Raw genomic sequence first — 114,542 nt, 5'->3', positions numbered from 1 at the left:
AGATCCCAGTTGATCTTGTAACGAGCCTTCCAATGTTTGCGAATTTTCCGCAAGATGCCAGTTGTAGATCAAACCAGTTGGAAGAGGTCGAATCGCCGTTATAATAACTTTTACTTCGGAAACGTCGTCATCTTTTTGAGCGAGTTGTTGAGTGTCCACTTTTATGTCGAAGAAGTGACGAGCTGTTTGTTCTAAACCCACCTTGCTCATTCTGGGTTGGGATGCAATAAAGCGATTTTGTGTCGAATCGGGCTGGGCCCACTTAACACCGTGATATCCTAAAAAGCCTCCAGCTATTAACACAAAAATAGATGCTAGTAATTGCTGTTGTCTGGACATAGGTATTCTCCTGCATTATTTGTCGTCAGTGTATACTCATAAACTGTGGAATTAGAAACTGTGATCGCAGAGCCTGCGGTGTAGGCTCGTAAATTTAAAACGTAGCGAGCCGTTTTCGGCAGAGTCGCAAGATTGACTAAACTCTCTGTTTGAGATGTTGCCGTAGAGTTAGTTCTTGAATAGCGAATAAATTGCGAGTTGGAATCTGGAACTTTAGTATAAGCTGTACAGATATAACTACTATTGTAGTTGATACAAGGACTCTCTGGGTAGCGATAAGCCTCTGGCATCAGAGCTAAGTCTAAATCCACATTTGAACCAGCTAAATGTGTAGCACTTAAAGTGATGGTATTAGCATTAATCGTATTAAAATCCACATAGTAAAAGTGATTTGAATAGCGCGGATCAGAACGTTCATCATCCAAGCCTTGAATGTAAGCCTTAGCTGGTTCTTTACGAGGATGGAACTGTATTTTGCATTCAGTGGACTGTGGAACTAACTTGATACCATAGCTGGGCCAATTTAAGTCTGTTGATGTGTAAACAGCGTCACCGTGTGGTTGCTGAGCTTCGTTAGTCAAAATAGTTGTGACTTCTGCGGGTAGCGGGTTGGGAGCTAATACCGCCTTGAATCTTTCATAGAAACGCACCGAGCTTCTGAACGGAAATGATCCTTGTCCTAAATCTACAAAAGACTTCCACACTTCAGAAAAGTAAGTTGTCGGAGAAGGATCTGTCGTTTCAGCCACACATCGAGTTGCCGGATCACAGGTGTTCGATATTTTAAATAAACTGCGCGCGATAGAAACCTCGCGAAAATGCCCTTCACCTGGATTTGCTGTGCCATCAACTTTGTCGTAGTGGTAGTCGTATCCTAGGTAGTTTGTGGCCACTCGTTCGGGATCTGTACCATCGCGAATCATTTCAAATCGAATCAGCTCTCGTGGCGTGGTTACAAAAGCATCGCCTGCATATCCAGATGTATCTAAATAGAAATTCCAGTCTGTAGAGTTGTTAATGGCAACTCCAGACAGTGCTGTGCGTACGGCACTGCTATTATTGTAGATCTTATCGAAATTATTACGAATAACATGGGCCCCTAAAAAATTTCCCCAACCTTCAGACCATGCTAATCGTGGATCAATACGGAATAAACCGTTGTGGGCTCCACCCGGAGAATCGGCTTTACCGCAGGCGCTTTCAATATGATGGCCAATTTCATGAATAACGACGGCATCATCAAAATGGTCTGTGTCGGCCTTTCTCACATCACCGAGCTTACCGCCATTGATGTACAACTCGTTATAGCCGCGCAAATAAAAGGAAACATTATCAACATCAGCAGGTGAGACATTTGGGTAAATATATTGAGCGGGATTAAATCCAGCTTGCCAGTACATGTCTAGTTTAGGATTTAAGCAGCTTAGATTTTGTGTCGTTCCCACAGATGAGGAAAGGTATTCATAGGTTGTTATCAGATTATTTAAAATATTAAATGCAGCACCGGGGATGCTAACATCGTCATTTTCTTTTGCGGTTGCCAAAAGATCATTTGTGGGAATCGTTACATTTGTTCCCATAGAAGTAAATGTCTTGGAAATCGAGTGATGGGAATTAGTACAGATATCTTTTTTAACTGAGGCATTAGTTGTGAAGCTGGCCCCAGAGGATGGGAAGGTGGTATTTGTGCGGGAAATAACTTTGACGACATAACTGCCACTGGTTGTTGGAATAGTTAAAGCGGACGAACCATTAAAAGCGCGCAGTTGTCCGGTCCCATCGGTAACGCCACATTGAACTAATGAGCCAGAGCTATTTAGAACTTGAACTTCAGCAAAACGAATAGGTAGCTCAATTAAATCTGCATTGCCGCTTAAAAATAAAGAGTTCCCGCTGCGAATAATAGAGCGCTTTTGAAACTTAGCTTCCCCGCTGACAGTGATCGTACTGACAGAGCTATAGTCAATAGGGCTACAGGCCGCCACTTCTGGGACCACTGACGTACACGCCGGAGCTGGTGTCGGCGCAGGCGTGTCGATCTTTAATGGCACACAACTGCTGATTAGCGCGCTTGAAAGTATTAAAGAGGGAAGTACGTGCAACAAGTTTTTCAAAATTAAGTCCTTAAGTGGTGGTTATGATTAAGCTTTATTTGGAAGCCTTAATCTTCTCTACATTTTGCACCACATTCTCAAAAGTGCTTTCGGGGTCCGAGGCAATTAAGCTGTCACCGCTGATGCGATGGCCACTTTGTTCACCTAAAATTTCAAATCCGACATGGTGGTTGGACTCTAAACTGAATCCTGTGACCACAATCTTAAATTTAGCCGGAGACTCTTTACGCAATTCAGATAATTGTCCTGTCAGCTCACCTTCAATAACGGTGACATTTTCGCCAATTTTCCAGCGATAAGAAAGTGGTCCATTAAAGTCGAAAGGAATGCTGACTTCGGCCTGAATGGCATTTTTGTCGGAATTCTTTTTCACATTTTCGTGAGTGATTTTGACTTGAATCACTCTGTTGACGACACCTTTGCTACTAAATTGTGAGCGAGGAATATCTGCAGAGGCAAAACTCGATTTAGCAAAAGCAGGTGTCGAGGACTTCGGAGCCAATGATTGGGTGTAATAAAGTAAAATGGCCACGAAAGCGGCGACAAAAAACGAAGCAAGAATTTTTATGGACATATGTTATCTCCATTTTGGTTGGTTATTCTGTACTCGTACTCTGTTAGTGAGTTGATAGATTTATTCGCTGTGTAAGCACGGATATTTAATAAATAACGGCGATTCTTATTTAAAGTATTTAAGTCACGGATTGTTTTCGTATTAATCGCACCCGCGCGGCGGTCATAGCGGACGACATACTCGTTAATACCACGGCTCGGAGCAAACGAACCTAAGCATGTGCCATAGGCATCGCGCTGAGTGGTACAACTGTAATCATCGACAGAGAAGTAGTTGCTGCCATCATATAAAAGTAAATCAAACTCGGTGTCGGTTCCGCCAGAAACAGTCTTGGTAAAAGTCACACTGAGTTCGCTGACATTACTGAGGTAATTTAAATCTAAAGTATAAAAGTGATTTGAGTAGCGTTGATCTGAATTAGTTCCTGTTAGAACTGGGTCGTCTGAGCGTGGTTCAATTCTAAGCGTTTGGGAACAAGATCCAGCGGTCACTGTTGTTAAATAAGTTCCATAAGGAATCCATGAATAAACACTGCCCGAGTTGTAATACCCATCCGAGAATAAATGTAAGGCTTCCGAAGTCACTGCGGCGTTGAAGGTGCGATAAACACTATTCCATGTCGCTGCGCCTAGTGATGACTTAATCAGTTCAAACAAGTTTAAAGAGCTTTTGTAAATGTACTGTAATTGTCCAATGCCAGTTTGCTTATTCATGGCAGACCAAATATAGCTAAAAGGAATTTCATTCCCTGAAGAAATACAGTTCGCACCACAGGCATTGGTAAACTTAAATAGTCCACGTGTGATAGCACCTTCACGGAAGTGACCTTCACCAAAGTAGCGGGAAGGATCAACTTTATCGAAAGGTTGTCCAAAGAAAATACCGCTTTGCCATGAGTCCGGATTATTTCCAGGCTTTTTCAGATCAAACATAAATCCGCCGCCGCTACCAATGTTTTGTACGGAGTCTGAAAAACCCTCTGAGGCAAAAAGATAAGTCCAATTCGTATCGGTGATTCCGGACGTGGCCATCTTAGTTGTAAATTCAGGATTTAACTGTTGAATCGAATTGTACATCACCTGTGCCGCAAAATAATTAGCCCAGCCTTCAGCCCATGCTAAACGGGGATCGATACGTGTAATGATTTGATGTGAACCGCCTGGGGTTCTTAATGAGCCACAGACATTTTCGATATGATGACCTAATTCGTGTATAGTGACGTAATCGTCAAAGTGATTCGTCACTTCCAACGAGATATTTCCTAAACGGCCACCTGTGATATAAAGCGAGTTATTAGATTGATCGTAAAAACTACCATTGCCTAAACCAGAAGGATCTAGATCGGGGTAGATATACTGAGCAGGATTAAATCCGATGCGCCAGTAGACATTTAGTTTTTCGCTTAAGCAAGTCGTATTGGTGATACCCGTATTCGAGCGAATGTAGTTGTACGCCGTGTACATATTATTCAAGATGTTGAACGCACCACCCTCCACATCCATTGAATCTGTCTGACGGGCATAGGCGACTAGGCGAACACTGCTATCGTCGCGCGCATTAGAAGAAAAAGAGGCGCTTAAAGAGTGAAGCTCATTTGTGTACTTATCTTTTTTGACAGCAACATTGACTGCAAAATCAGGTTTTCCGGCAAAAGTTAACGTGTGATTGATACGCGAAAAAATTCTGGCAGTGTAGTTGCCCGCAATGGCTGGAATTTCTAAATTAGAAACAGCATCTAAAGCTTTTAGATTTCCGTTATTATCGGTTTTACCACATTGAATGATTTGATTCTTAGAATCGTAAACCGCCACTTCAGCGAAACGAATAGGAAGTGGTGTAGCTAAGGGATCGCCCAGTGTCATATTTTTTAATTCACCACCTTGTAACACAAGATTCACACCACGCTTGTAGAACACGGCAGTTCCGACAAGAGATGTTTTAGAGGCATAGGTGTAGTGCTGTTTACATTCTGGAATTTCGTATTTCTGCGAAAGGTATTCATTAAAACGCGAGTTCTGGATCGGAGTACAAGCTCCCACCCAAATCAGCGCAAGTATTAATAAACACAGGTTAAAATAACGATTTTTCACTCTTAAATTTATCGGTAATTTTGCGAAAAGACTCGAGCGATCTGGACTGTCAGAAGGACCAGAAAGCGCATGTGATCAGTCGAAAAATAAGAGTATTTCAAAAAAAGTGTCTCACTACGAGACATAAAGAAACTAACAAAATAAAAAAAGGGATTCGACATGATCGAATCCCTTTCAAGAATTAAAATCTCAACAGACCTAGCGAAGCAAGTTTAAAAACTCGATTTGTCTTGCGCGTAAGTTGGTTTGTAATGAACTGATGCGGGCATCATATGGGGCACGCTCTGCCGGTAAGTTTGCAAGTCCGCGGTTCAATTCGTTCGCACGGGCGTTCAAAGAATTCAACTGTGCATTCAACGAATCCACTTGCGCGCGCAGTTGCGGCTCTTGTGCGATCGCAGTTTCAAGCTGACGCTGTAAAGAACTTTTCTGTGCCTGAGCATTGGCTAAGTTTCTTTGATCCGTTTCTAATTGAGCACGAGTGCTTTGTACTGATTCAGCCTTGCGATCCCAACCAGTTGAAGATTTAAAGCGAGTCAGCTCTTGGTTGATACGGCTGATGTCAGCTTGTGCCTGTGAAATCGCCTGCTGAGTTGAAGGTCTTTCGTTTGTCAGGCTAGATTGTTCACGCTCTAAAGCTGGCAATTCAGTGTAGCGAATTTGTGAAATGCGCGATTCATCACTGCGCAGAGAGTTCGCGATACGGTCTAATTCACGACGTGCTTGATCTTCGCGATTTACTAAGACGCTGTATTCACTGTTCACTTCGTTGTCGATCTGTCTTTCGATCTGGTTGATGCGCGAGCTGACCATATTGCGTTGATTGCTTGCTGATCTGACTGCATCTTTTGCACGTTCTAAGTTTTGGTTAGCTGATAATAACGAGCGCTCTAAGTGACTGCAGTCGCGTGGAGCTGGAGGAGTCGGAGGCACTGGTCCACCCGGGCCGCCTGGAGGACGAGGACCACCCGGGCCACCGTGGCCAGGACCGCCACCACCCGGAGGACGAGGTCCGCCCGGTCCACCACCTGGAGGGCGAGGACCACCGGGACCACCGAAGCCCGGGCCGTCAGGGCGAACTTGCGCCACAGTCATATCACCCTCAGCCATCATCGGTTGAACGCGGCATTGACGTAATTGTGAGTCGATCTGGTCGCGTTCACGACGGGCTTGTTGCTCTTGCATTTCAGCTGAACGCAAGTTGTTGTCAGCAGAACGTAGATCAGATTGCAGACGTGAGTACTCGAAGTGTCCGCGCAGACGGCGGTCTCTTTCGTAAGAGACATTGTAGCTTGAACGCTCGCGTGAAGCGCGATCATAAGCGGACTGAGCGTAGCTCATGTCGTTGCGCTTTTGTGAAAGACTTCTTTCCAAAGTGTTGGCTTCATAGCTTAAAGACGAAATCCTTTGGGAACCTGTACGCAGGCGGTCTTCAATGTAAGCTAAGCGGCTTTGGGCTTGACTTAAATTAGACTGGGCACCTGACAGACCTGAATTCAATCTGTTGAACTCAGGCTCGTGCGGAGCCAATGCGGCACGTGCTGTGTCGTGTGCCTTTTGTGAATTTTGAATTTTAGTATTCAATCCCGGAATCTGAGCATCAATGCGGCTGATTTCGCCGCGGCCTTCAGCTTGGATTCTTTGAGCCTGTGCCAAAGAACTTTGAGCCTGAGGTAACGATGTGTTCTGAATGTAAGACGCTGTCGAGCGGTTTTGATTTAATTCGTCAGTTAAAGGTTGGTACTTTTTGATGGCGTTAGCTAATTCCGCCTGAGTCATCACGATCTGGTTGGCATCAGCGTAAGCGCCGGCGTGGATTCCACGCAATTGAGTGGCTTTGTTGAAATCAATCGTCAACGGATTAACAAAGTCAGGAACTGCCGCTAAGAAGTTGGCTTCCATTTCTGGATTAACTAAACCAGCACCGTTATTACAGCGGTTTTGCATTTCTGTTAACATCGCACCGAATCCACGAGTTGAAATTTCAACCGCTTCATCTTTAGATCCGCCCACGCCACGCACTTGTAGTTTAGGACTTTCTGTTCTCATCTGATTGATGAAAGAAGAAAGATTTTTGCCAATACCCCAGTAGTGGGTTTTGCGACCGTTAATGTCAGCAAAAGTTAATTGGTTGGGAACACCTGCGATAGTCACAGTCATACCTGTTACGCCGCGCTTGTTTTCCGGCGTTTGCATCATCACTTCTACGTTAGGACTGTTTTTGGTTTTCATAATCAGGAAGTAATAGTGATCTTTGTTGGCCTGCATGTAGCAAACCACAGAGTTATTCACTGTGCTTTCCCACAAAGACCAATCGCGGCTTTCTTTTACTTTTTTATTATTAGCTTCGGCAACGAAGCCCCCCAATAGGGCCGCAACGACTGCAACCGAATGAAGTGAACGAACAAGTTTCATGTTTCCCCCGTGTGTTTCCCCTGTACCGATTCAGAAAGTCTGAATTTTTTAGAGTCGACAGAGCATTAAGCAAGGTTCAAGCCAAATCAGTTTAGTGGCATATTGACTCTGAAAAAGAGCCAGCAAGTAGGAAGATCGGAAAGGAGTCTAAAAAATAAGCTGTTTCGGGTCATTCAAACGAGGAAAACATAAAACTAGGTGAATAGCTCAGGGACGAAAAGATGCTGAAAAGAGGAGGTTGTGTAAATGGATCAGTAGAAGGGTAAAAAAAGCAAAAAAAAAGATTCGATAGCAACTCTGAAAGTAAACCTCTGTTTCGCAAGGTGGGTGACCATGATAACAACTTTAGGCTTCTCACTACGAGGTGAGCTTGCACACCATTGTCAGGGACAGCCCCCAAAAATATGCTTGTAAGGTTTATTTTCGATGAGTCTTACGCCCTCGAACCTCTACTTTTTTAGGTTAGCGAAAGTTTTCTAAAAAGTCCATGGAACAGGACTACAGACAGCAAAAAAAGCTGCCGAATAGTAGGCATGATAAATGCTTTAAACCTTTTATGGGAGCAGCTTTGATGTCTATTTCAGCGTTAGATTTTTATTTCCCATTTGTAGTGTTTCTTTATGGTCTAGCCATTAATTTCGTGCTTGAAATTCCTCAGCTTGTGGCGTTGGCCCAAAAGCGTATGCCATCTCAATATATGACATTTGAAAGACATCGTAAGATAGCGGTTCTTTCGCTATATGTCGGAGGCATTTGGTCCTTACAAAATCTTTGGCTCTCGTAGTCTTTTCCCTCTGAGTTTCATTTAAAGATTAACCGACTTCGCGGTTGACTTGTCCTCTGGGGCTGTTAAGTTTTTCCCATGTCTCAACAGTTCGGATTTCCCTCAGAAACTACAGAATCTTCGTCACAGCAGCGTGACTCTGTGGTTTACAATGTCGAACAATTAAATTCACATATACGTCAAACTCTAGAGGGACAGTTGGGGCAGGTTTGGCTACGTGCGGAAGTCTCAAACTTTAAACCTCACAGTTCTGGACATTTTTATTTTTCATTAAAAGATTCCCGTGCGCAGATCTCCGCCATCATGTTCCGTGGTCACAACGCTAAATTAAAATTTAAACCACACGATGGTTTAGAAGTGATTGTGCGTGGTCGTATCACAGTTTATGAACCACGCGGGACCTATCAGATTGTCTGTGAAACGATGGAGCCTGTAGGGGCCGGTGCCTTACAAAAACAATTCGAGCAATTAAAAGAAAAATTAAAATCCGAAGGATTGTTTGATTCTGCCCGCAAAAGACAGATCCCACCATACCCTCGTCATGTAGCGATTGTGACGTCTCCGACGGGTGCGGCGATTCAAGATATTTTAAATGTGATGCGCCGACGTGCTCGCAATGTTGAACTGACACTAGTTCCGGCCATTGTTCAAGGTGCGGCAGCCGCCTCTTCATTATGTGAGGCTTTTTCGCAAGCCGTGAAATTACCTGTGGACGTGATCATCATCGGTCGCGGTGGCGGGTCGATGGAAGATCTGTGGTGTTTCAATGATGAAAAACTTGCTCGCTTAGTCGCAGCCAGTCCGATCCCTGTGATTTCCGCTGTGGGGCATGAAATTGATTTTACTATTTGTGACTTTGTGGCGGACTTACGTGCGCCGACACCATCGGCGGCGGCAGAGCTTGTAGCAAAAAGCTCGCACGAGATTCTACAAAAACTTCAACATTTAGATCGTATGCTAAACACGAGCTTACAAAAATTTTTAAAATTAAAAATGCAAAGCTTAGTTTTGACCAGTCGTCGTCTTGTGGACCCTAAGAAAAAATTGCAAGACTATGCATTCCGTAACGATGAATTACTGACGCGTCTTGAACAGGCGACTCGAGTTTATTTTCTGCATTTGAAAAAAGATATTCAGCTTCTAGAAAAAAAACTAGTTTCACCACGTGATATTATTCAGAACCTACGCAGTCGCGTGGAAAAAATGCAAATTCTTATGAACCGCTCGATAGATCACCGCTTGAATCAAGCGAGTTACCGATTGAAGAGCAATATGGGTAAGCTGGATTCACTCAGTCCGCTGGCTGTTGTGGATCGTGGGTATTCCATCACGACAACTGGAACCAAAGTCGTGAAGTCAGTAAAAGATATTAAAAAGAATGATGAGATTGAAATTAAAGTGACGGATGGGGTAATAACTGCCGAAGTCACAGGTACTAAGAGTACGAAAGGGTAGTGCGCTATGGATTTTGAAAAAAAATTATCTCGCCTAGAAGAGATTGTACAAAAAATGGAGCGCGGTGAGCTAGCATTAGATGAGTCTTTAAAGCTGTTCGAAGAAGGCGTTAAACTTTCGCGCGATTGTCATGCTCAACTGACAAAAGCTGAGGCACAAGTTAAAAAGCTCATCAGTGTAGACGACAAAGGCCAAGCCGTAACTGAAGATTTTAATTCAGACGAAACTTAGATCGGCATTATATGAACTATTCGCTAGAGCAAGAGCAGCAGCAGTTTTGTGAACGTTTTGAGGGGTGGCTGAGTCATTACCTAGAAACGCAAAAGCAGTCCCCGTTAGTTGCTAGCAAACTTTTGGAAAGCCAAAGTTACAGCCTGCTTTCTGGTGGGAAACGCTTCCGTCCATTTTTATCCTTTTTATGCTTTCGATTGTTTTCGGAATCAGTACAAAAAATACGTTCTTTGTGCCTTGCACTCGAAATGGTTCATACCTATTCCTTAATTCACGATGATTTACCTTGTATGGATAATGATGATTTCAGACGAGGTAAGCCCACTAACCACAAAGTCTTTTCAGAGGATATTGCGCTACTGGCTGGTGATGGTCTTTTAACGGATGTCTTTTATCTTCTGTCTTCAGATGAGCTTTTATCTCCTCCAACACGCGTGGCGATGATACGCAGCCTATCAGAGCGAATCGGTTCTGCGGGAATGGTTTCAGGACAAGTATTGGATATGCAGGCGACAGAAAAAGTAACTTACGCCGACCTACAAAAAATTCATCGTCTGAAAACAGCGCATCTTATCCAAGCTTCGGCCGTTGGCGGTGCTTTAGCTGCTGATGCGAAACAAGAAGATGTGGTAGCGATCTATGAATTTGCATTTCATTTAGGGATGGCTTTCCAAATTAAAGATGATCTGTTGGATGCCACAGATAAAGAACAAGATTTCAAAAGCTATTTGAGTGTTTTAGGCAAAGAAAAAACAGTGACGGCTTTGTTAGATCATTCTCAGCAGGCGCAACAGTGGATTCAAAAAGTTTCTGTAGGTGACAAAACGGCATTGCAGGCTCTGATTGAATTTAACTTTAATAGAAAGAATTAATTTTGCGCTTAGATGTGTTTTTGGTTCAGAACCAGCTAGCTTCGTCGCGCACACAGGCGCAGGCTTTGATTTCCGAGCACGCGGTTTATTATGTCAATTCACAGGGACAAAATGTCATTTTAAATAAATCTTCTTTTGAGGTTTCTGACGACATTGCCTCTTTAATTCAAGTTCATCCGAATGATTTGCAAAAATATGTTTCACGCGCTGGTCTGAAACTAGAGTCGGCACTGGAACATTTAAAACTCAATGTTGCAGGCCTAGTGGCTTTGGATGTGGGACAATCCACAGGTGGTTTCACGAATTGCCTTCTACAGCATAAAGTCAAACGCGTGGTCGGATTGGACGTCGGTCATGATCAATTGCATCCTACGTTAAAAAATGACCCTCGAGTTGTGGCGATAGAGGGATTAAATGCGAAGGATATCGAGCAGCATGCGGAATTTAAAAAGCAAGCTCCAGCAGAGGGATTTGATCTTATGGTTATGGATGTTTCTTTTATCTCTCTGACAAAGGTAGTGCCCTATCTGAAAAACTATCTAAAACCCCATGGGCAATATTTGTTTTTGGTAAAACCACAGTTCGAGTGCGGTGCAGAACATCTGGATAAAAATGGTGTGGTTAAAAACAAATTTGTTTATACTCAGCTTGAAGAAAATATCAGACATGTTCTGACTCAAACTTTCGGACACGTGCAAGATTACTTTGCCTCGGGGTTGTCTGGAAAAGACGGAAATCAGGAGTTTTTTATCTATGGAAAGAATCTCAACGGCTAAAGCCAAAAACCAAGCTACGAACAAAAACACAAAATTTCCACTACTTGTTTCCTTAGTGACAGTTCTTTTTGTTGTGGGGTGTGCGACTTCACGTACGACGAAGCCCACTCCTAAAAAAGATGGTACAACTAAGACTCCAGTCGAAGTGACACAGCCGACGACTCCAACGGATGAATCAGGGGACGAAACTTCAGAAGTAGAACCTGAAACGCCAGTGACACCGCCAATAGTGGCTGAACAACCAGCTCCGATCCGCACAGTCCCGCGCATTGGTATTATTTTTTCTGGCGGCGGAGCAAAAGCGTGGGCCCATATTGGCGTTTTAAAAGAAATTGAAAAAGCGAAATGGCCTGTTCATGCTGTGGCCGGATTTGAATGGGGATCAGCCGTAGCTGCTATTTATGGGATGAATTTTTCATCTAATGAGGTGGAATGGGAGCTTTCTAAAGTACGCGATTTAGCGAATTTAGATGAATCCAGTAAAGCCATGTTTGATAACAAAAGTGTGGCCGAGCTGAAGGTTCCATTTGTATGCCCCTCTTTAAATGTAGCCCAGCAGTCTGTTTTTATGTTGAATCGCGGTCAATTGAACAAATTAATGCCATTTTGTTTAGCTCAGCCGCCACTGAGCAAACCTTATTCGCAAAGTGTTGCCGAAATGGATCACATTGAAGCTCTGGCTCAGCACTTACGTTCTACAGGTGCAAATAAAGTCATTCTAATCAATGTGTTAGCGCAGAAAACGAAACGTTCCTTTACCGCGGATTACCTATCTGCCGAGAATATACTGTGGGTGAAGTCCGCAGCGGCCATGTCAAAAGCCATTGCAGGAGTGGACGATATTATCCAGATTAATTTAGATAGCTATGGAATCAATGACCTTGGTAAGAAACGTGAAATTATAGCCAAAGGCAGTGAGCTCAGTTATAATGAGATCCGAAAGTTAACTTCGCAATACGGCCTTTAAGCCGTAGAGCCCATCAAGCTCCAGATGGCCTATACTAGGGCCATAGAGCAAAAAGGTTCACATGAGAAAACCAACAGAAACTCCAGAGATTTTTAAACGTAGACGTCAACGTGTGACCGAGGCCCTTAAAGGCGCGGCCTTATTAGTTGCAGCTCATCCCGAGCAAACACGCAATGACGATGTTCACCATCCCTATCGTCAAGACTCGAATATGTATTACTTAACTGGTTTTGAAGAACCAGAAAGTTACTTGCTTATTCGTCCGGGTCATTTTCCTGAAACAGTTATGTTTGTGCGTGAAAAAAATGTTGAGCGCGAAACATGGGATGGATTTCGCTTTGGTCCAGAAGGAACTAAAAAAGAATTTCAGATTGATGAAGTCTACACGATCGATCAATTAGAAAGCAAAACTGTAGAACTTTTAAAAGGTTTTGAAGAGATCTATTATCGTCTTTATAAAAATGAAGAAGCAGATAAGCACTTCCAAAGTATTCTTTTGAAGTTAAAGCGCACTTTTGGTCGTACGGGTTATGGCTTATTAACAGTAAAAGATGCGGATACATTTTTAGGTGAGTTCCGCCTTAAAAAAGACGAAGCCGATTTAGCGAATCAAAAAATCGCATGTCAAATTTCAGCGGATGCCCATGTAGCCGCGATGAAATTTACTCGTCCGGGTGTTAATGAACGTGAAGTGCAAGCGGTGCTTTCATACGAGTTCCATAAACGTGGTTCAGCCCGACCGGGATACTCGTATATTATTGCCTCTGGAGCCAGTGCTACAACTTTACACTACAACTTCAACGATCAAGTTTGCAAAGATGGCGATTTATTATTGATTGATGCTGGAGCCGAGTACAACTATTACTCGGGTGATATCACACGTACGTTTCCTGTTAACGGGCGCTTTACAGAGGCACAGCGCAAGGTCTATCAAGGTGTTCTAGATATTCAAAAAGAAATTATCGCTAGTATTAAGCCGGGAATTTATTTTAAAGATCTTCACAAAATGGGTGAAGAGCGTTTAACAGACTTGATGTTTGAACTGGGTCTTTTAAGCGGCAAAAAAGAAGATGCTATGAAAGCCAACGAACATCGCAAGTACTATCCACATGGTATCGGTCACTGGTTAGGTATGGATGTGCACGATGCCGGCCTGTACTTTATCAAAGGTGAAGCGCGCCCATTAGAGCCAGGTATGTGCTTTACAATTGAGCCAGGTCTTTATATTCCTGCTGATGATAAGTCTGCACCAGCAGAATTACGTGGCATCGGTGTTCGTATTGAAGATAATGTTGTCGTGACAGCAAATGGCTGTGATAACCTAACAACATCAGTTCCTAAAGAAATCGACGAGATTGAAAAGTTAATGGCGGCTCGCTAATCTGCGAGCTTTCCCTATTGAGTGTTAGAGTAGATCTTTTGCGAAGGTCTACTCTAAATTGATACTTTCTTCTTTTAACAAATTATCATTTTTAATATCTAAGAAGCGCATTTGAGCCACTAAAGGTGCGGCTGGATCGGTTTCATCTGTGAAAAACTGAATGCGCACATAGAACTTAGAATCTTGGTTTAAAGGAAGAGTCATTTTTTTGATTTCTTCTACATCCCCAGCAAATCTTTGAGTCAGATTTATAATTTCAACACGAGCTGGGCGATTGTACGCCAAAAGATGTTTCCTTAAAGCTTGAGCTTTAGGATTTGCTAATTCTTCTGGCTGAGCAACCTCTTGTGGTTCTGTTTTCGTATCAGGAAGATTTCTGACAATTAAAGCAACACCCGCAACGATACAGGCTAAGATGGCTAATTTAACAAGAATTTGAATTAGGGATTTCATATAAAACGATGCCTCCACCAGTTGTTTTCAGTAGCTTTAGTCATAAGTTCATTTTCAGATTTAAAAAGTTTGTCATCACGGGAAGCTGCACTGACTGCCAATTTTAAATGGCTAGCACTGGCAAGTAGTTCTAGATCCCCAATAGAGTTTCCGCAAGCAAAGAAAGGAACTTGTCCGTTGGTATGTTTCAACAGCGCTTCAACTTTTCCTTCGCGGTAGGTAATCGGATAAAGCTTTTCTTGAGTGACGAGTCCATCGACAACGGCGGTTTCTACGCCGATGACATTGTCAAAAGTTAATCCCAGTGCGCGCGCGCCAGGTTCCACGGCCCATTTAATCGAGGCTGTGACGATATAGATTTGAACCTGATGTTTCAGCAATAAATCGATCAACTTCTTTTGTTCACTGAAAATAGGTTTTGGTTGAATAGTGTTAAAAGCTAATTGCGACCACTGTTGCACTTGCTGTAGCGACACTCTGTGATTGATCTGTGCCAACCATGCGTAAGCATCTCTGGGGTCACCATTTACTTTTTTCATATCCAAATAGTGTTGCCAAGGATCAGATGGCAAAGGCACTAGTTTATTGTCGATTTGATATTGAAAAAAATTTTCACCTAAATCTGTGTCCCACAGAGTTCCATCTGCATCAAAGGCGGCAATAAGCGGAGTTCCTTGCTGCTTCAATACGCCGAGAGTTTTTTCAATTTCTGACCAATATTCCGATGGAAAACTCTTGTAGTTCATAGATATAGACTCTATCAGTTTTACTAAAACTGCTACTGGATAATAGTCGAGAACTCCTGAATACAGAGAAACTCAATTCAGGGCTTGGCTCGGCCCGTGTTTTCGTGTCTCATAAAGGGATGCAACAAGTGACTTATCGAATTGCGCAGCTTGCGGATGTTGAAAATGTATTCAATTACGAATATAAAAAACAGTTTTCTGATGACTCTGATGAAATTGAAAATCAAATCAAAGTTTGGGATTCGTTTTTCAGAAAAGAAGCTCTAGAGCATTACTTCAAAATGGGTTGGAGCTTCCTAGCATTTGATGCCAATCAAAATCTGGTCGGTTTTTTTATGGGACAACCACTTTTGTTTTTAGATAAGCAAACACAGTCACTATGGGTAGAATACGTCAGTGCGAATAATGACCAAATCTATACGGAATTAGTCGATATCGCCTATAGGCTGTCACGTGAAAAGCATTTTCAAAAAGTACTTTTTTCAAAAGATGTACAAACCCAATTTTTAACCCAATCGTTTCCATTTAAAGAGTGGGAACGCGATGTAATTTACCTTAAGACGACTAAATAGAAATCAGCGGCAGAGTTTAAGATGAAAGAGTTCTCCTACAAAACACGACAAGAAAATCTTCAACGCCTAAAAAGTGAAAAATTTGATATCTTAATCATAGGCGGGGGTATTACTGGGGCCGGTGTCGCACGTGATGCCGCTTTACGTGGATTAAAAGTCGCTTTAGTCGAAGCCAGTGACTTTGCCAGTGGGACGTCCTCTCGATCCAGCAAGCTAATCCACGGGGGAATCCGTTATCTTGAAAATTTTGACTTCCATTTAGTCTTTGAAGCTCTTTCCGAAAGAGCGAAGTTATTCAAAATTGCGCCGCATTTAGTACATCCACTTCGTTTTATGATTCCTATTTTTGAAAATAGTCGTGTCGGACTTTTTAAAATGGGTTTGGGGATGTGGCTGTACGATATCTTGGCTCTTTTTCGTACACCACAAATGCATGAAAAGTTGAAGCGACAAGAAACGCTATCCCGTATGCCTATCGTGCGTGGCTCTGACCTTATAGGCTCTTGTGTGTATTCGGATGCCTATATGGATGATGATCGTTTGGTGCATGAAACCTTGCGCTCGGCGCACGAAGCGGGTGCTGTGATTGCTAACTACACACGCGTAACAGCGTCCGAGATCTTTGAACAAAAAGTCAGATCGCTGCAAGTCAGCGATGTTTTGAACGCAGAAAGTTTTGGTATTGATTGTGATCACGTGGTGTGTACCGTGGGACCATGGACAGACTTAGTTGGGCCTCAAATTGTGGATAACTGGAAAAGTATTCTACGCCCCACAAAAGGGATTCATCTGACACTACCTAAGACACGTCTGAATTTATCCAGTGCTGTGGTGATGGGTGCGCAAGAAAGTACACGTATTGTTTTTGCGATTCCACGTCACGAGATGATCATTATTGGCACAACAGATACCGACTTCAGAGGTAACCCTGCAGATGTGAAAGCAGATGCTGACGATGTTCGCTATCTTTTAAAAATCACGAACGAGTATTTTCCTGAGGCTAAAATCACAGAGGCCGACATTATCAGCAGCTATGTAGGAGTCCGCCCTCTGGTACAAGATGGTTCCGGTAGCGAAGGCAAGACAAGTCGTGAACACACGATCCTCGATGATGAACGTGGGTTTACTTTTGTTGCGGGTGGAAAATACACGACGTATAGATTGATGGCTGAGCAGATTGTAGATCGAGTCATTCGGTTTTTTCCGCGTGATCGTCGTCAATCATGGACTTCATGTCGTACTGTCAGTGCACTTAATCGTTACACAACTGAATCTGCTTTCAGCGAAGCTAAAATAAAAGCCCAAACACAGAATGAAAAATTCTTAGCTGAGCGTTATGGACAGGAGGCTTTCTCTATTATCCAGAAGTTCGGAGCAGAAAAAAGTTACTGGCAACTAGAGGCCTATCAGGCGATTCACAATACGATGTGTTTAAACTTGGTGGACTTTTATACGCGCCGTGTGCCGCTGATGCTGTCCCATGCGGATCATGGTTTAGCTTTCTTAGATGAGGTTTCGCAGATATTCCAATCTGAGCTCAACCTCAGTGAGTCGCAGTTAAAAGAACAGCAGCAAGCTCTGCATCGTTATATCGAGTCAGAACTTGCATGGCGCCAGAAATTTATTGAAAGCAAATAGAACTATTTAAACTATTTTTGATCTGCTTGAATAATTTCAGTCAGGCGTTGGAGATAATCTGAAAACGGCGTGTCTTCTGAAATATCCTTTGTTGTGTAATTTAAAACTATATCCGCAGGCACAGGGTTGTTTTCCATCACGTCTTTTGCCTCAAAAGCTTTGGTAGAAATAATATCGAAGTCATCACGTCTAAAATTCGAGTCATCGTCCACAGTGAAAGATTGGAAAGCATAGTTTGGCAAATCAATTTCCACGAGATTTAATGGATCACGGAATCTAGAGCCAACAAGATCCCATCGGATAAAGCCAAATCCAGTTCCATTAGTAGCAGAGCCGATAATTTTAGCTCGGCCAGATTTTTTAAAGCGATTGATAAGGCCTTCACATGCACTTACACACGAAGCACTACTCAGTGCATACACCGGTTGCGAGAAGATCCCTTTATACGCATTATCAGATTTAGGGCGCTTGATAAGCCAATCGGTGATTTTAGATTTTTCTGCGGTGGCTTTATTAAGTAGCTGCATTTGGACAATACTTTCTAGATAAGCATCCTTTGAATCCACATCTGTAATTAAGTTTGTCGCGAGTCCGGTTCCACCTGCGTTTGCCAGATAGGCCCCAGCAAAAAAGACTGTGGGTTTGGCATCAGCAGCTTCAAACATACGATAGACATTGATGGATAAACTGGAAAGACCTCCGCCATTAGAGCGCAGATCAAATATCAAAGGTGCAGCAAAAGCTTCGCAAGATTGTAAATGGCTTCGGAGTACATCCATTAAGTTAGCATGGACGACAGCGGTTCCATTTTTCTGAGTAATGCGGTGGGGAACATCACCTACTTTTGATAGACTGAATGAGCGAAGCTGGATGTAGCAATAGTTCTTATGATCTAAACTAGCAATCCCAGTTGTCAGCACTTCATCATCTTCACTGTTTAAATAGACTTGCTTGTTAGACAATTTAGAAAAAAGATTTGCACTAAGATCCACACCTTTGGCTTTGATGAGTTTACCTGTGTCATCAGCCAGTTTTAAAGTGCTCAGAATATCAGTGTTGTTAAAATAATGACGGGACTCCAAAGAGCCACTCGAGGCAGAGCTTAGAACTTGTACCCATGGCAAAGTCAATTCGTGTACACTCCCAGTAGAATCTTTAACTGTTAAAAAAAGCTCTTTTTTCGTTGGATAAGAAAAATTACGAGTAAATAAAGAAACAACAGCTCTTCTGATAAAAGCATCATGTGATGAAGCGGAAATAAAAGGTTTCAGTGCATTTAAAGCTTCTAGTGGGGATTGGCCATCAATGCTGACAATTTCATATCCGGCCTTAATTTTATTGCCAAGATCACCTTCTGATAATTTTTTTACTTCTTCAATTTTTTTGATCAGTTCTGGTCGCGTGCGCAAGATGTAAAGCTTGCCGTCGATCAACTGTGAAGAATGAATAGCTGTGGTAACAGAATTCATTTCAATAGCTCGCCCAATGCTGATATGGGAATCTTGAAATAGCGCCATACATTTAAGAACTAAATCGTAGTACTCAATCGAGCTGATTCTAGATGGAGCTCTATTCACATTAGCAATACATTGATTAAAGATTTCATCCCCAGATTTATTAATAAGAGACTTTTTAATATCGTAGCCGACGTATGAATTCTTCAAACTACTACGCATAGATCTAAAAGCTTCAACGACCCGAGCACGAGGTAATTTTTGATTTTCTAAAAAGGTTTGAAGCTCTTCTGGTGATGCGGTTAGGGTTGCGGCTTCACTGGCAGGATCTTCAGGATTGAACATCTTCACATTCGTCGCCAAATAGCCGTCTGGTAAAGACGAGTTAGATGGGCTGCAAGAGTATAAAAGTGGCAACGACAATAGAATAGACGTGATTTTTTTCATCATGCTTTTGTGTTAGCAAGATTGAAACCTTATTTAGATTGAAGTGGAGCCTTTAAGGCTGTTGATCTTTTTGACAGTGGCTCTATTTGGCTCACTCTAACCTATTGAGTTAGATTACATAAAAACTGTGTTCGGATATTCGGAAATAGAGCCGGATACTAAAGTGGACAGCGAATCTTTTTAAAGTCACCTTTTGCCTCTTGAACGGAAAGCATGAAGCGGTAAAGATCAGGATCATTTTGTGGGTACCAGCTCACATTGATGCCATAGCGGGCCGGAGCATCCGCAGGAACTAAAAAGTAAGTCATGCCTTGAGCGAAGTACTCACGGCTATTTGTTGCGGCATAGGGATCAGGAAAGCTGTTGCGAGCTTTGGCTGCACCATAGAGTTTTTCAATACAACTGGATAAAGATTTGTAACGGCTATCTAAATAGGCGTGAAACTGATGGGCGATTTCGTGACCCAATAAATTGTAATCTCCTTGAACTGTTTCAAAGGTCTCGTCGTGATCGGCCACCACATAACGGCCACCGGCTCCACGTACATCATCCCACAGTCGATTATCCAGTTTGTAAGTGGGCATGTCCGGAGGCCCAATACGGCGGTCGCGAATAGAAGAAAAACTAGGTGCCATACTCAGCAGCTCAAAAGGCATTTTGATATATACTTTGTAGTTCTGCGAGTTCAACTCTTTCATAAACGGAGCCCAAATGCGAGCGCCATATTTAATTCGTCGCTGTGACGCCTCTGGAAAGGCATTCCAATTCACAATATAGCTTTGGATTTCGTTAGGAAAAGAAATTTCAGATAGAGTCTCTTCCATTTTTTTGATGTTTGAAGAAAATTCTGGATAAGAGGCATAGCGCTGTTTCCGCTCTAACAGTAACAAACCCCAGTGCGAGCGATTGTTATAAGGGCAAAGTTGATGGGCGCGCCAATAGTATTCACGGGCTTCACTTGGCCTATTGGCAATAACGAGTAAGCCAGCATAGGCACTCAGAAGATCTGATTTTTCACTGTTTTGAACATCGCGCTCTTCCAGTCGTCGAATCATTTCTGTTAATGAAAACTTGGACTGCTTCCAATTGTCTAAATCTTTTTGTACAGACTGTCTTTCACTATTAGACATCATGGTGTCATTACAGATGTTATTTTCAATTTGTGTGTAAGTATAAAGGTTCTGCTCTAATGGAAAGTAAGATCTTGGATTCGCGTAGGGAATAAAGGCTGCGTAAAGATTGCGGGCTAAGGAAAAGTCAGCATTTTCAGCTAAGCGATATAAAGTTTGGAAACCAGCAGGCCACCAATCCAGAGGATTATGCAAAAAAGCAGCGTCTTGTTGTAAAAGTTGAAATGCATTTTGAAAACGATACTCATTAAGGTTGAGCTGCACACGATGTGTTCGTAACAGGCGGCTATAAAACCCCTGTGATTTTGCGATTTGCTGGTCGATGAAGTTAAAAACCCGCATCTTTTCAGCTTCTGAATCCGCAGTCTTCCCTAAAAAATCGATCAACGACTGTGCTAAACTGCGCTCGTCTGCATTCCAAAAGGGATGCGCCGATAGAATCCGCGCCGTATGGGACTGGTAAATCGAATACTGTGCAAAAAGACCATATTCTAAAACAAGTGCACTGGCATTATCACCACGGAATAGCGGAGATCTTAATCCCGCTTCAAATACCTGTTGTACCACAGACATGGTTTGCGACGAGCGAGCACAGCGCGCCCCTTGCATAATCGTCGTTAGTGGCAGTTGTTGTGGGTGAGTTCTTAAACAGGCGGCCACATATTGATAACAACTATCAAAGGCCCCTTGCACAGTAAGCGAAAGCACATAGTCGTAGCTCGATTCATCTTGGCATCTTTGGGGTGCGACGGACTCTAAACGCCGTAACTGCGACGACAGAGCCGAGGCTAAGTTTGTATTCAGAACAAAAGGAGGTGTTGTCGAGGTTGCTGTGAGATCATTGTTCTTAGAAAGTAAAAACTGAGCTGTCGCCACATGCTGATCCAATGGATGCTGAGTCGTATCTACATAGACACTTTGAGCCTTCACTGTGGTTGCAAATAACAAGACAGAAATAAGTTTAAACACCATATACTAGTGCTATCAGCACTGTAGGAAACGAGCAAAATGTCTGAGTCTACTGAGGAAAAGTCTTAACCTTGGTCGATAGGAATATCGTCTAGCGTAGTCGAGATTTAGATGAAAAAAATCAGAATGAATTTGACGATTTTTGAAGATTGAAGTCTGTCTTTATCCCGATCTTAGGTGTCGTTCGTGTGTGTTAAGCAATTTATTAATCATTGCTGCTCTGAACCAACACCCAACATCGGGCAAAGAAGTGGTCGATATAAGGGATAAAACTACGTCATTGACGGAGTCAGATTACGAACAGTTTTAGCATCGAAGTTCTCAGAAACGAAACCCCAGTTGATGTGATTCCAGAATGTCTCTAAGTATTTTGCGCGTAGGTTGCGGTAGTCCACGTAGTAAGCGTGTTCCCAAACGTCAGCCACCATCAATGGAGCTGGTCCGTTATTTGTGAATGGCACGGCTGCATTTGAAGTTGATACTAAAGATAATTTTCCTGCAGCATCAACACATAGCCAGATCCAGCCAGATCCGAACGTTTTAACACCACCATCGACAAATTTAGCTTTTAATTCATCAAGACTACCGAAGTCGCGTTTGATAGCATCAGCTAAAGCAGCAGAAGGTTGTCCACCTTTTCCAGCAGGAGCCATATTGAACCAATAAAAAGTATGATTCCAGATTTGAGCAGCATTATTGAAAATACCACCGCTAGAAGAGGTTACGATTTCTTCTAAAGATTTTCCTTTTAAAGCGGCATCTGTTTCGATGAACTTATTCAAATTGTCGATGTAAGCTTTGTGATGCTTATCGTAGTGAAAAGTCATTTGTTCTTCATTTAAGAACGGAGCAAGTGCAGTTTTTTCGTAAGGCAATTGAGGTAATTTAAACATAGTGAAATTCTCCTTGTTGTTATCAATTAGTTTTCACTAAGTATTTAACATCTTTTGCACGAAAGTAGGAAGTGCAAACGCAGCGCTATGAAGATCTTCGTTGTAATATCTCAGGCCTTTAGTCGTAGAAAAAGTTCCCGCCGCGTCCTTTTTGAAGTCTTTTACGGGGTGATATTGCCCTTTGATGGCCATTTGTAAACTCCACATCCCTGATGGATACGTTGTGGCATGAAACAACATCGTGTGAACTTGTGCCGGAGAGAAAACACCTTTAAGACATTTATTCAAAGCCACGAAAGTTTCTGAATGGAACATTGGTGATTCACCTTGTGTCACTAACACGCCATTATCTTTCAATGCTTTTTTACAGTTGTTATAAAACTCTTCTGTGAAAAGACCCTCTGCCGGACCAGCAGGATCAGAACCATCTACGATGATAACATCGTAAGTATTGGCTGTGGCTTCTGCGACAAATTTGATTCCATCACCAATGATCAGATCTACTTTTTTGTTGTCGAATGCGCTGGCAATTGTCGGTAAGTGTTGTTTACAAGCGCGCACAACAGCTTCATCAATTTCCACCATTGTGACTTTTTCTAAGCCATCGTATTTGCAAATTTCACGGATAGTTCCACCATCGCCACCGCCGATAACTAAAACGTTTTTCGCTGGACGGCCATTCGCAGATTCAAAAGACTGCATAGCAGGATGAGAGATCATTTCGTGATAGTGATACTCGTCACGCTCAGTGCACATGACCATATCATCAATCGTCAGCATTTTGCCGTAAGAAATAGTATCCAGTACACGCACGCGCTGGAATTCATTACGCTCGTCAAATAAGACATCGCCTGTGTAGCGTAACGAAAGAGCTTGGTTGTCGTCTTTATCTGTGAACCAAACGTTGCGATTGATTTTATAACCTTTTTTTGGATCATAGTTTTCAGCATCGTTAGGTTTTACTTGGATACCACCATCTTTTTTAATGATGTGAGTTGATCCGCGATTCATTTCAAGAGCCGAGTAGGAAGCTTCAAAAGCTTTTTTTAAATGTTCAAAAGAAACCCAAGGGTCCACGGTGTCGCCACAAGTGAACAGATCGACCGCAGCATAGCGGTATTCAGGCCACGTGTGAATAGCCAAGTGGCTTTCTTGAATCACCACCACACCAGAAACTCCGTACGGAGAAAAGTGATGAAACGTTGAATTGATCACCGTCGCACCTGCTACTTGCGCAGCTTCTACCATTGCATTTTCAATAGCAGTGACATCATTTAAAACGTCAGCGTTACAGTTTAAGAATTCAACAAGAATGTGACGACCTAGTGCTTTCATTTCACGACCTTTTCTCAATTGGTTATCAAGATTTTTTTGCAGCGGTCAAAATAGGGCCTACCTGCTTGGGGATCAAGATGTTTTTAAGTCTTAGGGTCCTTTTTTCAGGGTTTAGACTTATGCTTATAAAATAAACATTTCCGAATGAAAAATAGGAGTTTTATCGTAGAAAACGAATCTCGAAGCAATGGTGAATCTTCTGATCGTGAACATCCACTGGAATACTGTCTTTTGTAATGTTTTTGATCTGAAATTTCGTCTGAATTTCCTCTGAAAGTCGGAAGTCTCGTTTATTATTCGAAAAAACCAAAACTCCGTCTGGTTTTAAGAGCTTCATAACGTTTGAAATCAGTAAAACCTGATCTCGTTCCACATCAAAATCTGTTTTCATGTTCTTAGAATTAGAAAAAGTCGGTGGATCTAAGAAAATAGTGTCAAAGCTCGAGGCGAAGTCCGGCCACTCCGGAGCATGCTGAATGAACTTCAAAACATCTTCTTCGTAAAAGAAATGCGTTTGTGTAGACAGTCCGTTCAGCTGGAAGTTCTCTTTTGCCCAATCCAGATAGGTCTTTGACATGTCGACGCTGTAAGTGGTGGCTCCGCCCATGGCCGCCATGACGGAAGCACTGGCCGTGTAACAGAAAAGATTTAAAAAGCGATGTCCCGAGGTCTTTTTTAAAAAGCGATAGCGGATCGGGCGGTGATCTAAGAATAATCCTGTATCGAGGTAGTCCCAAAGATTCACATAAAGTGAAACACCATTTTCTTTGATGGCAAATTTTTCATTTTTAGTATCGAGCTTTTGATACTGTTCGGTGCCTTTTTGACGAATTCGTCTTTTCACGACAAGGTTCGAATCACTCACTTGGAAAATCTCTTTTAAGGCCTGTAGAAGCAAGGGAAGGTGGTTCTTTTCTTCATCAATCTTTTGCGACTTATCATAAACAACAAAGTGATCTTTATAGCGATCGACAAGAAAGGGAAACTCGGGAATATCGCGATCGTAAAGACGATAGGCTTCGATTTGGTTCTTTTCGGCCCAAGGGATTAGCTTTTTCAGATTCTTTTCAAGGCGATTACGGATCATTTTGTGACAGTAGCATGGTCAAAGTGAAAAGTGGACTCCTGAATAGAGTAAATAAATGAAAGACCAGAGCCGATAGGTCTGGTATGCCAAACCACATCTTTGAGATCGCAAAAAAGTCCCTTGAACACAATATTATTCCTTTGCAAGCGGGTACGTTTTTAACCGCAGGTGCTCATCAGTTCAAAACTTTTTGGACGCGGGATTTCTGTTTGTCCGCACGCGGATTAGCGGCCATTGGACGTACTGATGTGATTCGAAGTCATATTGAGTATCTTTTGAAAAATCGCCGTCATGATGATCTGGTCCCGCTGTATGTGGATTCGATGAACCCTGTGCATCGTGTGGTTATCGCCTGTATTTTTAAAGCTCTAGGGCTATCTAGAAAATCTTTAAAAATGAAAGAGACCATTTCGCCATTTTATTTAGTCAATGGCCAGTTTGAGGTCGCGGATTCGAATGTGTTGGTGTTGTATGCGGCTCGTGTTTATGCGGATGCGACAGGGGATCAGGCTTGGTTGCAAAAACACCATGAAGACTTCCGTGCTATTTTTAACTTTTACAAAACTAAAATGGTGAATGGACTGATTCAGCAAGGCGAACACGCTGACTGGCAGGACAGTGCTAAACGCAAAGGTATTATCTTCTTCACGAATCTGCTGTACTACCATGCGGCCCGCGACTACGGCTTTTTAAATGAGTCCGAGTTACAGCAGCTAGGCGAACGCATTCGCCAAGAGTTCTACGACGAAAAGACAGGTCTTTTTCGCAGTATTGCGGGACGAGAGAATATTTCTTTAGAGGGAAATCTGTGGGCTATCGACTATGGACTATTAAAAGATTCGAAAGAGCTCTATCAGAATCTTCGGAAACATGAGCTTTTTAGCAAATACAATGTGCCGGGCTTTGCTACCTATCCGTCTTACACCGACGATGATATGTACATTCAGGTAAAGGTTGTGGGGCTACGCGAGTACCATGGCAACTTATTCTGGTCATGGCTAATGGCCTACAGTGGAAAAATCGCATTTAAGCAACAGGACACAGAGATGTTCGAAAAAATCCGTATTAATTTTGAAAAAATAATTAAACGCGATCAAACAGTTTATGAAATTTATCACAATTCCGACGAACATCCTCATTTTGAAAGCTGGCTTTACAAATCTGAAGCCCCTTTCAGTTGGGGAGCCGCTTTTCTTTTGGATATGTTGAAAACTGCCGAATAGAATTTTCTAATTTACGCAAGGGATTTGAGGATAGCCTGAATATAGTCTGGTCTATTCACGCGTGGATACCAGCACAGTGATAGTTTTAAATCATAGACGTGTTGGCTACTGAGTTTAATCAGATCACCAGACTTTACAAAATCTGCGGCATAGTCTTCACTTAGGGCCGCATAACCAAGACCGCGACTGATCATCAGTCTGATGGCATCCGTGCTATTTGCGTAATGGCGCTCACTTTGTGTCACTGACTTCAATTTATATTTGCTGAGCAAATTATACGTCATCAAATCAGATGAATGATGGGCGATAATCGGTTCAGTTTTTAAGATGTCTGGAAGTAAGCGCCTCTTCCATGAGGCCGGGCCATAGAGACAATATCTCTCGGCTTTAAGAATTTTAGAGTCCATTTCGCGAGTGACTTGATGGGGTTCAAGCACAGCGAAATCACATTGGCCTGACTTCAAGCTTTCAACATTGTCAGTTGTATCCGACAAGTTAAAACGAAATCGCAGCAGCGGAAATCGGCTTTTCAGTGGCAATAAATTAGGAATGACCCTGGATCGCAATATACTTGGTGGTCCCGAGATGTAAACTTCTGTGATGCTATCCTTGGCTGCCTTTTGAATCTTAGACAGGGCCATTCCCTCAATTTCCAAAGAACCTTTTACAAACTGAAGAAGAGCTTCTCCTTCGTTTGTGAGCTTCATGCCTTTTCTTGATCTGATGAAAAGCGTTGTTTGCAACTGCTTCTCAAGAGACCGAATTCTTTGAGTCACTCCGGTTTGAGTGATTCCTAGAATATACGATGCATCTTGGACTGTTCCCTTACGAACAACAGCCCAAAATGCTTCAAGGGGGGGGCTGAGTAAACTCATTTACAATCATAGATAAATGTTAATTATGAATTATACAAATATTATTTTTCATAAAATAAAAATGATTGCAGAGCGGCAGAGTTATCAACATCTGCCCTGTGGAAAAGTGTAAAATCTTTAGACGATTTACGTGTTGGCTCCCTATTCTTTTTTCAAGAAATTCTAGATAGAAAGTGATCGCATCGAAGTTGTTCGCGTTTCACCTGAGTTTCGAGTAGTTTTCTTTTGTTTTGATAGAGATTCGTAAGTCTGTAGCAAAAGGGATATGATGAAAGCCGTGCTGGCACCGTCTAGATATATGTTTCCTCTTATTCTGGGGTGTTGCCTTACAGTTCTGGCAGCCTGCGGAGGCGTTTCGCCGGAGTCTTCATACGAACCTTCTTTACAAAACTTGCTTGCGACAAATGTCATCGGTGGAAAAGAAGCACCAGAAGACTTTCAGAAAAGTAACGGCATAGTGGGACTGCTGACATCCTACGGGCAAGGACGAACGCAAGTCTGTACAGGAACTCTGATTACCCGTGATGTGGTGCTGACAGCCGCTCACTGTGTGGAACAAGAGGATTTTAATTTTGCTGATATTTATTTTGCGAATGAAATACAGCCTTCAAGCGATTTTCTAAATGCAACCGATGAGTCTACTCGTAGTGAATCCCAGATTGTTCGCGCTCACGCGATTAAAATCAATCCGCGTTGGAAAGGTTCAGGGGTTGTTCAAGGGAATGATATCGCTCTTGTGTTTCTGGATAGAAAAGCTCCAGCTGATTTTCAGACTTCAGGTTTACCAACAGCACGTCAAGCCAGTCGTCTTCGTGGTCAATCTGTTGTGCTCGCGGGCTTTGGACTGAGTCGTCATCAGAACACGCAAGAGTCCGCATTGACGGAACGTCTGCTGCTACGTCATGTGGATTCCGTTGTGATAGATCGCGTGGATTTTTCAAAAAAGGAATTACGCGTGGTCGATAAGGCGACAGGGTTAAAAGGTGTCTGTGTTGGCGACTCGGGTGGCCCTGCGTACATTCAGCACAAGGATGGCCGTTATATCCAAGTGGGAGTCTTAAGCCGTGTGCAAGCCGATCAATACGGGAATTGCAATCAGGGAATTTCTTTTTACAGTCATGTGGGTGAACACATCCAGTGGATTCGAAAAGAGCTAGGTCTTTAGAAAATAAAATTTTTCACAAATGAAAATTGATAGTCTTTTAAGTCATCTGCATAAAGCTGAATATCGTAGTTCGGTGCGATTTGATAGTTCAGGCGACTTTGAAATCGCAGGTATGGAGCTTTTTCATTTTGTGCTAAATAGGCTAAAGCAAATGAGACGCCCAGTTTCGGAGTCGGTTTTGTTATAAATAAAATTTCTGGGCCTACTTGTCCACGATGTTGCTCTTCTAACTCTTTTAAGTAACGGCCAATCAGGAAGTAGGAAATACGGCTGCTGCCTAGAAGGTCCAATTCATAACTTTGTCCGATGGCGTATTCTATGTCGGGTCTAAATTGATCAAGGACTTCAATGCGAGCTTTCCACGAGATGTTTTTATCTAATTGAGTAATAGGAACTGTATTAATTAAATTCATCACGGTAAAGCGGTGTAGACTGAGTTTTTTGATTTCGTCGAAATAGCGAAACTCCATGACGCCAGCTTGAACTAAACTAAAAGGAACGATGCCGACATCAGGTTGTTCTAGATCATGATAAGACATTCTTAATTTTAAAAGAGAATAACTTTGATTGTTCAAGTTCCCCAAACCTAAGTACGCAGCAGAAGAATCATGGCTGGTTTCGGCATACAGTTGAGGTTTTTCTTGGCGAGGCTGTGTGATAGGGCCTAAATCAGCTCGCGCCGTTGATAGAGTGTAGCGCTCATTTTCAGTATTGCGTCCCGTGCGATAAGCTTCGACGGCAAAGTATTTCATTCCCGTTTCATAGACTTCGGCTTTTTCTTTTGTGGTCAGCTTGAAGTTATCTGAAATTTTAAGATCGCTCACAGCTTCATCCAAAGCGTGTCGTTGCGTGATATTCAAACTAGAGTAATCATCTAAGTACTGGCTATTTAAAGATTGTTTGTAAACGCGATTAACAACAAGGTTACCGTCATGACGAGTGATCGCTTTGATTGTATCTGAAGGAATCACCCATGCATTGAACTGAGAACTTAAATCTAACTCAGGGCGAATAACATCTAAAAGATAAAGAATCTGATAAGAGCAATTATCACTTAGAAAGTAATAGGGGGCGCTTGAGTATTCCATCTCGATTAAGTGGTCGATCATTTCATCCACTTCTTCAGGTGTAAAATTCAGATGGTACTCGGTGATGTCACGGCCTTCTAAGTTAAGATACTCACGAATTTTCTGATGGTAAGGCAACATAGTGTAGATACCACGATAGCCACCGAATAATCCAAGGATAGCATAGAAGAGTCCATCGCTTTCATCGGCTTCAGCGGCATAGTTCACGCCGTAATCGATTAAGTCTTTGTTACCGGCATTTTCAGGATTGATGAGTTTAAGAAATGTGTGGCCAAAGCTAGAGGCCGGATTACCTAAATCGGCAGAAGCGAAGATAACAGAAACTGAAGTGGCTCCCAATTCTTTCTTCCACTGAACTCGCTCTTCACAAGGTAAGATGTCATCAGGGTGAATTTGTATTTTACTCAGGAGCCATTTGCGACGGGCTAAGAACTGACACTGTGGATGGCGTTTGTAAAAATCGAGATGCCCTTGCGATGCGTCCGAAAAAATAGTTTTAACAGTGGTGATGAGTTCATTTTCTGGGGAGGCGAATCCTTCGGGGTGTAGGAAGAGTCCACCGCGAAAAGCTGAAGAGTAACCAAAGAGATTTTTTTCATAGTGCCCAAGTTTAATCCATTTTGGATCTTTCCAGAGTTGTTGGGCCTGAACTTGGCGGACATAGTCGTCCGTTCTAGAAATAGAAAAGCCCCAAGCTAGTGGGGCTTTTACTATTAATATCAGAGTTATTAAAACTAGATAATTAAGAACCTTGGCAAACATCAGCAATAGCAGATGACTTCATGTTGTTAACAAAGTCAACAGCAGTTGTTTGAGCTGAAGGTACGATTGTTTTGAAAGAAGCTTGAGCTTTTGCGTTGAAAGCAGCAACTTGTTGCTCAGTAGCGCAACCGTTTAAAGCAGCTAAAGTAGACATTTTCGCGCCATGACCTTGAGCCATTTCACGAGTTAAGTCAGCTTGGTTAACTTCTACGAAATATTGGATTTGTTTTTCGTTTTGAACTAAACCGCTAGCTGTGCAACCAGAAGTACCAGAAGAGATACCGAAAGTTTGGTTAGCAGACAAACCATTCAAGAAAGTAGCGCCTAATTGAGCTAATTTAGTGTTTGATTTGATAACTTGTCCGCCAAGACCGCAACCAGCGTCACCTGCGTAAGATACAGATCCAGCTAACAATGTGATTAATAATGCTTTTAACATGTTGAACTCCTTCGTTCTATTTTTCATCTGCTCCATGCAGATTGATTTCAAATTATTCTATGGTTTTCACGAAAGAGTTCAATGGATCTTAGATCCGACAAAGGTCTAGATTTAACGTAAATTTATTTATAGGTCACAACATCGCTTAAATCGAAGCGAACTTTTTTTGCATGCTGATATTTGTCATCAGTTGCGCGATATCCGCACGCGATGGCGCTGATAGTTTTGTAGCCAGTTCCCCCCAATTCAAGGGTGCGGTCATAGGCGTCTGGATCAAGACCTTCCATTGGAAGTGTGTCGATCTCCATCAGAGCGGCAGTTGTTAAGAAAGATCCCATCGCAATGTAAGTTTGTCTTTGTGCCCATTGATCGATGGTTTGTGAAAGCGGACCATGAATAAGGTCCTTCGTCATCACATCGCGAAAGCGACCTAAAGTGTTGATATCAAGCTCACGCACTTTCGCTGTTTGCTCGACTAGTTTTTCAATGTGTGCTGCATCCATTTTTTCTTTGTAAGTTAAAACAACGAAGTGGGATGCATCTGTAACAGGACTTTGTCCCCACGAATGAGTTTTTAATTTTTCGCGTAATTCTTTATTTTGAACTACGATGAACTTCCAAGGCTGTAGGCCATAAGAAGAAGCAGATAAGCGAAGCGTTTCTGCAAGGATATTCCAGTCAGCTTCGCGAATAATTTTCGTAGGATCAAATTTTTTGCAGGCATAGCGCCATTGCATTTGTTTATAAAGAATCTCGTTATCAACAACTCGTGACATCAGTTAGAAAACCTTATTTGGCAACGAACGCAGAGCTGCTGAACAATGATTTTGTAAAAGTAGATTCATTGTTCGTGTTGTAAGCGGCAACTCTCCAGAAATATTTTTTCCCAGCTTCAGCTTGAGTGAACTCAAAAGAAGTGGTTTTTACAAAGTGATCGTTGATCACTAACCATTTGAAGTTAGGATCCGTTGCTACTTGTAAGTGGTAAGCATTAGCGCCAATAGCTTCTTTCCATTCAAGAACTGCTGGGCCCTCTACGCGTGATAAAAATTTTGGAGCCGTCAGTTCAACAACAGCAGGAACTTTAGACATTTCAGGATCTTTTTGTTTTTCAGGGAAAAGTGAATTCATGCGCTCAGACAAATCGCCATGGCCGTGACCAGCGTGTCCACCATGAGCATCAGCACAAGCCGCTTCACCTTCTGCAGGTTTGCAACTAGCATCAGCGGGACCAGCAGCAGCTAAAGTGCGAGTGGTAAGACCTAAAGTTAGAAAAAATGCAAACAAAGCGATGAAATACTTCATAAAGTCTCCTTGTATGAGCTACGTGTGAAAAAAACGACGTAATAAGCTATCTGAATACTTCTAAATCCCAGAGGGCATTTTAGCAAGTAGCTTTAACTCTGGAGTTGTATTTTAAACCTGCTTTTGCTACAAGATTCGGCAGGGGTCTTACAGATGATCGCTGCTGATAGAGTTCTGCTCTGTCAGGAGAGGAAAGTCCGGGCTTCGCAGAGCAACACAGGGGGTAACGCCCCTCCGTCGTAAGGCGAGGAACAGTGGAACAGAAAGAATGTCCGGAGCTATGATCTCGAGGTTGGGAACGGGAGACCTTGAGGGAGTTGCCGGAGTGAAAACAGCCAAACTCTGTGTGAAGCAAGATCAAATAGGGAAGCGCCAACACTCAGCTTGCTGAGGAGTTGAAAAGAACGGCTCGTTCGAGGCTTCCGGGTCAGATCGCTCGAGCCAACAGGTAACTGTTGGCCTAGAGGAATGGTCGTCGAATCGCATGAGGGATCGTGGTAACCAATGCGAGGAACAGAACCCGGCTTATCGTAAGACCCCGCCACCTTTATTTTTTAGGTCTTCTACAGAAAACGTCTGTAGTCGATTTTGAATTCTTTTTCTATTTTTTTCGCCAGTGCTTTTCCGATATTGCGTTTTCCATTTTCAATTTTTGATACATCAGTTTGAGAAATACCAAGGCGTCCTGCTAGTTCCTGTTGCGTTAGCCCTGTCTTAGCTCTGATTCCGCGAAAGGTGATGAATGGGCGTTTTTCTACATCGTCTAAGTCGGGAAAAATATTTTTTGCTGGTACAGCATCGTCCTCGTTTCGCGGAATATCTTTTAGTAAAGTTGCGATGGCGGCGGCCTTATCTTCGGGTACAAGAAAAAATTTTTTCTTGGCTCCGTCTTTAATTGAAATTTCAATAAGGCGTATCTTTGCGGCTCCCGACATATGTGACCTCAATCAGTTTTATCTTTTTATCAGTCACGAACCAAACGGCAACGTGGCTGTAGCTTAAATGACAATGATGATGGCCATTGCTGAGTTTGGAGTAATTGGGCCAGTCTCCTCTTGTTGGTCCTGCCACTTCAAGATCATCAATCAAGGATTCAAGGTGATGTTGAATCTCTTGTGGAAGCTTGGATATCTCCTTAACAAGGCGTTTTGGAAGATAAACGACCCACGTCATTTGTGCCTGCTTTTTATTATATGATATATATTATCATATAAAAAGATATTTTTTATCATAGACATAATCCTTAATGTTTTCAATGTGTTGTAGGGGTATGTCGGTCTGGAAAAAGCTCTAGGTCGACATTATTTAACCAGCGCAAAATTTTTTGTGGATGGTGAATCAGATTTAATTGATCTACTAAAGGATAGTACAGCATGGTTTTTCCGAGCAGTTGGTACAGTGACGAGTAAACATAGTCTTCTACGCGCAAACACAAATGGGCTTCAACGGGATTGCGATAGATGTATTTATAGGTATTTAAGTACTGTGCAAAGCTCAGTATCGGTTCGGCCAAGTTCTCTAGTTTTGCAGAAGGAGATATTTGTTTTTGCAGATGTTCGCAAAAAAAGTTTTCCTGCTTTTCCGCGGTGGAAATAAGAATATGAATGTGTGTATTCATCATAATCAGCGCCTGCACTTCTATGTGTCGTGCCTGTGCGGTTTTGGCTATCTCTTTTTGCAGAAATAGCCAATCCGTATTCTTGTTCACATGCTGTGGATGAAACTCAAGTGACACATGAAAAAGTTCTTGTCCCGTGCGAAAGAGGTGTCTGTGCATTCGAGAAAGCCTTGCAAGAGCAAGGGGGGGGCAGAATGTCGCTAAGATGTAAGAGGACATCCGGCGAATCCGAAAATCAGAGGTCTATGCGCGTTTTCGGACGGTTTTTTGTTTTTCAACCCATTCGTTCAGAATATCTCGAATCAGAACTTGGTATTTTCCACTGTGCTTTTCTGTAAGACTGAGTTTTTTTAAGGCTTTGATGGTCGTCAAAGGTAACATCATAGAAACGCGGATCAAGGCTTTGTCATTATCGAAGGATTCGTCAGAGAGTTCGACTGTTCCGTATTTAACTTTTTTCATGATATTCCATCCATTTTTCTAAAAACTCTGCATGGTGTTCTTCAATAAACAGAATGATTCTACGAACCATTGCTTTGGAGAAGCCTGTGTTTTGATCCATCACATTGAAGTTTAGCAGATTGACTCGCAGACTCGCGCCTCCTCCTTCAACGTGAACATGTGGAGGGTTGTGATCCTTGCGATTCACCTTGTATTTCAACTGACCAACACGAAGAATCGTAACCATATTATATATACCATATATATCAAAAAATGACCAATAATTGTTAAAATGGGACTCTGGAGGAAGACTGCAACAGACTGTCCTCAGTAGAAGCGGTTATAATGGATATCAGAGTGAAAAATCCGAAGCTCGGTAGGTGACCAAAGTTGTCACGGAGCGAATAAATTTCAGAATAGATGCGAAAAAATCCCTCCTAACCAAATCCTGACAGTAAAACTTAAAGTTAGGTGCTAGATTCCGCTTACTCCAAAACCCAAACAAAAACCAAAAAGGTGGGATGTTATGAAAAACCTAGTTTTAAGCTTAGCACTTGTGATGACCGCATCAACTGCAATGGCAGATTATTTTTACTGTGAATTGAAAAATGGTTTTGTTAAGGCCGAAGCTGAAGCGGATTATGGTGTTCGTCAAGCCAGTGTGACTATGCGTCCGTTCTCTTGTGAGGGCCGAGTGGTTCCAGGAACTCGCCTTGTCGAGGTAAAAATCACCTCTACGGAAACAGGTGAATACCGAGTGGCGCAAGAGCCCTATGGATTAGTCAGCGTAAAAATGTATGGACTTGATATTCATGGCGATGGCCAAGATCTTGGAGAATGCACTTGCGGAGTTCGTTAATTTCGAAATTTATAATCACGCAATCGTCTTAGCGTTTCTTTGCTAAGACGAAAAGCTCTTTGCCCATACGGCGTGTGATAGAGTTTCGCAGGCGACCCCAGAATAGATATTGAAAGTGCTCTTGAGTGCGTTTGCGAATTTCCCACTCGGTGGCTCCAAATGGTGGGCCCGAGCGTTTTTCCATAGTGTAAAACACTGCTAAAAGCTGTCCTTCTTCGTGTAACATCCGACGATAAAGTCGCACCAGTTCATTGCGCTGTTCGGGTGGAATTGCGCAGAAACAGGTGTGCTCAACAACAACGTCGAAGCTGTGATTCCACTCTGTAGGTAAGTGGAAAATGTTGGACTCATAGAATGATAAATTTTCTAAATCACTGTATTTTTGACGACCGCGCTCAATAGCTTCTTTCGAAAAATCCACAGCGGTAACCACGTGTCCTGCTTTAGCAAATAAAGCAGCATCGTGACCTTCGCCACATCCTAAAACCAAAATACGAGATTTAGGTAATTTCAAGCGAGGAAGCATATCTTTGAAAGCCTCGGCAGAGTCATTTAGATTCCACCCTGGATTTTCAGGAGCTTGATAAATTTCAGACCAAAAATTCGATTTGTCGATGTGAAGTGTATCGATAAAATAAGGCGGAGTGGCTACGTATTCGCCATCCGCGACGAAGCTTTCGTCATCAAAACAGTCAGACAAATCGAACAACTGTTCTTGAGCATTATCAGTTAAAACGAATGGAGCCTTTGATGTCGTTAAGCCATTAAAGCGATCCCATTCATCCACCGACCATTTGCTGTTATCAGCCTCGAATAAGGTGTTTTGCTTCGTGCGCAGAAAGATTTTTTTATCTTTAAAACTTAAAGAAATAATATGCAGGGGATGATCGAAAGATTCGACTAAATGCTCTTCATCTTGAAACTCAGTCACCAAAGAAAAATCATCTGTCAGACGTAAATTGTAATGAACTTCTTCGATTTGAAGAGGATCAGTCAGGGCGGGAGCATCAGGATCTAAGAAAATGTCGCCGTGTTCGTCTATGGTGATGAATCCAAATTTTTTGGACATCAGTGAGTTTGAGTTTCTTCTGTTGAAGGAGCGACTGGCTGAGTTCCAGTTGGAGCCTCCGTTGTGGCTTCAGTGCCTGCCGGAGCCGTTGGCGCAGCTTCAGGATTCACGATCAAGCCCTCTTGGAACTCGATATTTGGACTACCTGTGCGTACAGATTTAATCACCCAAAGTTCGTTTTCAGGATTTTCAGAAGGGGAGCGATGAAGAACGGCTTCACCTTTAATGACTTGCTTAGAGGTCTCTTCATTTTCAAGAACATCGAGGTATTGGTATGAAAAGTGAGCGCTGATTTGATTGTCGTCGATCTTTTGCGTGTAGATGTTGAGCACTTCGAAGTCTTTAGAAAGCGGGCGTGATTTTTTCACGCTTTCTTCGATCAAAGTCACAAATTTGCTTTGTATACCAGCATGTGTTTGTAGGTTGATCTTAGGTGCCGAGTTGAATAAAAACCAGGTCCAAACAAAGACCCCTAAAAATACAAAAAAACTCGCCAATTTAATCATTGTTGCCTCCTGACATCCCTCTTGAAATGTGACAAGTGTAGTTCATCATGCTAGCCTCGGGCGAGGCAAGGATTTAAAGAATATGAGCTTTTACAAAAAGACCACCGAAAAATTAAAAGAGCTGAAAACATGGGCGCAGGTCAAGAGTCCTAAACCCTTACAACCAGCCTTAAGCTATGCGTTAGATTGGTTGGCTCCAGAGTTACTGGGAACGGGCTTTCGTATGATGGAGATTTCGGACTTTGCCTTAAAGGCAACTGTGCCAGCGCGTCCGACGAATTTCGACTTCCAACAAGAGATCCATCAGGGGTTAGTGCTCAATGCAGCTCTTGAGCTAGGTCGTGCCTTTTTGCAAAAGCAGATGTCCGAAAGTTACTTTCAGTTAGTCGCCAGTGATGTGCAAATCAGCAAAAAGCAAAAGTGGACTCAGGACATTGAACTCTTGCTGGAAATTGATCAGTCGGTTTTGGACGACTTCTTCATTGATTTTCAAAAGGTCAAAAGAGGTGAAATCGAATTCCAGATCAAAGTAAAAGTGGATAAATCCAGAAAGATCGATTCGTTGACACTGAAATTACAGGTTGAGAAAACAGAGCTACTTGCCTGAACTGGGTAGACAATTGGGTAAGTAATTGGGCAGATAGTGCCGAACAGCTTTGAATGTTAAAGCTAAAAAGTTGAAGATATAGAAAGTTATAGAGCTATGATTATTGAAAGCCAAATTGATCCAAATTCATCCGATTTTCAACAGAACAAGACAGCCTTACTTGAGCACGTGAATCAGTGGCGTCAGCGTATAGAGTCTGGGAAGTTGGGCGGCGGTGCCGAGGCCGTTAAAAAACATAAATCTCGTGGCAAGTTAACAGCACGTGAACGTATTGAAGCTCTGATTGATTCAGGGACAGCGTTTTTAGAGTTCTCGACTTTGGCGGCCTATGAAATGTATGAAGGCCAAGCTCCCAGTGCGGGAGTTCTAACAGGTATCGGAGTTATTGAAGGCACTGAGTGTGTCATCGTGGCCAATGATGCCACCGTAAAAGGCGGCACTTACTTTCCGATGACAGCAAAAAAACATCTACGCGCTCAAGAAGTGGCCATGGAAAATGGTCTGCCATGTATTTACCTTGTAGACAGTGGCGGCGCGTACTTACCAATGCAATCCGAAGTGTTTCCTGATCGCGATCACTTCGGCCGTATTTTTTATAACCAAGCTCGCATGAGCGCGCAGGGAATCTCGCAAATTTCAGTGGTGATGGGTTCGTGTACTGCGGGCGGAGCTTATGTTCCCTCGATGAGTGATGAAAACGTTATTGTCAAAGATAACGGGACTATCTTTTTAGGTGGCCCACCTCTGGTGCGTGCGGCAACAGGTGAAATCGTGGATGCACAAGAACTTGGGGGCGCACATACACATTGCGAGCTTTCAGGGGTAACGGATCACTTTGCTGAAAATGATCAGCATGCGATTGATCTGACTCGCTCGATTGTAAAACACTTGAATAAACGTAAAGCGGTGCAATTAAAAACTCAGCCGATAGAAGAACCTCTGTATGCTGAAGACGAAATTTACGGAGTGCTTCCCGCAGACCAACGTATTCCATTCGATATTCGCGAAGTGATTGCACGTATTGTGGATGGCTCTAAGTTCCACGAGTTCAAACCGCTCTTTGGGAAAACACTGGTTACAGGTTTTGCTCATATCTGGGGAATGCCTGTGGGTATTATTGCCAACAACGGAGTGTTGTTCAGTGAAAGCGCGCAGAAAGCGGCTCACTTTATTGAATTATGCGAGCAACGTGAAGTGCCATTGATCTTCTTACAAAATATCACAGGCTTCATGGTGGGTAAAAAATATGAACAAGAAGGTATCGCCAAACACGGAGCCAAAATGGTGATGGCCGTATCGAATGCGCGCGTACCTAAGTTTACTGTGGTGATTGGCGGCTCTTATGGCGCTGGTAACTATGGGATGTGTGGTCGTGCGTATTCACCTCGTCAATTGTGGATGTGGCCGAATGCTCGCATCAGCGTAATGGGCGGCGAGCAGGCCGCGAATGTTCTGTTAACTGTTAAGATGGATCAGCTAGCAGCCAAAGGGCAATCGATGACACCTGAAGAGCAAGCTGAGTTTAAGCGTCCCACATTAGAAAAGTACGAACGTGAAAGTTCAGCCTACTTTTCTACAGCGCGAATTTGGGATGATGGGATCATTGATCCAAAAGACACTCGTCGCGTCCTAGCTTTGGGAATTGCCGCGAGCTTAAATAAAGATTGGGGCCCGAAACAACAGGGCGTCTTCAGAATGTAATGGGAGTGGTGATGAAGTTTATTAAAGTTGAAAGTCCACAGCCCGACATTAAGGTTGTTTCCTTGAACCGACCCGAGGTGAAGAATGCCTTTCACCCTGAAATGATTGCTGAGATCACAAATTTTTTTCAGCAAGAAAGTCAGACGAAAACATCAAAGCTTTTAATCCTTAAAGGTGAGGGCACAGCTTTCTGTGCTGGTGCTGATTTAAATTGGATGAAATCGATGGTGAATTATTCGTACGAAGAAAATATCGAGGATTCTAAGAAGTTATGGGGCATGTTTGCCGCGGTTCAAAACTGCGAAGTGCCCGTAGTCGCTGTAGCTCATGGGGCTGTCTTTGGTGGAGCCTTAGGTCTATTAGCCTGTGCCGACTATGTCTATGCGGATGAGGCCACTCAATTTTGTTTCAGTGAAGTGAAGTTAGGTTTGGCTCCTGCTGTGATTACAGGTTTCATCACTAGAAAAATTCCAGATGCTTTTTGTCGTCCATTGATGATCAGCGGCGAAGTTTTTAATGCAAATGAAGCCCGCCGTATTGGATTAGTTCATCAGACGTTTACTGGGACTACTGTTGACGTAACTGAAATCGTGAAGACGTTTGCAGGGAATGGAACCGAAGCCATGCGCGAGGCTAAAAAATTATTAAATGTATTGCTAGAAACAAACTCATTTGACGAGGCTCAGGCCCACTGCACTCGTGTTATTGCTGAACGTCGTATCAGCGCTGAGGGGCAAGAAAAGTTACAAAAATTCTTAAATAGGACATCTAAGTAGTATGAAAAAAATCAATCGTATAGCCATTGCCAATCGCGGAGAAGTTGCTGTTCGTATTATTCGCGCTTGTGAAGAGATGGGAATTGAAACTGTGTTGTTACACTCGGATGTCGATGTGAACTCACGCGCCTATCGTATGGCGACTAAAAAAATCTGTATTGGTCCAGCGCCCACAGCGCAGAGTTATTTGAATATCGAAGCCAATATCAACGCGGCTTTAGCTGGTGGAGCCGACGCTGTTCATCCAGGTTTTGGCTTCTTATCTGAAAACGCGGACTTTGCAGAGCAGTGTGAAAAAAATGGTTTGATTTTTATTGGGCCATCATCTGAAGCGATTCGCGTTTTAGGTGATAAAATGTCTTTCAAAAATTTGGCAAAACAAGCTGGATTGCCTTTAATCCCTGGTTATGAGGGGGAAGATCAATCTTTGACGACATTACTCAGTGAGGTCGAAAAAATTGGCCTGCCTGTTATCGTTAAAGCTGCTGCTGGTGGCGGTGGCCGCGGCATGAAATTGATTAATTCAATGTCTGAAGCTCGTGATCTCATCGAGTCTGCACAACGTGAAGCGATGTCGGCATTTGGCTCCTCGAAAGTTTTTCTAGAAAAATATTTGGGCAAGGCGAAACACATCGAGTTTCAAGTTTTCGGCGATTGCACCGGTCAAGTTCGTCATTTGTTCGATCGCGAATGTTCTGTACAACGTCGTCATCAAAAAATTATTGAAGAAGCCACGTCACCATCACTCGATGAAAACCTTCGCCGTGAAATGGGCGAGGTGGCCTGTTCTATCGCCACTTTAGGTAAATATAAAAATGCGGGAACAGTCGAGTTCTTGTTACAAGATGGCAAATTCTACCTACTAGAAGTGAACACTCGTTTGCAGGTGGAACATCCTGTTACAGAAGAAGTCCTAGGTGTGGACTTAGTGAAAATGCAGATTTTAACGGCTCAGGATAACTTTGTTTTCACAGCTCAAGATATTCGTATACCGAAAGGGCATTCGATTGAGTGTCGCGTGTACGCTGAAAATCCGTATCAGTCAGGAATGCCTTCAACGGGTAAGTTAGGACATGTGCAATGGCCAGAAGGCCCGCGTCGTCGTTATGAATACGGTTTTGACTCTGGCGATACGATCACATCACATTATGATCCGATGATTGCCAAGGTGATCGTGTGGGATGAAACCCGCAGCCGCGCTATTGATAAGATGATCCGCACGTTAAAAGACAGCACTGTTTTTGGTGTGTACACCAACATTCCGTATTTAATTCAAATCTTAGATCATGAAGAGTTCCGTTCGGGTGTTATGACAACACGTTTTATTGAAACGTACTTTGCAGATGGTATAAAGTCCTCAGTCGAGGATGAACAAGTTAAAAAATGGGCTGTCGAAATCAATAAACAACTGAAGAAGACGCGCCAAGCGAGTGTCCTTGGGGCTGGTGTTGTTAATGAAAACACAACCTCACCATGGAACGCATACTGGAGAGGTGTGTAATGAAAACTCAGATAACTTTGCAACTCAATGGTAAAGACACACAAGTAGATGCTGAAATCATCGATAAAAAGATCTGGTTCAAATTAGATCAACAAATCTACAGCTATGATTTAGTAGATCTAGCTGAAGGCCACTACAAAAAAACTAAAGCAGCAGCTAAATCAGCAGATAAGATCACGGCGCCAATGCCAGGCAAAGTAACAAAAGTCTTTGTCAGCGCAGGGCAGAGCGTTTCTAAAGGTGACGCCTTATTGGTGATGGAAGCGATGAAGATGGAGTACACCTTAAAGTCTGACATTGAGGCCACTGTTGAAAAGGTTTTAGTGTCCGTACAAGATCAAGTGGCTTTGGGATCTTTAATGGTGCAATTGAAAGAAAAAAACTAGATCAAGATGAGAACGAAAAAAAATACAGCAAGCAAATCAGCTAAAAAAGTGAAGATCGTCGAAGTAGGATTACGCGATGGCTTACAGAACGAGTCCTCTCAACTTTCAGTTGAGCAACGCTATGATCTTTATGAAAAGTTAGTTCAGGCGGGAAGTCAAAATATTGAAATTGGGGCTTTTGTGTCGCCGAAGTGGGTTCCGCAAATGGCGGTGACACCTCAATTAACTTCGATGATTATTTCGGAGAGCTCGTACGCAGATCCCAATAATTCTAAATTTAAAAAAAACAAACTGAAAACAAATAAAAAAACTAAGCAGAAAAGCGATGTTCACCACAGTGTTTTAGTTCCGAATGAACAAGGCATGCTTCAAGCGATTGAGGCTGGTGTAAAAGAGGTGGCGATTTTTGGAGCTTGCTCGGAAAGCTTTTCTTTGAAAAACATCAACTGCACGATTGCAGAAAGTTTTAAGCGGTTTAAGGCCGTTATGAAATTGGCGCGTGAACATAACGTAAAAGTGCGTGGTTATCTGTCGACGTGTTTCTATTGTCCATTTGAAGGTCATATCCCAGAGAAAAAGGTCATTGCTATTGCGAAAAAGATGTATCAACTGGGAGTTTATGAAATTTCTATTGGCGACACTATTGGAGCGGCACAACCAGCACAAGTGGAAAGCCTATTTAAAAATCTAAAAAAAGTAATTCCTGCTGCGAAGTTGGCAGGCCATTTTCATGATACTCGTGGACAAGCTTTGGCGAATATCTTGGCGGCTTATCATGTGGGGATCAGAACATTTGATGCAAGCATCGCGGGCTTAGGTGGATGTCCCTACGCGCCGGGGGCTGCGGGCAATGTGGCCACAGAAGATGTCGTGTATATGTTCGATGGGATGAACGTCAATACGGGTTTGAATATCGAAAGATTGATCGAGGCCCATCGCTGGCTACAACCACTTATGGATCATCCTTTGTCTTCTAAGGTAGGACGTGTTGGTTTGTTACACCCACTAGGAAAAGTAAAACGTATCAATTAAAACACTGCCAAAACACATCAATCAAAACGTTTAAAAGTTTTGATTGATGTACTTCACGACTTCCGCCGTTTCGTTGATTGTACGTTGAGCCACGAATGGTTGATCTGTAAAGTATCCGAACATACGAGCAATGTTCGTTCTGTCTTGTAACGGACTCATATTTTTCAAATTAATTTCTGGTGTGTAATAGGTATCATCTGAGCTGGCTTGTTCAAGACTCAGCCAAGGGTATTGACGGATAGCCCATACTTTTGCAGGTTGAGCCACGTGACAGCTAACACAGTCCACAGTCCCAGGATTATGTAGTTTTGGATTTTCAAAGCGGAAAGCCGCACGAGTCGCTTTGATAATATCTTCTTCATGATCCGGCGACAATTTACGAGAATCCTCAATCAGAAGCATTAAGTTTTCCTCGCTTTGTGGAACGGGAAACATTCCGCCGCGGAACCATGTCGGATTAGGAGCCACCACATTGGCAAATTGTTGAATTGTATTGCGGGCAGGATCTAAACGAGGAATACGAATCGCTGTGGCTTCACCATTGCGAATATCAAGTCCTCCAAAAAACCAAACGGTTTCACGACCAAATAACGACATGAAAGTAACACGCGCCAATCTTTCTTGTCCTGCGTACTTGTAAATAGTCTGAAAAAACTTTTTTGCGTAGTCGCCATCAAGGCCTTGCTCTGCCAGTAAGGGGTTCACGCCCATCGTGATCAACGATTTTTTTGGAGCTACTGCTGAGTTGCTGTGTTCGGCTTTAATGTTTTTGAGTGCGGCTACAAGTTCTGGAAACTCTTCGTCACTGAGACGATAGAAGCTGTGTAAGGTAACGTCCAACGTATTCGTGCGACCATTGATCACCAACAGTGGCTGCCATACCATACGGATTTGCGGCTGACAGCGCGTCGGTGTTAACCCTTCCATAAAACATGGATCGATGCGAATTCCTAGAACGCGTAGATCAGGATAAAGTTTTGAGTTTTTTACTCCTTGTAGCAGAACAGGTAGACGTTGAACATATTCCTGAGGAAGCAATGTGCCCGCAGCGGCCGTTGTTGTTGCCTGTGGAAGTAAATTCCAATTTTCTGTGGATGGCAGTGGCAATAAAACAGAGACATCATTTACATCTAAAGTCACAGATGGGTTGGTTTGAGCCGTGTTGGCAAAAGAGTTCTGCGCCAACGACAGCGAACTTAAGAAAAGTGAACCAGACAACAGAACAGCAACAAACGACAATGGGTATTTGATAATGATTTTCATAAAGCGGTTTCGTTACACACCCTTGCAGGCTTTGGGTCAATAAAATATCGTGGCCTGTAGACACACAAAGTGTTGCACAAGTCGGCCCTAGAATTGCTTTAAAAATGGTGTGGACTATCTGAAGCGGCCTTTAGGGGCATTTTTACTGCTGATAATGATTATAATGGGTGCTCAAGTCGCTTTGAAAAAGCCGCTTTGTATAGAATCGCATATTGTCTATAAAATCGACAGGATCGTGGGCGAAAAGACTGAAACTCTCTATTCCTGTGCGCAATTCAAGAAGGTTTCATTTTCAAAATTTTTGTATGAAAAACTTGACCTCATCGAAGGCCGCCTCCGCAAGGTCGAGATGATTTTGCCCGAGTCTATGCGGCGCTCAGACTTAGTTTTGCAATTTGAAGATTCCAGTCAGCCAGCGGATGATCAGGCTTCTGTTGCGGTCAGTGCTATTCAAATTTTATCAGATAAAATTGTTTTAACATCTGAAGCCTTACAAACAGAAGCTTTGGAAAAAGCGGTTCTACAGTGGTCGTTGAAGAAACAGTTTAAAAATGTAGATCATCTATACTTAGAAACACTGGTCGATTTTATGGCGACTTCGTATGGAGCCAAAGGTTATCGCAGTTTGATTTCAGAGGCGTGGAATACGTCCTTTGCGGATCAGAGCTTTTTGGAAAGACGTCAGTTGATGCGAGCTATTTCTCAACAGATGGTTTTGTCTTACGATGCAGAAATTTCGGCAGTTCAGAACCTACAAAAGCTGCTACAGCATGTGGCCCCTCAGTCAGCATGGGAACTGTCGTTTGGGCAAGAATTAGCTCGGCGTGGTTACTTAAATAAAGAGGCTTTAGCGCAATTGCGATTAGATTTAATTGTGGATGTTTCGGGAACTGATGAAGCAAAAAAAATCGCCACGCAGTTGGTTCAACTTTCGCGTGAAGGATTAAAAAAGAAAATCGCTATTAAGACTTCGGCAGGGCTCTTGTTGCTTCCATCGCTTTTACCACTTCCAAATTCGTCTGATGTTTTTTCTTCTTATCACTTGGTTTTTTCAGATAGCCATACGGCAATTAATGCGAGGACTCTCAATCACTACACAGAGAATTCAGAAAGACTTGTATTTGTAGATGTGGATTCAGATATTTCGACGGCGAGTTTTCGCTCATTGCTAACTCGTGGAGTTCCAGAATTCCTCGCTAACAATCGTCAATTGAATTTTGTGCAAATCCATTTACCTTCGTACAAGTTAAAATCAGCAGAGTTAAAAGGACTTTCAGATTATTTTGCATTCGTGAAACAGCAAGAGTCTTTTTCAGCAGAGAAAAAAGTCTTAGGATGGCAGCAAAGCGAGTGGAATAAAGACTTGCAAGCCTTCAAGCCTATTGCCTATTTTGATGTGATTCAGTACTTCCGTATTAACTGAATCTGTGCCATCCTTTTAGGACGATGAAATTAAAATACACAGCTTTATTTATTTTTTGTGTCGTGGGATTGGCCGTTAACGGAGCGTGGTCTCAATCTATTGAAGCGAGCTCTGATAACTCATTGGCACCACAACAGCCAACGGCACCTGCTGCAAGTCCAGCGGCGAATCCGGCAGCAAATCCAGCAGCAAATCCGGCTATGGCCCAACCCGCAACGACAGTTCCTGCAACCACTGCGACAACAGCAACAACTCCAGCCGTTCCTGCGGCTCAGCCAGTAGCAACACCGCCACCGCGACCGGAAGTTTCCAGCGGAGTCGATATTCGCGGGACGACACCATCAGCGACAGCTCCTGCTGCCACGGCGACAAATGCGGCAACTGCCACGGCGGCGACACCAACTGACAGCTCAACAGCAACTCCATCTGTGGACCCTAATTTAGCGATGCCGCCATCGTCGACGCGCTTAAATGAAGAAACATCAGCGGCAGCAGATGCCACCGCAGCAGAAGTGAACAACTTAATGAGAACTGTTCCGGCAAGTGTGTGGGCGTCCTTACAAGAAATTGATTATCGTCAGATTCAGGGTATTCGTTGGCCGTCTCCGTTTCTTGCGGCCAGTGCCACACGTGAAAAATATAAAGATGTCTGGGCGGCACGTGATGTGGCTCAATTCAAAGAGATTTTTAACGATTATTGTTTAAGTTATGCACGCCTCTATCAAGCCGAGTTGGAAAGTCAGTGGCAGGTGCCTGCGGGCATGATGCAATTTGGACGTGTGTGTGAAAGTTTAAAGCTAGTGGTTGATAAGGCCACAGCTCAAGATAACTATTTATATGAGTATCCGAACCCATTAGTTATCCGCAAAATGGATCAAGCCGCTTACCAGATCTACACGTCGCCGCTAATAGCTCTAAATGAAAAGCTGTCGAATGCTGAGAAAATAGCACCGGAGCTACCGCCTGTTGCGGCGGTTAGTCATGTGGAAGAGGACAGTTCTTCGCTATTTGCAAGTTTAGGGCTTCCAGCAGGCCTTGTTTCTTTGGTTACAGAATTGCTGCTTTTATTGTCGCTCGGATTGAATTTTTTCTTGTTGTATAAGGCCACCAAGAAGTAGAAATTAGGGCTATGTCAGTTCAACTAAAAAAAATCTGCTGGTCGGTTACCTTATTTTTAATTTTGAACCCGATTATTTCGGTTCTGATGTTAGTTCTTTACTTAGTTTTTTCGAGTAGTTACACGCTGTCGCAACTGGCGTGGATTAGCGCTTTCGGATTGGTGTTTGCGGTTCTAACAAACCTCAGTATCACCATGGGCTATCATCGCTTGTTTTCCCATAAGTCTTTTGAAGCACATCCTCTGTTAGAATGGATTTTATTATTCATCAGTGCAGGTGCTTTTCAAGGGTCAGCCTTAAAGTGGTCAAGTGACCATCGTATTCACCACCGCTACGAAGATACAGATAAAGATCCTTACTCAATTAAAAAAGGTTTTTGGTACGCTCACATGGGGTGGATGATGACCCACGAAGCGGTGAGTTTGCCAATTCACGCTCCGGATTTACAAAAGAAGAAGTGGGTTCAATTTCAACACGATCACTATTTAGTCTGTGCCATTGTTGTTGGTTACATCTTACCTTTAGTTGTCGGATGGATGTTGGGAAATGCTTTCTTAGGACTTGTGATCGCAGGTGGCTTAAGAATTTTCCTAACACAGCAGTCGACTTTCTTTGTGAACTCATTAAGCCATACACTTGGCAAAACGCCATATTCATTGGATAAAACAGCGAAAGACAGCTTGATCGTCGCTTTTTTAACTCATGGTGAAGGCTACCATAATTTCCATCACAAATTTCAGTTCGACTACCGCAATGGAATTAAGTGGTATCACTGGGACCCAACTAAGTGGAGTATTCAATTAGCTGCAGTACTGGGTTTAGCTAACAAATTAAAAACAGTTCAGTTCTCTGAAATTCTACGCGCGAAAATGGAAGTGGAGTCTGAAAAGTTTAAGAGTTCTCATTTTTACAAAGAAAAAATGGAGCCTTTAGCGGCTAGATTAATCGAAGCACAAGCGCAGTTTGAAAGATTAAAAAAAGAATATGCGATTGCGAAAGATCAAAAGATGGCTGATCTCAGAGCCGAAATCGAATTGATGAATATTGAAATCGAGTCGATGAAAAAGAAATGGCAAGTTTTGTTAAAAACAGCAGAAGTCGTAGTTTAGTCGACTTCTATCTGTAAGTTCGGTTTTTCAAATTTAAAGTTCAATCCTAAAAGCACTAAAGATTTAGTGCTTTTTTTCTTTGCGGATCTCTTTGAACTTATTTTTGTCATCGACAAAGACCACTGTGGGCTCGTGGGTTTTGGCATTAGCAATGTCGATTTGAGCGTAGGCAATGATAATCACTTTGTCCCCGCGTTGTACTAAGCGAGCCGCCGCCCCATTTAAACAGACCTCGCCTTTTTTTCCTTCGATAATGTAAGTAGAAAAACGTGCCCCGTTATTGCAATTCACGATATCGACCTTTTGATTTAAAAACATTTTTGCTTTTTTAAGTAAAGCAGGATCAATAGAAACGGAACCTTCATAGTTTAAGTCCGCGTCGGTAACCGTGGCACGGTGGATTTTTGAGTACAATACATCTATTTTCATTTTTCAGCTCCCGCGAAGTTGGATTTGTGATTTGTATTCATCTGCAAAGCGATCAGGTTTCCTTTTAGAACAAGATCAGGAATAACACTGTCGAATATTTTTTCTTTTTCAAATAGACCTGCGAATCCGCCAGTCCCGATAACAAAAGGCTTTTCTCCTTTGAAACACTCTTGGGTAAGACGAGTGATGATTTCGCGCATAGCACCCAAGTGTCCGTAATAGAGCCCTGACTGAAGACTTTCAATTGTCGATTGTCCAAGGGCTTCGTTCTTCGCTGTGATTTCTACTGAAGGCAGCTTCGCCGTTTGAGCTTCTAAGGCTTCCATGGAAAGTTTAAGACCTGCGATAATAGAGCCGCCTAAGTAATCGCGGTCGTGAGTGACTGCACAAAAGGTCGTCGCTGTTCCCAAATCAACTAAGATCATATTGCGTGATGGATACATCTGAGATGCAGCAATAGAATTAGCGATGCGATCGGCTCCGACCTCTAAGGGGTTACGATACTTGATGCGCAGACCTGTTTTGACTCCCGCCTGTAAAATAAAAGGTGTGATATTGAAATACTTTTGGCAGGCCCCTTTTAGCGAGTAGATCACTTCAGGAACGACTGAGCACAACACAATCTGTTTGATGCCTGTGGGATCAATGCCATTTTCTCGGATAACCATACGAAGGAAGACTCCGACTTCGTCAGAGGAAAATCCCTGCTTTGAGTTGCGTCGGAAAGAGGCCAGCATTTTTTCCTGTCCTGCGGGGCCGCTAAAGACACCGCCGTAAATCTGTGTGTTACCCACATCTAGTGATAAGATCATAAAGTCTCCATTTTTAATTCTGGTAATAAAGCTATGGTTTTTTGAAAAATAAATTGGCCGAGTTCGGTGAGGCCAGTGACTTCTGTCGATTGAAGATCACGATTATAGACATGATAATGCTCTTTCTTTTGACTGACTTCATCCCAATCGTTTTGAACAACAAAATCACAGTCTGCCGATTTTAATAGGCTTTGTACTTTTTGTTTAACGTCGTCGCCTGTTATTTTCGAAGTTAGTTTAAAGCCGAACAAAAGAGTCTGTGGGGAAAGTTTTTTAATCTCGTCGATGATTTTAGGATTTTTCTTCAACGTCAATGTGATTTCATCAGCCTGACTGCTGATTTTTCCTCCTTGTCGTTGGACTGAGTAATCACTGACGGCAGCGGCATGGATCACCACATGAAACAATTCTTGTTGAAGAGTTGCTTTCAAAGCTGTTTGCAAATCGGTAAAACTATCGTAGCTGATTTTGTTGCAAGTATTCTGTGGCAGAATGGACTGTGTGCTGTGCAGATAAGTAACCTTAAATCCAGACTCAATCAAAATATCAGCTAAGTGAGCTGCTGTTCGTCCTGTACTGCGATTCGTAATCACACGCACATCATCAATCGCCTCAGAGGTACCACCAGCCGTAATCAAGACTTTACGAGCCGTAGCTGGAGTTTTTGATTCTGAGCCCGAGGATTTATCAGTGACCGAGGTTGTACTTCCTACGCGCTGATAAACTTCCTCTAAAATCAGATCTGGTTCTAGTAAGCGACCAGAGCCCACTTCGCCGCAGGCTAAAACGCCTGAAGCCGTTTCTAAAATTTCAACACCCATGGCGCGTAGTTTTTTAATTGAGTCCTGTGTTGTAGGGTGCTGATACATTTTCGTATTCATCGCCGGCGCCAACAAAAATGGTTTTGCAAAATCATGGGCCAAAAACAAGGTTGTTAATAAATCATCACCTAAGCCATAGGCGATTTTATTGATGTAATTTGCCGTGGCTGGAGCTACTAAAATTAAATCAGCCCAGCGAACTAAATTGATATGATCCATCACGTTTCCGCGAGCATACATATCTGTTATCGGCATTTCTCCGGTGAGTCCTTCCACAGTGGCTGCACCAACAAAGGCTAAACTGCTGGGTGACATCACCACTTTAACGTGATGCTGAGCTTGCTTGAGGCGCGACATCACCGTGCACACTTTGTAGCAGGCGATAGAACCGGTCATGACAATTAGAATGTTTTTACTCTTATTAGATGGCGACATTGTCGATTAACCTCACGTTATCTATAAAAGCCGCAATAAAGCGGCGCTGTCCGTGGTCTTCCAAATACTCCACTTCAACTCCTGCTGCTTGCAATGTCTGGCGTACGACTTGTGGATCACGAGACTCAGTCAAAGCTTTGTAAATCAAAGGGGCTTTCTTACGTCCTTCTTCTGATAGACGCGTATTGCGTGAGCTCATGGCAAGACCATCCTGTTCACGAATAGTTGGAAGTCCGATGATTTCAGTGCGTAGAAAGAAAGTTTTTGTCATATCTCGAATCAACTGAAGTTGCTGATAATCTTTTTCGCCAAAGTAGGCCTTATGTGGCTGCACGATTTGCAAAAGCTTCATCACAACAGTCAGCACGCCATCAAAGTGGCCCGCGCGATGGGCTCCGCAAAGCTGTTTAGAAAAGTCAGTTTCCATCACTTTGTAGCGATAGCCATCAGCGTAGATTTCGCCGTATTGGGGTGCAATGACAATGTGGGCGCCATTTGCACGGGCTAATTCGATATCGGCATCCCATGTTTTAGGATATTTTTGTAAGTCCTCAGCATTATTGAACTGTGTGGGATTCACATAAATACTTAAGACACAAATATCATTTTCATCAGAGGCTTTTCGGATAAGGCTGGCGTGTCCTTGGTGTAGTGCTCCCATAGTGGGAACAAAACCCACACGTGTATCTTGGCCTAAGGCATCCCGATACGTGATAAATTCTTGGATAGAGTTAAACGTCTTAATTTCCGTCATAGCTGTGCTCTTTGTCTGGAAATTCAGATTTTTTCACTTCATCCACATAGTTTTGAACAGCTTCGCTAATGAGGTCGTAGCCATTCATATATTTTTTAAGAAACTTAGGGCGAAACTCTTTATTCATGCCCAATAGATCTTGTAAAACTAAAACCTGTCCATCGGTATGAGCTCCGGCACCGATGCCAATTGTAGGAATATTTAACGATTGCGTAATTTTTTTGGCTAACTCGCTTGGAACACATTCGAGGACAAGACTGAAGCAGCCTGCTTTTTCTAAAGCCAAAGCATCTTGCAGAATTTTTTCTGCGGCCTCTGTGGACTTGCCCTGAACTTTAGGTCCACCTAATTGATGAATGAATTGTGGAGTCAATCCTAAGTGCCCCATAACAGGGACGCCAGATTCTACAATATGACGGATCAGTTCAAGGTGGCCGTCGGCATTTTCAATTTTAATAGCGTGGGCTCCGGCCTGCATTAGTTTTTGCACGTGATCCATCGTGTTCTTAAGTCCCTTGCGCGTGCTGAGGAACGGCATGTCCGCCACAATAAATTTATTACTAGCAGCGCGGGCTACGGCTTCTGTATGTAAAGCCAAGACGGCAGTCGACGCATTCAAGGTGGTGCTGTGACCATGCATCACCTGAGCGGCTGAGTCTCCGATCAACAATACATCTACTGAACTAGCGGAAAGAATTTTGGCAAAGCTATAGTCGTAGCAAGTGAGCATCGTAATTTTTTCGCCAGACTTTTTTCGTTTTTGGAAGTCGAGGATAGATTTCATTTTGTAAACTCCTTACGAAAAGTTTCGTAGATGTGTTGAAGCTTGGGTTGCTCGTGTAGAGCGTGCAAATTGCGAGAGATGGTCTCGTGGTCACGGCGAACTAGAGGACCGGTGAGGGCTTGTTCTTTCAGTCTAAGGTAGTTATTCGTTATCTGCTGAATGTACAAATCTACAGCGGCATCTGGTAACTGCAAGTGGTGCATCTGCGCAGAAACCTCGGACCAAATCATCTGAGGAAAGTTACCCGCTAAAACACAAAGTGCATGGTAAAAGGCCTTTTGTTCGGCTGGCAAAACAGTGTAGTTATTTTCAAAGTTTGGCAATGCCATTTGCAAGTCAGTAAAGCCGCTAATAGAAAAGTGAATTTTAGGATAAACTTCGTTGGGTAAAAGCTCTTGCGGAAAGCTCATAAGAGGATGGGCACTCAGAAGTCGTGAATCATTAAGAGCTCCACTAAAGTGAACGGCTGTTAAATTTTTCGTGGCCAAATAGTTTTCATAAAAGGGAATGATGGCATTGTCAGAAATAGCCAGCCAAACAGTAGAGACATTTTCGAGATGATGTTGAAGTAAATCAGGGCTTTGTGATCGGTCCCATTGCCGTAAAGACAAAGGGGTTTTAATCAGTGTGTTCCAGTGCTGAAGGTGCCGCGCGAGTCGTCCGGCCCCCACCAGTAGAACGGGTGAGATGGTAGTCATAATTTCCTCCGGTACCTGTCGCGCATCAAACACGCAATCAAGTCCAATCATATAGAGTATACGCTCTAGGCGGAAAATTATCACTTTTTATTTAAAAAGCAAGGTGGTAAAACGGCCAAATGAAATTAAATGCAGCTTTTATTTGGGTTGGGGCCGTTTTTTTAAGCGCTATCGCTATATTTGTTTATTTGATCAAGACGGATAGCCCAGATTTGAAATCACAGGTGCCGATGCGGGCCTTTACGAGCGAAGTCGAACTGACTGATACACTAATGGGGCATATTGCAGGTCCTCTGCAAACGAGCACGGCGTATTGGATTGGGATAGAGCCAGGAAAGTCGGAACAGATTCCTGTAGTGACACAAGTAGTAGCGCAAATTAAAAAGCAACATCCTGTCGCCCATATCATCGTCGACTTTGAATTGCGTCTATCTAAAGAAGAGTTAGCTCTGCTTCAACCCAGTGATGTGATCAGTTTAAAAGAGCACCTTTATGACATTGGTGAAAAGTTACAGAAATTAGAACAAGAAAAAGTTTCATATATTTTGGTGACCGCAGCTATTTACAGTACATCTATTTTAGAAAAAAATCCGATTGATATTGTGAAAAAGCAATATGGTTTAAATCCACTGACTTTGTCCTTGGCCTATTTCCCACTGAGTTCTGAATCAGAAAAAGATATGGTCTTCCCTTGTAAAACTGCGGATGATCACACAGGAACAGCTCAATGGGGTTGTAGTATTGTGAACAAATCACGCTTTGTGCGTAAACAATTTATCGAAGATAAAGAAAAACCCTGGACTGCATTTATCGACAGTTCAGGGCCTTCAGATTTTATTCTAGTTTTAACTAAAATTTAATTCGTATTGTCTCGAGTTTGATCTTAAATCACTTCATGGCTCAGCGGGCGGCGCGGAGCTCTGAAGTAAGTTCGTGGCGAGAGGTCAAACAGGTCACTGATTTTGCTCATGTAAACGCAAGCATAGCGTTCCATCTGATAAGCAAAGTAGCTTTCCTCATTCCCTGCACGCATTAACTGTCCCCAATTTGGATTGTACAGAGCCTGCTGTTTTTTGATGAGCTGGCTGATCTGTGTATCAATGTTAGTGATCAGTTCTTGCAATTCTGAAATGCGCTTTTCATCAATCGTTGCGTCTTTTTCAATTCGCTTCGTCATCAAATCTGTCAGTTCATCTTCATACGGCTCTTTGCGTTTCATCAACGTATCGATTTCTTGCATGATGGGTTCAGCCAGTTGGTTTTGGCGAATCTCTTCTTCTAATTCCTCGATGATCATCGCTGTACGCCAGTTACATTCTTTTTTAAGACGTAAGATATCGCCGTAGATATGATCCCCAACATAAAGGATGTCGTCTCCGTCCAGACCTAAATCCTCTGTGAATTTACGAGCCGTTCCCCCTTGGTAAACACCAGGAACTAGTTTTTCATCAAAGTTTGTCATTGTTCCATCATCTGGATTCACTTTTAAAAACTTCGTGTTTTCATAGAAGAACTTTGGCTTCTGAGCAAACGTGATGATCAATTCAAATAGGTCAATCCATGATTCGCCTTCATCAAGGAAAGGATTGATCGCGTAGTCTAACAATAATTTAGAATATGAAAAATCAGAGTTCGTCAGGACGAAAATTTTCTTTCCATGTTGCTTGAACTTTTTAAGTCCTTTGACCAATTCGGCATCTTTCACAATGTAGTGAGCTAAGTTTTTACGAACTTCGTCTTTCAACGAACCATCACGATGAGCTTCGTCCAAAGCATCTAAGACGTCGTCCGATAGCTGAGCATAATCCGGCAAGTTCAAGCTAGGATCTGAATCTTTCAAATCTACAAGTTGAGAAAAAGCATAAGCTAATGAATAAGAAAAGCTGGTGTCGATAGCCAAATAGTCCGATTTGCTCAGATCAATGTAAGTCGATTTGTACACTTTTTGGTGTGTTTTAAAATCTAAAGGTTTTAGACCATGAAAGCTATTACGGATGGCCGTATAGCGATTCAGTTTCAACAAGTTTCCTTTTTTGCGGTCGACCACTAGGCCACGTAATGCAAAATGGAAATCAAATTGTAATTTCTTGATGACTTCAGGGTAGCCCTTTTTCGTGATCAGTTTTTCGATAATTTTTGTGTGTGAAAGTCGTTCAAAGTTTTCAGTATTGTAACGGATCAACGTGTGATCCATATCTAGCCCGATATATTTGATGCGTTTTAGATTTAACGTGCGATTCACGTAAACTTTGCTAGGCATTTTTAATGTCTCCGATGTGATGAAGACAGAGGAACTATTTCTCTGTCGGTAATTGCAATTGATTCCATAACAACATGCCACCTAGCATGTTGTGGACGTTTTGATAGCCCTGCTGTTTTGCATAGGCTGCCGCTTGAGCAGATCTTCCGCCAGAACGGCAAATGAAAACGATAGTTTTATCCTGCGGTAATGATTTTAATTTTTCTGGTAACGTCGAAAGAACAACAAGTTCTGACTGTGGAGCATGTCCCAATTCGCCAGTGAACTCAGAGATTTCACGTACATCGACTAATTTAACTTTTTCGGTACTTTCAAAGACTTCCTGTGGAGTGACGTCTTCAACTTCAGTAAAATGCGGATTAGTAGATTTGTTTTTAAATTCGTATAACATAGGTGGATCAGTTTACACGAATGCTGAGTGTCACAGCAAGTAAATCTGTCCGCGTTTGCAATAAGATGCGCCTAAAGCCCTCTATATCTTTGACTGAGCGGGTTGAGCGTATAAACTGGGGGTTCTTATGAGCAGCCCTAAGTCCTTAACCCCCAGTTTAGATCTCCTGTCCGAAGAACAGCGCTTTGCTTTAGAGATGTGCGAGTCCGGAGAAAATATTTTCCTAACGGGCGGAGCTGGCTCGGGTAAAAGCTTTGTGATTCGTGAATTCATGAAAGATAAAGATCCGAAGTCTTTGCCGATCTTAGCGAGTACCGGAGCTGCAGCCGTGCTTCTGGGCGGGCGTACATTTCATAGCTTCTTTGGTTTAGGTATTATGGAGGGCGGCCCGCAGGCCACACTTCAGCGTGTGCTTAATGATAAACGAGCGATCAAAAGAATTCGGCAAGTCGAAGGGATCATTATCGATGAAATTTCGATGATCCCCGGCGATGCCTTAATGATCGCAGAAGCTCTGGCCAGTCAGGCGCGTGAGTCGTCACTGCCATGGGGCGGAATGCGTGTGATTGCCGTCGGCGACTTTGGTCAGCTGCCACCTGTGACACGTTCAGGACAAAAACGCGATTGGTGTTTTTTGAATGAAGTATGGCAACGCTCGGGATTTCAAATTTGTAAGTTACAGTTGAATCAGCGCATTCAGAATAATGAGTTCTTACATGTCTTAGAAGACATTCGTTCCGGTAAGTTCACTGAGCGTGTTAAAGATTTTTTACAAGATAGAACAAAGCCCCACGATGAAGATCATCCGGGGACACGTCTATTTCCGCGTCGCGATCAATCTGATTTATACAATCAAAAAAAATTAGCAGAAATTCGTGAAGACGAAATTTTAGTGGACTCTATTTTTCTAGGAGAACAAAAATACGTCGATATTCTGACAAAATCAGCACCGGTACCACCGCAGCTTAAGTTAAAAGTGGGCTGCCGCGTGATGTTTTTGAAAAATGATGTGCAGAAACGCTGGGTGAATGGAACGCGAGGTACATTGGTGCACTATGAATCCGATCACCTTGTTGTTCGCAAGGATGGCGGCCGCGAAGTGAAAGTGGATAAGATGTCATTTTCACTGTTGGATGCCGATGGAAATTCAAAAGCCAGTGTGATTCAGTTTCCTGTAACACTGGCCTATGCGACGACGATTCATAAGTCTCAAGGGGCCACTTTAGACGAACTTTGGTGTGACCTTGGCTCGTTGTGGGAACCGGGCCATGCCTATGTGGCCTTGTCGCGTCTACGTGATCCTGCTGGATTGCACATTGTGCGTTGGCACCAACGCTCGTTCATTATTGATCCTGAAGTGAAGCGCTTTTACGGGGAATAGGGCTCCCTGCATTCAGGTTGAAAGTCCTATGCCGTGCTTAGAGGTTATTCGTTAATTTGACATTATCCTACTAAATAGTATAATTATCCTACTAAATAGGATGGATAAAGATGTCATTTTCTATCTATGGCAACAATGTTGCCGAAAAAACTTTACTGTACATAGCTAACTACGGAGAAGGCCATATCAATGGCATCGCCAAGACTTTTGAAATTGCACCTAGCCAAGTTGAAAAACAAGTGAACCGATTGGAAGAAGCTGGGATTCTAGTGAGCACGACAAGAGGTAACGCTAGAATGTTCACGATAAACCCGCGTCTTGGGTATAAGGTCGAGTTGGCGGCACTTCTTGAAAAACAATTGAATCTTTTATCAAAAGAGGAATTACAGAAATTTTACCGAAAACGGATGCGTCCAAGAAGAAAAGGTAAAAAACTTTGATAACACAGAAAACGACTGTGGCTGAGCTTGCAGGCATAGTGACTGCGGGTTTACAAAAACATAATATCAGCGCCACTCTTGTCGGGGGAGCAGTTGTTTCAATTTACACTCAAAACGAATATCAATCACATGATTTAGATTTTATAAGCCCCAACGATCATCAAAAAATCATAGAAGCTATGATTGATTTAGGATTTTCCAGAGCAGGAAGAAGTTTTGAGCATCCATCGACTCACTTTACGATTGAGTTTCCAACAGGTCCGTTAGCAATAGGCGATGATGTTCCTGTAAAACCGGAAGGACAAATTAAAACCAAATATGGCAAAGTTACACTTCTTTCGCCCACTCAATGTGTAATGGATCGGTTGGCGTGGTTTTACCACAATAATGACCGCCAGTGCCTTGATCAGGCCGTCATGGTTGCCACTGATAACAATATCAATTTAACAAAGGTAAAGCGTTGGTCTGAAAAAGAAAAATCAACCGAAAAGTTTCAGATATTTTTAAACCGACTTAAAGCTACGAAAAAATAAATCTACTATTACGCCGTAGCTCCGCAACTGTGGCAGTGTTTTGCAAAAGCATTCTTACGCGTTTGGCATTGCGTGCAGTTATTGTAAACACATGTTCCGCAGTGGACGCAGAAGTTGCGCGCGGGATCTTTCAAATCAATCGGACGTTCACATCCCGGACAAATGCTGCGCGCTAGTCTTTGGTGAGCTAAATCGTAGTTCAGTTTTTCTTTTAATTCTGTGCTGGGCATAGACTCTGCTTTTTTCTGGTTTTCGAGGTACTTTTGCAGAGCCTTAATCGAGTAATGTCCTATGAAAAAGGTAACGACGATGCCGACAATGTAGCGAACATAGCCGCCATAACTCGGCAGATAAGGAACAAGCTCAACAAAGAAAGCGAATAGAGCAAAGAAAATAAATCCCCAAACAAATGGCCAATAGGTGCTGTGACGTTTACGTGCAAAAAGCCATGCTCCAATGAGTAGAAGTGGTAGCGTCAGAGCCAGACGCAATAGAAAAACTTGAATTTCCTGTGTGCGTTCAGCTTTGTGCATCAGTTTGTAACCTTCACTTTGGAAGTCACTCAGTTGATCTTGCTCTTTGGTGCGCAGTTGATAAAGCTCCGTCTGCTTTTCTTGTAGGGCATCTATTTTTTCAGACTGTTTGCGGATAGAGAGCTGCTGTTGTTCCAGTTCGCGTGTTTTAGCTAAGACCTCTTCGTTTTGAGTCAGATCTTTTGTTGTATAACGGGTGGCAAGCCAGTTGTTGAAAACTTCTTTTGAGTTAGCGTAGGCGCGCTCTTGTTGCTGAATAATCACATTGGCATCCGCCAATTCTTTTTCAACTTGGCGGATTTCGTAGTCGCGAGCTTTGACTTGATTTAGTAGCGATTCATGGCGAAGAGGCTCGACAAAATCTTTTAATTCAGAAGTTTTTTGTGTCTTTGGCAAGTCGTGAACAACAAGGCCACCGAGTCCAATCAGAAAAGAAGCGAAGATCACCGAAATCAGCCAAAGGCCACGATTTAACCATTTTTCTGTTCTGCGAGACGATGACATAGGAGTCCTTTCCTGTAGCAAGGGCTGTAAGACAATTTCGGGTCAACGTCGATATTTTAGACAGTATCCCTTGATCAGCTCAAATAAAAAGAGGTCTGCGGCACCTTGGGCCGGAACGTCTTTAGCAATCTAGAACTAGGAATCATAAGACTAAATGGAATAGGGTGGAACAGATGGCAATTCAGCGGGTAATTTCAGCGGCGGCAATGGTTTTAACTTTAACAGTTGGTTTAACAGCCACGGCCGAGGTCATTGAGTTTTATACATTAGGTGCCGGTGGTAAACGCGCTGAAAACGAGGCCTTTTTCACTGACCACATTCAGCGAGTGGTGGATCAGGTCGATAACCTGAGGTTAGCTGATAATCCGATCAACATCGTGGTTGAGCGTCGCAGTGGCGGTGCCTCTTTTGATTACGGATCTATTGTGTATATTCCTAGAACTTTTGAGCATTCAGGTCAGTATGGTGGAACCTATTCAAAATCAATCTATGACATTTTAGCAGTCTTCGCACACGAATATGCCCATGCGATCTTTGGAACTTTTTTAGCTGATGCCTCTGCGGACTATGCCGAATTAAAACGAATTAAATCACAGTCGTCTGAATTGAGCTTGCAGGCTTTACGTGATGATCCCGATACCGAAACGCTCGAGCAAATGCGCCAACAGATGAAGGCACTTGAAGACTCAGTGGTGCAAAACCCAGCGTTACTTAAAATTGCACGTCAAGTAGGGCCCTACAGTGAATTGTACGCAGATGCGGTGGCTGTATTTGTAACGGGCAGTAAGGGAGCTATTTACGAAGCCCTCGCCTATGAGGGAATGCCATTTCACATGCGTGCTTATGTGGAAAGCCGCGATTTTGGTATGAAGCACGATCCTGATACATGGACTTTCTCTGACGAGCACGCCATGTTCGGTCCATTGCGCTCGGTGATTGGTTCTGATGAGTGCTGGCCGCGTAGTGACGAGCAAAAAAGACTGCGTTTACAGCAGTTGAAAACGGTTCTTATTCGCGACTTACAACGTAAGATCACTGCGGGTGAAATGCCGACAAAAGATGATAATAAACAGCTTATCGCTGAATACAGCGCCTATTGCCGCTAACGGCATCTTGGCTATCAGCACCATGACAGTGATTTTTTGACCCTGACCTTGGCGGTTGCTAGATTAAGGCCTCATTACAAATGGAGGCTTTATGTCATTGGCTGTTAATTGGTCAAAAGCGAAAATGACCGAACAAAATCCAATCGGATTATACGGAGTTGATTTTATTGAATATGCAGGCAGTGATGCCGCTCACTTTCAAAAACTATTCACGAAATTAGGCTTCACAGAATTAGCTAAAATCGAAAACAAAGAGATTCGCTTATATCGTCAAGGTGATATCAATTTTATCATCAACTGTGAGCCAGACACATTTGCCACAGACTTTGCGAAGTTACATGGTCCATCTGTTTCTTCAACTGGCTTCCGTGTTGAAAATGCGACACGCGCTTTTGAAGAAGCGGTGAAACGTGGTGCGCGTCCGTATGATGGCAGTCAATCTGCTCGCGGGGCTACTCCATATTTAGCGATCTATGGTATCGGCGATTCGTTGGTTTACTTCATTGATGAAACGACTCACAACGATCTTTATGAAAAACAATTTAAAGTCGCTAATAACGCCACCAATCACCCAGTGGGCTTAGGTTTAGAGATTGTAGATCACTTCACCAATAACGTGCCTGTAGGGGAAATGAAGAAGTGGGCTGACTTTTATGAAAACATTTTCAACTTCCACGAAGCGAAGTACTTCGATATCAAAGGTAAAGCGACGGGTTTGTTATCAAAAGCTATGCGTTCACCATGTGGATTGTTTTCAGTTCCTATCAACGAGCCGAAGGATGCTAAATCTCAAATTCAAGAATACCTGAACGAATACAAAGGTTCTGGAATTCAGCACATTGCGATGACGACACAACAAGTGATCCCTACATTAGAGCGTTTGCGTGCGCAGGGAATTGAGTTCTTAGCAGCTCCACCGGATACATATTACGGCATGTTGAAAGATCGTTTGCCACAGGTCAGTGAAGATATTGATAAACTAAAAGGACAAGCTATCTTAGTCGATGGCGACCAACATGGTTACCTTTTGCAGATCTTCACAAAAAATGTGATCGGTCCTGTTTTCTACGAAGTTATTCAACGTAAAGGACATGATGGTTTTGGTGATGGTAACTTCCAAGCCCTATTTGATGCGATTGAAGCCGATCAAAGAGCGCGCGGTTACCTCTAATCACTATTAGTAAAATCCATTTGAAGGAGCACTCGTATGTATCAGTACTCACAAGGCAAACATAATACTCAAGGACATAAAGCTATTCCTGAGGGTTGCTACGAAGAAGAACAAGGGCGAAAAGGTTTCTTTGGCCCTGTGTCTCATCTGATCAAGCCCGAGGCTTCTACGAAATGGACTAACATTGAAGGTCCATTAAGACCTCATCTTTACGACTTAGTCGAAATGAAATATCAATTGGGTAAATGGCATCGTCTGTTCTTTAATTCAGACGTCGCTATTTATTCATGTTGGAATGAAGTCACAGATCTAAGCCATGCTAGTAACGTGTTGCCTTCGCTACGTAATGCCGATGGGGAAACACTTTACTTCTGTCACGCCGGTTCGGGTGTTGTTCTAACTGAGTATGGTTTGTTGAAATTTAAAACTGGTTCTTACATCAATGTTCCAAAGTCTTTACATCATACATTTGTATTCCATGAAAAAACTCAGTTTATTATTATCGAGTCTATGACAGGTTTGTATCGTGAGCCTGAGCGCGGAATGGTTGGTCGCAATGCCTTCTACGATCCTGCAAGTTTTGGAAAACCGGATTTAGAAGAGATGCATCAATTGAAAAAAGAAAAACGTGTGACCTCAACAGAGATCAGCGTGAAGCGCTTAGATGTCATGACTGAATTTTCTTATGATAGCTGTGTTTACGATACTGTGGGATGGAAAGGGGATTACTTCCCATTCACATTACACATCGATGATATGATGCCGATGATGTCCCATCGTGTGCACTTGCCGCCATCGGCTCACACGACATTTGCTGCCAATGGTTTTGTTGTCTGCACATTCTTGCCTCGTCCAATCGAAACAGATGCTGATGCCTTGAAGGTCCCGTTCTATCATCAGAATATCGACTATGATGAAGTGTTATTTTATCACGCTGGAAACTTCTTCAGTCGTGATAACCTGCATGCGAATATGATGACATTGCATCCTGCGGGATTCCCCCATGGCCCGCACCCGAAAGCCTTTGCTGCTCAGGGGAAGAAGACGTTTACAGACGAAGTGGCGGTGATGATTGACTCAGTTAAACCACTACAAGTTGATATTGGTTTGAATGAAGTGGAGCTAGTGAACTACTGGCAATCATGGATGAAGAAATAGATCGGAAACGCTATTTTCCCTCTGAAAATCACTGATTTTAACGCACGGGTCATTCTTCCCGTGCGCTGCGCGTTGAAAACACCTGTCAACCCTGTCAAAGGTCCAGCTCTGTAAAAATCACAAAAATTAACTCAATACTTTCAGTGACTTACGATGCGCAAAAATAGCGCACGACAGAAGTTTCAGAGAATGTCGAAACCCGTGTTATACTAGGTCCACGTATGAATGATGGTATAATTAGCCCGAAAGGGCTCCGCGACGAATGGTCTTTATTATTACACACCTTTCTTGATGATAGCTCTGAGGCTAAAAAATCAGACGAGATGATCACACAGATGAAAGCTTCTCCTCTGACTTTGGATCAGATCAAGGGCATGAGAAAAGATCTCAGCTCTAAAAGAAAGAAAATGAACCAGTCTATTGAAAAACTTAAAAGCAAGATCGAACAGATGAGTAATGTGGTCGATAACCTTGAATTAGTGGGTTCAGATACGACAGGTTTGGTGAAAGAGATTAACATGCTCAACAATGAAGGTGAGCAAATCTCTGAAGAGATCATTGTCTTGGATCAAAAAATTAAAAAGTTACACGAATTACAAGATTTAATGGCCTAAGAAACGGCTTAATTAACGGCGACTTACAGGTCGCCGTTTTTATTTGTCGTGCTGTTATCAGCAGTATCAGTAGCGCTCAGAGCTTTAGACGCTTGCGCGTTTTCTTTTCCTTCTCGCATCCGGCGTAAGCTTTGTTGCAATACAATCTCGAGCATACGGAACTCTTTTTCAGATGGAGCATTTTGCAAAAGCATCCGGCGTAATACAGTGAAAACGTTAATACGGCGTTTGCTCAAATCCATATTCATTTCTAACAGCCATTGCTTCAAAGTTTCATCTGGGAAGATCAGCGGTTTCTTTTGTTGCTCTCGGGGTTTTTGTTGGCCGTCTAAGCGCGTACGTTCCCCACCAAAAATATTACGAAAAGTATACAGAGCTAAAAGCACGGCTTGAGCTAAGTTTAAGCTGGAATTGTCACCATAGGTGGGAATTGTACAGCAGTGATTCGCATACTGAATATCTTCACCACTTAATCCCCAATCCTCAGGTCCAAAAAGTAAATGAATGATAAAAGGCTCATCGCTTTCTTTTTGTAAGGCGGGGTGGCTTTCTTTTAATCGGTTCAGTGTGACGGGTAGGTCTTCGACTAGACGACCACGTCCATCCCGTGCGGTTGTTGCGATTTGTAGTCCTCGCGGTTCAGTTTTATAGAACTCGTCCCAGCTCGGGTAGGTGACGCGATTTTGTAATGCTGCTTGTCCTGAAGCCGCCGCCTTATTGGATTCGATAGTGAATTCACATTTCGGGTCGATCAGAATAAGCTTACTAACACCCATGTTTGCCATAGCACGTGAAACAGAGCCCACATTGCGCTCGTACAAAGAGCGCACCAACACAACACGTAGATCAAAATTTCTCATAGGCTAACTTTATTCCTTCTTCGATTAAAGGACGGTGCTTGGTATTTTGAGCTGCTAATGATTGAAGATGATTTTTGAAATCATCTTCAGCAAGACCAGCTTTAATGGCCATTTCAAGTAGTTCAACAAATAAAAGCCATTCATTCGCCGAATGAGCTTTAAATGTTTGAAACTGCTCTTGCAATGTTGACGCTGAAATAGAGCCACTTTTTTTAAAGTCAGCTCTGAGGTCACGTAACTTTTGGTAGAAAGAGAAAAGCTTTTTCTGATTCTCGGAATACTGTGGTGGAGGCACTCGCTTTGCGACGAAGTCATCAAATTCCCCATAGGCCACGCGGTCTGCTGGGCCACCAAAAACAGAACTAACGTCTTCACCTAATACGATATCGTAAATTCCCCATTCTGGACGGAAAAGAATTTCATCTTTAAACTGAGCCGTGGCATTTTCAAATGACAGAACCACAGCCTTTGACGTTTCGCTGACTTTTTGTATCTGAGTCAATCGTCCGCTAACTTGCACTCCCGATTCATAGTTCAAAGATGCAATCTGTCCGATTTGTAAGGACTCGAGTGAAAAATTTAAAATGTTTCCGACAGGGGTGCCGTATCCGTCTTTGTGATACGTATTAGCGTGCCCTTCAATCTCACGATCAGCAAAACATAACTGGGTTGGTCCGACAAACTGTAAGTAAGCGGGTTGTCCCTTTGCATCCGTAAGGTATTTTTTCAATGTGCCAGAGATCTGTAGTCCGGTATTGAGTTCTACTGTATTCACGCTTTCCGCTTGGACGGCTTTATCTAGGCCTTGGCGTCCACCTAGTTTGTAGGCCATCGTTTCTGACAGCTCTTCCAGAACTTCTGAAAGATGTTTAAAGTCGCGTGCGACATAGAGCTGTGGTTGTGGCTCGGTGATATCGTAAGACTGATGAATACAAGCAAGACTTAATGGGATCTTTTTAACATTATCTGATAGGCACCACTGCGATTCACCGACAGAGGATAAAAGACCTGCGCCAAATATTTTTGGCTTCTTGATGTCCCCGATCAAACCATACTCAGCCGTCCACCAATTCATGCGAGATAGCTCAGAGGCTTCAGAGGTAAATGAAATAGACTTCGAAACACGCACAAGCTTTTCATCGGAAGCTTTGATCTCTTCCGGTGTTGATGCTGGATTTTCTTTAACATCTGAAAGTTCGCGAATAGCTTCATAGAGCTCTAAATCCTCTTTGCTGATAATCGCTTTCTTTGCGACTTGAGCATATTGTTTTAGATACTCAGCATATTCCGGATCAGCGATGATAGGAGCGTGTCCTGCAGCTTCGTGCACAATGTCCGGAGCCGGTGTGTACAGCAGATGATCTAAAGAGCGCATATCAGAAGCAATAGGTAGAACACTTAAAGACTGCAACTCCATAAACGCTGCTGGTGGGATGAATCCGCTGACAGGAAGTGCGCGCCAGCCGAACTTTTCAAGATGGGCACTGATATTTTCAATGCGTGGTATTTGTTCGATATCAATGCCAGTTTTTTCAAGCCCCTCTAAGTAACTCGCGTGGGCATGTACACTTAAGTAAGATTTAAGTTGGCGTAGAATGTATCTCCAGACAGCGTGATCAAGGGCTGTGTACTTTTCGTAGTCTTGCTTAACGATATACTTCTGAAGATGTGACGGAAGACGCTCCATTATTATAACCAAGGATCCTGTTGGCTCAGATAATTCGTAACATAATCCTTGATGGCTGTTTCTAGCGGCCACTGTGGATGTGATAGTCCTGCTTGTTGCCATTTATTCATATTCGCTTCTGTGAAGTACTGATATTGGTTGCGAATATTTTCGGGCATTTCAAGCCACTTGATTTTGAGTTCCTTATCCATAGATTCAAATAAAGGGTGAGCCATATCTAACCATGTACGAGCTTTTCCAAAACCCATATTGTAGATACCGCTTTCTGGTTTTTTATCCATAAGCTCTTGCATCCAACGGACAACATCTTTGACGTAAACAAAATCACGCAGTTGTTTTCCATCTTCGTACTGAGAATCGTAAGATTTAAAAAGTCCTAATTCAGAAGTGTCTTGAATTTGGTGATAAGCTTTGTACGCAACGCTGGCCATAGAACCTTTTTCATATTCATTCGGGCCAAAGACATTGAAAAACTTCAAAGCGTACCAATGTTCAGGAGTGGCCTTTTGTTTTACAGCCCAACGATCCATGATCACTTTTGATTCACCATAAAGATTTAGTGGCTTCAATTTTTCAGAATCGAATACGTCATTGAAGCCATTCTCTCCGGCACCATAAGTTGCGGCACTACTGGCGTAAATTAAACTTTTTTTATTCTGTGCACACCATTCGAAAAGTCGTTGTGAGTATTGAAAATTATTTGAGTACAAGAAGTCCCAGTTAGTTTCAGTCGTCGAAGAGCAAGCTCCCATGTGAATAATCCATGAAACATTTTTGCGGGCTTCTTCTGTTTGCAAGAATGACCAAAGCTCATTGGCTTCGTAAAAACGTGTGTAAGTTCTTTTCTTTAAAAGATCACGTTTATCCAAAGAAACACTATCCACGGCGATAATATCCGTTAGACCATTTTGGTTAAGTTGCCATACCATGGCACTGCCTATAAATCCGTTAGCTCCAGTTACGATAATCATGCGGCTAGTATCTTGTATGACTCGCAATGTTCGCAAGTTCTTTTAGGTGTGTTGGTTTTGGTCAGTTTTGAAAATAATACCCCATTTTGCGCGATCAAACGCCCCAACTGGGCCTCTAGGGGCCTTAAATTGGGTTTAGATATGTCTCAAATCGGCACATAGGTTGCTTCGGTATTTACTGGTGCATCGGAGTCTTCCGGTACTATTGCTGTTGGAGTTGGACGTTGAGAGTTTTATTAGCGATTTTTATCAGTTTTCTGGGAGTACTTCTGGGTATGGTCTTAGCCGGTATCGGGGGATTGTCGGCTAAGACCATATATTTCTTTGATCAGACAGATAGCTCCGAGAAACAAAAAATCGAGGCCTACTGGGATAAAACAGCTCTTGGTTTTTCTGAAGTGTCTGAGATCATTAACAATCAAAAGTGCAATAGTTCGGCAGGCTATTACAAAGCTTGCCTTGCGGCTTTATCACAAAGTGCGCTGCTTTTACAAAAGCAAGTGGATCTGCAATCAGGTCGCTTAGTGGATGTGGTGGAATCGGATTACTTAGTTGAAAAAAATGAAAAAGATCTGATGAGCCTGTATGCCGAAAATTTGACTTCGCGCCTAGATTTTGAAAAAGAGCTACAAGAGTTAATCCAAGGCGCTAAAAAAGACGAACTAAAATCTTCATTCTATGGGCGCATGATCAATGCGTTTTTATCTGTATATGCAGATCCTCACACGTATGTATTGCCTCTAAATTTCTATAGCAATGTGGGATCTAAAATGGACCGCTCTAAGTTTTTTGTGGGAATTTCTTACGAAAAACTACAAGGTGATTTTTATATCAGACGTGTATCGAAAAACTCAGATGCCGAGCTAGCTGGGATACGAGTTGGGGATAAAGTGCTGTCGGTGGATTCCATCGATTTAAAGGGCCTGAGTTACTCTGAATTTTCTGACTTGATGACGAATGAAGAAAAAACCGGATTTGTATTTGTCGTACAGCGAGGCGAGCAAACTCTGAATTTGAAACTGCAAAGAACCTATCGCCAATTGAACCATGTTCAATACAGTTTAATTAAGAGTAATAAAAACTATGCCTACGTGAACTTCACTAAATTTGGTAGCGGAGCCTGCCTTGAAATCGCCCGTGCTATTCAAACAGCACGCGAAGAAAAAGTGGGCGGTATGATTTTGGATCTGCGTGACAATGCTGGTGGGCAAATGGAGCAGGCTGCTTGTATTGCGGGATTGTTCTTGGGCAAAAATAAAAAAGCTTACTATGTTGAGTATTTCTCTCCGGAGCAGCCAAACGAAGTGGCTTTAACTTCTGAAGAGCAACTTTATGACGGACCATTAGTGGTGTTGATCAATTCATCTTCTGCTAGCTCTTCTGAGCTTTTAGCTGGAGCTTTGCAAGAGTATGGACGTGCCTTAATCGTTGGGGAAAGAAGCTTTGGAAAGGGAACTTTTCAAGAGCCCGAATCATGGAAGCTTAATCCAAAAGTGACTTTATATAAAACCCAAGGTTTTTACTTACTGCCAAGTCGTAATTCGACTCAGTTGCGTGGTGTCGTTCCAGATGTAGTGATAGAGGATAATGAACATGCTCGGCGAGAAGAAAACTTATATCTTAATCCACTGAAGGCGGAAGAAAACCTTTACGCGGGCCTTGCTGAACGAGAAAAAGTCAGAGCGTATTCGTATCCTGCATGCGATTCAGTTGGGACTTTAAAAGGGACTTCAAACTCTGAAGACAGTTATTTGGCAACTGCTGTTCAACATCTAGGCTGCGTGCAGCCATGGTCCTCTTCATTGGCAGAGCAAAAAGCTCACTCGATCAACTAACTCTTAATATTTGTATTCATGTGAAGAAATTAAGCCAATGTGATGGCAGCAAAGCCACCGCCTGTAGTGCGCAGATTGGTTGTCTGGCCTTGGTATATTCGCGCCACAATCATTTGAAGCTCATCTTTATAGGCGAAGCAGCGTAAATCATACTTGTATTCAGTTGGTGTTTCTAAGTAATCAAAAGTGATATTTGGAGCCGCCGAGTACTGCTGAGCGATAAAGTCTGTTGTCATGACACTTTCAAAAACTTTACGACTGATGGAAGCTCCTTTGTAGGCCTGTTTGCCACCGAAAGATTGCTTTGGTTTGAAGAATAGGTTTTTTCTTTCGGACCAGATAAACTCTTTATCTTCTTTGCCGAGGTCATAAACTTTTAAAAGGCTAGTGGGGCACGGAACATCCGATTGTTGGTTCCAATCCAGCAATCTTTTTTTATCTGCCAGAAGAAAGTATTCATAGGGATTCGGTGACAGTTGAATCTTCGATTCATTAAATAGCTGTCTGAGAGCTTTGGACTTTTCCTCTTGCAGATAGAAATCGGTATGGCGATTGTAGACAAAGACATCTTTAAGTATTTGTTCAGACTCACTGATATCTAAAATGTCGCAATGAAGGCCCTGTTTTTTAAACAGAGATTCATAAATTAAAAACTCTAAATACAATCTTTGTTCAGTAGGTTTTTCATCTATGATCGACAACGTCCGTCCATCAGTTTGGGACAGGCTCATTTCATCTTGAAACATTTTCGTCAGTGCATTCTTGTCGAATTGAGGATTGCCCACATTGGGCAAATTCAGAAACGAGTAAAGATCGAGTCCTAAAGCTAAAAATGAAGCGTTGGTGTTGATCTCGATAAGCTCGGGGTTGCCATTGGCTCCGATATGAAAATCATAGCTCATACAAGCCGAGAAATTTTCGGGGCGGCGAAGCTGAAGCTGATCATACTCTGCTGCTAAATTTGATGTCCCCCATTGACGGAGTTTCCAGTACTGTTGAATTTCCGTGCGAATTTGTTGGATTTGAGAAGTGCTCAGGGGAATTTGAAACGGAGAAAGAAGCTGTTCCGAAACCAATTCATTCAATTGAGGTAAGTCAAATTCTGGATATTTTTCTTTTAAATAACAGACGAAACTTGCCTTCATATTCATGCTCAACTATTGTTGCCACAACTGGGGGATTTTAACAATGAAAACCATCAAGCTGATCACCTGGAATGTGAATGGGATTCGCGCAAGTTATGACAAGGGCTTAAGACAATTTGTAGAGGACCAGTCTGCGGATATTCTGTGTTTACAAGAAACAAAAGCACATCGTGATCAAGTTGAACCTGTTTTGCAGACATTGGGTTACCCACACAGCTATTGGTCGTCGGCAGAGCGAAAAGGATATTCTGGCGTAGCGACATTTTGTAAACAAGAGCCAGAAAAAATCCTCACGTCTATTGATAAACCTGCGTACACAAAAGAGGGCCGCATTGTTTGGACGCGCCATGAACACTTCGACTTGTATAATATCTATTTTCCTAACGGAGGCTCAGGTCAAGAGCGTCATGACTTCAAACAGGTTTTCTTAAAAGAACTTTTGGCTCATTTAAAATTTGAAATGCGTAAGGGTCGTGAAATCGTGGTGGTGGGCGATTACAACATCGCTTACCTTGAGCACGATGTGTACGATCCGGTCTTTCTTTCAAGAGAGTCTGGATTCCTACCTGAAGAGCGCGAATGGTTTCAAACTTTCTTACAGGCAGGTTTTGTAGATGCCTTTCGCCAGTTTTCGCCTGACACTAAGAATGTCTATTCGTGGTGGTCTTATCGCGAGCTAGCTCGTCCTAAAAACAACGGATGGCGTATTGATCATATCTGCGTGACACCCGCACTGGTGCCGCATCTTAGAAGCTGTGATGTACTGATGCAGCAAGAGGGGTCAGATCACTGCCCCGTTGTGGCCACATTCGAATTTTAATTTAAATTTAAAAAGTGCAGAACTTGGTAAGAGTTCTGCGAGAGCTTATTAAGAGCGGTGTTTGCGTGCGCGTGCTGTCTTGCGCGCAGGGCGTTCGGCTTCACCATCATGCTCGTCCGTATCCGAAAGCATTTTGGCTTCTTCCAGTTTATTTTTAAAGTAGCGTCTGAACATCATCTCGCTTAAAGCCGAAGATTTAACTGTCCAGTATTTTACATTCACTGTGATAGCTGCGATAGCAATGCGGCTGTCTTCGTCAGAAGCATAACCCACAAACCAGTCTGTTCTGCCGCGTGGGTTTGTGCCTGTGAAGTGACCTGTTTTTCCACCCATTTCAACTTCTTTAAATTGACGTTCACGCACAATACGACGGAATGTTTTGCGTGAAGTTCCAGTGAGGACCGTTTGCTCCATCATTTGCTTTACTTTATTTGCAGATTTGGCAGAAATAGCCTGTCCTGATATCTGAGGTTGGGCAGAATAGATCACTTCGTGTTGATCGTTTTCGATACTTTTAACTAAATAAGGAGCCGGTATTTGCCCTTCGTTGACAATAGCCGAAGCGATCATCGCGCCGTGTACAGGGCTTAATGTGTTGAAGCGATTATAGCCAGAGGCTACCTGCGCCAGAGCATAACCTTTTTCATCAGGAACAAAAATAGAGCTGGTTTCCACAGGGAAGTCGGAAGGGATTTCTTTATTAAAGAAGAACTTGCGGGCGTACTCAGAAAGATCTTCTGGCTCTAAAGACTCTAAAGTCAGACGTCCAAAGGCGGTGTTGATCGACATCGCGAAGGCTTCTTTGAGTGTGATAAAGCGTGTCCAGCGATTGACGTTATCAGAAAGGACATTCTTTTTATAAAGAGTGTAATTGCCACCATTAAAAGCGATACGGTGTTCAGGTGTAATACCAGCTTTGTCTACGGCAGCAGCAGCTGTGATCACTTTGAAAACGCTGGCTGCGGGATAGCCTGACTTCAAAGCCAAGTTGTCATCGTTTTCGCTATTATTCTTTTCAAAGCTGGTCATCGCTAAGATTTCACCTGTGCGAGCATCCATCATCACGATAGCGCCATAGTCAGGTTTGTAACGTCTTAGAAGTGCTTCTGCATGGTTTTGTAAGTCAGAAGCTAAAGTGTAATTGACACGATATTCGGCAGGATCATCCCCTTTAGATAGGGGGAGTGCGATTTTTTCAGGGAAAACATTTTGAGTGATTTGACCACCAAGAGCTTCAGAGAGCATTTGGCGAGATACAGAGTAAGCAGATGAGTTTTCGGAAGTGTAGGATTGGATATCATCATAGATAGCAAAGGCACTAACAAGTAAACCGATAGGAACTAAAATCAAAGCAGCTAATCGGCGATATCTGTTAAATAGATTATTTAAGCTATGAAATCGACTCTGAAACATTGTTACACTTCCTGTTTAACGTTGTTCAAAGATTTTATTATAACACTATAAGAAAAATGTTCTCAACCCCTTAAGGATAGTTTTATGATATTCGAATGAAAACTAAAGAGAGAATTCTACTGGGTGCTTTGGATCTATTTAATACACATGCCGCAAGCGAGGTAACGACTAACGATATCGCTCGTGATCTGAAGATGAGCCCCGGTAATCTTTATTTTCACTATAAAAACAAAGAACAAATCATTCGAGAGCTGTTCAAAAGGCTAGCTGCTGAGACCACGGAAATTTGGCAGCCTCAGACCAAGTTAGCAAAGAAAAATCAACAGATGCAGTTGATCGATTTCATTGATAAAAACCTTGAGTTGTACTGGAAGTACCGCTTTTTCCATCGCGAGCTGTACACCCTTCGTAAAAAAGATCCTGAGCTTTCAAAATTGTGGAGAGCCCACCTTAAAAAATTAGGCCGCCACATGATTATCTTGCACAAGCACTGGGTGCGTTCAGGCTATATGGAGCCAATTAAGTCTAAGAACGAGTTGGAATTTGTGGGCGAATTACTTTTCGTGGCTTCAAACAGCTTCATGCAGTTCTTTGAAACCGTGGATCGCGCTCCTAATCAACGTACTGTCGAAAAGGCAAAACGCCACATTATGCGTATGTTGACTCCTTATTTAAGCGGAGAGATTCGCGCTACTTTTGAAAAGTATATTCAATAGACCGATTGAACTCAGTTGGACGTCGTTCAACTGAGGATCCGTCCGTTTCCTGTGTCAGTTGGCCATAATAAAGATGGGGTCCAACGATTTCATAAATTCCATAGCGTCTTTGTCCCACATGGGGCACTTGCACCAATGAGTCTGCGGTGAAAAGAGCGCACTGCAAGCCGGTAATGACCTGTGGTTGATTGATTTGCCAACTTTGAATTCCGCAGACCTGTCTTTGGTTAAAATTATCTACAAGACTCTGTTTGTGTAGGGTCAGGGCGATACTGTCGTAGGTGAATTCAATAAAGTGGGGATTCGCACTATCCAGATTGAAGTGAACGGGGCCAATCGTGGTGAAGCTCAAAGCCAGATCATGGCAGTTGGCTTCATGGTGGAAGAACTCGGTTGTTGTGCTTAAGGCATCTTTGTAAACTTGTTTTCGTTGAAGACCATGCTGGCAGGGAGTGAGCCAAAGCCCATCTGGAATTTGGGCCCAAACGGGAGCTGTGGTTAACAGTGAAAGAGCAAAAAAGAAGATTCTCATGGGGTACAGATGCCGTACACTTTCTTGGAATTCAACCGCTAAAAAAATCTTAAATTAGATTAAAAGCTCCAGTTATTTAAGGTTACGTCATTTTTTACTCTTTTTTATGCAATTTAGCACATTGCATTAAGATGTGAGTTTTAATTTTATATTAGTAATTACAATATGTTACACCATTTAATTTTTTGTAAGATTTTTGATTGCAAAAATTACAAGAATACATTTAGATAAGGCGGTTCCAATTTGGAACTTAAGTTTTAGGCAGATAATGCCGATATTTAAAAACTTAAAACTGGATCGCTCAGATCACTCACTGGAGGGGTAACATGGCAAAAGGCGCTGCTAAACACGGAACCGAGAAGTTGACAGACCAATTGGTTAAAGAGTGCAAAGAAAAGCTTTTAAAAACCAAAATGGACCTTTTGAATCGCGTAAAAGAAGCTCGTGAAAAATTAGACTTGGGTGAAAAAGGCGGAGACGAAGCCGATCAAACAATGCGTCTTCTAGCTGAGCAAGAAATGTTGAACTTAAATGATCGCCTAAGATCTCAATTATTCGAGATCGAAAGTGCATTAGGTCGCATTGAAAGTGGTGCTTTCGGTATGTGTGAAGAGACTGAAGAGCAAATCGAAGTGGAAAGACTTCGCGCTATTCCTTGGACTCGCCTAAGCATCGAAGGTGCTGAGATCCGCGAATCTGTGAATCGTCGTTACGCTCGCTAAGGCGACGTCGTTGTCAACGAACTGAGATCTTAAACCCGTTAAGCTCAGTTCGAAATCAGTTGGCAACAGTAGATGTATTATTTTTTAATTTCTTTTGTAAAACTCGTTTTTTTTCTGAAGCTACAGCGCGGGAAGAAACCGAGTTTTTTGTTTTTGGTTGGTACTTCAACGGTTTTAGCTTCACTTGAAATTCAGAAGCTTCACTGCTGACGACGATATCGTAGTTAGCAGGGGTTTGATCAGTATTCACACCAGCAAAACGATGCACTTCTGTGGCCGTGATATTTTGCTCTTCGGTTGTGGATTGAATCAAGCTGGCGAAGTCGATTTTGGCGAATGCAGATAAAGCCAAGCTGTTAATCAAAATAAAAAGAATAGAAAAAAGACTGAGCTGACGCAAAAAACCTCCATGTTTTTTGTGTAGAATCCAGAATAGCAGAGGCTTTGCGGTTTTACCTATTTATTTGTAACTACGGTCCAGTTACAAAGTTTGTACAGCATACGAGCGCCAACATTTCCGTCCCATTCAGATTCTTCCGCTTCACCAGATGAAACTTCATTTAAATCGAAACCGACGATTTGACGTCCAGATTGAGCTAATAAATTAAATAGGAAGAAGACTTCATCTGCAGACAAGCCGCCGATCACCGGAGTTCCGGTTGATGGGCAGAAGCGAGGGTCTAAACCATCAATATCAAACGAGATATAAACTTTTTGTGGAAGCTCTTGAATGATATCTGTAGCCACTGAAGCCCAACTTTCGCCTTTTAAAAGACGCTGTTTAAGAGCGATATCAAAGAATGTCTTCACATCTGGTCTAGATTGTACGAAATCGTACTCTTCTTCACAGAAGTCACGGATGCCGACTTGTACAAGCTTTTTAGGCTTAGTGGCTAAGTTCATGACGTTGTACATGATAGAAGCGTGAGATTGTTCGAAGCCTTGGTAGGCTTTGCGCGTGTCTGAGTGTGCATCAATATGAAGAACGCCCACTTCACTTTGTCCGTTAGCGCTGTGCTTTTCGCAAATAGCTTTGATGGCTCCCAGCGGAGTGGAGTGATCGCCTCCGACAAGGCCAAAAAGCTTACCTGAGTCTAAAATACCTTTAGTTTGTTGATAAACCCACTCTGTCAGTTCGCGAGAAGCGGTATTGACTTGGTTAACAAGAGAGTCAATTTTAGCGGTGTCTTCAGATCGCTCTGTTCTAAGAGAAATTACCTCTTGGGCCAAAGCTTTGTACTTTTGGCTGTTGCTTAAAACTTGCTCAGAGATTTCACGCATGAAGTAGCCTTGTTCGTAGGCATTCTTTGTTTCGAAGTCGAAAAGATCAATTTGCTCAGAGGCTTGGCGAATGATGCGTGGGCCGTTCGAAGCTCCTTTTCCGTAAGATGTAGTCACTTCCCAAGGAACAGGCAAAAGGACAAGACGGCTTTCCGCTTCACTGTAAGGAATACCGAAGATACCGAAATCAGAAGATATTGTGGTTGTGGGATCAAATTTCTTATTTGTCGTAGGTTGGCTCATAAAACTCTCTTGTGTTTTGTTGAACAAAAGTAATATCAATTAGTTATAAAAATCAGCACCATTTAGTTAGAGGATAAACCCGAAAAAATAAATGATTTCAATTTTTTAACTTATCGCATCATGAGTCTGGAATTTCAATAAAAAGTTGAAATAACGGACTCTATCCCTCATGTTGCCCATAAAGAAAAAGGACCCACTTGAAGGAGGAAAACTATGTTTGCAACTGCAAAATGTATATTAGCGATTCTTGTCGGTTTCAGCGTCATCGCATCGACGGCTTCTGCTGTTGAAGTGAATGCAAAAGCCCCACAGGGCGGAGTGCTGAACTATCACTTGGATTTCGAACCTGAAAGTATTCACCCCATTATGAAGGGTGATATGTCGACTCGTTACTACAATCGCTATGTTCAAGATAGCCTGTGCGATAATGACTACAATACATGGGCCTATACTCCTCGTTTAGCTGAGTCATGGACTGTTTCTCCGAATGGTTTAGAGTTCACTTTTAAATTAAGAAAAGGTGCCACGTTCCATAATGGTGACCCAGTAACAGCTGCAGATGTGAAGTTTTCATTAGAAGCTATTCGTGATCCAAAACATGAGGCTTTAAGTGCAATTCCATACTTCGAAACATTCACGAAAATTGATGTGATTGATACACATACAATCAAGTTTACTGCTAAAGAGAAATACTTCCAAAACTTAGGTTCTTTATGCGGTTTCTACATCATCCCTAAATCAGTTTACGGAGATATCAATAAATCAATTAAATTACTAAGAAGCTCTGTGGGTGCAGGTCCTTACCAGTTCGTGCGTTATGACCGTGGTCAAATGATCGTGATCAAAAAATTCGACAATTGGTATGGTAAAGATGTGCCAGCGTTAAAAGGTTACTTTAACTTCGCTCAAATCAACATGAAGGTAACTAAAGACGATAATATCTTGAATGAAAGACTGAAAAAAGGTGACTTAGATTACGCAGAGATCAAATCAACTGATGCGTTATTGAAAATCACGGGAAAACCATTCAAGCCAGTTTTCAAATCAGGTAAGTTCACAACGAAAGCTGTACAAAATGAAATGCCGAAGTCTTATGGCTATATCGGTTTCAACTTTGTTGATCCAATCCTAAAAGACAAAAGTGTACGTTTGGCTTTTGCTCACTTAGTGAATCGCGCTGAGATTAACCAAAAGTTTGCAGAAAACTTAAATAACTTAGCAACGAGCCCAGTTCCAGTGGGAACAAAACAGTCGCCAGATCGTAAACCTATCGAATTCAGTCCTGCGAAAGCAAAAGAGCTATTAACAAAAGCTGGTTGGGCTGATGCTGATAAAAATGGTGTTTTAGAAAAAACAATCGATGGTAAAAAGACAGAGTTGCGTTTAACTATGATCTACGCAAACAAAGACTCTGAAAAACAATGGACAATCGTTAAAGAAGACTGCCGTAAAGCAGGTATTATCTTAGATTTGAAATTGTTAGAGTGGAACAGCTTCATCAAAACAATTGATGAAAAGAAAATGCAATTGTGGGCAATGGGCTGGGGCGCAGGTGACGTGGAGAGCGATCCTAAGCAAATCTGGCACTCATCTTCAATCGGTACAGGTGGATCTAACTTCGGTTCTTACAAAAATGCTGAAGTAGATAAATTGATCGATCAAGGCCGTTCAGAGTTAGATCAAAATAAACGTAATGCAATCTTCAAACGCGCTTACACATTGATTGCTGATGATGTTCCTTATGTTTTCTTATTCAATAGAAAATATGAATACTATGCAGTTTCTGATCGCGTTGGAACTCCAGGTGATACATTCAAGTATGACTTTGGTTACAGAGCATGGTGGAGTGCTCAACCTTAATCTGAGGTTGTAGTCTAAATGTTAGTTTATATCCTAAGACGTCTTTTGTTGGCGATCCCCACTTTTCTGGGGATCACTTTACTGACTTTCCTTATTATCAATGCAGCTCCAGGTGGACCGATCGAGCAGAAATTGCAACAGATCCGCATGGGCGGTGGTGGTGATGGGGGAAGTAGTGTCGTTATTTCTCAAGAGATTTTAGATAATTTATCTAAGCAATATGGTTTTGATAAGCCAGTATACGAGCGTTACTGGATTTGGTTAAAGAATATTTCACGCTTAGATTTTGGTGAAAGCTTCACCTATCAAGAGCCTGTGATCGATGTGATCACACAGAAGTTTCCAGTTTCCTTATCTTTCGGTTTGGCCTCTTTATTTTTAACTTACCTTGTGTGTATTCCGCTGGGGGTTAAAAAAGCGATCAATGTGGGAAGTCGCTTTGATCATATCAGTGGTATCGTGCTCTACGGACTCTATTCAGTTCCTGTGTTAGTTTCGGGTATTCTTTTGATCGTTTGGTTCGCGGGCGGATCGCATTTTGACTTATTCCCTATTGGAAATCTTTACTCTGACGATTACGACACTTTGAGCACATGGGGTAAATTTACAGATCGTATTCATCACTTTATCTTACCATTAACATGTTACATGTTGGGTAACTTCACTGAGCTGACTATGTTAGTGCGCAGTTCGATGTTAGATGTGACCAAATCAGACTACATCCGTACAGCGCGCTCGAAGGGGTTAGCTGACAATGTCGTTTATTTCAAACACGCTCTTAGAAATGCTTTGATTCCTGTAGCGACAGGTCTTGGTGGTTTCTTACGTGTTTTCTTAGCGGGCTCCTTGATCATCGAAAGAATCTTTAACTTAGATGGTATCGGTCTATTGAGTTACAACTCAATTTTATCGCGCGATTACAATGTGATCATGGGGATCACATTTATTTCTGCATTATTATTACTAGCCGGAAATATTATCAGCGACATCATCTACGTCTTGGTAGATCCAAGAATTGACTTTAAATAGAGAGGGGGAGTTTGTGGGATTTATTGAAAAACGAATTAAAAACGAACTGACCCTTAAACGATATCGTCGTTTTAAACGCAATCGTCTAGCGGTTGTGTGCTCTTGGATGTTGCTGGCACTTGTTTTCTTAAGCTTAACCGCTGAGTTCTGGGCGAATAGCAAACCTATCGTGATGAAGTATCAGGGCAAAATATATGCTCCGATTATTTTTACATATCACCCAACCGCATTTAATCGTGACGACATCTTCGTCATGGATTACAGATCGTTAGAGTTTGGTGAAGGTGACTGGGCGGCATGGCCCCTAGTGCAGTGGGATGCCTACGAAAGTAATTCTATTGTGGACACATATCCATCGCCTCCAACTCGTTATAACTTGATGGGGACAGATGATCGTGGCCGTGATGTTTTAACACGTCTCTTATATGGTCTTCGCTATTCGTTAGTCTTTGCGGTAGGTGCGTGGATGGCCGCGTATTTACTTGGTGTTGTGATCGGTTCTGTAACAGGTTACTTCGGTGGTAAGTTTGACTTATTCGGTATGCGCTTGGTTGAAATCATTCAGACCATGCCGGTCACGCTGATTTTGATCACGATCATTTCGATCTTCACTCCGAACTTATTTGTCCTGATTATATTGTTGTCGTTATTTGATTGGACAAAGATCGCTTTGTATATGCGTGGTCAGTTTTTACAATTGCGTAAGCGTGAATACGTTGAAGCGGCCCGCGCGCTAGGAGCTTCCGATCGCAAGATCATCTTCGGTCATATTTTACCGAATGCTTTAACTCCGATCGTGACGTTCTCTCCGTTTGATATTGCTGCGAATATTTCAACACTGGCTTTCTTGGACTACTTAGGTTTGGGATTGCAGGCTCCGACGCCAAGTTGGGGTGAGTTGTTAGATCAAGCTCAGAAGTATATTACATCCGCCGAGTGGTTGGTGTGGTATCCGGCAGGAGCGTTGGTATTGACGTTGACGTTGTTGATTAATATTGGGTTGGCGGTGAGGGATGCGTTTGACTCTAAAGCCCTGTAAACTGGCCCCTTAAGATGCATTTGGCCTCAAAGTTGCGCTATTTGAGGCCATGCAGTGTCCACGATGTTTTAAATTAAACTCCAATCAAACCCCATCCGAACCTCGTCCTTTACGATTTATTCTTGCAGGGAAATATCTCCGTCAACATGATCAAACATGGATTCAAAGGTATAAATGCCTTATCTGTAATAAGAACTTCTCAGATAACACTTACCATCCCTGTAAGTATCAAAAGAAACCTCATCTGAACTTTCCAGTATTTGAACACCTTGTAAGTGGAGTTTCTCAAAGAAGAATGGCAAGGCTTCTAAAAACCAATAGAAAGACCATCGTTCGTAAGTTCATGTTCCTTGGACAGTGGGCTTTGTGGAATCTAAGGCAAAATAGCCACATTCCAAACAAACCAATCGATACGATCGTATTCGATGATATGGAAACCTTTGAATCCACAAAGTTTAAACCTCTATCGATCAGCTTGGCTGTAGAGGATAAAACAAGGTTTATCTTAGGTTTTCGGATAGCTGAGATGCCAGCTAAGGGWSCTTTAGCRAARAGAGCWTTWGARAAATATGGWARRCGKYTAGATCAAAGAAAGAAGATGCGKCAGGAGYTATTTMATCAGTTAAAGCYRRTAGTGACTSAAGAGTGTGGTGATTAAGTCAGATCARAACCCACATTATGCTTCKGATRTMCTCAGATATTTYCCMGAGGGMGAGCATTTAACATATAAGGGAAGAAGAGGCTGTGTGGTGGGRCAAGGTGARTTGAAGGCGGGAGGMTTTGATCCTTTGTATGCRCTMAATCATACGGCAGCGATGTTRAGRGCTAATGTGAATCGTTTRTTTAGGCGGACATGGAATACAACGAAAAAAGCCATGTGTCTTGAGTGGCACATGGCTTTGTATACTTGGTATCATAATTTTGTGTTGTTAAAGTCGTAGTTTGCTTCCACTCTAACAACATTTTTAGGGGCCAGTTTAGAAATTATTCCATTTCTTCCAAATACGTATACCCCGACAACCCCTCTTCATAATGCTTAATCAACGCCTTCGCCTCTTGCTTCGTCAGATTGCCATTGGCAATACTTTCTTCTGTGAATTGGCGGACACTGTCGACCATTTCGGCGCGGCCGTACTGAACGTAAGTTAAAACTTCCGTTACTGTGTCACCTGGAACGTAGTGATCTACTGTATAACCAGAGTCGCGTAGTGAAATGTGAACGGCATCGGTGTCACCGAATAGGTTGTGTAAGTCGCCTAAGATTTCTTGGTAAGCACCTGTTAAGAAGACACCTAGGTAGTAAGGGGCATCGCCTTCTTTGAAGGGGTGAACGCGTAAAGTCTTTTTCACTTCGCCTGATTCTGAGTCGATGAATTTTTCGATTTTTCCATCAGAGTCACATGTCAGATCGGCTAAAGTGGCTTCGTGGCATGGTTCATTTTTCAGATTGTGAATTGGCATGACTGGGAATAACTGTCCCACGGCCCATGAATCTGGAACAGATTGGAAGACCGAGAAATTACAGAAATAAGTGTCACAAAGTGTTTCACGTAGTGAGGCCACGATGTCTTCACAGTCTGGAGTCTTCTGAGCTGTTGAAAGCATTTTCGTTGCAATCGCAAAGAACATACTTTCACACCATGCACGTTGAGTTAAGTTCAACACGCCGTAAGTGAATAAGTTCAGAGTTTCAGATTTCGATTGCATCAAGTCGTTGAAGCACTCGTTGATATTTTCAGGAGTCAATTTTTCATAGATGTACTGAAGCTCTTGCATGATCGCAGGATCTTGCTTTGTTGCCGGAGCCGGAGGATCTTGTTTGAAAAGATTGTTCACGCCCATCACATTAAAAATCAAAACCGAGTGGTGAGCGACAAGAGCGCGACCAGATTCAGTTACGATATTTGGGTGTGGAACACCTTTTTCATCGCAAAGAGTTTGTAGAGTTGAAACCACGTCGTTGGCGTACTCTTGCTCAGAGTAATTGATCGACGAATCAGACCAACCTGTTCCATCGTAGTCGACGCCTAAACCGCCACCAACATCGATGTATTTTAGTTTTGCACCTAAAGAGTGTAGCTCTGTATAGAAACGAGCCGCTTCTTTTAGTGAGGACTTGATACTTTGGATAGAAGGAACCTGTGAACCGATGTGGTAGTGAAGTAATTCAAGACAGTCTAACATGTCTTGTTTCTTCAGGAACTCGACACCTTCCACGATTTCCACAGCTGTTAACCCGAATTTTGAACGGGCACCTGCTGAGTCTACCCATTTACCAGCACCTTGCGTGTTTAATTTTGCACGGAAGCCGATTTTAGGTTTGATGCTCAGTTTTTTTGCCGCGTCTGTGATCAGTTTAAGCTCGTCTTTACGATCAACGACGATGATGATTTCGCGGCCGATCTTTTTTGCTAATAAAGCAGTCTCGATGTACTCCGCATCTTTGAAGCCGTTACAGATAATCACGCCGTCTGGAGTGTTCATCAAAGAAAGGACAACTAAAAGCTCTGGTTTAGAACCACATTCAAGGCCCAAGTGAACTTCTTTGCCGAATTTTACAAGTTCCTGTACAAGATGGCGTTGTTGATTCACCTTGATGGGATAAACGCCACGATACGAACCTTTGTAGCTGTGGTCTGCAATCGCTTTTTGGAAGCAGGCATGAAGTAAGTGAACGCGTTCACGAATAATGTCAGGAAAACGAATCATGATCGGAATGCGAATACCGCGATCTTGTAATTCTTGAGTCAGTTCGTAAAGGTCAACAGAAGGACCTTTTTCTCCTTTTGGGGTGACCGCCACATTTCCATCTTTATTGATACGGAAGTAACCATTGCCCCAGTTGTTGATTCCATAAAGTTGAGAACTGTTTTCAACTGTCCATTCAGCTTCAGGGAGTTTTGCAAAAGCGTGAGTTGGTACTTTTGATAGATGAGTCGATGTGTTGTTAGATAAACTCATGGGCCCTCCCCCAGAAAACTGTAACATTTTATTTATGATATTCGTTTACAGTCTAATGAGGGGGGTTGCAAGCGGTTTTGCTGGCAGTATCCTTTGGTCTATTTTGCTGGAGCAATGAGGTTCAGAATTTTCCCAGCTTTGTAGATCACCTTAGTTGGAGTTTGTTGAGCCAAAGCAGAAGTCACTGTCGCCACTTTCATTGCGGCGGCGACCGCTTCGGCCTCGTCCGCAGTGACAGAGATTTCGATTGTTCCCCGCATTTTGCCATTAACTTGAACACCTAAAGTCACCGTGTCGTCAGTGCACAGCTCAGGTTTGAATTGAGGCCATGCGGCTGTTACGACAAGGCCGTCTCCGCCAAGTTTGCTCCACAGCTCTTCGGCTGTGTGAGGTGCAAACGGCTGAAGTAATTGAGCCAGCGGCAGTAAAACTTTTTTAGATTTACAATCGTGTTTGTAGAGTTCATTTACTAGAATCATCATTTGGCTGATGCACGTGTTGAAGCTCATGGCTTCAATGTCCTCTGAAACTTTTTTGATAGTTTTGTGTAATAACTTCTCGACCTCGGCAGGAAGCTCACTGTCGGTGGCGATGCTTTCACCCGTAGTTTCGTTAATTGCTAAACGGGTCAAGCGATCGAGGAAGCGTTTGACTCCGTCAATACCGCTTGAGTTCCAAGGTTTGTCTTTGTCCATTGGGCCTAAGAAGCAAATGTAGCAGCGTAAAGCATCTACACCGGAATCTTTCGCCACTTCGTCAGCAGGAATTACGTTCCCGCGGGACTTCGACATTTTTTCTCCGTCAGGGCCTAAGATCATCCCTTGGTGAGCCAGCTTCTGGAAGGGTTCATCTACCGGAGACAATCCCACATCGAAAAGCACCTTTGTCCAAAAGCGCGAATACAACAAATGTCCTACTGTGTGTTCGGCTCCACCGACATAAAGATCCACAGGCATCCAGTACTGTGCCGCCTCTGTTGAAAACGGAGCGGAACTGTTACGAGGATCTGTGTAACGTAAGAAATACCATGAGGAACCGGCAGCGCCAGGCATGGTGTCGGTTTCACGTTTTAAATCCGCCGAGTAATTGACCCATTCCTTATTGTTGGCAAGAGGAGCTTCACCTGAATCTGAAGGCTCGTAGTTCGCCACTTCAGGTAGGAGCACAGGCAGTTCATTTTCAGGAACAGCTTGTAGTTTTCCATCTTGAGTTTGCAGAATCGGGAACGGCTCACCCCAGTAGCGCTGACGGCTGAAAAGCCAGTCACGCAACTTATACTGAATTTGTTTTTTACCTAGATTTTTTTCTTCTAAGAATGTGAACATCTTTTGGATGGCATCTGTCTTCGTTAGACCATTCAGGAAGTCTGAGTTGCACAATTTGCCTTCACCAGTGAATGGTAAATCAGTTTCTGACTCTAAAACGCGGACCACAGGAAGATCGAACTTCTGAGCGAATTCAAAATCACGTTCATCATGCCCAGGAACAGCCATGATCGCGCCGCTGCCGTAATCCATCATCACGTAGTCGGCAATCCAGATCGGGATTTCTTTTTGGCTCACAGGATTTAGCGCGTAGGCTCCAGTGAACACGCCTGTTTTTTCTGTGTTGGCTTTGCGATCCACTTCCGATTTTCCAGCTGTGCTGGCGATATAGTCGCTGACACGTGAACTTTGATCGGGTGTGCAGATTTTTTTTACGAGTGGGTGCTCAGGTGCTAATACCATAAAGCTGACACCAAAAATCGTGTCGGGACGAGTGGTGAAAATCTCGAATGAATCTTCAGGGAAGTTTTTAATGTTGAAGCGAACAGTGGCCCCTTCAGATTTGCCGATCCAGTTGCGTTGCGCCTCTTTCGTGCGCTCAGGCCAATCGATTTTGTCCAGATCCTGTAACAGGCGTTCTGCATAGTCAGTGATTTTCAGCATCCACTGTTTCATCGGAACGCGGATAACAGGGTGGCCACCGCGCTCTGATTTTCCGTCAATGACTTCGTCGTTGGCTAAAACAGTTTTCAAAGCTGGACACCAGTTCACTGGAACTTCTTTTTGATAAGCTAAACCTTTTTCAAAAAGCTTCAGAAAAATAAATTGAGTCCATTTGTAATAATCAGGTTCACAGGTAGAAATTTCGCGGGACCAATCAAAGCTGAAACCATAGCGTTGTAATGTCGCGCGGAAGCTGGCGATTGATTTTTCCGTGGTGATCGCAGGGTGTACACCAGTTTGAATGGCGTATTGCTCAGCAGGCAAACCGAAAGCGTCGTAGCCCATAGGATGTAAAACATTGAAACCCTTGGTGCGTTTGTAGCGTGAAATAATATCGGTCGGCGTGTAAGAAGCGATGTGCCCCATGTGCAAGCCCGAACCTGATGGATAAGGGAACATATCCAGTGCATAGTATTTTGGTCGAGTAGAGTTGTTCTCGGATTTATAGGCCTGTTTGTCAGCCCAGACTTTTTGCCATTTTGATTCAATTTCAGTGTGTTTCATAAGACGCCATCTTAATGGGAGAGGGGGTTTAAATCAAACCCAGAAGTGTAAAAATCTTTTACACTGATCTTTATTTTTTCCTCTATTTTCCGATAAGTAGAGTGATGAAAAAAGATCCGCGCCATAGGCCGATTCTGGTTCTCGACGAAGATCCGGAGACATTGCAGTTGCTCCTTGAGCCCCTGAAGTGGGAAGGCTATGACGTGCGCGGTTTGACCTCGCTGAAAGAGGCCAGTGAATTTCTGAACTACTGGAAGCCGCAGATGATTATTGTGGACCCTGATTTTGCTGCAGGGGATGGCTTAGAGTATTTGAACTCATTGCAAGGTCACTTAGAGAACACCTCGTTGATCGTTGTTTCAGCTAATAATTCGACGGAACGCATTGCCCAATGCCTCGATATGGGGGCAGGAGATTATATTCTTTCGCCATTTGCTCCTTTAGAGTTTTTAGCGCGCGTGCGTGCTCAGCTTCGTGTCTTGGATGCGAAAGAGCTATTGCAAGAAGCCAATCAAAAGCTGCAAGAGCTAGTTGAGATTGATGATTTAACAGGTCTTTTCAATATGCGCTCGATTTTTCAAAAGCTAGAATTTGAAATGGAGCGCGGAAAGCGCTTCGATCGCCCTGTAACAGTGGTGATGATCGACATGGATTATTTTAAAACGGTGAATGACGGACATGACCATTTGTTTGGTAGTTACGTGCTTTCAGAAGTGGGAAAAATTATTAAAAGCTCAACCCGTTCTGTGGATATTCCAGCCCGCTACGGCGGAGACGAATTCTTGATCGTGCTATCAGAGACACCATTAGCCGGAGTCGAACTATTTTGTGAACGTCTACGTAAACGCATCGAACAAACCACGTTTCAGCAAGGGGCTGACTCGATTCAACTGACGCTGTCGATTGGTTTTGCCAGCACCAAATCTGGTGAAAGTATCTCGGCAAAAGAGCTGGTTCGCCATGCCGATGCGGCTTTGTACGAAGCTAAACGCCAAGGCCGTAATCGTGTTGTGGCGTACAGCGAGCAAACAGATAATCAACGTCGCTTAGAAAAGTCTGCGGTGATGAACATTTTTGATAAAAAAAGAAAGACAGCTTAGTCATTTAGTGGCATATCCACCCTTTAGATATCGTTAAAAGCCTTAAGTTAAGTATGGAAAATATGGAAGACACTGTTAAACGCCCTCGCATTAATTTGACTCGCTTGTTACCACGACAAAATGCCTACACCTTGGCACTTGATAATGAATATCGTCTTCATGCTTTTAATGAAGAACGCGCCCCGCTCAATCAAGGTAAATGGAGATCCGAAATCTTTCATACGACTGAAGATCGCGCCCTCGATGTGGAAATCGGAACAGGCGCAGGTATGCACTTTGCTCATCATGCGAATAAGTATCCTGAGCGATTTTTGGTGGGTCTTGAATTGAAATATAAACCATTGATCCAATCCATTCGCCGTGCGCAGGCTCTGGGGCTACGCAATTCAGCGATTTGCCGTTATCACGCGTTTAATATTGATAAGTTGTTTGCAAAAAATGAAGTGAATAATATCTACATTCACTTTCCTGATCCGTGGGTGACTCCACGCAAACCGCGCAATCGCGTGGTGAATCGTGTGATCCTTAAATGGCTCTACGATATGCAGCGTGAAGGTAGCTTCTTAGAGTTTAAAACAGATTCTCGCGAATACTTCCTATGGGCTTTGGATGAAATCAAAGAAACTCCTTACAAGGTAGAATTTCAAACTTTGAACTTATACGGCGAGGGTGGAAAGTACTTCGAAGAAAATTTTCAAACAAGCTTTGAAAAGATTTTCGTCAAGCAGGGAATTGAAATCAATTACATCCGCTTAATCAAATAAGTATCTGACATTGAAGTTCAGGAAAATTATAACAGGGCATTACCAATATTTGGTGTGCACTGTGATGTCTTGGGTGATGGAGATTTGGCAGCTCAGGCGATCGCCCTCTTCGCACTTATTGCGTTTTAAGCTGTCCATTTCATAGAGCTCTGGTGGGTTGACATCTCCGCTGATTTTCATGCGGCACATGCTGCAGATACCATCGCCATCGCAGGAAGAGGCCACAGGAAGTCCTGCCTGTAGAAGCACCTGCATCAGGTTGCTGCCGACTTCAACATCAAGGGTCATATTTTTCTGCGGAATGATTACTTTTGGCATTTCTGTATTCAGGATAGTCTAAATTCCGTGTGGGGAAAAGTTCATCCTTTTGGGCGGCCTATACAGATGCTCAGGCTAGAGGTGCTATTTTTAGCCTATGATATATGCAGATGGCCTCTTGTTGTCTCATAGCGAGCCTCGATTAAATGATAGAGCCGAAAACCCCGATGTTGTGGCAAAAAGACTTATCGACTATATTAAACAGAGCCGCAAATAAGTATAATTCCTAATCAATGGGTGGTTGTTTATGTCAGATAAAAAAATCGAAAACGTCATTATTATTGGCTCTGGCCCTGCTGGTTTAACTTCAGCTGTATATTCAGCCCGGGCTAATTTAGAACCTTTGATGATCGAAGGTGAAGAGGCTGGCGGTCAGTTGATGATCACAACAGAAGTTGAAAACTACCCAGGTTTTGAACATGGAATTACAGGACCGGATTTGATCTCGGTTATGCGTAAGCAGGCAGAAAGATTTGGAACACGTTTTATCACACGTAACGTGACAAAAGTGGATTTCAGTTCACGTCCTTTTAAGGTTTACGTGGGCAATGATCTTTACGAAGCGAAAACTGTGATTATTTCAACGGGTGCGAGTGCGAAGCTTTTAGGTTTACCAAGTGAAAAGCAGTACATGAGCCGTGGAGTTTCTGCTTGTGCGACCTGTGATGGTGCTTTCTTCCGTAATATGGAAGTTGGCGTTGTGGGTGGTGGTGATACGGCGATGGAAGAAGCTAATTTCCTGACTCGTTTTGCGAGTAAAGTTTATATCATTCATCGTTCTGATAACTTCCGTGCATCTAAAATTATGTTAGATCGTGCTAAGAAGAATCCAAAAATTGAATTCATTGAGCATTCAGTTGTGGAAGAGGTTTTAGGCGACGGAAAATCTATTAACGCAGTTAAGATGCGTGACACACGCACAAATGAAGTTAATGAAAAGAAATTGCAAGGTCTTTTCATTGCCATTGGACACAGACCGAATACGAAATTATTTGAAGGTATCCTTGATATGAACGAAGCGGGTTATCTTGTAACAAAAGCAGGTTCGACATACACGAATGTGGATGGTGTTTTTGCTGCCGGAGACGTACAAGACCCGATCTATCGTCAGGCGATTACCGCTGCGGGATCAGGCTGTATGGCTTCGATTGATAGCGAGCGTTGGTTAGAAGCAAACGAAGGGCATTAATCTTTTTATGGCGAAAAAATTTATTACCAGTGATTTGATCAGTAAAATTGAAAAATTGACTAAGCAACGAATGTCAGAACAGCCCGTTGTGAGCTTAGATCAATTTCGTGATGCTCATAAAAAAATGAACCCTCAGCATATTCTTGTTATCGAGGATGACGAAACTCAGCGTCTATCATTGAAAAGAATTTTAGAGGCGGAAGGGTATACAACTTTGTTAGCCGCAGATTCTGCTGAACTCACAGCTATTTTGGATGAAGAGCGCGATGTTCATTTGATTCTAATGGATATCGGTCTTCCTTGGATCAATGGTTTTGAGCTAGCAGAAATGATGAAACAACATCCAGACTTACGAAAATTACCATTGGTATTCTTGTCAGCTCAGGCTGAGCCAGAAGACTTTGCGCGTGCTCGTGAAGTGGGAGCCGCTGATTATATCAAAAAACCTTTTGATATCGAAAAGTTAAAACAGGTTGTTGCGGACTTGTTGTCTCAACCTAAATAAGAATACTTTTTAGAATAATTGATTAAATACTTTTGAGTCTGTCAGAGTTCGGCTTAGCCGGTTTTCGACAGACTTCTTTTTTGTACTTCTAGATAGTCTTCTAAGAGTGATTGCAAAGACTTCTTTTGTTGTTCAGTTGGATTTTGATAGTGAATTCTTTGTGTTAAGCCATCACCCACAGTGCGTGCCTGCATTTTTACGCGGGATTTTGAAGGATCTGCCGTGTGGTTGTTGATCACAATTACATCGAAAGCAATATCGTAGTAGTCAAATGGGATCGTATCTTCCAACAGGCTTCCAGAAAGAGAAATATTCTTCGAGCGACTGCGGAAAGTTTTTCCTTTAGAAGAGATCAATAGAACTTCAATTTTTAACTCATGACGTGGTTCACGGCGTGACATCTGTTTGTTTTGTTGCAGATTTGAAAAGTCTAAGTCAGGTTTTTGAATATTCGACCATGTGATCTCTTCACCATTGAAAGTGCTGTGCTTGTCTGCACTTTCTTGGCGGACGATACGGCTAACAGTTTCTTCATCTAAGCGAATACTTGAAAATGATTTCGTATCATCTTTTGAAATTTTAAAATTCGTTTTTGTCTGAGTGTTTTCTAAAACTTCTTTTACAGTGGCTTTAATCGTGTCTTCACCGGGTAAAGCAGGAACCGGAACTGTAAATGTAGAAACAAAATTTTTCTGATCGCTCTCAAGATACGAGCGTAGGGGCTGCCAACTTTGCCACCCTGTTGTCCAAACGTAAAAACGCGCCATTTGCGGAGGGCGCATTTTAAAAATCATGATTTGGGCTTCTTCCGTAGAAACAGGATTAGATTGAAACTTTGAAAGTGAATCATAGAAAACCCAATAGACTTTACTCGACATGAAAAACTATTCGGAGCAACAGGGGGATTTATGAAGTCGAAATCTGTCCAGATCGGCCGTAGAAGCCAGATCTGGACTAAACAGAAGTGAAATAACTAGACTTTGATACAGCGTGCGTAGTGCCCGCCAGTGATCTCGCGTAACTCAGGCGTGATTTTCGTACACTCCTCTGAAGCGATAGGGCAACGAGGGTTAAAGTGACAGCCTGGCGGAGGATTCAAAGGCGAGGGAACATCACCAGTTAAGATGATGCGTTCAGCACGTGGTTTTGGATCTGGAATCGGAATCGCTGACAACAACGCTTTTGTATAAGGATGTTGTGGATTGCGATACAGTTCGTCTGATTCGGCCATTTCGACGATTTTACCTAAGTACATAACTGCTACGCGATGGGAAACGTGCTCTACAACTTTTAGATCATGGGCGATAAATACATAAGTTAGACCCAGCTTCTGTTGTAACTCCATCAACAAGTTGATGACCTGTGCTTGGATTGAAACGTCCAAGGCAGATACAGGTTCGTCACAGATAATAAGCTCTGGGTTTACCGCTAAGGCGCGGGCAATACCCACACGCTGTCTTTGTCCACCAGAAAACTCATGTGGATAGCGATTAAGATGTTCTGGGCGTAAACCAACAAGCGTGATGAGTTCACGAATGCGATCAGCGCGGTCTTTAGCCGAATCGAAAAGATTATGAATTAAAAGTGGCTCTTCAAGAATAGCCCCAATAGTCATACGTGGATTCAAAGAGGCGTAGGGATCTTGGAAGATGATTTGCATTTTTTTACGTAACTCACGTAAAGCATTGCTATCAGCTTGTGTAATATCTTGTCCTTTGAAGTAGACTTTGCCTTCTGTTGGCTCGATCAAGCGGATCAAGCAACGACCTAGCGTTGACTTTCCACAGCCAGATTCACCCACAAGGCCTAAGGTTTCCCCTTTTTTAATTTCGAAAGAGACATTTTGCACGGCTTTAACCGCAGCCACTTCACGAGAGAAAAGTCCGCCGTAAATAGGGAATTTTTTTACAACATTTTCGGCACGTAATAAAACTTCGCTCATAAAGTCCTCGCAGTTGTTGTCGAAGTTGAGTCAGAGTTAAAGCAAGCCACGCGGTGTGAAGCGCGTAGATTTTCTAGTAGAGGTTCTTTCTGACGACAAACATCAGAAACAAAAGCGCAGCGCTCTTGGAAGCGACAACCCTTTGGTAAGTTATATAAACTTGGTACTAAGCCAGGGATAGTTTGAAGTGACTTCAGACGTGACCCTGTTTCGAAGTGCGGAATAGAGTTCAATAGACCTTTAGTGTATGGATGACGAGGACGATAGAAAATATCTTCTACAGTTCCATACTCCACAACTTTTCCTGCATACATCACAAGAACGTCTTGGCACATTTCTGCCACAACGCCTAAGTCATGCGTGATCAAGATCATGCCGGCTTCGAATTCTTTTTGAACCTTACGCATTAAATCTAAGATCTGTGCTTGGATAGTTACGTCCAAAGCAGTTGTTGGCTCATCCGCGATCAATAACTGTGGATTACAGCTCATTGCCATGGCGATCATCACACGTTGGCGCATACCACCTGATAATTGGTGTGGGTATTCTTCGTAGCGCTTTTCTGGAGCCGGAATACCAACAAGGCGTAACATTTCAATTGCACGCTCTTTGACTTGTTCTTTAGTTAAATCTTTTTTGTGAAGACGAATGCTTTCTTCAACTTGGTTTCCAACAGTGAAAACAGGATTTAAAGATGTCATCGGCTCTTGGAAAATCATCGCCATTTGGTTTCCAAGAATTTGGCGCATTTGAGAATCGCTTTTTTTCAGCAAACTATCGCCTTTAAAAGAGATATCACCAGATTCAATTAAACCAGGTTTTTGAATCAGGCGCATGATCGACAATGCAGTTTGCGATTTCCCGCAACCAGATTCACCCACGATTCCTAGAGTCTGTCCTTTTTTAACACGAAAACTGACATCGTCTACTGGATAAATCACACCATCTTCAGTTGTATACTTTGTGCGTAAATTTTTAACTTCTAAAAGAGTGTCTGTCATAACGGGGCATCCTACTGGCTGGTGATGGATTCAGCAAGACAAAATCACGTAAAAAGGCCAATAATATTCACCTTTTACTTATGTTTTACACATCAGCCGAGTAATTTTTTTACGTCTAGAAAGGTCTGCAAAATCAAGTCCGGCTTATATGGCGCCAGTTCGTCCTCACGTGAGTAGCCGTAATGAACTGCTGCTTTTTTGCAGCCGGCAGCAATGGCTGATTTCATATCAGGGCGTCCATCGCCAATCATCCACGTATTTTCAGGCGCATAGCCAATTTTCTGCATCACTGTCAGCAGAGGTAAAGCTGAGGGCTTGCGTTCGGGTAAAGAATCTCCACCAATGATATCAATCCATGGGAGCTGATCGAGTTTGAAGTGCTCAAAAATACGACGAGTGGGGTGAATATTTTTATTCGTCACCAGAGCTTTTGGGCCTTCGTAGGTACTCAGAAACTCATAGACACCAGGATACAATGAGGTGTGATTTGTTAGATAGTCATCGCGATAAAGATCTAAAAATTCATTTACAAGATTTTCTAATTCTGGAGAGTCCAATTCAAATTCTGGAAAGAAATCATTTACCAGTTTAATTAAACCATCGCCGATATGAGTGATCAAAGTGGGAAGTGAAACCTGTGCACGATTATATTTTTTTAGAACTAAGTTTAAGGCGATGTGAATGTCAGCCGCAGAATCAATCAAAGTGCCATCCAGATCGAAAATCAACAGTGGTAAATTTTTTTTGTTCGTCATAAGCTAATCCGTGTATGAGAAAAGTTAAATCGGACCGATACAGTTACATCGAAAGCTTATCAGAGCCTGAAGATAAAACAAAAGAAAAAGCCCGCAATCATTCGCAGCAAATTGGTTTAGATGCCATTTCACTGTCTGTGGTGGAAGCACGTTTGATTCAGTTTCAGTTGCAAAGTGTATCTGCCAAAAAAGTCGTAGAAATCGGAACGCTAACCGGTTTGTCAGCCTCGTATATTTTGGAAGCGCTACCGCAAGATGGTAAGTTGTGGACCATAGAAAAATCACCTCAACACGCAGAGCTTGCCGAGGATGTACTAGATACAGAAATAAAAGCGGGCCGTTGTCAGATCGTTGTAGATGATGCGCAAAAAGCTTTAGAAGGTCTTTCCGCTGAGGGGCCATTTGATGCCGTTTTTATTGATGGCAACAAAGCGGCCTATTTGAACTACTTTGAATGGGCGTTGAAAAACACAAAAGTCGGCGGTGTTATCATTGCAGATAACGTGTTTCTGGCGGGTTCTGTATGGGGCGACATGAGCGCACAGAAGTTCAGTGAAAAGCAAATCTCTGTTTTAAATCAGATGAATCGTATGGCTTTCCAAAATAAGTCATTGAGTTCTGTTATCATCCCGACCGAGGAAGGAATGTTAGTATGCAAAAAACTGTCTTAGTTACAGGTGCCAGTAGTGGAATTGGACTAGAAACAGTCAGAGCTCTTTTTACAGAAGGCTATAATGTCGTAGCCACAGTCAGAAAAGACGTGGATGAAGATCGCCTGAATCAGCTTTATAACAAAAAAATTCACATCGTCAAAATGGACGTGACAGACGAAGCGGCCATAGCTGAGTTACCTCAGGTTTTGAAAAAGCGTTTTAATATCACGCAATTGGATGGTCTGGTAAACAATGCAGGTGTGGCCAATGCGGGACCGTTTAAGTATATGAACTTCACAGAAGTGCAGCAGACGTTTCAAGTTAATGTCTTGGGTCTGATGCGCATCACACAAGTACTGTTGCCGTTATTGGGGGCCGTACCTAACAGTAAACACGAGGGACGTATTATCAATATCAGCTCTGTTTCTGGTGAAGGGGCCATGCCATTTCTGTCGATCTATTCTGCAAGCAAATTTGCAGTGGAGGGCTTTTCAGAGGGGCTCCGTCGTGAATTGATGCTATTCAAAACAAAAGTGATCGTGGTGGCTCCGGGATCGATTAAGACACCTATTTGGGATAAAGGATTTCATTCGATACGTCAGCGCTATCAAGAGACTGAATACGATGAGTCGTTCCAGCTTTTTATCCAGATGGCACGTAACGAAGAACAAAATGGCTTACACCCTTCGGATGTCAGCCGCGATATTTTACATGCACTCAGTTCTGAAACTCCGAAGCTTCGGTATTCGCCAGTGCCGCGGAAGATTAGAAATTACTATCTGACGAAGTTGATTCCGGTGAGTTGGATGGACACATTAACAGCCAAAATGCTTAAACTGGTCCCTTAAGCTGTTGATCAGATATCAGAAATAATAGGCTAGAACTTTGCTTTACCCCCTCTGCATGAGAGCAAATAAAGCCAAAACATGTAGCTGTGATTCAAAAGCCGTCAAAACAGGATTCTTCTTCCGTAAATCGGATAGTAAATATATTCAGCGCTGGAAATGCCCAGCGTGCCTCCGAACATTTTCAACAGCAACTAACAGCCTGTGCTTTGCTCAGAAGAAAAGAAGGCTCAACCCTCTTATACAGCAGTATCTAATCGGAAAAGTTTCACAAAGACGTATCTCGGTATTTTTAAATATCAATCGCAAGACTGTAGCTAGAAAAGTTATTTTTCTAGGGCATAAACATCGTCTTTCACGCTTCCGTTACTTGAAGAAGTATCAAAAAGTAAAAGCTCAGAAAGTTCAATTCGATGACATGATTACGTTTGAGCATACGAAGTGTAAACCTGTAGCGATTAGTATTTTGGTTGAAGAAAAAAGTAGAAAGATTTTAGATTTTGAAGTGTCTGCCATAGCCGCGAATGGGCGACTCGCAGAAATATCTCGCAAAAAGTATGGAAAACGAAAAGACTATCGCCGCAGTGGATGGGAGACGTTGTTTGCTAGAAATCAGAAATTTGTAGATAAGAAAGCTCATTTTAAATCGGATGAGTATCCATTGTATCGAGATGCTCTAAAGAAATATTTTCCTGATTCTACGCATGAGCAGTTTAAAGGAAGAAAGGGCTGTGTGGTTGGCCAAGGAGAGTTGAAAGCTGGGGGCTTAGATCCTTTATTTGCGCTAAATCATAGTGCCGCGATGATTCGAGATGGGCTGGGGCGGTTGGTTAGGAAGACGTGGTGTACAACGAAGAGACTGGATCGGTTAAGGGATCAACTGGATATCTATATTGATTATCATAATCGGATATTGACCCCTTAGAGAGATTAGATTTTTGTTATCAACAGTAAAGGGGGCCAGTTCTGAAGGATTTACAGGGTTTATTTGAATCTGTCGAATTCCCTAACACCCCCTCCCCACCGCCTAAGCCTTAAATCCCTTATGAGCTAAAAGTTTCTTTGGAACGCAAAATGCTACGGACATTCTGAATTTAATCTTATTGGGATAATGTCAGGAGTACGTATGTGGAATAGAGCCCGTCATTTTGCTGTCACGGCAGGTCTATTGGGATCAGTGGTTTTAGGGTCAGTTGTTCGAGCGGAAGCCCAGCCTCTTTCTTATATTGAAATTTTAAGGTCTCTGACATCCAATCAGCCCCATATTATAACGGAAGTTCCTGCGCTGGACGCCTTGAATCAGGCTCGCACATTAGAAGAAGCTCGTCAGATTATGAGCCGTCAACAGGTGACACGTGAAGCGATTGCCGCCACACAAAGGCATCCTTACTTAGGCGATCAGAAAATTATTGATATGGCGAAGAAAGCGCCTCTGACATTCGTGGTTGTTCCTGGTGTCCTAGGTGAGTTTATCAATGGCCGTGCATTTGAAGAAATTTTCGAACGTGAGTCTAACTATAAACATGAGTGGCAGCAGTTAGCCGATCGTTCACGCGCGAACGATGTTCGATTTAATCTAAGTGCTTATGCGGATGAACGTTATCCTCTTTCTGAGCTGATCAACGCGGCTAGTGTTGAAGATGCTCAGGGAAATACTATTTATAAAATTATCATTTTGAAGACTCCGTTTGGTTCTTTAGAGTCTGTGGGTAAGAATCCAGATAAAGCGGCCATTTTTAATCGTCGTCTACAAAAGTATTATGAGTTAACGGGCGATCAAAATCTTGTTCTATTAGGATATTCACGCGGGACGCAGTTGGCACTCGAGATGGTGGTGCAAGCTCAGCGTGAAAACTTAAGCTATTTAAGAAGCGTGAAAAATGTTGTGGCCTATGCCGGAGTTATTATGGGTTCGGCCTTGGCAGATGTAACAGAAGATGAAACCAGTGAAAGTGGTCGATTATTGGTAGCAGCTAAAAAGCTAATGGGCTCTTTGCAGTACAGTAATTCATTGCTTGATCGCATGGATAAACGAAGACAGAATGCCGAGGCCTTTGGGGAGTTTTTAAATACTCTTATGGGTGGTTCACAAGAGCTTAACCATGAAGAGATGCTGACAACGGCGCGCTCAGGAGACTTTAAAACCGCAGCCGCCTTAATTGCAAAAATTGGTACAGAGCTAGGATTAAAGTCGCTCATGGACTTTAACGGGCACGTCGATCGCTTCAAATCCTTGATCCAAGAGGTTCTGTATGCTGTGGATGGATTAAAGTCGCAGAGCATGCAGACATGGTGGCAGAACAATACATTGCCAAGAGGCATTCGTTATATGGCCTTAACCGCTTCTATGGTGGATCCTGACAAGAACGAATTTGAAAAAATTATTTTTAACTCGCAAAACGGTTACAATGATTCATTAGATGATAAGAGTCTTTTGGGTAATAAGCGCACTTACGAACAAGTCAGTGGTGTAGCGATGAATGACTCGCAAGTGGCTGTTCATCAAAGTCTTTTCTTACCGGGACTTATTACGCAATTGAATTCTAAGAATGCGGGGCTAAATATTGAAGCCTTAGGTGTTATGCAAACGCATCACTGGGGTGCGGCTTTACGCTCAGTGAACGCTATGCGAGATGGACGTTTGAATCCATATCCGCGCGAAAAAGTTTTGATGGCTCTTGCGGCCTATATCAATCAATAGTTCTATTAAATAAGTGAGATCGGCCTACTGAGGTAGGCTTTGTAAAAAGTCGACTAGGCCCTCGCGATACTCGTGAGGGAAATCTTTTAATCCATTCAGATGGCCAGCTTCTGGTAAAGCTAACTTGCGCCAATTTAACTGATAAGCAGGTTCAAAGATTTGATCTATGTCCTGTGGGGAAATCATCGGATCTTTCCAGCCGCGAATACTCAGGATCGGAAACCCTTTTGGGAATGTTTCAAGATCTTTCGGGATATCAAGGTGACGAGAAGGACTCCAGTTCAACCAGACAGCCGGAGTCAGAGCCAACTTTAATGGTAAGAATGTCACCTTCATTTGATGCTCAAGCAGTTGAAATGATGATTTCAGTACTGCGATTCCCGGCCCGCTATCGCACACCAGTGCCACCATATCATGACTTTGACGTCGAGCCATGGCTTCGATAGCCGCTCCAGCAACGTTTGAAAACGCAAACATAATTTTTGTTTTATATTCTGGAAGTAAATTTAAATGCTCTTCAATTTGGTCCGCTAAAGCGTGCTTCATGCCATACTTCTTTGAAATATGAGAATACGGAACGAAGAAATGATCTTTTAAGTCATCTTTTAAATTAAAGACGTAGGCGTCATAGCCGAGTTCGTTAACAAGCTCAACATGACGTCTAAGTGCTTTTTTATGTCCCTGAAAGAAGTGAACAAAGAAAACCAGATGGTCTGATTTTCTTTGTTGGGCTTTAAATAATTCGCCTTCGTCAGGGTAGATCATATTTAGTGTTTATGTGTTTGGTTTTTAGTTGGCCAAAGTTCGGTCCAATGTGGAGTCGTTCCTTGTGCCTGTACATCCGCCGCTTGAGTGAGTTCATCAGAAGAGTTTTTGCTGATGATCACTTTTTCTAAAGCAGATTCAGACAATACTTTTCCGCACGCTTCAACAATCGCCTCTTCGTCAATGTGGTGGAAGTGATAGATTTCACTTGGACGACCACATTTAGAGTGTTTGCGAACTGCACAGCTTTCGTGACGTACGCCGACGATAGATCCCAAGTTATCTAATAGACCAGCTTCACCATCGTGGACGCTGACAACAGGTACACGGCGACCAGATACAGTGATCAGATCAGCGGAACCGACATCACCTGATTTGTTCAGGTATAAGTTGCTATTGATTTCTAATTCATTGCGTAGGTAGTGATAGTCATTTTCATGCGCTAAGATACCACACAGTAGATCCGGAGATGTCACGGCGATGACGTTAGCGTAGATACCACGGGCTAAAAGATTTTCAGAAGCTTTAATCGCTTCCCCAACCATGGCGCCCATAGCGAAGATATTCACCACATTGTCACCTGGCTCATAACCTGCGTAACCGCGGTAGTCGATCAAGCGGTAAGCGCCTTTTAGCACTTCTTCACGCATAACAGTTAGAATTTCCTGTTCTGATAAAGCTGCGATCTCTTCTTCATTTACAGCACCTTGAATTGGGAACTCTGCGCGGTGTAGGCGAGCTGAAGAGTCCTGTTTAAAGCGAGCCTGTTTAGTCATAAACTTCATGAGGTCTTTTTGCTCAACTCCGCGAGTTACTAGACGCAATAGAGTTCCTTGGCGGCCAGTGTTGTCGTTCAACAAGTGACGTTTGAACGTATCTGACAGAATCCAGTCAACCTCGACGCAGAAGTAGGGTTCCCACGTGATTTGATTCGGAATTTGGAAGTCTGATTTCCAACCGTGCTGAGCCCCTTCCGGAGACAGAGTCACACCCGATGGAGTTCCCACGCAGATAAAGCTCGATTTCCAGTATAAGTTGTAGAAGTACTGATCTAGGGCACGTTTGATAAAGAAGTCATAAACAGTCATCAACGGCATAATAGGTACACCGAGAATATCGCGCATTTTCCCGAAAGCACCTACACATGACATCACGTTACCTTCGGCGATTTCAAAACGTAAGAAACGATCTGAAACTTCTTCGCCAGGAATAAGATCCGGTAACTTTGTATCTTTAACGCCTAATTCTGTTTCGACGTCTTGTACTACTGGGGCACCGAAGATCTTACCATCCATTGCCGGATTTAGATTTGTCGATGTTCCCACGTCCGGAGCCATAGTCATAAATAGCTCGCCCGGTAATTTCCAGCGTTTTTCTGTATCGTTTAATTTGCTGCTGTCTGCATTCGCGATACGAGTCAACTTCGCTGTCAACTGACCTAACATCCACTGTGTATGAGGGTAGCTGGCCATTTTCGTGTTGATATCCAGCTTTTCAGGAATAGATCCCATTTTTTCGATCTCGCTTAAGAATAATTTTTCATTCTTTGCTTTCAGATCATTTTGAGCTTTGATATCGGTGTAAAGTTTTTCACCACGAGTTTTTAAAAACTGTGTTTCGTTAGACTTTGCATCGAAGCCTGCAAAAAGAGTTTCGCCTTTTAGACCTTGCTTCTGACGAAGTTCTTCCATCTCTTCAGCGCTTAGTAGCGCCGAGTGATTACCCGGAGCTGCCGCCATTTTTAAGCCCCAACCTTTAAGTGTGTGGGCAATGATGATCGTCGGCTTACGAGTGGATTGTTTTGATTTCAACATCGCTTCTGCTAACAAGATCATGTCGTGTCCGCCGAAATCACGGAAAGCTTCATAAAGCTCTTGATCGCTGACATTATCCAAGAATTTTTTCATATTTGGATATTCTTTGGCGATTCCTTTTTTCAGGGCTTTCATGTCTTGTACAAGAAGAAGCGCTTGTAATTCGTAATCTTTTAATTCTTTTTCTAAGAAGTTTTTGAAGGTGTCGCCACCAGCTTTTTTGAAAAGAGCCTGACGTTTAGAACCGTGGCGAACTTGAATCACTTCCCAGCCGTTCGCTGCCATCGTGCGCTCGATACGATCAGCATCTGTACCTTGCATTTGTTGTTCGTTGATAATGCGGTGGCCATCTAGCGACTGACGGTTGTAATCGACAATCCAAGTTAGGTTGCCGATTTCACGATCGGCGAAATCCGGCACAGCTTCGTACATGGAACCTTCACGGAATTCAGAGTCTCCGGTTAGGGCCCAGAAGTGAGCTTCCGGTACGTTGTAATTGTGTTCACGTGCAAAACGATAAGCTAAGGCCAAGTAACCGGCTTTAACTGGTGGAATGCCCACTGTTCCCGATGGGAAGAAGTTGTGGTGATCAGAATCGTAAGCTGAGTGATAAGATTGAAAAACAGGTTCGCCGTTTTTAGAATACTTACGCAATCCCATCATCGCCGTGTCTTTTTCAGCTTGAGAGTATTTTGATAAATCTGGATTTAATAAAAGATCCAAAAGATAATTGTAAGAGTGATCCACAGGCGAGGCATGCGGTTTATTGGCAATGTGATCGAAACCTGATTTTACCAACAAGTGCAACGCACCCATGATGTGAAGAGCACTGGCGCAGGCGGCAACGTGACCGCCGATTTTTGGATCGCCTTTTTCTTTGTCATCGCGATTGTTCGCTTGAAAAATCATTTGCGTCGCAAGGTAATGCGCGCGGCGAGCAATACTATCCAAAGTCTCACGAGAGACGTCTTTTAGAGCAGGGGGAGTGGTGGTTTTTGTAGACACAAAATCTCCTTTTTCAATGGTTTTTACAAGAGTGAAAACTCTAGTCTCGGGGAATGAAATTTTCAATGATTATTAGCTCTCGACGACGCAATCCCATCTTATTTTCACGGTTCCGTCGCTATCGATCATTCCTTTGGGCGGATTTGGGAACGGCGCGGCTGAGCGAAAGGCATCTACGGCAGCGTCATCGAGGTCACGGACGCCGGATTCGGCTAAAACCTGCACGTTTACAAGGTTTCCTTGCGGATTTAGAACAATAATAAGTTTTGTGACCTTATTTTCTTCGGAGGCAATCGTACGGCCCTGCTGCATCATTTTGGTAAATTTTTCCTGCACTCCAGGAACCCACCAGCTATTTAACTGTTCTTTGATGCGGTGATAGTAGCCTGCATATTTGTATTCACGCGTATTCAATCGCGTGATCAAGTCATCAGACAAACCTTCTAAATTATCGTTAGTTGTAGAACCGACCGAAGCCAAAGCGCGCTGAGCCGCTTTTTGCTGTTGAACGTCCTGTTGCTGCGACACAGCTTTATAGGCATTGAAACTGTCCCCAAAAAGCTTTTGTTCAGCGGTGCGTTTTGTTGCATCCTTTTGTGTTTCTGCTTTTGCCTGAGTCGGAGCTGTTGCGGCACGATTTGGTGCCTGAATGTTTTTAAACTGAGTGCCAGTGGCCGCGCGAGTTTCTTTGACTACTGTATTGCTGCGATCACTTAAAAAACGTGATTTTTCTGAAAGTTGGTTGTTGGCATTCGCGACATCAGATTCCACCACTTGTTTAGGCTCGGGCAGTTTGATTTTTTTCTTTTCTGTAGCGACAGGAAGAGTTGTCACTTCATCAAAACTGATTTCAATAACGTCGCTTTTTTGAACTTGTGGCTGAGATGAAAACGAAGTGAATACAAGAGCCACTAAAATACCAGCATGCACTGCGAATGAAGCTAAAATGAAAAAGGGAAAGTGCTGTTGTTTAGAGCGCATAATACCTCAGGACATCTTCTTAGTCCTCCTCGACTATCGGAGGTTAGACACTGTGAATGAAGTCTTCGGTGAAGCTTTGGTGGGATCATTTGCAGAATTAGACAGAGGTCTAGTGCGGGTCGGTTTGACTAAGGCTTCTGACAAAGTCAAAATGTATCTTTATGAGAATGCAAGCTTGGGGATCATCAGATAAGGGATTGAAGCGCGAAGGAAATCAGGATTCGTACCTGATTGATGATCGCTTAGGAGTTTTCATTGTTGCCGATGGCGTCGGTGGACATTTCGGTGGAGAAGTGGCTTCAGCGTTAGCTGTTGAAACTGTTCGCGAAGTTGTTAATCATCCTAAAGCGGCAGAGTTTCGTCCGCGTGAAGTTTTAGCACAGGCCTACGAAGAAGCCAGTCATCGCATTTTTGATCGGGCGACACAAGAACCTAAATTAAACGGCATGGGAACCACGATGGTGATGTCCTATGTGCGTGATAACAAAATCTATATTGCCAATGTGGGTGACAGTCGTTGCTATTTGTATCGCAAACCCTTCCTGTGGCAGTTGACAGAAGATCATTCTTTAATCAACGAACAAGTTCGTCTCGGAATGATGACTGAAGAGCAAGCGAAGAAAATGATCGGAAAAAATGTCATTACTCGCAGTGTGGGTTTTGAACGAGATGTTTTTCCAGATGTTATTGAGCGTGAAATTTCCAGTGGCGACATTTTTCTGTTTTGCTCGGATGGGCTCAGTGGAATGGTGCCGGACAATGAACTTTGCAGTATTTTTAATCTCAACCCTGTTGATAAAGTTGTTCCTATTATGATCAAAAAAGCGTTGGATCACGGTGGTGATGATAACGTGACAGTGTTGGTGTTGAACTTTCATGATGTGTAGTGTAGGAGAGCTATATGAGCGATCCTAAAAAAAACGTCAGTATCTACTTTGTAACTAACGACGAAAAACAAACACGTAAAATCACCATGCCCTTAAGCTATCTGAAATTAGCGGCTTTTATGGTGGCCTTTGTGTTGATTTCACTTTTTGCGGGTTTCATTGATTACTTTGGTCTTTTGGCGCAATCCATTGAAAATAAAAAATTGAAAATTGAAAATCAGAACTTACAAAAACAATTCCAAGTGGTGGAAGGTAAGTTAGCTTCGTTGCAATCGGGATTAGATCGCGTGGGTGTTATCACCAACAAGTTGAAACTAATCACTGATACTCATATGAAAGATCGCTCTGAGCGCTTAAGCTTTCCAGCTCAGATCAACACGGCTTCTGATAGCACGGCGAGCACTCAAGGTGCGGATCGTATGTCGATGGAAGAGTTTTACGAACAAGATCCATCGGTTGCAGTAGAAAATCCTGTGAATACTCTGCGCGGTGAATTGGCCACAGAAAAATCCAGTGCGAACTATGCGACATTAGTTATTAAGATCGACGAAGCTGTAAAAGACTCATTATTAAAAGATCAATCGGTCATTGAGCTATGGGAGTCTTTATCTGCTCGTCAAAGTTTGTTGGCAGCGACTCCGAGTATTCGTCCGACCCGTGGACCGATTGGTTCACGTTTTGGTTATCGCGTGGATCCTATTAACGGCAGCATGAAAATGCATGCGGGATTGGATATCGTGGTATCGCCGGGAACTCCGGTGCGCGCTCCAGCAGATGGCGTTGTGAGTTTCGCAGGTTGGGATGACTTCTATGGTAAGTTAGTTTCGATTGATCATGGCTATGGCGTTTTAACTCGTTTTGCTCATAACTCTCAGATCTATGTGCAAGTGGGACAAAAAGTTTCACGCTATGATGTGATCTCAGCCACAGGCAGCACGGGGCGTTCAACGGGGCCTCACTTGCACTATGAGGTGCGTGTTAACGGCATTCCTGTGAATCCTCTGAATTACATTCTAGACGAATAGTTTTAGCCTTCTGTTAGCTTCCCTTCGACAGCTCTCTAACTTTTAGACAGTATTTTCTGTAGTGTCTCGTATTGGCGCGCTCAGAGCCAATATAGAAGCCTTTTTTGGCCTCACTCTTGAATAAGTATGTATTCGAGAGAGGAGGCAATATGTTCAGATGGATCATGGCATTATTTTGTTTTATGTGTTTGTCGAGCATAGCCTCGGCTCAAAGTGCAAAGAGCGCTCAGGCAGGTACTCGTGGCACTCACATTAAAGGAAAAGCACAAAAGCAAAAAGCAAAACCCAAACTCGAGATCCCCGTAGCAGTAGCAGAGCTGCCATTGGAAGAAGGTAGTTTTGCTGAAGTGATCACTGAAAAAATATTACCTCATAACGTAAATGAAAATGATTCTTCGTCTGCGGTTTTAGCTAAAATTGTAGATAACTCATTTGCTTATTGGTGGGATAACTCAAGTATTAAAAATTCATCTGTGGGCAGAGCCGCCACTCAAATCGAACAGAAGATGAAAGCTGAAGTGGACCTAGGCAGCGAAGGTTCCGGCGAAAATAAAATAGATCATAAATTAAGTTTCAAAGTTCTAGCAACGCAGGCGTTGGCTAAAATAGAATACAGTGGTTGGTTTAAAGCAGCACTGAACTATGACGCGCGCTCTTCAAAAACAGAAGCCGAAGTTTTCGAAAATCTAGATAACGGCAAAGACTTGGTGATTACGCACTCTATGCGTGGCAGTGAAAACAAATCTCAGCTTTCTTTGCGCTGGAACTGGTAGTGCTTTTCCTCTAGTAAGTTTGCTTCACTGAAAGCGTCCAGTCAGGACTTGCTATCTGCAGGTTCTATTCATAATCTAACAACCTATGGAAAATATCGTATATCTATCTGGAAAAAGAACGGCCTTTGGCGCTTTTGGTGGATCACTGAAAGATGTCTCGGCTACTGATTTAACTGTAACTGCTGGTGCTGCTACAATCGCTGCTGCCGGAGTGAATCCTGCTGACATCGGGCAAGTCATTATTGGTAATGTTGTACAAAGTGGTGCGGATGCAGCGTACTTAGCTCGTCATACAGGTTTGAAATTGAATATACCTGTGAATGTGGGTGCTTACATCGTCAATCGTCTGTGTGGTTCAGGATTTCAATCGTGGATTAATGCAGCGGAAGCGATTCGCTCAGGTGATGCTCGCTGTATTTTGGCTGGCGGTGTTGAGCAGATGTCACAGATTCCTTATGTTGCACGCAAGGTGCGTTTCGATGGCATGCGCATGGGTAATTTTGAATTAGAAGATGCCATGACTTCGGCATTAACAGACGCTTACGCTGGTATTCCAATGGCGATCACCGCAGAAAATTTAGGTGAACAATATGGAATCACTCGTCAACAGTGTGATGAGTACTCGTTTCAAACACAGCAGCGCTACAAAGCTGCTTTTGATAAAAATTATTTTGCAGACGAAATCACACCTGTGAAAATCAGCACGAAAAAAGGCGAGGTGATTGTTGATAAGGATGAACATCCAAAACCAGCCGTCACGTTAGAAAAACTGCAAGCGATGAAATCCATGTTTAAAAAAGATGGTTTAGTGACTCCAGCAACAGCTTCTGGAATTGTGGACGGCGCAGCTTGTTCTTTATTGGCAAGCGAAAGCTTTGCAAAAGAAAAAGGATTAAAGCCATTGGCGCGTATCGTGTCTTGGGCGTTTGTGGGTTGTGATCCTAAAATTATGGGAATCGGACCTGCACCGGCGGCTCGTCGCGCTTTAGAAAAAGCGGGATTAAAGCTGGAACAGATGGATTTAGTAGAAGTGAATGAAGCTTTTGCTCCGCAATTCTTATCTGTACAGAAAGAGCTAGGATTAGATCCTGCTCGCACTAATGTGAATGGTGGTGCGATTGCTGTAGGTCATCCATTAGGAGCTTCAGGTACGCGTATTATGAATCACTTGGTCTATGAATTACATCGTCGTCAAGGTCGCTATGCTTTGGGTAGTGCCTGCATCGGTGGTGGTCAAGGGATCGCTGTTATTATCGAAAGAATTTAATCAGTACGGCAAAGGAAATCCGGATTCGATAGGCAGGGTGATGGGATCTATCAAGTCACCTCCGCCAATAGATTCCGGATGGCGGTAAAGTCGCGACTCATATTTAAGTCGTTGAATTTTTGCCAAAGCCATATCAGGTGGGGTCGACGGAAGGCGTTCTGCGTAGAAACTCACTTCACCAGTCTCTAAGTTTAATCGAAGACTCATATCAGAACCGGCGCGATTGAAAAGGCTCAGTTGGACATGGCCTCCCAGCTCTTGAATTTTATTTTTGATTTTTTGGTGTAGGTTAAAAGAGTCTGTCGGTTGTCCGCCTAAAATTGAAATTTTCATACGCTTTAAATCGAAATCTCGCGCTAAAAAACGGAGGCTATTCAAGTCCACTCCGGAATCAAGATGGGCAAGCAGACCTTGTTTTGTTTGAGGGTCGTAAATGACTAAGGCAACACAGGTGTAGACACCATAGGTTTGTACAGCGGAATGTAATTCGGATGAAGTTACGATGTATTCGCGTTGAAAGACTTCGGGTTCGTTGGGACCTTCCTGCGTATGGCGAAGCTGAGTCCATTGCTGAGTCTCGTTGCTTTTAGCGGATGCTATCGAAGAAAAGACAAAAAAGATCAGGGCAATAAACTTCATAACCTTTACGTCCTTTCTTGGCGACATCGTCTAAACATTGACCACTTCAGGTTGGATCTATATCTACGAACTTCGATTTAAGTTCAGATGAGCTTAAATCGAAGCTTCTGTCTGTTGGTATTCAAGTAATGGGCCAGATCTGGCCTTTAAGAGTGCTGGGGATCTGACGATAATAAGCACGTGAATTGGTTGAGTAAAATCCTGAATTTGAAGCTGGTTATTACCCTTTTTCTGGGACCGTTGTCGGCCTTAGCGGTTGTGGATATGGGAAGCGCGGGCTATTCGCATACATGGGTGGATTACACACTTCCAAGCTCTGGTGCTGAAATTAAAGTGGCGCGTGTCTATAAAAGTCGAAGTATCTATAATGGCCTGTTTGGTTTCGGTTGGTGTTCTGCATTTGAAACAAGTTTGAAAGTGTTGCCAGAAGATGTGATTAAGATATCCGAGTGTGGTAGTGGGCAATCCGTTCTTTATTCCGTAAAGCCAGTTAGCCGTGCCAGTGTGGATGCCAGCATTGATAAAATTATTGAACAGATGAAAAAAGATCCGTCGTTAAAGGTTGTTTCGACAAGTTATTGGAATCAACAAAAGACCTCTTTGTTGGAAGACGAAGATAAACGGATTCAGTTAGCACAAAAATACAAATTGATTCCTGAGCTAGCTGACAAGGTGGCTTATAAAGCGAATGCGGTTCAGGTGGAATCAGTAATTTGGGAAAAAGCAAAAAAACAATTTGTCCGTACAGGTGCCGATGGACGAATCCAACGCTTTGATTCTTTAGGTCGTTTGATTCAGCAGCAGGAACCGACAGGCGTTTTCACAAAGTACAGTTATAATAATGATCTTTTAGTGCGCGTGGATGATGGTGGGTCTCGATTTCTTAATATCAGCTACAACGAACAAAAAAAGATTAAGGAAATCAGCGGCGTAAATAAATTGCGGATAACCTATTCTTACAGCAATCGCGGGCAGAACCTTTCTGCTGTTCAGATCGCGAGCCCAGAGGCTAGTTCAAAAGCTAAAAGTGTCGAAACTTACTCCTACGAATATGATGCCTATAACAATTTGACTCGCGCTGTTTGGCCGGACAAGACTCAGGTGAGTTTAGCTTATGACACGCAAAAAGATTGGGTAACACAATTCACAGGGCGGGATCAATGCCGCGAAACGTACACTTATAAAGATTCGGGGACTACTAAATTGCATCATGTGGCTGTGGTCAATCGTATGTGTGGAAAAAAGACAGACAGCACAAATGCTAAATATGAGTTTTGGTATGATCGCCGCTCAACAGGCCAAGAGGTCATGGTGCGTGCACGCATTGAGTCCGGTGCTGACTTCGAGGATGTCACCTACGATGCGACAACAGGAAATAAAACTCAGTTAAAAACCAAAGAAGATACGATTTATTTTGAATATTATGACAATGCCCAGTTGAAGTCCCGCCGCTCGTCACGCTTATTGGCTGAATACACCTATGATACAAAAAATGGAGCTGTCAAAACAGTGAAGTTAACAGAGTACAATGGTAAAGGTGAGGTCACAAAAGCGGTTCAGAGTACAGCCCAGTACAATACGCGCGGACAGGTTTCCTCTGTAGAAAACTCCGAAGGTAAAAAAATCAATTTGTCTTATGACGAACGCGCCCGAGTGGTTCAAGTGGTGGATCAAGATAAAGTGCGATACAATGTGGAATACAGCGATCGTCATAATCTGCCTTCAAAGGTCACGGCGACGGGATTGGGAAGTGTCACAGTGGCCTATGGGCCTAACGGACAAATCACATCGATCCAAAGTCCGCAGGGAAATTCGATGGCACTAAAAGTTTCTAGTGCTTACGAAAAAGCGATGAATCTTCTTAATCCTGTTACACGTGTGCTCTACAGATAGAAAGGAACGCAAATGAAAAAGTGGATGAGTTTATTAATGAGTGTGATTTCTTTTCTAGGTGTGTCTGTGACTCATGCGGCGGAAGCGACATTTTTATCTCCGGACTGTCGAGATTGTGCTGCCGCTGTTTCTGCCGATGGGGCGCGAGTAGGAAATCAAATCGGGGTTCATAATGCTATCAGTGGAGCTCAAACACTTCCTTTAGTAACGCCAGCGGGTTCAGGTGGTGGTGCCGGAGATCGTCCCGCGCCAGCTGCGACGGGGCGATAAAACTTAAAAAACATATCATAGATTCAATAGGTTAGCTGAAAACTGTACAGACTTTTTTCGCTTCTGTAACTTTAGCAAAACACAGTATCATTTTTGACGAATTTAGAGAATTCGACGATAAAGGATCTTTCAAAAAGAGAGAGGCCTATGAAGTCCGTAATTTTCGTATTGTTGATGAGTTTAGGTGTACAGGCGTTTGCCCAAGAAGCGACACAAATCATGGCGCAAATCCGCGCTGAGAATAAACAGCGCTTCAATCAAAATGGTTTTATTAATGATCCAGCATTAACAGCACGATTTTCTGCAAGCCAAAAAGCGGCGATCGCTCGCTTACGTGCAAATGGAAATTTAAAAAGAGCTGTGCGCATTACGAACAATGTGATGTCAGGCCTGGTGGTGACGGTGTCCATCGTGCAAGAGCGCAATGGCCAGTTCGCAGGCGTGCTTGTGGAAAGAAGTCGCTATAATGGTGCGATTGATGAAGCGAATCTAAGACTGTTTAATATTCCTATCTTATTAAATGGTATGGGATTATTCAGTCACAACGGCGTAACGATGGTCAGTATCAAATCAAGACAACTGAGTGCAAGCCAAGGCGGACGAATGGTGATTCGTTACCCGACGAATATAAAGAACCAGACTTTTTCTGAAGAGTCTTTTGATATTATGAAATCAGTTGAAGGCGAAATGAATTTCTACACGACTTCACGTGTAGGTTTCACGCGTATCGAAGTGCAGGCGTGGATGAATCTATTCACACAAAATGGTGGTGTTGAAAAAGTCACACTTCGCTAGACTTTGGGATTGTCTTTAGAAAATAAGCCTATTTTAGATAAAAGTTAAATAAAGCCCCATTTGATCAAGATGGGGCTTTGTCTTTTAACTGGTGTAACCTTTCAGATTACACACCATATAACCGATGAAGTTATATGAGCTGGTCCCTCTATCTAATTCTATTTCTGAATACTGCATTTGCTCAAGTTGAAGAGGCAGGCTGGTTCACGCATTTACAAGGCTCATTGGGGGGCGAATCGCGCTGTACTCCGGCGAGTATTGCCGAAGTCCAACAGTTGGATTGTAATATAAATAATTATAACTTTCGTGGTGATGTTTCCCAATTTCCGGATCAAGCCGATCATTTAGCTGAAGAAATTTTCTTTCAAAGTATTACAGAACGCAGTCATAACTCGAGTCGTTGTCATTTGGATGCTTTGAATTCGTATGCAACGAATCAAGCAGAACATGAGCGCTTTAATCAGTGGTCGTTAAGTGCCTTTCGTGTGATCGAAGATGAACTAAGATATTATGTTCAAAGAAAGGCTGAACTTAAGAGTGAGATTGCCGCGCGCCGAATGACTTTCGATAAAATGGATTATTCAAGAGCGCAAGTTTTAAGCCGTCAGAGAGTGATGGAACTTGAAAGCGAAGTTTATAACTTAAATTTAGCGATTAAATCTTTATCCGCCAAAGTTCCACTGGGAAATCATAAAGATGTCAGTGAGTCCTTAGAGGACCTAGTTAAAAGAGATCCGGTTTCAGACGAGACGTTCCTGCGAAAGTATAGCGATGAACTTTCAGGTTTACGTCGTAGTATCCGTCGCTCGGTAGAGTATTTTGATCGTAATCGTAATTCGAATGGTACGTATGTTGTCGATAAAGATATGAAGATCAGTTTTGCGAACTCTGGACAAGTAGATGCGGCATTTGAATCTATGAATGATCGCGAGGCTTTTTCGGATGGACTTCAATGCCGTATTGATAGTCGTTATCGTAAAGGCCATCAAATCACTGAAATGTTTAAAATGATTGCTCTCGCTGGTGCCACGATATTAGCAGCAGAAGTGGTCATTCCAATTCGTGCCGGTGCAGCAGCTTTATCAGCGGCGAGTGCGGCCGCACGACTAACATATCTTGGTGCGGAGTTTTCACTTTTAGCCCTCAATGGAGCGGTGGCCGCGGCAGTTATTCAAGATGTGGTTCGCAGTTGTAATGGGCCCACAGTTTTGATGTCAGGGCAGTCGGCACCTAACAATACATGTAATCCGCGTGGGCGTTTAAATGGAATGCTACAAGAGGCCAGCAATGCTGAGTGTGCCGCTAATATTCTATTCGCAGCGGCTCCGGGCTTGATGCAGGCTCGTCGTGGTTATTTAGCATTAAAAAATACACGTATGGCGAGCCAAGCAATAGAGGCTCCGATTATCACAGTGGAAGAGATTGTTGTGACAGCTCCTCGTCGATCACGTGCGGCCTCTTCGGGTTCAGGTGATGTGGCTACAGCATCAGGATCGCGTGGTTCTGGTTCAACAGTCAGACCAAGCCGTGGTGCTGCGGGTAGAGCAGAACCTCCTGTTGCGGGTCGTGCGGATGCCGAAACGACTTCTACTGGCGGAGTTGGTGCAACAGCTCGTACCACACAAACACGCGAGCAATTCTCTGATGAATATGTGAATCGTACTTACGCCAGCAGTACACAAAATCAAAGATGGATTGATGTCGCTGGTGATACTCCTTCAGGAACAAGTATGCGCTTTTTCGATGTGGAAAATGCAGCGATGAAGCATTTGAATGATACACTTTTGGATAAAAACTTAGTGACGTCTTTAACTAACTTACACAAAGAGATGCTGTCTGAGGGAATGGAAACTCTTATCAGACGTTATCCAACAGTTGAGTTCTTGCCTTACAGTGATTTCAAAGCCATGCGCTATGCTTTAAGGCCTCGTCCACCAGCAACTCAGTTGCCAGCTGGCTTAGAAGATGATTTGGCACAATTGTTTACGACGACAAATGAACGTTTTGCTAGTCGATTATCGGCATCGGGTTTAACTCCTGCCGGAGAAAACCCTTCGACATGGTTCCGTTCAGGTTTTGCAAGTTCTGCTGATGAGGCGACGTTGACCTCTCGTTATGCACGAAGCGATGGAGCGGATGCCAATCGTATGCGTCGTTTTTCAGATGATGATTTACGACAAAATTTAGAAAATATCCGTTCTGAGGGTGAGCGCTATCGCAGTGGTCTTCAAACTTCGCTTGCAAGTTCCGGATTGATGGAGCCGTCATCAGTTGCAGGCAAAATGATTCCGCGCCGTGAAGTCTTTGATGCGGCTAGGAAGACAAAAAATACAGATGAGCTGCGTGAGTTTATTCGCCGAACGACAGGACAAGAAGTTACAGTTCAACAAGCAGAAGATATTCGTCGTTATACAAATCTAGTGGATGAATTTTCACCGGGGATTCATGTGGCTCAGCGTGAGGTGGCTTCATTGGCAGACTCACCAGCCGGAGGATTCAGTATCGACTTTGCTGGTTTGGGATCATTTAACGGGCAGGCAACTGCGGATGCGTTAGCAAACTCGACTAATATTAGAAATGCAGTTTTAAATGCGCGTAATAGTGAACGTCGTGTGACGGATTTATTCCGCGAAAGAAAAGATCGGGTTGAAAGTACAGTTCGCGAAGTCTTGGCCCGTCATCGGATTCAGGCGGATATTGTGGCCAGTGGTGATGATATGGTGGTGCGTCCGACAACAGCAATTCCAACGGAAGTGCGCCGCGAAATTGCCGAGGCGTTGTCCCGTGAAATTGATCCGGCCTCTATTCGTATGAGTCACGTCGGCGATAATATCGCCTCAGGGAATGAACGTATGATCATGGCGACATTGGGTGAAGCCTGTGAAAAATGGATACGTAAGGCAGCTCAAGGGGTGGTTTCTGCGTCTACATTAAGTCAGACATTGATGTTAGTAGAAGTATCAGGAACTTCGTCGACGAATTTTTCGACGAATCTTGTTCTAGGTGAAGGACGTACTCCTATTAGTGCTGCCGATCGCGCGAGTTTACAAAGAATTTCTGGTCAAGCAGTTCAAGCTGGTTGCCGTTAAGAACGCTGAATAAATTTAAAGCTAATTTCAAAATAAAAAAGCCCGTATTTCTACGGGCTTTTTTGGTTGTGTTGTTCGATTTTTGAATCAATAGATTACTTGATAGAATCCACGATCTGTTGCAAGTGGTCTACACGGCCAGCAAAGATTTTATCTGGAGCAATCGCTAACGCTGGAGTTCCGCTGATTTTCATTTTTCCAGCTAGCTCTTTTACGTGTTGGATTTCTTTTTCAACTGCTTCGCCATTAATGTCTTTTTCCCATTTAGCAACATCTAGTTTTAATTTACGAGCTAGATCTTTAAGAGTTGTTTCGTTCTTTTCACGGATTTTGTAAAGCTCAGTGTAGTATTCGTTATATTTACCTTGTTGGTGAGCTGCTAAAGCGGCACGTGCAGCCAATTCAGAGCTAGGTCCAAGAACTGCTAAGTTTTTATAAATGATTTGAACATTTGAATTCTTCGCTAAAACAGCTTTGATAGTTTCACTTTGACGAGCGCAGTGGCCACAATTGAAATCAAAGAAGTAAGCGATTTTGATAGCGCCAGACCCACGAGTTGGGCTTTCTGCATGTTCAAATAATGCGGCAGCATTGTTTGTCACGTCTTCTGGTTTTGGCATGTTAGCTTCTTGTTGCTTACGTTGATAATCCATCAATACTTGCAAAATTTTATCAGGATTGTTTTCAACCCATTTTTGAATTTGTTCATCTGAAGACTTACAGGCGCTTAAAGTTAAAGAAAGAAGAGTGAGGCCTAAAATCGCTTTCATTTTCATACAAAGACTCCTTTATCGTTGTTGAATAAGAAATCTATTACAGCAAAATAATAAGCATAAAGGTATGAAACTATTCGCTTAAATCAAAACTATCGACCTACAGCTAGCTTGCGTTATTCAGTACCTTGCAATACATGGTACTGTGTAGTATATATATCTATATGAATACGCAATTTAACAAGGGTGTGATCGAAATGTGTGTGTTGGCCTTAGTCAGTCAAAGGGACCACTATGGCTACGAACTGGTCGAGACCATCTCTAAGAAAATCGAGATCTCGGAAGGCACGATCTATCCGATCTTACGCCGCCTGACCTCAGAAAAGTTCTTTGAAACCTATCTGAAAGAGTCCAGCGAAGGTCCTCCGCGAAAGTACTATAAAATGACGACCTTAGGTCGCCAGCAAACTGAAACCATGTTGTCTGCATGGAAGAAGTTTTCGAAAGATGTGAACTCTATTATAGATCCTAAACAGGATATGACAGGTGGTAGTTAATATGAATCGACAGGAATATATCAAGCAGTTGCGAACGGCACTCAATGGACTTCCCCAGTTCGAGATCGACGATATTATCCGTGATCAAGAAGAGATGATAACTGATGCTATCAGTTCGGGGCGTAGTGAGGAATCTGTGATTCAGGCCATGGGGTCGGCAACGGAGCTGGCGCGTACACTGAAAGCTGAACTTCGAATTGATCAAGCTGTGGAAGAGCGTCAGCTTTCGAAAAAACTCAAAGGAGTCTTCGGAGCTTTGGGGGCGCTACTCGTACTGGCTCCATTTAATTTGATATTTATTCTGGGACCATTCCTTCTTGTTTTAGGGGTGGTTTTTTCTGGGTGGATTTTAGCTACGGCCATAGGACTTGGAGCCATAGGGCTATTGGGATTATTTTTTACGGAGGCTCTCAGTTTAGGGGCGGGGCTCTGGGTGAATTTGTCACTTTTCTTTGGAATTTTCAGTGTTATTGGGATTTCACTGCTGGGAATTCTATGGATGTATTTTATTACGCAATGGCTGATCAAGATGATTTTGTCTTATTTTAAATGGAATTTGAACTTCATTAAATCACGAGTTTAGAAAGAAAGGGATAATATGGGAAAAATAGCATTAGGTGTTTTCATCGCAACATTGGCCAGTTCAGTTTTATCAGTAGGATTTGCAGGTTTAGCAGGCGAGGCGGGCTTCATACGTTTAGCTCAAGCAGCAGAGGCTAAATACTCAAAAAGTGGAAGCACGGGTAAGTCCGAAGTTCAATCTTACACGATTGAAGAAAGTTTTGCGGCGGAAAACTTTAAAGAACTTGCCATCACGAGTATCACAACGGATATCCGCATAACACCTTCGACTGATGGTAAGATTCATTTACGCTATTCCTATAAAACGTTTGATGTGCCTAAAACACGTGAAGAGATTTTGGGGATTATCTGGAAACCAGAGGGCAGTGAAGCTCGGTTCCAGTTAGATCAATCTGCTGGCGATGAAAGATCATGGAAAGCCAAACTAGCAGAATTAGTTAAGTTGGGATTCCGTGCTGACGATGCCAAAGCCGAGATCAAGCTACCGCCATCAATTCTAAAAGTGCAATTCAAGAGTGTATCCGGAGATTTCAAAACAGAAGATATTAAGTTGCAGAGCTTAGAGGCCACGACTGTGAGTGGTGATGTGGATGTAGAAGGCCAAATACATCAATTAAAAGGAAAAAGTGTTTCTGGCGATTTAGAGTTTAAATCGGAATTGGCCTCACCACAGGTTGAATTTTCAACAACTTCTGGTGACATGGAAGTGGAATTCAAAAAAATAGAGCCAAATATAAATGTCAGTTTTGAAACGACAAGCGGGAGTATGAAGTCCATCAATCAACGCCTACAAGGTAATGTAAAAGAACACTTACTTGGACAAGGCGTTGGACAGGTGAAACTTAAATCTGTATCAGGGGACGTTGAAATCTCTGTTGATAAGTTCTAGTACTTTTCTTCTTTGAAGATTTTCTTAGCACGATCATAATTTTCAGGGGCCACGTAGAAACGATCAATGACGCGGGCTCCTTCGTATTTCTGGAAAATTTGAGTCGCTTGATCCACCGGAGATGGCTTGTCCCAACGATCATATTGATCGAGCACATAGATATTCATGCGGTCCTCAGGATTACCTGAGTGATATTTGGAAAGACGCACTTTCGAGCTGGCATAAATGCTTTCAATCTCATGCTTCTGGAAAATAGATTGAATGGCTTCAATGCGGTCGTGATCTTGATTGTGTAACTCTAAAGCCACGCGATAAGGGCGACGTTGCGCGATTCTTTGCGCCCACTCGTTATCCACGGTGTCTAAATGCTCGTAAAGTTTATAGTCAGTGTAACTGATATAGTCTTTATAGTCTGCAGGGATAAAGAACTTGCAGTCTTTAGATGTTAAATAGCGATTCAGCATCTCTTCATACACGATGCTTTTATGATGGAAGTAAACCATCAAGTGCATGTGATGTCGTGAAATCAAAAAGTCATCGAAGGCATACAGGGCACGACGATTCAAGGCCAAGTAAGCTTTGTTGTTTTGAATATGCAAGGTCAGGTTTTGCTGTAACCAGTCTTTGTCGATCTTACCGTAGTTGATCCCACAAAAATAAGAATCGCGTTCTAAGTAATCCATGCGGTCAGCGTCTAATTCTGAACTGACGATCTGACTTAGAAGAGGGCGGAAGTTAATCGTGCCATCTGTAAAATAGCTTTCGTCGCAGGCTAGACTTTTATCGATCAAGCAGGCCACATGCTGTGCCGTGATCTCAGGAAAATGCTCCGTGATGATTTTGGCGATCTCAGAGTCCGTTACAAACTTAATCGTATAGTCTTCGTGGTTAGCCTGACGATTTTGGTTCACATTTTGTTCATTATAAATGCGTACATTGAGCTTATCGACCTGAGGCATGACCTGTTCTGTGGTGTGGCTCAGAGGTCCGTGGCCAATGTCATGCAATAGAGCCGCAAGTTTAACGGTCTGGCGTAAACGATTTTTTGTGGTGAGCTTTGAAAAAGGATACGCGCGAAAGATGCTATCGAAAATCTGACCGGCGACGTAGCTGACTCCAATGGAATGTAGAAAGCGGTTATGGGTCGCCCCCGGAAAGCTGAACTCAGAAAAGCCCAACTGTTTGATCTCGCGCAGGCGTTGGAACTCAACGGATTCGATAATGGCTACTTCGCCATCATTAAGATGAATAGAACCATGTATGGGATCCCTGATTTCCATGCCCATTAACTACCCATTGGTCGGGTAAAAGTCAAAATTTATAAGCCCTTAGACCGGAATTTAAAAAAAATGCAGATGACCCCTCAGGTTTTCTCATATTGAGCCGATCAGTTGTACAAGTTTGAGA

The 114,542-nt window shown here is 42.9% G+C and carries 110 protein-coding genes and 2 other RNA genes (1 of these 112 running past the window's edge); 56 read left to right on the top strand and 56 right to left on the bottom strand.

Annotation, left to right across the window (positions count from 1 at the left end):
* From A11Q_RS11630 to ssrS, 6 genes are all read right to left on the bottom strand, one after another.
* Positions 1-339 carry the 5' portion of a hypothetical protein gene (locus tag A11Q_RS11630; RefSeq protein WP_015471017.1) on the bottom strand. The gene continues 264 nt to the left of window position 1, outside the view, so the window shows 339 of its 603 coding nt (coding positions 1-339); the start codon lies at positions 337-339; its stop codon lies off the left edge, out of view.
* Positions 315-2,453 (bottom strand): hypothetical protein, encoded by a 2,139-nt coding sequence (locus tag A11Q_RS11625; protein WP_015471016.1) that lies wholly within the window; start codon positions 2,451-2,453, stop codon positions 315-317. Before A11Q_RS11625 ends, A11Q_RS11630 begins: the two co-directional genes overlap by 25 nt.
* A 34-nt stretch (positions 2,454-2,487) precedes the next feature.
* Positions 2,488-3,027, bottom strand: coding sequence for a hypothetical protein (locus tag A11Q_RS11620; RefSeq protein ID WP_015471015.1), 540 nt, complete (start codon positions 3,025-3,027; stop codon positions 2,488-2,490).
* The gene (locus tag A11Q_RS11615; RefSeq protein WP_015471014.1) at positions 3,018-5,117 is read right to left on the bottom strand and encodes a hypothetical protein; all 2,100 of its coding nucleotides are present in this window, start codon (positions 5,115-5,117) and stop codon (positions 3,018-3,020) included. The genes A11Q_RS11620 and A11Q_RS11615 overlap by 10 nt, the downstream gene beginning before the upstream one ends.
* A gap of 198 nt (positions 5,118-5,315) precedes the next feature.
* Complete coding sequence (locus A11Q_RS13920; RefSeq protein WP_015471013.1) at positions 5,316-7,532, bottom strand: hypothetical protein; 2,217 nt, start codon at positions 7,530-7,532, stop codon at positions 5,316-5,318.
* A gap of 278 nt (positions 7,533-7,810) precedes the next feature.
* Positions 7,811-7,983: non-coding RNA, 6S RNA (ssrS, locus tag A11Q_RS13725), on the bottom strand.
* 120 nt (positions 7,984-8,103) lie between these two features.
* On the opposite strand from ssrS, the gene A11Q_RS11605 reads away from it, so the two are divergent.
* The 7 genes from A11Q_RS11605 (at position 8,104) to A11Q_RS11575 (ending at position 13,998) form a co-directional block, all read left to right on the top strand.
* Positions 8,104-8,316 (top strand): hypothetical protein, encoded by a 213-nt coding sequence (locus A11Q_RS11605; RefSeq protein ID WP_015471012.1) that lies wholly within the window; start codon positions 8,104-8,106, stop codon positions 8,314-8,316.
* A gap of 78 nt (positions 8,317-8,394) precedes the next feature.
* Positions 8,395-9,771, top strand: coding sequence for an exodeoxyribonuclease VII large subunit (gene xseA / locus A11Q_RS11600; protein ID WP_015471011.1), 1,377 nt, complete (start codon positions 8,395-8,397; stop codon positions 9,769-9,771).
* A 6-nt stretch (positions 9,772-9,777) separates the two neighbouring features.
* Complete coding sequence (gene xseB / locus A11Q_RS11595) at positions 9,778-10,002, top strand: exodeoxyribonuclease VII small subunit (RefSeq protein ID WP_015471010.1); 225 nt, start codon at positions 9,778-9,780, stop codon at positions 10,000-10,002.
* 11 nt (positions 10,003-10,013) lie between these two features.
* Positions 10,014-10,874 (top strand): polyprenyl synthetase family protein, encoded by an 861-nt coding sequence (locus A11Q_RS11590; protein WP_015471009.1) that lies wholly within the window; start codon positions 10,014-10,016, stop codon positions 10,872-10,874.
* Between the two features lie 20 nt (positions 10,875-10,894).
* Positions 10,895-11,650: a TlyA family RNA methyltransferase gene (locus A11Q_RS11585; RefSeq protein WP_158320377.1), complete on the top strand. Its 756-nt coding sequence runs from the start codon at positions 10,895-10,897 to the stop codon at positions 11,648-11,650.
* Positions 11,628-12,617, top strand: coding sequence for a patatin-like phospholipase family protein (locus tag A11Q_RS11580; protein WP_015471007.1), 990 nt, complete (start codon positions 11,628-11,630; stop codon positions 12,615-12,617). Before A11Q_RS11585 ends, A11Q_RS11580 begins: the two co-directional genes overlap by 23 nt.
* A gap of 61 nt (positions 12,618-12,678) precedes the next feature.
* On the top strand, positions 12,679-13,998 hold the full coding sequence (locus A11Q_RS11575) for an aminopeptidase P family protein (protein ID WP_015471006.1): 1,320 nt from the start codon (positions 12,679-12,681) through the stop codon (positions 13,996-13,998).
* Between the two features lie 48 nt (positions 13,999-14,046).
* Here the strand turns inward: A11Q_RS11575 and A11Q_RS11570 are convergent, their stop codons facing one another.
* Both A11Q_RS11570 and A11Q_RS11565 read right to left on the bottom strand, forming a co-directional pair.
* Positions 14,047-14,451 (bottom strand): hypothetical protein, encoded by a 405-nt coding sequence (locus A11Q_RS11570; RefSeq protein WP_015471005.1) that lies wholly within the window; start codon positions 14,449-14,451, stop codon positions 14,047-14,049.
* Positions 14,448-15,197 carry an HAD family hydrolase gene (locus tag A11Q_RS11565; RefSeq protein WP_015471004.1) on the bottom strand — a complete coding sequence of 250 codons (750 nt, stop codon included), beginning with the start codon at positions 15,195-15,197 and terminating at the stop codon, positions 14,448-14,450. Before A11Q_RS11565 ends, A11Q_RS11570 begins: the two co-directional genes overlap by 4 nt.
* Before the next feature lie 119 nt (positions 15,198-15,316).
* On the opposite strand from A11Q_RS11565, the gene A11Q_RS11560 reads away from it, so the two are divergent.
* Positions 15,317-15,769 carry a hypothetical protein gene (locus A11Q_RS11560; protein ID WP_015471003.1) on the top strand — a complete coding sequence of 151 codons (453 nt, stop codon included), beginning with the start codon at positions 15,317-15,319 and terminating at the stop codon, positions 15,767-15,769.
* A gap of 21 nt (positions 15,770-15,790) precedes the next feature.
* Positions 15,791-17,407 (top strand): glycerol-3-phosphate dehydrogenase/oxidase, encoded by a 1,617-nt coding sequence (locus tag A11Q_RS11555; RefSeq protein WP_015471002.1) that lies wholly within the window; start codon positions 15,791-15,793, stop codon positions 17,405-17,407.
* An 11-nt stretch (positions 17,408-17,418) separates the two neighbouring features.
* Here A11Q_RS11555 and A11Q_RS11550 read toward each other — a convergent pair whose 3' ends face one another.
* The 5 genes from A11Q_RS11550 to A11Q_RS11530 form a co-directional block, all read right to left on the bottom strand.
* Positions 17,419-19,311, bottom strand: a complete 1,893-nt coding sequence (locus A11Q_RS11550) for a S41 family peptidase (protein WP_015471001.1) — start codon at positions 19,309-19,311, stop codon at positions 17,419-17,421.
* A 155-nt stretch (positions 19,312-19,466) separates the two neighbouring features.
* Positions 19,467-21,410, bottom strand: coding sequence for an anthrax toxin lethal factor-related metalloendopeptidase (locus tag A11Q_RS11545; protein WP_015471000.1), 1,944 nt, complete (start codon positions 21,408-21,410; stop codon positions 19,467-19,469).
* 269 nt (positions 21,411-21,679) lie between these two features.
* On the bottom strand, positions 21,680-22,300 hold the full coding sequence (locus A11Q_RS11540) for a superoxide dismutase (protein WP_015470999.1): 621 nt from the start codon (positions 22,298-22,300) through the stop codon (positions 21,680-21,682).
* Between the two features lie 36 nt (positions 22,301-22,336).
* Positions 22,337-23,635, bottom strand: a complete 1,299-nt coding sequence (gene speE, locus A11Q_RS11535; protein WP_015470998.1) for a polyamine aminopropyltransferase — start codon at positions 23,633-23,635, stop codon at positions 22,337-22,339.
* A 160-nt stretch (positions 23,636-23,795) separates the two neighbouring features.
* Positions 23,796-24,722, bottom strand: coding sequence for a class I SAM-dependent methyltransferase (locus tag A11Q_RS11530; RefSeq protein ID WP_015470997.1), 927 nt, complete (start codon positions 24,720-24,722; stop codon positions 23,796-23,798).
* Positions 24,723-24,805: 83 nt separating this feature from the next.
* On the opposite strand from A11Q_RS11530, the gene A11Q_RS11525 reads away from it, so the two are divergent.
* Positions 24,806-25,945, top strand: coding sequence for a glucosidase family protein (locus A11Q_RS11525; protein WP_015470996.1), 1,140 nt, complete (start codon positions 24,806-24,808; stop codon positions 25,943-25,945).
* Between the two features lie 11 nt (positions 25,946-25,956).
* Here A11Q_RS11525 and A11Q_RS11520 read toward each other — a convergent pair whose 3' ends face one another.
* Positions 25,957-26,820 (bottom strand): LysR family transcriptional regulator, encoded by an 864-nt coding sequence (locus tag A11Q_RS11520; RefSeq protein ID WP_015470995.1) that lies wholly within the window; start codon positions 26,818-26,820, stop codon positions 25,957-25,959.
* Between the two features lie 265 nt (positions 26,821-27,085).
* Between A11Q_RS11520 and A11Q_RS11515 the strand changes: the two genes are divergently transcribed.
* Complete coding sequence (locus A11Q_RS11515; protein WP_083860521.1) at positions 27,086-27,985, top strand: S1 family peptidase; 900 nt, start codon at positions 27,086-27,088, stop codon at positions 27,983-27,985.
* Here A11Q_RS11515 and A11Q_RS11510 read toward each other — a convergent pair.
* The 4 genes from A11Q_RS11510 to A11Q_RS11495 form a co-directional block, all read right to left on the bottom strand.
* The gene (locus A11Q_RS11510) at positions 27,982-29,835 is read right to left on the bottom strand and encodes an Lnb N-terminal periplasmic domain-containing protein (protein WP_015470993.1); all 1,854 of its coding nucleotides are present in this window, start codon (positions 29,833-29,835) and stop codon (positions 27,982-27,984) included. The genes A11Q_RS11515 and A11Q_RS11510 overlap by 4 nt on opposite strands.
* Positions 29,816-30,274: a DUF3015 family protein gene (locus A11Q_RS11505; protein WP_015470992.1), complete on the bottom strand. Its 459-nt coding sequence runs from the start codon at positions 30,272-30,274 to the stop codon at positions 29,816-29,818. Before A11Q_RS11505 ends, A11Q_RS11510 begins: the two co-directional genes overlap by 20 nt.
* Positions 30,275-30,396: 122 nt before the next feature.
* Positions 30,397-31,050 (bottom strand): NAD(P)H-dependent oxidoreductase, encoded by a 654-nt coding sequence (locus A11Q_RS11500; RefSeq protein ID WP_015470991.1) that lies wholly within the window; start codon positions 31,048-31,050, stop codon positions 30,397-30,399.
* Positions 31,051-31,063: 13 nt separating this feature from the next.
* Positions 31,064-31,579 carry a fibronectin type III domain-containing protein gene (locus A11Q_RS11495; RefSeq protein ID WP_015470990.1) on the bottom strand — a complete coding sequence of 172 codons (516 nt, stop codon included), beginning with the start codon at positions 31,577-31,579 and terminating at the stop codon, positions 31,064-31,066.
* A 141-nt stretch (positions 31,580-31,720) separates the two neighbouring features.
* Between A11Q_RS11495 and rnpB the strand changes: the two genes are divergently transcribed.
* An RNA gene (rnpB, locus tag A11Q_RS13720) (RNase P RNA component class A) lies at positions 31,721-32,123 on the top strand.
* 19 nt (positions 32,124-32,142) lie between these two features.
* Here the strand turns inward: rnpB and A11Q_RS13625 are convergent.
* The 5 genes from A11Q_RS13625 to A11Q_RS11470 form a co-directional block, all read right to left on the bottom strand.
* Positions 32,143-32,514, bottom strand: coding sequence for a helix-turn-helix domain-containing protein (locus A11Q_RS13625; RefSeq protein WP_015470989.1), 372 nt, complete (start codon positions 32,512-32,514; stop codon positions 32,143-32,145).
* Complete coding sequence (locus A11Q_RS13715) at positions 32,483-32,752, bottom strand: hypothetical protein (RefSeq protein WP_015470988.1); 270 nt, start codon at positions 32,750-32,752, stop codon at positions 32,483-32,485. Before A11Q_RS13715 ends, A11Q_RS13625 begins: the two co-directional genes overlap by 32 nt.
* Before the next feature lie 79 nt (positions 32,753-32,831).
* A complete protein-coding gene (locus A11Q_RS11480) occupies positions 32,832-33,356 on the bottom strand; it encodes a hypothetical protein (protein WP_015470987.1) in 525 nt (174 codons plus the stop codon).
* 84 nt (positions 33,357-33,440) lie between these two features.
* The gene (locus tag A11Q_RS11475) at positions 33,441-33,659 is read right to left on the bottom strand and encodes a hypothetical protein (RefSeq protein ID WP_015470986.1); all 219 of its coding nucleotides are present in this window, start codon (positions 33,657-33,659) and stop codon (positions 33,441-33,443) included.
* Entirely contained in the window at positions 33,646-33,885 is a 240-nt protein-coding gene (locus A11Q_RS11470; protein ID WP_015470985.1) for a DUF4160 domain-containing protein, read from the bottom strand. The genes A11Q_RS11475 and A11Q_RS11470 overlap by 14 nt, the downstream gene beginning before the upstream one ends.
* 279 nt (positions 33,886-34,164) lie before the next feature.
* On the opposite strand from A11Q_RS11470, the gene A11Q_RS11465 reads away from it, so the two are divergent.
* The gene (locus A11Q_RS11465) at positions 34,165-34,497 is read left to right on the top strand and encodes a hypothetical protein (RefSeq protein WP_015470984.1); all 333 of its coding nucleotides are present in this window, start codon (positions 34,165-34,167) and stop codon (positions 34,495-34,497) included.
* A 28-nt stretch (positions 34,498-34,525) separates the two neighbouring features.
* Here A11Q_RS11465 and A11Q_RS11460 read toward each other — a convergent pair whose 3' ends face one another.
* On the bottom strand, positions 34,526-35,566 hold the full coding sequence (locus tag A11Q_RS11460) for a class I SAM-dependent methyltransferase (RefSeq protein ID WP_015470983.1): 1,041 nt from the start codon (positions 35,564-35,566) through the stop codon (positions 34,526-34,528).
* Positions 35,566-36,072, bottom strand: coding sequence for a hypothetical protein (locus A11Q_RS11455; RefSeq protein ID WP_015470982.1), 507 nt, complete (start codon positions 36,070-36,072; stop codon positions 35,566-35,568). The genes A11Q_RS11460 and A11Q_RS11455 overlap by 1 nt, the downstream gene beginning before the upstream one ends.
* Before the next feature lie 82 nt (positions 36,073-36,154).
* On the opposite strand from A11Q_RS11455, the gene A11Q_RS11450 reads away from it, so the two are divergent.
* The 6 genes from A11Q_RS11450 (at position 36,155) to A11Q_RS11425 (ending at position 42,075) form a co-directional block, all read left to right on the top strand.
* Positions 36,155-36,679, top strand: coding sequence for a hypothetical protein (locus A11Q_RS11450; protein WP_015470981.1), 525 nt, complete (start codon positions 36,155-36,157; stop codon positions 36,677-36,679).
* Positions 36,680-36,775: 96 nt separating this feature from the next.
* Positions 36,776-38,380 carry a carboxyl transferase domain-containing protein gene (locus tag A11Q_RS11445; protein WP_015470980.1) on the top strand — a complete coding sequence of 535 codons (1,605 nt, stop codon included), beginning with the start codon at positions 36,776-36,778 and terminating at the stop codon, positions 38,378-38,380.
* 11 nt (positions 38,381-38,391) lie between these two features.
* Complete coding sequence (locus A11Q_RS11440; RefSeq protein WP_015470979.1) at positions 38,392-39,156, top strand: enoyl-CoA hydratase-related protein; 765 nt, start codon at positions 38,392-38,394, stop codon at positions 39,154-39,156.
* A gap of 1 nt (position 39,157) precedes the next feature.
* Positions 39,158-40,657 carry an acetyl-CoA carboxylase biotin carboxylase subunit gene (locus A11Q_RS11435; protein WP_015470978.1) on the top strand — a complete coding sequence of 500 codons (1,500 nt, stop codon included), beginning with the start codon at positions 39,158-39,160 and terminating at the stop codon, positions 40,655-40,657.
* Positions 40,657-41,043, top strand: coding sequence for an acyl-CoA carboxylase biotin carboxyl carrier protein subunit (locus A11Q_RS13810; protein WP_015470977.1), 387 nt, complete (start codon positions 40,657-40,659; stop codon positions 41,041-41,043). Before A11Q_RS11435 ends, A11Q_RS13810 begins: the two co-directional genes overlap by 1 nt.
* Positions 41,044-41,049: 6 nt before the next feature.
* Positions 41,050-42,075, top strand: a complete 1,026-nt coding sequence (locus A11Q_RS11425; RefSeq protein WP_015470976.1) for a hydroxymethylglutaryl-CoA lyase — start codon at positions 41,050-41,052, stop codon at positions 42,073-42,075.
* A gap of 30 nt (positions 42,076-42,105) precedes the next feature.
* Here the strand turns inward: A11Q_RS11425 and A11Q_RS11420 are convergent, their stop codons facing one another.
* Positions 42,106-43,338 carry a hypothetical protein gene (locus A11Q_RS11420; RefSeq protein WP_015470975.1) on the bottom strand — a complete coding sequence of 411 codons (1,233 nt, stop codon included), beginning with the start codon at positions 43,336-43,338 and terminating at the stop codon, positions 42,106-42,108.
* A 154-nt stretch (positions 43,339-43,492) separates the two neighbouring features.
* Here A11Q_RS11420 and A11Q_RS11415 point away from each other — a divergent pair, with 154 nt between their 5' ends.
* Genes A11Q_RS11415 through A11Q_RS11405 form a run of 3 tightly spaced genes read left to right on the top strand, consistent with a single transcriptional unit; the run spans position 43,493 to position 46,988 of the window.
* Positions 43,493-44,761: a hypothetical protein gene (locus A11Q_RS11415; protein WP_158320375.1), complete on the top strand. Its 1,269-nt coding sequence runs from the start codon at positions 43,493-43,495 to the stop codon at positions 44,759-44,761.
* 23 nt (positions 44,762-44,784) lie between these two features.
* Positions 44,785-45,879: a hypothetical protein gene (locus A11Q_RS11410; RefSeq protein ID WP_015470973.1), complete on the top strand. Its 1,095-nt coding sequence runs from the start codon at positions 44,785-44,787 to the stop codon at positions 45,877-45,879.
* 11 nt (positions 45,880-45,890) lie between these two features.
* Entirely contained in the window at positions 45,891-46,988 is a 1,098-nt protein-coding gene (locus tag A11Q_RS11405; protein WP_015470972.1) for an acyl-CoA desaturase, read from the top strand.
* A gap of 63 nt (positions 46,989-47,051) precedes the next feature.
* Here the strand turns inward: A11Q_RS11405 and panD are convergent, their stop codons facing one another.
* The 6 genes from panD to A11Q_RS11375 are packed head-to-tail and all read right to left on the bottom strand — an operon-like array spanning position 47,052 to position 51,721.
* The gene (gene panD, locus A11Q_RS11400) at positions 47,052-47,417 is read right to left on the bottom strand and encodes an aspartate 1-decarboxylase (protein WP_015470971.1); all 366 of its coding nucleotides are present in this window, start codon (positions 47,415-47,417) and stop codon (positions 47,052-47,054) included.
* On the bottom strand, positions 47,414-48,229 hold the full coding sequence (locus tag A11Q_RS11395) for a type III pantothenate kinase (RefSeq protein WP_015470970.1): 816 nt from the start codon (positions 48,227-48,229) through the stop codon (positions 47,414-47,416). Before A11Q_RS11395 ends, panD begins: the two co-directional genes overlap by 4 nt.
* Positions 48,226-49,485, bottom strand: coding sequence for a bifunctional phosphopantothenoylcysteine decarboxylase/phosphopantothenate--cysteine ligase CoaBC (gene coaBC / locus A11Q_RS11390; protein WP_015470969.1), 1,260 nt, complete (start codon positions 49,483-49,485; stop codon positions 48,226-48,228). Before coaBC ends, A11Q_RS11395 begins: the two co-directional genes overlap by 4 nt.
* On the bottom strand, positions 49,472-50,239 hold the full coding sequence (gene panC, locus A11Q_RS11385) for a pantoate--beta-alanine ligase (protein WP_015470968.1): 768 nt from the start codon (positions 50,237-50,239) through the stop codon (positions 49,472-49,474). Before panC ends, coaBC begins: the two co-directional genes overlap by 14 nt.
* A complete protein-coding gene (gene panB, locus A11Q_RS11380; protein ID WP_015470967.1) occupies positions 50,226-51,023 on the bottom strand; it encodes a 3-methyl-2-oxobutanoate hydroxymethyltransferase in 798 nt (265 codons plus the stop codon). The genes panC and panB overlap by 14 nt, the downstream gene beginning before the upstream one ends.
* Positions 51,020-51,721: a DUF2520 domain-containing protein gene (locus A11Q_RS11375; protein ID WP_015470966.1), complete on the bottom strand. Its 702-nt coding sequence runs from the start codon at positions 51,719-51,721 to the stop codon at positions 51,020-51,022. Before A11Q_RS11375 ends, panB begins: the two co-directional genes overlap by 4 nt.
* Positions 51,722-51,840: 119 nt before the next feature.
* Between A11Q_RS11375 and A11Q_RS11370 the strand changes: the two genes are divergently transcribed.
* Entirely contained in the window at positions 51,841-52,581 is a 741-nt protein-coding gene (locus tag A11Q_RS11370) for a hypothetical protein (RefSeq protein WP_015470965.1), read from the top strand.
* A 23-nt stretch (positions 52,582-52,604) separates the two neighbouring features.
* On the opposite strand, the gene A11Q_RS11365 is transcribed toward A11Q_RS11370, so the two are convergent.
* Both A11Q_RS11365 and A11Q_RS11360 read right to left on the bottom strand, forming a co-directional pair.
* Positions 52,605-53,981 (bottom strand): HAD-IG family 5'-nucleotidase, encoded by a 1,377-nt coding sequence (locus A11Q_RS11365; RefSeq protein ID WP_015470964.1) that lies wholly within the window; start codon positions 53,979-53,981, stop codon positions 52,605-52,607.
* A gap of 34 nt (positions 53,982-54,015) precedes the next feature.
* Positions 54,016-54,372 (bottom strand): rhodanese-like domain-containing protein, encoded by a 357-nt coding sequence (locus A11Q_RS11360; protein ID WP_015470963.1) that lies wholly within the window; start codon positions 54,370-54,372, stop codon positions 54,016-54,018.
* A 127-nt stretch (positions 54,373-54,499) separates the two neighbouring features.
* Between A11Q_RS11360 and A11Q_RS11355 the strand changes: the two genes are divergently transcribed.
* The 3 genes from A11Q_RS11355 (at position 54,500) to A11Q_RS11345 (ending at position 56,726) form a co-directional block, all read left to right on the top strand.
* Positions 54,500-55,753, top strand: a complete 1,254-nt coding sequence (locus A11Q_RS11355; RefSeq protein ID WP_015470962.1) for a DEAD/DEAH box helicase — start codon at positions 54,500-54,502, stop codon at positions 55,751-55,753.
* A 110-nt stretch (positions 55,754-55,863) separates the two neighbouring features.
* The gene (locus A11Q_RS11350; protein WP_015470961.1) at positions 55,864-56,193 is read left to right on the top strand and encodes a hypothetical protein; all 330 of its coding nucleotides are present in this window, start codon (positions 55,864-55,866) and stop codon (positions 56,191-56,193) included.
* A gap of 17 nt (positions 56,194-56,210) precedes the next feature.
* A complete protein-coding gene (locus A11Q_RS11345) occupies positions 56,211-56,726 on the top strand; it encodes a nucleotidyltransferase family protein (protein ID WP_148284994.1) in 516 nt (171 codons plus the stop codon).
* A gap of 8 nt (positions 56,727-56,734) precedes the next feature.
* On the opposite strand, the gene A11Q_RS11340 is transcribed toward A11Q_RS11345, so the two are convergent.
* Positions 56,735-57,763, bottom strand: coding sequence for a zinc ribbon domain-containing protein (locus A11Q_RS11340; RefSeq protein WP_015470959.1), 1,029 nt, complete (start codon positions 57,761-57,763; stop codon positions 56,735-56,737).
* Positions 57,764-57,936: 173 nt separating this feature from the next.
* Between A11Q_RS11340 and A11Q_RS11335 the strand changes: the two genes are divergently transcribed.
* From A11Q_RS11335 to A11Q_RS11320, 4 genes are all read left to right on the top strand, one after another.
* Positions 57,937-58,869 carry a hypothetical protein gene (locus tag A11Q_RS11335; protein ID WP_015470958.1) on the top strand — a complete coding sequence of 311 codons (933 nt, stop codon included), beginning with the start codon at positions 57,937-57,939 and terminating at the stop codon, positions 58,867-58,869.
* A 91-nt stretch (positions 58,870-58,960) separates the two neighbouring features.
* Complete coding sequence (gene hppD / locus A11Q_RS11330; RefSeq protein WP_015470957.1) at positions 58,961-60,040, top strand: 4-hydroxyphenylpyruvate dioxygenase; 1,080 nt, start codon at positions 58,961-58,963, stop codon at positions 60,038-60,040.
* Between the two features lie 36 nt (positions 60,041-60,076).
* The gene (locus A11Q_RS11325; protein WP_015470956.1) at positions 60,077-61,198 is read left to right on the top strand and encodes a homogentisate 1,2-dioxygenase; all 1,122 of its coding nucleotides are present in this window, start codon (positions 60,077-60,079) and stop codon (positions 61,196-61,198) included.
* Positions 61,199-61,419: 221 nt separating this feature from the next.
* Positions 61,420-61,812 carry a hypothetical protein gene (locus tag A11Q_RS11320; protein ID WP_015470955.1) on the top strand — a complete coding sequence of 131 codons (393 nt, stop codon included), beginning with the start codon at positions 61,420-61,422 and terminating at the stop codon, positions 61,810-61,812.
* A 23-nt stretch (positions 61,813-61,835) separates the two neighbouring features.
* Here A11Q_RS11320 and A11Q_RS11315 read toward each other — a convergent pair whose 3' ends face one another.
* From A11Q_RS11315 to rfaD, 3 genes are read right to left on the bottom strand one after another with little or no spacing between them, the layout of a single operon-like run.
* Positions 61,836-62,672, bottom strand: a complete 837-nt coding sequence (locus A11Q_RS11315) for an RNA methyltransferase (protein WP_015470954.1) — start codon at positions 62,670-62,672, stop codon at positions 61,836-61,838.
* Positions 62,659-64,371 carry an aromatic amino acid hydroxylase gene (locus A11Q_RS11310; protein ID WP_235044609.1) on the bottom strand — a complete coding sequence of 571 codons (1,713 nt, stop codon included), beginning with the start codon at positions 64,369-64,371 and terminating at the stop codon, positions 62,659-62,661. Before A11Q_RS11310 ends, A11Q_RS11315 begins: the two co-directional genes overlap by 14 nt.
* Positions 64,362-65,330, bottom strand: a complete 969-nt coding sequence (gene rfaD / locus A11Q_RS11305) for an ADP-glyceromanno-heptose 6-epimerase (RefSeq protein WP_015470952.1) — start codon at positions 65,328-65,330, stop codon at positions 64,362-64,364. The genes A11Q_RS11310 and rfaD overlap by 10 nt, the downstream gene beginning before the upstream one ends.
* A 224-nt stretch (positions 65,331-65,554) precedes the next feature.
* Between rfaD and A11Q_RS11300 the strand changes: the two genes are divergently transcribed.
* Positions 65,555-67,165 (top strand): S41 family peptidase, encoded by a 1,611-nt coding sequence (locus tag A11Q_RS11300; protein WP_041575247.1) that lies wholly within the window; start codon positions 65,555-65,557, stop codon positions 67,163-67,165.
* 29 nt (positions 67,166-67,194) lie between these two features.
* Here A11Q_RS11300 and A11Q_RS11295 read toward each other — a convergent pair whose 3' ends face one another.
* The gene (locus tag A11Q_RS11295; protein WP_015470950.1) at positions 67,195-68,310 is read right to left on the bottom strand and encodes a hypothetical protein; all 1,116 of its coding nucleotides are present in this window, start codon (positions 68,308-68,310) and stop codon (positions 67,195-67,197) included.
* A 43-nt stretch (positions 68,311-68,353) separates the two neighbouring features.
* Here A11Q_RS11295 and A11Q_RS11290 point away from each other — a divergent pair, with 43 nt between their 5' ends.
* Entirely contained in the window at positions 68,354-69,130 is a 777-nt protein-coding gene (locus A11Q_RS11290; RefSeq protein WP_015470949.1) for an exodeoxyribonuclease III, read from the top strand.
* A gap of 48 nt (positions 69,131-69,178) precedes the next feature.
* On the opposite strand, the gene A11Q_RS11285 is transcribed toward A11Q_RS11290, so the two are convergent.
* The gene (locus A11Q_RS11285) at positions 69,179-70,543 is read right to left on the bottom strand and encodes a penicillin-binding transpeptidase domain-containing protein (RefSeq protein WP_015470948.1); all 1,365 of its coding nucleotides are present in this window, start codon (positions 70,541-70,543) and stop codon (positions 69,179-69,181) included.
* A gap of 95 nt (positions 70,544-70,638) precedes the next feature.
* Between A11Q_RS11285 and A11Q_RS11280 the strand changes: the two genes are divergently transcribed.
* Entirely contained in the window at positions 70,639-71,259 is a 621-nt protein-coding gene (locus A11Q_RS11280) for a TetR/AcrR family transcriptional regulator (RefSeq protein WP_015470947.1), read from the top strand.
* Here the strand turns inward: A11Q_RS11280 and A11Q_RS11275 are convergent.
* A complete protein-coding gene (locus A11Q_RS11275; protein ID WP_015470946.1) occupies positions 71,234-71,791 on the bottom strand; it encodes a hypothetical protein in 558 nt (185 codons plus the stop codon). The genes A11Q_RS11280 and A11Q_RS11275 overlap by 26 nt on opposite strands.
* A gap of 326 nt (positions 71,792-72,117) precedes the next feature.
* Here A11Q_RS11275 and A11Q_RS11270 point away from each other — a divergent pair, with 326 nt between their 5' ends.
* Entirely contained in the window at positions 72,118-72,513 is a 396-nt protein-coding gene (locus A11Q_RS11270) for a TraR/DksA family transcriptional regulator (RefSeq protein WP_015470945.1), read from the top strand.
* Between the two features lie 55 nt (positions 72,514-72,568).
* Here A11Q_RS11270 and A11Q_RS11265 read toward each other — a convergent pair whose 3' ends face one another.
* Both A11Q_RS11265 and A11Q_RS11260 read right to left on the bottom strand, forming a co-directional pair.
* A complete protein-coding gene (locus tag A11Q_RS11265; protein WP_015470944.1) occupies positions 72,569-72,913 on the bottom strand; it encodes a hypothetical protein in 345 nt (114 codons plus the stop codon).
* Between the two features lie 56 nt (positions 72,914-72,969).
* Positions 72,970-74,037 carry an agmatinase family protein gene (locus A11Q_RS11260; RefSeq protein WP_015470943.1) on the bottom strand — a complete coding sequence of 356 codons (1,068 nt, stop codon included), beginning with the start codon at positions 74,035-74,037 and terminating at the stop codon, positions 72,970-72,972.
* Positions 74,038-74,250: 213 nt separating this feature from the next.
* Between A11Q_RS11260 and A11Q_RS11255 the strand changes: the two genes are divergently transcribed.
* Genes A11Q_RS11255 through A11Q_RS11245 form a run of 3 tightly spaced genes read left to right on the top strand, consistent with a single transcriptional unit; the run spans position 74,251 to position 77,965 of the window.
* Positions 74,251-75,897, top strand: a complete 1,647-nt coding sequence (locus A11Q_RS11255) for an ABC transporter substrate-binding protein (RefSeq protein WP_015470942.1) — start codon at positions 74,251-74,253, stop codon at positions 75,895-75,897.
* An 18-nt stretch (positions 75,898-75,915) separates the two neighbouring features.
* Entirely contained in the window at positions 75,916-76,926 is a 1,011-nt protein-coding gene (locus tag A11Q_RS11250) for an ABC transporter permease subunit (protein ID WP_015470941.1), read from the top strand.
* A 13-nt stretch (positions 76,927-76,939) separates the two neighbouring features.
* Complete coding sequence (locus A11Q_RS11245; RefSeq protein WP_015470940.1) at positions 76,940-77,965, top strand: ABC transporter permease subunit; 1,026 nt, start codon at positions 76,940-76,942, stop codon at positions 77,963-77,965.
* A 984-nt stretch (positions 77,966-78,949) separates the two neighbouring features.
* Here A11Q_RS11245 and speA read toward each other — a convergent pair.
* Together speA and leuS are read right to left on the bottom strand one after the other, a co-directional pair.
* Positions 78,950-80,926 carry a biosynthetic arginine decarboxylase gene (gene speA / locus A11Q_RS11230; RefSeq protein WP_015470938.1) on the bottom strand — a complete coding sequence of 659 codons (1,977 nt, stop codon included), beginning with the start codon at positions 80,924-80,926 and terminating at the stop codon, positions 78,950-78,952.
* A 98-nt stretch (positions 80,927-81,024) separates the two neighbouring features.
* Positions 81,025-83,418 (bottom strand): leucine--tRNA ligase, encoded by a 2,394-nt coding sequence (gene leuS / locus A11Q_RS11225; RefSeq protein WP_015470937.1) that lies wholly within the window; start codon positions 83,416-83,418, stop codon positions 81,025-81,027.
* A 104-nt stretch (positions 83,419-83,522) separates the two neighbouring features.
* Here leuS and A11Q_RS11220 point away from each other — a divergent pair, with 104 nt between their 5' ends.
* Together A11Q_RS11220 and trmB are read left to right on the top strand one after the other, a co-directional pair.
* Positions 83,523-84,518, top strand: coding sequence for a GGDEF domain-containing response regulator (locus A11Q_RS11220; protein ID WP_015470936.1), 996 nt, complete (start codon positions 83,523-83,525; stop codon positions 84,516-84,518).
* Positions 84,519-84,571: 53 nt separating this feature from the next.
* Positions 84,572-85,282 carry a tRNA (guanine(46)-N(7))-methyltransferase TrmB gene (trmB, locus tag A11Q_RS11215; RefSeq protein WP_015470935.1) on the top strand — a complete coding sequence of 237 codons (711 nt, stop codon included), beginning with the start codon at positions 84,572-84,574 and terminating at the stop codon, positions 85,280-85,282.
* A 39-nt stretch (positions 85,283-85,321) separates the two neighbouring features.
* Here the strand turns inward: trmB and A11Q_RS11210 are convergent, their stop codons facing one another.
* Entirely contained in the window at positions 85,322-85,600 is a 279-nt protein-coding gene (locus A11Q_RS11210; RefSeq protein WP_015470934.1) for a 2Fe-2S iron-sulfur cluster-binding protein, read from the bottom strand.
* 247 nt (positions 85,601-85,847) lie between these two features.
* Between A11Q_RS11210 and trxB the strand changes: the two genes are divergently transcribed.
* Positions 85,848-86,789, top strand: a complete 942-nt coding sequence (gene trxB, locus A11Q_RS11205; protein ID WP_015470933.1) for a thioredoxin-disulfide reductase — start codon at positions 85,848-85,850, stop codon at positions 86,787-86,789.
* 7 nt (positions 86,790-86,796) lie between these two features.
* Complete coding sequence (locus tag A11Q_RS11200; protein WP_015470932.1) at positions 86,797-87,294, top strand: response regulator; 498 nt, start codon at positions 86,797-86,799, stop codon at positions 87,292-87,294.
* A 53-nt stretch (positions 87,295-87,347) separates the two neighbouring features.
* Here the strand turns inward: A11Q_RS11200 and A11Q_RS11195 are convergent, their stop codons facing one another.
* The 4 genes from A11Q_RS11195 to A11Q_RS11180 form a co-directional block, all read right to left on the bottom strand.
* Complete coding sequence (locus tag A11Q_RS11195; RefSeq protein ID WP_015470931.1) at positions 87,348-88,172, bottom strand: PilZ domain-containing protein; 825 nt, start codon at positions 88,170-88,172, stop codon at positions 87,348-87,350.
* A gap of 95 nt (positions 88,173-88,267) precedes the next feature.
* Entirely contained in the window at positions 88,268-89,236 is a 969-nt protein-coding gene (locus tag A11Q_RS11190) for an ABC transporter ATP-binding protein (RefSeq protein WP_015470930.1), read from the bottom strand.
* Positions 89,233-90,237 (bottom strand): ABC transporter ATP-binding protein, encoded by a 1,005-nt coding sequence (locus tag A11Q_RS11185; RefSeq protein ID WP_015470929.1) that lies wholly within the window; start codon positions 90,235-90,237, stop codon positions 89,233-89,235. Before A11Q_RS11185 ends, A11Q_RS11190 begins: the two co-directional genes overlap by 4 nt.
* Positions 90,238-90,329: 92 nt before the next feature.
* Positions 90,330-90,992 (bottom strand): HAD family hydrolase, encoded by a 663-nt coding sequence (locus A11Q_RS11180; protein ID WP_015470928.1) that lies wholly within the window; start codon positions 90,990-90,992, stop codon positions 90,330-90,332.
* Between the two features lie 14 nt (positions 90,993-91,006).
* On the opposite strand from A11Q_RS11180, the gene A11Q_RS11175 reads away from it, so the two are divergent.
* From A11Q_RS11175 to A11Q_RS11160, 4 genes are all read left to right on the top strand, one after another.
* Entirely contained in the window at positions 91,007-91,663 is a 657-nt protein-coding gene (locus A11Q_RS11175; RefSeq protein WP_015470927.1) for an O-methyltransferase, read from the top strand.
* Positions 91,645-92,493, top strand: a complete 849-nt coding sequence (locus A11Q_RS11170; protein ID WP_015470926.1) for an SDR family oxidoreductase — start codon at positions 91,645-91,647, stop codon at positions 92,491-92,493. Before A11Q_RS11175 ends, A11Q_RS11170 begins: the two co-directional genes overlap by 19 nt.
* Positions 92,494-92,548: 55 nt before the next feature.
* Entirely contained in the window at positions 92,549-93,415 is an 867-nt protein-coding gene (locus A11Q_RS11165) for a hypothetical protein (protein WP_015470925.1), read from the top strand.
* A gap of 201 nt (positions 93,416-93,616) precedes the next feature.
* Positions 93,617-95,191, top strand: a complete 1,575-nt coding sequence (locus A11Q_RS11160) for a hypothetical protein (RefSeq protein WP_015470924.1) — start codon at positions 93,617-93,619, stop codon at positions 95,189-95,191.
* A gap of 24 nt (positions 95,192-95,215) precedes the next feature.
* Here the strand turns inward: A11Q_RS11160 and A11Q_RS11155 are convergent, their stop codons facing one another.
* The 3 genes from A11Q_RS11155 to A11Q_RS11145 form a co-directional block, all read right to left on the bottom strand.
* Positions 95,216-95,956, bottom strand: a complete 741-nt coding sequence (locus A11Q_RS11155) for a TMEM53 family protein (protein WP_015470923.1) — start codon at positions 95,954-95,956, stop codon at positions 95,216-95,218.
* Positions 95,957-95,958: 2 nt separating this feature from the next.
* The gene (locus tag A11Q_RS11150; RefSeq protein WP_015470922.1) at positions 95,959-98,775 is read right to left on the bottom strand and encodes a pyruvate dehydrogenase E1 component; all 2,817 of its coding nucleotides are present in this window, start codon (positions 98,773-98,775) and stop codon (positions 95,959-95,961) included.
* Positions 98,776-98,847: 72 nt separating this feature from the next.
* The gene (locus A11Q_RS11145) at positions 98,848-99,756 is read right to left on the bottom strand and encodes an energy transducer TonB family protein (protein WP_015470921.1); all 909 of its coding nucleotides are present in this window, start codon (positions 99,754-99,756) and stop codon (positions 98,848-98,850) included.
* A gap of 167 nt (positions 99,757-99,923) precedes the next feature.
* Between A11Q_RS11145 and A11Q_RS11140 the strand changes: the two genes are divergently transcribed.
* The 4 genes from A11Q_RS11140 to A11Q_RS11125 all read left to right on the top strand — a co-directional run bounded on the left by A11Q_RS11140 (position 99,924) and on the right by A11Q_RS11125 (position 103,708).
* Positions 99,924-100,643, top strand: a complete 720-nt coding sequence (locus A11Q_RS11140; RefSeq protein ID WP_235044608.1) for a Stp1/IreP family PP2C-type Ser/Thr phosphatase — start codon at positions 99,924-99,926, stop codon at positions 100,641-100,643.
* A 14-nt stretch (positions 100,644-100,657) separates the two neighbouring features.
* The gene (locus A11Q_RS11135) at positions 100,658-101,668 is read left to right on the top strand and encodes a M23 family metallopeptidase (protein WP_015470918.1); all 1,011 of its coding nucleotides are present in this window, start codon (positions 100,658-100,660) and stop codon (positions 101,666-101,668) included.
* A 149-nt stretch (positions 101,669-101,817) separates the two neighbouring features.
* A complete protein-coding gene (locus A11Q_RS11130) occupies positions 101,818-102,441 on the top strand; it encodes a hypothetical protein (protein ID WP_015470917.1) in 624 nt (207 codons plus the stop codon).
* A gap of 85 nt (positions 102,442-102,526) precedes the next feature.
* On the top strand, positions 102,527-103,708 hold the full coding sequence (locus tag A11Q_RS11125; protein ID WP_015470916.1) for an acetyl-CoA C-acetyltransferase: 1,182 nt from the start codon (positions 102,527-102,529) through the stop codon (positions 103,706-103,708).
* Here the strand turns inward: A11Q_RS11125 and A11Q_RS11120 are convergent, their stop codons facing one another.
* Entirely contained in the window at positions 103,709-104,347 is a 639-nt protein-coding gene (locus A11Q_RS11120) for a hypothetical protein (protein WP_015470915.1), read from the bottom strand. It abuts the gene before it with no gap.
* A gap of 180 nt (positions 104,348-104,527) precedes the next feature.
* Here A11Q_RS11120 and A11Q_RS11115 point away from each other — a divergent pair, with 180 nt between their 5' ends.
* The 4 genes from A11Q_RS11115 to A11Q_RS11100 all read left to right on the top strand — a co-directional run bounded on the left by A11Q_RS11115 (position 104,528) and on the right by A11Q_RS11100 (position 110,394).
* Positions 104,528-106,240, top strand: coding sequence for a DUF6531 domain-containing protein (locus tag A11Q_RS11115; protein WP_015470914.1), 1,713 nt, complete (start codon positions 104,528-104,530; stop codon positions 106,238-106,240).
* A 12-nt stretch (positions 106,241-106,252) separates the two neighbouring features.
* The gene (locus A11Q_RS11110) at positions 106,253-106,510 is read left to right on the top strand and encodes a hypothetical protein (RefSeq protein ID WP_015470913.1); all 258 of its coding nucleotides are present in this window, start codon (positions 106,253-106,255) and stop codon (positions 106,508-106,510) included.
* A 147-nt stretch (positions 106,511-106,657) separates the two neighbouring features.
* On the top strand, positions 106,658-107,305 hold the full coding sequence (locus A11Q_RS11105) for a hypothetical protein (protein WP_015470912.1): 648 nt from the start codon (positions 106,658-106,660) through the stop codon (positions 107,303-107,305).
* A gap of 134 nt (positions 107,306-107,439) precedes the next feature.
* Positions 107,440-110,394 (top strand): hypothetical protein, encoded by a 2,955-nt coding sequence (locus tag A11Q_RS11100; protein WP_015470911.1) that lies wholly within the window; start codon positions 107,440-107,442, stop codon positions 110,392-110,394.
* A 95-nt stretch (positions 110,395-110,489) separates the two neighbouring features.
* Here A11Q_RS11100 and A11Q_RS11095 read toward each other — a convergent pair whose 3' ends face one another.
* Positions 110,490-111,170, bottom strand: coding sequence for a DsbA family protein (locus A11Q_RS11095; RefSeq protein WP_015470910.1), 681 nt, complete (start codon positions 111,168-111,170; stop codon positions 110,490-110,492).
* A 161-nt stretch (positions 111,171-111,331) separates the two neighbouring features.
* Here A11Q_RS11095 and A11Q_RS11090 point away from each other — a divergent pair, with 161 nt between their 5' ends.
* Genes A11Q_RS11090 through A11Q_RS11080 form a run of 3 tightly spaced genes read left to right on the top strand, consistent with a single transcriptional unit; the run spans position 111,332 to position 113,135 of the window.
* On the top strand, positions 111,332-111,664 hold the full coding sequence (locus A11Q_RS11090; protein WP_015470909.1) for a PadR family transcriptional regulator: 333 nt from the start codon (positions 111,332-111,334) through the stop codon (positions 111,662-111,664).
* 1 nt (position 111,665) lies between these two features.
* Positions 111,666-112,247, top strand: coding sequence for a DUF1700 domain-containing protein (locus A11Q_RS13620; RefSeq protein WP_015470908.1), 582 nt, complete (start codon positions 111,666-111,668; stop codon positions 112,245-112,247).
* Between the two features lie 15 nt (positions 112,248-112,262).
* Positions 112,263-113,135: a DUF4097 family beta strand repeat-containing protein gene (locus A11Q_RS11080; protein ID WP_015470907.1), complete on the top strand. Its 873-nt coding sequence runs from the start codon at positions 112,263-112,265 to the stop codon at positions 113,133-113,135.
* Here A11Q_RS11080 and A11Q_RS11075 read toward each other — a convergent pair.
* Positions 113,132-114,415, bottom strand: coding sequence for an HD domain-containing protein (locus A11Q_RS11075; protein WP_041576091.1), 1,284 nt, complete (start codon positions 114,413-114,415; stop codon positions 113,132-113,134). The genes A11Q_RS11080 and A11Q_RS11075 overlap by 4 nt on opposite strands.
* Between the last annotated feature and the right edge of the window lie 127 nt (positions 114,416-114,542).

The sequence above is a fragment of the Pseudobdellovibrio exovorus JSS genome (assembly GCF_000348725.1).
GTDB classification, from domain to species: Bacteria; Bdellovibrionota; Bdellovibrionia; order Bdellovibrionales; family Bdellovibrionaceae; genus Pseudobdellovibrio; species Pseudobdellovibrio exovorus.
This window is presented reverse-complemented; position numbering and strand designations above follow the sequence as displayed.

Bases quoted from the DNA above. Each gene is read 5' to 3' on its own strand.
- A11Q_RS11295 (WP_015470950.1), bottom strand. From the start codon at position 68,310: ATGAAGGCAAGTTTCGTCTGTTATTTAAAAGAAAAATATCCAGAATTT.
- hppD (WP_015470957.1), top strand. From the start codon at position 58,961: ATGTCATTGGCTGTTAATTGGTCAAAAGCGAAAATGACCGAACAAAAT.
- A11Q_RS11510 (WP_015470993.1), bottom strand. From the start codon at position 29,835: ATGTTTGCCAAGGTTCTTAATTATCTAGTTTTAATAACTCTGATATTA.
- A11Q_RS11255 (WP_015470942.1), top strand. From the start codon at position 74,251: ATGTTTGCAACTGCAAAATGTATATTAGCGATTCTTGTCGGTTTCAGC.
- A11Q_RS13810 (WP_015470977.1), top strand. From the start codon at position 40,657: ATGAAAACTCAGATAACTTTGCAACTCAATGGTAAAGACACACAAGTA.
- A11Q_RS11465 (WP_015470984.1), top strand. From the start codon at position 34,165: ATGAAAAACCTAGTTTTAAGCTTAGCACTTGTGATGACCGCATCAACT.
- A11Q_RS11620 (WP_015471015.1), bottom strand. From the start codon at position 3,027: ATGTCCATAAAAATTCTTGCTTCGTTTTTTGTCGCCGCTTTCGTGGCC.
- A11Q_RS11160 (WP_015470924.1), top strand. From the start codon at position 93,617: ATGTGGAATAGAGCCCGTCATTTTGCTGTCACGGCAGGTCTATTGGGA.
- A11Q_RS11550 (WP_015471001.1), bottom strand. From the start codon at position 19,311: ATGATGAAAAAAATCACGTCTATTCTATTGTCGTTGCCACTTTTATAC.
- A11Q_RS11455 (WP_015470982.1), bottom strand. From the start codon at position 36,072: ATGATTAAATTGGCGAGTTTTTTTGTATTTTTAGGGGTCTTTGTTTGG.
- speA (WP_015470938.1), bottom strand. From the start codon at position 80,926: ATGAGTTTATCTAACAACACATCGACTCATCTATCAAAAGTACCAACT.
- A11Q_RS11590 (WP_015471009.1), top strand. From the start codon at position 10,014: ATGAACTATTCGCTAGAGCAAGAGCAGCAGCAGTTTTGTGAACGTTTT.
- A11Q_RS11130 (WP_015470917.1), top strand. From the start codon at position 101,818: ATGTTCAGATGGATCATGGCATTATTTTGTTTTATGTGTTTGTCGAGC.
- A11Q_RS11075 (WP_041576091.1), bottom strand. From the start codon at position 114,415: ATGGAAATCAGGGATCCCATACATGGTTCTATTCATCTTAATGATGGC.
- speE (WP_015470998.1), bottom strand. From the start codon at position 23,635: ATGAAAGCACTAGGTCGTCACATTCTTGTTGAATTCTTAAACTGTAAC.
- A11Q_RS11410 (WP_015470973.1), top strand. From the start codon at position 44,785: ATGAAATTAAAATACACAGCTTTATTTATTTTTTGTGTCGTGGGATTG.
- trmB (WP_015470935.1), top strand. From the start codon at position 84,572: ATGGAAAATATGGAAGACACTGTTAAACGCCCTCGCATTAATTTGACT.
- A11Q_RS11145 (WP_015470921.1), bottom strand. From the start codon at position 99,756: ATGCGCTCTAAACAACAGCACTTTCCCTTTTTCATTTTAGCTTCATTC.
- A11Q_RS11580 (WP_015471007.1), top strand. From the start codon at position 11,628: ATGGAAAGAATCTCAACGGCTAAAGCCAAAAACCAAGCTACGAACAAA.
- A11Q_RS11195 (WP_015470931.1), bottom strand. From the start codon at position 88,172: ATGTCGAGTAAAGTCTATTGGGTTTTCTATGATTCACTTTCAAAGTTT.
- A11Q_RS11280 (WP_015470947.1), top strand. From the start codon at position 70,639: ATGAAAACTAAAGAGAGAATTCTACTGGGTGCTTTGGATCTATTTAAT.
- A11Q_RS11560 (WP_015471003.1), top strand. From the start codon at position 15,317: ATGCAACAAGTGACTTATCGAATTGCGCAGCTTGCGGATGTTGAAAAT.
- A11Q_RS11285 (WP_015470948.1), bottom strand. From the start codon at position 70,543: ATGTTTCAGAGTCGATTTCATAGCTTAAATAATCTATTTAACAGATAT.
- A11Q_RS11185 (WP_015470929.1), bottom strand. From the start codon at position 90,237: ATGACAGACACTCTTTTAGAAGTTAAAAATTTACGCACAAAGTATACA.
- A11Q_RS11110 (WP_015470913.1), top strand. From the start codon at position 106,253: ATGAAAAAGTGGATGAGTTTATTAATGAGTGTGATTTCTTTTCTAGGT.
- A11Q_RS11250 (WP_015470941.1), top strand. From the start codon at position 75,916: ATGTTAGTTTATATCCTAAGACGTCTTTTGTTGGCGATCCCCACTTTT.
- A11Q_RS11275 (WP_015470946.1), bottom strand. From the start codon at position 71,791: ATGAGAATCTTCTTTTTTGCTCTTTCACTGTTAACCACAGCTCCCGTT.
- A11Q_RS11090 (WP_015470909.1), top strand. From the start codon at position 111,332: ATGAATACGCAATTTAACAAGGGTGTGATCGAAATGTGTGTGTTGGCC.
- A11Q_RS11415 (WP_158320375.1), top strand. From the start codon at position 43,493: ATGATTATAATGGGTGCTCAAGTCGCTTTGAAAAAGCCGCTTTGTATA.
- A11Q_RS11575 (WP_015471006.1), top strand. From the start codon at position 12,679: ATGAGAAAACCAACAGAAACTCCAGAGATTTTTAAACGTAGACGTCAA.
- A11Q_RS11100 (WP_015470911.1), top strand. From the start codon at position 107,440: ATGAGCTGGTCCCTCTATCTAATTCTATTTCTGAATACTGCATTTGCT.
- A11Q_RS11220 (WP_015470936.1), top strand. From the start codon at position 83,523: ATGAAAAAAGATCCGCGCCATAGGCCGATTCTGGTTCTCGACGAAGAT.
- leuS (WP_015470937.1), bottom strand. From the start codon at position 83,418: ATGAAACACACTGAAATTGAATCAAAATGGCAAAAAGTCTGGGCTGAC.
- xseB (WP_015471010.1), top strand. From the start codon at position 9,778: ATGGATTTTGAAAAAAAATTATCTCGCCTAGAAGAGATTGTACAAAAA.
- A11Q_RS11325 (WP_015470956.1), top strand. From the start codon at position 60,077: ATGTATCAGTACTCACAAGGCAAACATAATACTCAAGGACATAAAGCT.
- A11Q_RS11135 (WP_015470918.1), top strand. From the start codon at position 100,658: ATGAGCGATCCTAAAAAAAACGTCAGTATCTACTTTGTAACTAACGAC.
- A11Q_RS13620 (WP_015470908.1), top strand. From the start codon at position 111,666: ATGAATCGACAGGAATATATCAAGCAGTTGCGAACGGCACTCAATGGA.
- A11Q_RS11095 (WP_015470910.1), bottom strand. From the start codon at position 111,170: ATGAAAATGAAAGCGATTTTAGGCCTCACTCTTCTTTCTTTAACTTTA.
- A11Q_RS11520 (WP_015470995.1), bottom strand. From the start codon at position 26,820: ATGAGTTTACTCAGCCCCCCCCTTGAAGCATTTTGGGCTGTTGTTCGT.
- A11Q_RS11180 (WP_015470928.1), bottom strand. From the start codon at position 90,992: ATGACGAACAAAAAAAATTTACCACTGTTGATTTTCGATCTGGATGGC.
- A11Q_RS11165 (WP_015470925.1), top strand. From the start codon at position 92,549: ATGAGAGCAAATAAAGCCAAAACATGTAGCTGTGATTCAAAAGCCGTC.
- A11Q_RS11315 (WP_015470954.1), bottom strand. From the start codon at position 62,672: ATGAGAAATTTTGATCTACGTGTTGTGTTGGTGCGCTCTTTGTACGAG.
- A11Q_RS11450 (WP_015470981.1), top strand. From the start codon at position 36,155: ATGAGCTTTTACAAAAAGACCACCGAAAAATTAAAAGAGCTGAAAACA.
- A11Q_RS11320 (WP_015470955.1), top strand. From the start codon at position 61,420: ATGAATGATGGTATAATTAGCCCGAAAGGGCTCCGCGACGAATGGTCT.
- A11Q_RS11200 (WP_015470932.1), top strand. From the start codon at position 86,797: ATGGCGAAAAAATTTATTACCAGTGATTTGATCAGTAAAATTGAAAAA.
- rfaD (WP_015470952.1), bottom strand. From the start codon at position 65,330: ATGATTATCGTAACTGGAGCTAACGGATTTATAGGCAGTGCCATGGTA.
- A11Q_RS11460 (WP_015470983.1), bottom strand. From the start codon at position 35,566: ATGTCCAAAAAATTTGGATTCATCACCATAGACGAACACGGCGACATT.
- panC (WP_015470968.1), bottom strand. From the start codon at position 50,239: ATGACGGAAATTAAGACGTTTAACTCTATCCAAGAATTTATCACGTAT.
- A11Q_RS11365 (WP_015470964.1), bottom strand. From the start codon at position 53,981: ATGCCTAGCAAAGTTTACGTGAATCGCACGTTAAATCTAAAACGCATC.
- A11Q_RS11530 (WP_015470997.1), bottom strand. From the start codon at position 24,722: ATGATCCGTAATCGCCTTGAAAAGAATCTGAAAAAGCTAATCCCTTGG.
- A11Q_RS11120 (WP_015470915.1), bottom strand. From the start codon at position 104,347: ATGAAGTTTATTGCCCTGATCTTTTTTGTCTTTTCTTCGATAGCATCC.
- A11Q_RS11370 (WP_015470965.1), top strand. From the start codon at position 51,841: ATGAAATTAAATGCAGCTTTTATTTGGGTTGGGGCCGTTTTTTTAAGC.
- A11Q_RS11545 (WP_015471000.1), bottom strand. From the start codon at position 21,410: ATGGTGTTTAAACTTATTTCTGTCTTGTTATTTGCAACCACAGTGAAG.
- A11Q_RS11515 (WP_083860521.1), top strand. From the start codon at position 27,086: ATGATGAAAGCCGTGCTGGCACCGTCTAGATATATGTTTCCTCTTATT.
- A11Q_RS11570 (WP_015471005.1), bottom strand. From the start codon at position 14,451: ATGAAATCCCTAATTCAAATTCTTGTTAAATTAGCCATCTTAGCCTGT.
- A11Q_RS11405 (WP_015470972.1), top strand. From the start codon at position 45,891: ATGTCAGTTCAACTAAAAAAAATCTGCTGGTCGGTTACCTTATTTTTA.
- A11Q_RS13625 (WP_015470989.1), bottom strand. From the start codon at position 32,514: ATGTCGGGAGCCGCAAAGATACGCCTTATTGAAATTTCAATTAAAGAC.
- A11Q_RS11435 (WP_015470978.1), top strand. From the start codon at position 39,158: ATGAAAAAAATCAATCGTATAGCCATTGCCAATCGCGGAGAAGTTGCT.
- A11Q_RS11440 (WP_015470979.1), top strand. From the start codon at position 38,392: ATGAAGTTTATTAAAGTTGAAAGTCCACAGCCCGACATTAAGGTTGTT.
- coaBC (WP_015470969.1), bottom strand. From the start codon at position 49,485: ATGTCGCCATCTAATAAGAGTAAAAACATTCTAATTGTCATGACCGGT.
- A11Q_RS11190 (WP_015470930.1), bottom strand. From the start codon at position 89,236: ATGAGCGAAGTTTTATTACGTGCCGAAAATGTTGTAAAAAAATTCCCT.
- A11Q_RS11260 (WP_015470943.1), bottom strand. From the start codon at position 74,037: ATGAGCCAACCTACGACAAATAAGAAATTTGATCCCACAACCACAATA.
- A11Q_RS11495 (WP_015470990.1), bottom strand. From the start codon at position 31,579: ATGAAGTATTTCATCGCTTTGTTTGCATTTTTTCTAACTTTAGGTCTT.
- panD (WP_015470971.1), bottom strand. From the start codon at position 47,417: ATGAAAATAGATGTATTGTACTCAAAAATCCACCGTGCCACGGTTACC.
- A11Q_RS11470 (WP_015470985.1), bottom strand. From the start codon at position 33,885: ATGGTTACGATTCTTCGTGTTGGTCAGTTGAAATACAAGGTGAATCGC.
- A11Q_RS11080 (WP_015470907.1), top strand. From the start codon at position 112,263: ATGGGAAAAATAGCATTAGGTGTTTTCATCGCAACATTGGCCAGTTCA.
- A11Q_RS11500 (WP_015470991.1), bottom strand. From the start codon at position 31,050: ATGTCACGAGTTGTTGATAACGAGATTCTTTATAAACAAATGCAATGG.
- A11Q_RS13920 (WP_015471013.1), bottom strand. From the start codon at position 7,532: ATGAAACTTGTTCGTTCACTTCATTCGGTTGCAGTCGTTGCGGCCCTA.
- A11Q_RS11555 (WP_015471002.1), top strand. From the start codon at position 15,791: ATGAAAGAGTTCTCCTACAAAACACGACAAGAAAATCTTCAACGCCTA.
- A11Q_RS11605 (WP_015471012.1), top strand. From the start codon at position 8,104: ATGTCTATTTCAGCGTTAGATTTTTATTTCCCATTTGTAGTGTTTCTT.
- A11Q_RS13715 (WP_015470988.1), bottom strand. From the start codon at position 32,752: ATGACGTGGGTCGTTTATCTTCCAAAACGCCTTGTTAAGGAGATATCC.
- A11Q_RS11420 (WP_015470975.1), bottom strand. From the start codon at position 43,338: ATGAAAATCATTATCAAATACCCATTGTCGTTTGTTGCTGTTCTGTTG.
- A11Q_RS11210 (WP_015470934.1), bottom strand. From the start codon at position 85,600: ATGCCAAAAGTAATCATTCCGCAGAAAAATATGACCCTTGATGTTGAA.
- A11Q_RS11125 (WP_015470916.1), top strand. From the start codon at position 102,527: ATGGAAAATATCGTATATCTATCTGGAAAAAGAACGGCCTTTGGCGCT.
- A11Q_RS11155 (WP_015470923.1), bottom strand. From the start codon at position 95,956: ATGATCTACCCTGACGAAGGCGAATTATTTAAAGCCCAACAAAGAAAA.
- A11Q_RS11525 (WP_015470996.1), top strand. From the start codon at position 24,806: ATGCCAAACCACATCTTTGAGATCGCAAAAAAGTCCCTTGAACACAAT.
- A11Q_RS11290 (WP_015470949.1), top strand. From the start codon at position 68,354: ATGAAAACCATCAAGCTGATCACCTGGAATGTGAATGGGATTCGCGCA.
- A11Q_RS11360 (WP_015470963.1), bottom strand. From the start codon at position 54,372: ATGTTATACGAATTTAAAAACAAATCTACTAATCCGCATTTTACTGAA.
- A11Q_RS11445 (WP_015470980.1), top strand. From the start codon at position 36,776: ATGATTATTGAAAGCCAAATTGATCCAAATTCATCCGATTTTCAACAG.
- A11Q_RS11475 (WP_015470986.1), bottom strand. From the start codon at position 33,659: ATGAAAAAAGTTAAATACGGAACAGTCGAACTCTCTGACGAATCCTTC.
- trxB (WP_015470933.1), top strand. From the start codon at position 85,848: ATGTCAGATAAAAAAATCGAAAACGTCATTATTATTGGCTCTGGCCCT.
- A11Q_RS11540 (WP_015470999.1), bottom strand. From the start codon at position 22,300: ATGTTTAAATTACCTCAATTGCCTTACGAAAAAACTGCACTTGCTCCG.
- A11Q_RS11335 (WP_015470958.1), top strand. From the start codon at position 57,937: ATGGCAATTCAGCGGGTAATTTCAGCGGCGGCAATGGTTTTAACTTTA.
- A11Q_RS11270 (WP_015470945.1), top strand. From the start codon at position 72,118: ATGGCAAAAGGCGCTGCTAAACACGGAACCGAGAAGTTGACAGACCAA.
- A11Q_RS11505 (WP_015470992.1), bottom strand. From the start codon at position 30,274: ATGTTAAAAGCATTATTAATCACATTGTTAGCTGGATCTGTATCTTAC.
- panB (WP_015470967.1), bottom strand. From the start codon at position 51,023: ATGAAATCTATCCTCGACTTCCAAAAACGAAAAAAGTCTGGCGAAAAA.
- A11Q_RS11170 (WP_015470926.1), top strand. From the start codon at position 91,645: ATGCAAAAAACTGTCTTAGTTACAGGTGCCAGTAGTGGAATTGGACTA.
- A11Q_RS11375 (WP_015470966.1), bottom strand. From the start codon at position 51,721: ATGACTACCATCTCACCCGTTCTACTGGTGGGGGCCGGACGACTCGCG.
- A11Q_RS11340 (WP_015470959.1), bottom strand. From the start codon at position 57,763: ATGTCATCGTCTCGCAGAACAGAAAAATGGTTAAATCGTGGCCTTTGG.
- A11Q_RS11565 (WP_015471004.1), bottom strand. From the start codon at position 15,197: ATGAACTACAAGAGTTTTCCATCGGAATATTGGTCAGAAATTGAAAAA.
- A11Q_RS11140 (WP_235044608.1), top strand. From the start codon at position 99,924: ATGCAAGCTTGGGGATCATCAGATAAGGGATTGAAGCGCGAAGGAAAT.
- xseA (WP_015471011.1), top strand. From the start codon at position 8,395: ATGTCTCAACAGTTCGGATTTCCCTCAGAAACTACAGAATCTTCGTCA.
- A11Q_RS11105 (WP_015470912.1), top strand. From the start codon at position 106,658: ATGAAGTCCGTAATTTTCGTATTGTTGATGAGTTTAGGTGTACAGGCG.
- A11Q_RS11175 (WP_015470927.1), top strand. From the start codon at position 91,007: ATGAGAAAAGTTAAATCGGACCGATACAGTTACATCGAAAGCTTATCA.
- A11Q_RS11395 (WP_015470970.1), bottom strand. From the start codon at position 48,229: ATGATCTTATCACTAGATGTGGGTAACACACAGATTTACGGCGGTGTC.
- A11Q_RS11480 (WP_015470987.1), bottom strand. From the start codon at position 33,356: ATGCACAGACACCTCTTTCGCACGGGACAAGAACTTTTTCATGTGTCA.
- A11Q_RS11355 (WP_015470962.1), top strand. From the start codon at position 54,500: ATGAGCAGCCCTAAGTCCTTAACCCCCAGTTTAGATCTCCTGTCCGAA.
- A11Q_RS11350 (WP_015470961.1), top strand. From the start codon at position 55,864: ATGTCATTTTCTATCTATGGCAACAATGTTGCCGAAAAAACTTTACTG.
- A11Q_RS11425 (WP_015470976.1), top strand. From the start codon at position 41,050: ATGAGAACGAAAAAAAATACAGCAAGCAAATCAGCTAAAAAAGTGAAG.